Annotated in this window: 114 protein-coding genes (1 of these 114 only partly in view); 70 read left to right on the forward strand and 44 right to left on the reverse strand. The window is 72.0% G+C overall.

Going from position 1 to position 113562, the window contains the following annotated elements; translation table 11 throughout:
- Window positions 1-228 precede the first annotated feature (228 nt).
- Window positions 229-840, reverse strand: coding sequence for an alpha-ketoglutarate-dependent dioxygenase AlkB (locus NCI01_RS15975; RefSeq protein ID WP_254182499.1), 612 nt, complete (start codon window positions 838-840; stop codon window positions 229-231).
- Between the two features lie 119 nt (window positions 841-959).
- On the opposite strand from NCI01_RS15975, the gene NCI01_RS15980 reads away from it, so the two are divergent.
- Window positions 960-1682 carry a GntR family transcriptional regulator gene (locus tag NCI01_RS15980; protein ID WP_254182500.1) on the forward strand — a complete coding sequence of 241 codons (723 nt, stop codon included), beginning with the start codon at window positions 960-962 and terminating at the stop codon, window positions 1680-1682.
- On the opposite strand, the gene NCI01_RS15985 is transcribed toward NCI01_RS15980, so the two are convergent.
- Entirely contained in the window at window positions 1669-2253 is a 585-nt protein-coding gene (locus tag NCI01_RS15985) for an HD domain-containing protein (protein WP_254182501.1), read from the reverse strand. The two genes, NCI01_RS15980 and NCI01_RS15985, sit on opposite strands and share 14 nt — an antisense overlap.
- The gene (locus NCI01_RS15990) at window positions 2250-3116 is read right to left on the reverse strand and encodes an oxygenase MpaB family protein (RefSeq protein WP_254182502.1); all 867 of its coding nucleotides are present in this window, start codon (window positions 3114-3116) and stop codon (window positions 2250-2252) included. The genes NCI01_RS15985 and NCI01_RS15990 overlap by 4 nt, the downstream gene beginning before the upstream one ends.
- Before the next feature lie 88 nt (window positions 3117-3204).
- Here NCI01_RS15990 and NCI01_RS15995 point away from each other — a divergent pair, with 88 nt between their 5' ends.
- Complete coding sequence (locus NCI01_RS15995; RefSeq protein WP_254182503.1) at window positions 3205-3675, forward strand: MerR family transcriptional regulator; 471 nt, start codon at window positions 3205-3207, stop codon at window positions 3673-3675.
- A 34-nt stretch (window positions 3676-3709) separates the two neighbouring features.
- A complete protein-coding gene (locus NCI01_RS16000; protein ID WP_254182504.1) occupies window positions 3710-4750 on the forward strand; it encodes an NAD(P)-dependent alcohol dehydrogenase in 1041 nt (346 codons plus the stop codon).
- Window positions 4751-4826: 76 nt separating this feature from the next.
- Here the strand turns inward: NCI01_RS16000 and NCI01_RS16005 are convergent, their stop codons facing one another.
- The 3 genes from NCI01_RS16005 to NCI01_RS16015 are packed head-to-tail and all read right to left on the reverse strand — an operon-like array spanning window position 4827 to window position 9130.
- The gene (locus NCI01_RS16005; protein WP_254182505.1) at window positions 4827-6476 is read right to left on the reverse strand and encodes a DNA repair helicase XPB; all 1650 of its coding nucleotides are present in this window, start codon (window positions 6474-6476) and stop codon (window positions 4827-4829) included.
- A complete protein-coding gene (locus tag NCI01_RS16010) occupies window positions 6473-7030 on the reverse strand; it encodes a CGNR zinc finger domain-containing protein (RefSeq protein ID WP_254182506.1) in 558 nt (185 codons plus the stop codon). Before NCI01_RS16010 ends, NCI01_RS16005 begins: the two co-directional genes overlap by 4 nt.
- A 33-nt stretch (window positions 7031-7063) precedes the next feature.
- Window positions 7064-9130 (reverse strand): helicase-associated domain-containing protein, encoded by a 2067-nt coding sequence (locus tag NCI01_RS16015; RefSeq protein ID WP_254182507.1) that lies wholly within the window; start codon window positions 9128-9130, stop codon window positions 7064-7066.
- A 275-nt stretch (window positions 9131-9405) separates the two neighbouring features.
- On the opposite strand from NCI01_RS16015, the gene NCI01_RS16020 reads away from it, so the two are divergent.
- From NCI01_RS16020 to NCI01_RS16040, 5 genes are read left to right on the forward strand one after another with little or no spacing between them, the layout of a single operon-like run.
- The gene (locus tag NCI01_RS16020) at window positions 9406-10221 is read left to right on the forward strand and encodes a PP2C family protein-serine/threonine phosphatase (RefSeq protein ID WP_254182508.1); all 816 of its coding nucleotides are present in this window, start codon (window positions 9406-9408) and stop codon (window positions 10219-10221) included.
- A complete protein-coding gene (locus NCI01_RS16025; protein ID WP_254182509.1) occupies window positions 10218-11360 on the forward strand; it encodes an FHA domain-containing protein in 1143 nt (380 codons plus the stop codon). The genes NCI01_RS16020 and NCI01_RS16025 overlap by 4 nt, the downstream gene beginning before the upstream one ends.
- Before the next feature lie 23 nt (window positions 11361-11383).
- Complete coding sequence (locus NCI01_RS16030) at window positions 11384-12565, forward strand: RDD family protein (RefSeq protein WP_254182510.1); 1182 nt, start codon at window positions 11384-11386, stop codon at window positions 12563-12565.
- 34 nt (window positions 12566-12599) lie between these two features.
- Window positions 12600-14471 (forward strand): helix-turn-helix domain-containing protein, encoded by a 1872-nt coding sequence (locus NCI01_RS16035; RefSeq protein WP_254182511.1) that lies wholly within the window; start codon window positions 12600-12602, stop codon window positions 14469-14471.
- A complete protein-coding gene (locus NCI01_RS16040; protein WP_254182512.1) occupies window positions 14378-15523 on the forward strand; it encodes an MFS transporter in 1146 nt (381 codons plus the stop codon). Before NCI01_RS16035 ends, NCI01_RS16040 begins: the two co-directional genes overlap by 94 nt.
- An 80-nt stretch (window positions 15524-15603) precedes the next feature.
- On the opposite strand, the gene NCI01_RS16045 is transcribed toward NCI01_RS16040, so the two are convergent.
- Entirely contained in the window at window positions 15604-17715 is a 2112-nt protein-coding gene (locus tag NCI01_RS16045; protein ID WP_254182513.1) for a S8 family serine peptidase, read from the reverse strand.
- 213 nt (window positions 17716-17928) lie between these two features.
- Between NCI01_RS16045 and NCI01_RS16050 the strand changes: the two genes are divergently transcribed.
- Window positions 17929-18324 (forward strand): cold-shock protein, encoded by a 396-nt coding sequence (locus NCI01_RS16050; RefSeq protein WP_254182514.1) that lies wholly within the window; start codon window positions 17929-17931, stop codon window positions 18322-18324.
- Window positions 18325-18388: 64 nt separating this feature from the next.
- Here the strand turns inward: NCI01_RS16050 and NCI01_RS16055 are convergent, their stop codons facing one another.
- Entirely contained in the window at window positions 18389-19846 is a 1458-nt protein-coding gene (locus NCI01_RS16055) for an MFS transporter (RefSeq protein WP_254182515.1), read from the reverse strand.
- 111 nt (window positions 19847-19957) lie between these two features.
- Between NCI01_RS16055 and NCI01_RS16060 the strand changes: the two genes are divergently transcribed.
- Complete coding sequence (locus NCI01_RS16060; protein WP_372495184.1) at window positions 19958-20752, forward strand: DUF3027 domain-containing protein; 795 nt, start codon at window positions 19958-19960, stop codon at window positions 20750-20752.
- On the opposite strand, the gene NCI01_RS16065 is transcribed toward NCI01_RS16060, so the two are convergent.
- Complete coding sequence (locus NCI01_RS16065) at window positions 20749-21348, reverse strand: class I SAM-dependent methyltransferase (protein WP_254182516.1); 600 nt, start codon at window positions 21346-21348, stop codon at window positions 20749-20751. The two genes, NCI01_RS16060 and NCI01_RS16065, sit on opposite strands and share 4 nt — an antisense overlap.
- Window positions 21345-21632 (reverse strand): DUF2530 domain-containing protein, encoded by a 288-nt coding sequence (locus NCI01_RS16070; RefSeq protein WP_254182517.1) that lies wholly within the window; start codon window positions 21630-21632, stop codon window positions 21345-21347. The genes NCI01_RS16065 and NCI01_RS16070 overlap by 4 nt, the downstream gene beginning before the upstream one ends.
- 69 nt (window positions 21633-21701) lie before the next feature.
- Here NCI01_RS16070 and NCI01_RS16075 point away from each other — a divergent pair, with 69 nt between their 5' ends.
- The 8 genes from NCI01_RS16075 (at window position 21702) to NCI01_RS16110 (ending at window position 30388) form a co-directional block, all read left to right on the forward strand.
- Window positions 21702-23189, forward strand: a complete 1488-nt coding sequence (locus tag NCI01_RS16075) for an NCS2 family permease (RefSeq protein WP_254182518.1) — start codon at window positions 21702-21704, stop codon at window positions 23187-23189.
- Window positions 23190-23387: 198 nt separating this feature from the next.
- On the forward strand, window positions 23388-23831 hold the full coding sequence (locus NCI01_RS16080; protein WP_254182519.1) for a MarR family winged helix-turn-helix transcriptional regulator: 444 nt from the start codon (window positions 23388-23390) through the stop codon (window positions 23829-23831).
- Window positions 23832-23926: 95 nt separating this feature from the next.
- Window positions 23927-25144 (forward strand): MFS transporter, encoded by a 1218-nt coding sequence (locus NCI01_RS16085; RefSeq protein WP_254182520.1) that lies wholly within the window; start codon window positions 23927-23929, stop codon window positions 25142-25144.
- 213 nt (window positions 25145-25357) lie between these two features.
- Window positions 25358-25729: a 30S ribosomal protein S12 gene (gene rpsL, locus NCI01_RS16090; protein WP_056906817.1), complete on the forward strand. Its 372-nt coding sequence runs from the start codon at window positions 25358-25360 to the stop codon at window positions 25727-25729.
- Entirely contained in the window at window positions 25729-26199 is a 471-nt protein-coding gene (rpsG, locus tag NCI01_RS16095; protein WP_135838828.1) for a 30S ribosomal protein S7, read from the forward strand. The genes rpsL and rpsG overlap by 1 nt, the downstream gene beginning before the upstream one ends.
- Window positions 26200-26288: 89 nt before the next feature.
- Window positions 26289-28406, forward strand: coding sequence for an elongation factor G (gene fusA, locus NCI01_RS16100; RefSeq protein WP_308213229.1), 2118 nt, complete (start codon window positions 26289-26291; stop codon window positions 28404-28406).
- 89 nt (window positions 28407-28495) lie between these two features.
- Window positions 28496-29689: an elongation factor Tu gene (gene tuf / locus NCI01_RS16105; protein WP_172262207.1), complete on the forward strand. Its 1194-nt coding sequence runs from the start codon at window positions 28496-28498 to the stop codon at window positions 29687-29689.
- A gap of 108 nt (window positions 29690-29797) precedes the next feature.
- Window positions 29798-30388 carry a mismatch-specific DNA-glycosylase gene (locus tag NCI01_RS16110; protein WP_254182521.1) on the forward strand — a complete coding sequence of 197 codons (591 nt, stop codon included), beginning with the start codon at window positions 29798-29800 and terminating at the stop codon, window positions 30386-30388.
- Between the two features lie 19 nt (window positions 30389-30407).
- Here the strand turns inward: NCI01_RS16110 and NCI01_RS16115 are convergent, their stop codons facing one another.
- The 12 genes from NCI01_RS16115 to NCI01_RS16170 form a co-directional block, all read right to left on the reverse strand.
- Window positions 30408-30833, reverse strand: coding sequence for a hypothetical protein (locus NCI01_RS16115; RefSeq protein ID WP_254182522.1), 426 nt, complete (start codon window positions 30831-30833; stop codon window positions 30408-30410).
- 32 nt (window positions 30834-30865) lie between these two features.
- Window positions 30866-31309, reverse strand: coding sequence for a VOC family protein (locus tag NCI01_RS16120; RefSeq protein WP_254182523.1), 444 nt, complete (start codon window positions 31307-31309; stop codon window positions 30866-30868).
- Window positions 31310-31318: 9 nt separating this feature from the next.
- Window positions 31319-31795, reverse strand: coding sequence for a helix-turn-helix domain-containing protein (locus NCI01_RS16125; RefSeq protein ID WP_254182524.1), 477 nt, complete (start codon window positions 31793-31795; stop codon window positions 31319-31321).
- On the reverse strand, window positions 31792-33153 hold the full coding sequence (locus NCI01_RS16130) for a transaminase (RefSeq protein WP_254182525.1): 1362 nt from the start codon (window positions 33151-33153) through the stop codon (window positions 31792-31794). The genes NCI01_RS16125 and NCI01_RS16130 overlap by 4 nt, the downstream gene beginning before the upstream one ends.
- Window positions 33154-33163: 10 nt before the next feature.
- The gene (locus NCI01_RS16135; RefSeq protein ID WP_254182526.1) at window positions 33164-34618 is read right to left on the reverse strand and encodes an NAD-dependent succinate-semialdehyde dehydrogenase; all 1455 of its coding nucleotides are present in this window, start codon (window positions 34616-34618) and stop codon (window positions 33164-33166) included.
- On the reverse strand, window positions 34618-35982 hold the full coding sequence (gene gabT, locus NCI01_RS16140) for a 4-aminobutyrate--2-oxoglutarate transaminase (protein ID WP_254182527.1): 1365 nt from the start codon (window positions 35980-35982) through the stop codon (window positions 34618-34620). Before gabT ends, NCI01_RS16135 begins: the two co-directional genes overlap by 1 nt.
- Window positions 35979-37265: a saccharopine dehydrogenase family protein gene (locus NCI01_RS16145; RefSeq protein WP_254182528.1), complete on the reverse strand. Its 1287-nt coding sequence runs from the start codon at window positions 37263-37265 to the stop codon at window positions 35979-35981. The genes gabT and NCI01_RS16145 overlap by 4 nt, the downstream gene beginning before the upstream one ends.
- A gap of 68 nt (window positions 37266-37333) precedes the next feature.
- A complete protein-coding gene (locus NCI01_RS16150; RefSeq protein WP_254182529.1) occupies window positions 37334-38215 on the reverse strand; it encodes an ABC transporter permease in 882 nt (293 codons plus the stop codon).
- A gap of 10 nt (window positions 38216-38225) precedes the next feature.
- Window positions 38226-39137, reverse strand: coding sequence for an ABC transporter permease (locus tag NCI01_RS16155; protein ID WP_254182530.1), 912 nt, complete (start codon window positions 39135-39137; stop codon window positions 38226-38228).
- Between the two features lie 67 nt (window positions 39138-39204).
- A complete protein-coding gene (locus NCI01_RS16160) occupies window positions 39205-40311 on the reverse strand; it encodes an ABC transporter ATP-binding protein (RefSeq protein ID WP_254182531.1) in 1107 nt (368 codons plus the stop codon).
- Window position 40312: 1 nt separating this feature from the next.
- Window positions 40313-41563, reverse strand: coding sequence for an ABC transporter substrate-binding protein (locus NCI01_RS16165; protein ID WP_254182532.1), 1251 nt, complete (start codon window positions 41561-41563; stop codon window positions 40313-40315).
- A 69-nt stretch (window positions 41564-41632) separates the two neighbouring features.
- Entirely contained in the window at window positions 41633-43078 is a 1446-nt protein-coding gene (locus NCI01_RS16170) for a gamma-aminobutyraldehyde dehydrogenase (protein WP_254182533.1), read from the reverse strand.
- Window positions 43079-43273: 195 nt separating this feature from the next.
- On the opposite strand from NCI01_RS16170, the gene NCI01_RS16175 reads away from it, so the two are divergent.
- From NCI01_RS16175 to trmB, 3 genes are read left to right on the forward strand one after another with little or no spacing between them, the layout of a single operon-like run.
- On the forward strand, window positions 43274-43732 hold the full coding sequence (locus NCI01_RS16175) for an Lrp/AsnC family transcriptional regulator (RefSeq protein WP_254182534.1): 459 nt from the start codon (window positions 43274-43276) through the stop codon (window positions 43730-43732).
- On the forward strand, window positions 43729-45132 hold the full coding sequence (locus NCI01_RS16180; protein WP_254182535.1) for an aspartate aminotransferase family protein: 1404 nt from the start codon (window positions 43729-43731) through the stop codon (window positions 45130-45132). Before NCI01_RS16175 ends, NCI01_RS16180 begins: the two co-directional genes overlap by 4 nt.
- 52 nt (window positions 45133-45184) lie before the next feature.
- Window positions 45185-45916, forward strand: coding sequence for a tRNA (guanine(46)-N(7))-methyltransferase TrmB (gene trmB, locus NCI01_RS16185; RefSeq protein ID WP_254182536.1), 732 nt, complete (start codon window positions 45185-45187; stop codon window positions 45914-45916).
- On the opposite strand, the gene NCI01_RS16190 is transcribed toward trmB, so the two are convergent.
- On the reverse strand, window positions 45892-46299 hold the full coding sequence (locus NCI01_RS16190; protein ID WP_254182537.1) for a hypothetical protein: 408 nt from the start codon (window positions 46297-46299) through the stop codon (window positions 45892-45894). The two genes, trmB and NCI01_RS16190, sit on opposite strands and share 25 nt — an antisense overlap.
- 425 nt (window positions 46300-46724) lie before the next feature.
- On the opposite strand from NCI01_RS16190, the gene rpsJ reads away from it, so the two are divergent.
- From rpsJ to NCI01_RS16315, 25 genes are all read left to right on the forward strand, one after another.
- Window positions 46725-47033, forward strand: coding sequence for a 30S ribosomal protein S10 (gene rpsJ, locus NCI01_RS16195; RefSeq protein WP_008360994.1), 309 nt, complete (start codon window positions 46725-46727; stop codon window positions 47031-47033).
- A gap of 9 nt (window positions 47034-47042) precedes the next feature.
- Window positions 47043-47708 (forward strand): 50S ribosomal protein L3, encoded by a 666-nt coding sequence (gene rplC, locus NCI01_RS16200; RefSeq protein ID WP_254182538.1) that lies wholly within the window; start codon window positions 47043-47045, stop codon window positions 47706-47708.
- Window positions 47709-47710: 2 nt separating this feature from the next.
- The gene (gene rplD / locus NCI01_RS16205; protein WP_254182539.1) at window positions 47711-48580 is read left to right on the forward strand and encodes a 50S ribosomal protein L4, sunset domain variant; all 870 of its coding nucleotides are present in this window, start codon (window positions 47711-47713) and stop codon (window positions 48578-48580) included.
- Window positions 48577-48882 carry a 50S ribosomal protein L23 gene (rplW, locus tag NCI01_RS16210; protein ID WP_056599661.1) on the forward strand — a complete coding sequence of 102 codons (306 nt, stop codon included), beginning with the start codon at window positions 48577-48579 and terminating at the stop codon, window positions 48880-48882. The genes rplD and rplW overlap by 4 nt, the downstream gene beginning before the upstream one ends.
- Window positions 48883-48918: 36 nt before the next feature.
- Window positions 48919-49755: a 50S ribosomal protein L2 gene (gene rplB / locus NCI01_RS16215; RefSeq protein WP_254182540.1), complete on the forward strand. Its 837-nt coding sequence runs from the start codon at window positions 48919-48921 to the stop codon at window positions 49753-49755.
- A 5-nt stretch (window positions 49756-49760) separates the two neighbouring features.
- Window positions 49761-50042 carry a 30S ribosomal protein S19 gene (gene rpsS / locus NCI01_RS16220; RefSeq protein ID WP_090969263.1) on the forward strand — a complete coding sequence of 94 codons (282 nt, stop codon included), beginning with the start codon at window positions 49761-49763 and terminating at the stop codon, window positions 50040-50042.
- Complete coding sequence (gene rplV, locus NCI01_RS16225) at window positions 50039-50482, forward strand: 50S ribosomal protein L22 (RefSeq protein WP_254182541.1); 444 nt, start codon at window positions 50039-50041, stop codon at window positions 50480-50482. Before rpsS ends, rplV begins: the two co-directional genes overlap by 4 nt.
- On the forward strand, window positions 50482-51288 hold the full coding sequence (gene rpsC, locus NCI01_RS16230) for a 30S ribosomal protein S3 (RefSeq protein ID WP_254182542.1): 807 nt from the start codon (window positions 50482-50484) through the stop codon (window positions 51286-51288). The genes rplV and rpsC overlap by 1 nt, the downstream gene beginning before the upstream one ends.
- 4 nt (window positions 51289-51292) lie before the next feature.
- Complete coding sequence (gene rplP / locus NCI01_RS16235) at window positions 51293-51712, forward strand: 50S ribosomal protein L16 (protein ID WP_207084057.1); 420 nt, start codon at window positions 51293-51295, stop codon at window positions 51710-51712.
- Complete coding sequence (rpmC, locus tag NCI01_RS16240; RefSeq protein ID WP_204811325.1) at window positions 51712-51954, forward strand: 50S ribosomal protein L29; 243 nt, start codon at window positions 51712-51714, stop codon at window positions 51952-51954. The genes rplP and rpmC overlap by 1 nt, the downstream gene beginning before the upstream one ends.
- On the forward strand, window positions 51951-52235 hold the full coding sequence (gene rpsQ / locus NCI01_RS16245; protein ID WP_191194628.1) for a 30S ribosomal protein S17: 285 nt from the start codon (window positions 51951-51953) through the stop codon (window positions 52233-52235). Before rpmC ends, rpsQ begins: the two co-directional genes overlap by 4 nt.
- A 103-nt stretch (window positions 52236-52338) precedes the next feature.
- A complete protein-coding gene (rplN, locus tag NCI01_RS16250) occupies window positions 52339-52707 on the forward strand; it encodes a 50S ribosomal protein L14 (protein WP_056599693.1) in 369 nt (122 codons plus the stop codon).
- 3 nt (window positions 52708-52710) lie between these two features.
- Window positions 52711-53064 (forward strand): 50S ribosomal protein L24, encoded by a 354-nt coding sequence (gene rplX / locus NCI01_RS16255; protein WP_254182543.1) that lies wholly within the window; start codon window positions 52711-52713, stop codon window positions 53062-53064.
- Between the two features lies 1 nt (window position 53065).
- Window positions 53066-53632, forward strand: a complete 567-nt coding sequence (gene rplE / locus NCI01_RS16260) for a 50S ribosomal protein L5 (RefSeq protein ID WP_191278207.1) — start codon at window positions 53066-53068, stop codon at window positions 53630-53632.
- A gap of 1 nt (window position 53633) precedes the next feature.
- Entirely contained in the window at window positions 53634-53819 is a 186-nt protein-coding gene (locus tag NCI01_RS16265; protein ID WP_011757321.1) for a type Z 30S ribosomal protein S14, read from the forward strand.
- A gap of 69 nt (window positions 53820-53888) precedes the next feature.
- Entirely contained in the window at window positions 53889-54308 is a 420-nt protein-coding gene (rpsH, locus tag NCI01_RS16270) for a 30S ribosomal protein S8 (protein WP_172262165.1), read from the forward strand.
- A 34-nt stretch (window positions 54309-54342) separates the two neighbouring features.
- Window positions 54343-54885 carry a 50S ribosomal protein L6 gene (rplF, locus tag NCI01_RS16275; protein WP_254182544.1) on the forward strand — a complete coding sequence of 181 codons (543 nt, stop codon included), beginning with the start codon at window positions 54343-54345 and terminating at the stop codon, window positions 54883-54885.
- Between the two features lies 1 nt (window position 54886).
- Complete coding sequence (gene rplR / locus NCI01_RS16280; RefSeq protein WP_056599708.1) at window positions 54887-55270, forward strand: 50S ribosomal protein L18; 384 nt, start codon at window positions 54887-54889, stop codon at window positions 55268-55270.
- A 46-nt stretch (window positions 55271-55316) separates the two neighbouring features.
- A complete protein-coding gene (gene rpsE / locus NCI01_RS16285) occupies window positions 55317-55934 on the forward strand; it encodes a 30S ribosomal protein S5 (protein WP_172262161.1) in 618 nt (205 codons plus the stop codon).
- A complete protein-coding gene (rpmD, locus tag NCI01_RS16290; RefSeq protein WP_056599717.1) occupies window positions 55934-56116 on the forward strand; it encodes a 50S ribosomal protein L30 in 183 nt (60 codons plus the stop codon). Before rpsE ends, rpmD begins: the two co-directional genes overlap by 1 nt.
- A gap of 1 nt (window position 56117) precedes the next feature.
- Window positions 56118-56558: a 50S ribosomal protein L15 gene (gene rplO, locus NCI01_RS16295; protein ID WP_254182545.1), complete on the forward strand. Its 441-nt coding sequence runs from the start codon at window positions 56118-56120 to the stop codon at window positions 56556-56558.
- Between the two features lie 204 nt (window positions 56559-56762).
- On the forward strand, window positions 56763-58058 hold the full coding sequence (secY, locus tag NCI01_RS16300) for a preprotein translocase subunit SecY (RefSeq protein WP_254182546.1): 1296 nt from the start codon (window positions 56763-56765) through the stop codon (window positions 58056-58058).
- Entirely contained in the window at window positions 58059-58634 is a 576-nt protein-coding gene (locus NCI01_RS16305; protein WP_254182547.1) for an adenylate kinase, read from the forward strand.
- 16 nt (window positions 58635-58650) lie between these two features.
- Window positions 58651-59475, forward strand: coding sequence for a type I methionyl aminopeptidase (gene map / locus NCI01_RS16310; RefSeq protein WP_254182548.1), 825 nt, complete (start codon window positions 58651-58653; stop codon window positions 59473-59475).
- Window positions 59476-59692: 217 nt separating this feature from the next.
- A complete protein-coding gene (locus tag NCI01_RS16315; protein ID WP_254182549.1) occupies window positions 59693-60724 on the forward strand; it encodes a TerC family protein in 1032 nt (343 codons plus the stop codon).
- A gap of 24 nt (window positions 60725-60748) precedes the next feature.
- Here NCI01_RS16315 and NCI01_RS16320 read toward each other — a convergent pair whose 3' ends face one another.
- Both NCI01_RS16320 and NCI01_RS22810 read right to left on the reverse strand, forming a co-directional pair.
- Window positions 60749-62203 carry a serine/threonine-protein kinase gene (locus tag NCI01_RS16320; protein ID WP_254182550.1) on the reverse strand — a complete coding sequence of 485 codons (1455 nt, stop codon included), beginning with the start codon at window positions 62201-62203 and terminating at the stop codon, window positions 60749-60751.
- A complete protein-coding gene (locus NCI01_RS22810; protein WP_254182551.1) occupies window positions 62200-63342 on the reverse strand; it encodes an FHA domain-containing protein in 1143 nt (380 codons plus the stop codon). Before NCI01_RS22810 ends, NCI01_RS16320 begins: the two co-directional genes overlap by 4 nt.
- A gap of 206 nt (window positions 63343-63548) precedes the next feature.
- Between NCI01_RS22810 and NCI01_RS16330 the strand changes: the two genes are divergently transcribed.
- The 11 genes from NCI01_RS16330 to rplQ all read left to right on the forward strand — a co-directional run bounded on the left by NCI01_RS16330 (window position 63549) and on the right by rplQ (window position 78734).
- Window positions 63549-69818, forward strand: a complete 6270-nt coding sequence (locus NCI01_RS16330; protein ID WP_254182552.1) for an Ig-like domain-containing protein — start codon at window positions 63549-63551, stop codon at window positions 69816-69818.
- Between the two features lie 57 nt (window positions 69819-69875).
- Complete coding sequence (locus tag NCI01_RS16335) at window positions 69876-70847, forward strand: AAA family ATPase (RefSeq protein WP_254182553.1); 972 nt, start codon at window positions 69876-69878, stop codon at window positions 70845-70847.
- 16 nt (window positions 70848-70863) lie between these two features.
- Entirely contained in the window at window positions 70864-72045 is a 1182-nt protein-coding gene (locus NCI01_RS16340; RefSeq protein WP_254182554.1) for a DUF58 domain-containing protein, read from the forward strand.
- Window positions 72042-74582, forward strand: a complete 2541-nt coding sequence (locus NCI01_RS16345; protein ID WP_254182555.1) for a transglutaminase domain-containing protein — start codon at window positions 72042-72044, stop codon at window positions 74580-74582. Before NCI01_RS16340 ends, NCI01_RS16345 begins: the two co-directional genes overlap by 4 nt.
- A gap of 221 nt (window positions 74583-74803) precedes the next feature.
- The gene (infA, locus tag NCI01_RS16350; RefSeq protein WP_056599768.1) at window positions 74804-75025 is read left to right on the forward strand and encodes a translation initiation factor IF-1; all 222 of its coding nucleotides are present in this window, start codon (window positions 74804-74806) and stop codon (window positions 75023-75025) included.
- A gap of 48 nt (window positions 75026-75073) precedes the next feature.
- Window positions 75074-75187: a 50S ribosomal protein L36 gene (gene rpmJ / locus NCI01_RS16355; RefSeq protein WP_004008316.1), complete on the forward strand. Its 114-nt coding sequence runs from the start codon at window positions 75074-75076 to the stop codon at window positions 75185-75187.
- Window positions 75188-75337: 150 nt separating this feature from the next.
- Window positions 75338-75712, forward strand: coding sequence for a 30S ribosomal protein S13 (gene rpsM / locus NCI01_RS16360; protein WP_172262137.1), 375 nt, complete (start codon window positions 75338-75340; stop codon window positions 75710-75712).
- Between the two features lie 73 nt (window positions 75713-75785).
- Complete coding sequence (rpsK, locus tag NCI01_RS16365) at window positions 75786-76181, forward strand: 30S ribosomal protein S11 (protein ID WP_056906616.1); 396 nt, start codon at window positions 75786-75788, stop codon at window positions 76179-76181.
- A 28-nt stretch (window positions 76182-76209) separates the two neighbouring features.
- On the forward strand, window positions 76210-76818 hold the full coding sequence (gene rpsD / locus NCI01_RS16370) for a 30S ribosomal protein S4 (protein ID WP_172262135.1): 609 nt from the start codon (window positions 76210-76212) through the stop codon (window positions 76816-76818).
- 115 nt (window positions 76819-76933) lie between these two features.
- Window positions 76934-77950: a DNA-directed RNA polymerase subunit alpha gene (locus NCI01_RS16375; RefSeq protein ID WP_121141540.1), complete on the forward strand. Its 1017-nt coding sequence runs from the start codon at window positions 76934-76936 to the stop codon at window positions 77948-77950.
- Window positions 77951-78116: 166 nt separating this feature from the next.
- Window positions 78117-78734, forward strand: a complete 618-nt coding sequence (rplQ, locus tag NCI01_RS16380) for a 50S ribosomal protein L17 (protein ID WP_254182556.1) — start codon at window positions 78117-78119, stop codon at window positions 78732-78734.
- Window positions 78735-78809: 75 nt separating this feature from the next.
- On the opposite strand, the gene NCI01_RS16385 is transcribed toward rplQ, so the two are convergent.
- From NCI01_RS16385 to NCI01_RS16405, 5 genes are read right to left on the reverse strand one after another with little or no spacing between them, the layout of a single operon-like run.
- Window positions 78810-79766, reverse strand: coding sequence for a ketopantoate reductase family protein (locus NCI01_RS16385; protein ID WP_254182557.1), 957 nt, complete (start codon window positions 79764-79766; stop codon window positions 78810-78812).
- A 35-nt stretch (window positions 79767-79801) separates the two neighbouring features.
- Window positions 79802-80401, reverse strand: a complete 600-nt coding sequence (locus NCI01_RS16390; protein WP_254182558.1) for a dihydrofolate reductase family protein — start codon at window positions 80399-80401, stop codon at window positions 79802-79804.
- Window positions 80398-80976, reverse strand: coding sequence for a TIGR03086 family metal-binding protein (locus NCI01_RS16395; RefSeq protein ID WP_254182559.1), 579 nt, complete (start codon window positions 80974-80976; stop codon window positions 80398-80400). Before NCI01_RS16395 ends, NCI01_RS16390 begins: the two co-directional genes overlap by 4 nt.
- Entirely contained in the window at window positions 80976-81491 is a 516-nt protein-coding gene (locus NCI01_RS16400) for an SRPBCC family protein (RefSeq protein ID WP_254182560.1), read from the reverse strand. Before NCI01_RS16400 ends, NCI01_RS16395 begins: the two co-directional genes overlap by 1 nt.
- Window positions 81488-81853 carry an ArsR/SmtB family transcription factor gene (locus NCI01_RS16405; protein WP_254182561.1) on the reverse strand — a complete coding sequence of 122 codons (366 nt, stop codon included), beginning with the start codon at window positions 81851-81853 and terminating at the stop codon, window positions 81488-81490. The genes NCI01_RS16400 and NCI01_RS16405 overlap by 4 nt, the downstream gene beginning before the upstream one ends.
- A 127-nt stretch (window positions 81854-81980) precedes the next feature.
- Here NCI01_RS16405 and truA point away from each other — a divergent pair, with 127 nt between their 5' ends.
- Window positions 81981-82817, forward strand: coding sequence for a tRNA pseudouridine(38-40) synthase TruA (gene truA / locus NCI01_RS16410; RefSeq protein ID WP_254182562.1), 837 nt, complete (start codon window positions 81981-81983; stop codon window positions 82815-82817).
- The gene (locus NCI01_RS16415) at window positions 82810-83418 is read left to right on the forward strand and encodes a class I SAM-dependent methyltransferase (protein WP_254182563.1); all 609 of its coding nucleotides are present in this window, start codon (window positions 82810-82812) and stop codon (window positions 83416-83418) included. The genes truA and NCI01_RS16415 overlap by 8 nt, the downstream gene beginning before the upstream one ends.
- Here NCI01_RS16415 and NCI01_RS16420 read toward each other — a convergent pair.
- Genes NCI01_RS16420 through NCI01_RS16430 form a run of 3 tightly spaced genes read right to left on the reverse strand, consistent with a single transcriptional unit; the run spans window position 83415 to window position 86440 of the window.
- Window positions 83415-84347 (reverse strand): aminoglycoside phosphotransferase family protein, encoded by a 933-nt coding sequence (locus NCI01_RS16420; RefSeq protein ID WP_254182564.1) that lies wholly within the window; start codon window positions 84345-84347, stop codon window positions 83415-83417. The genes NCI01_RS16415 and NCI01_RS16420 overlap by 4 nt on opposite strands.
- 47 nt (window positions 84348-84394) lie before the next feature.
- The gene (locus tag NCI01_RS22815; RefSeq protein ID WP_254182565.1) at window positions 84395-85144 is read right to left on the reverse strand and encodes a class E sortase; all 750 of its coding nucleotides are present in this window, start codon (window positions 85142-85144) and stop codon (window positions 84395-84397) included.
- Window positions 85145-85174: 30 nt separating this feature from the next.
- A complete protein-coding gene (locus NCI01_RS16430) occupies window positions 85175-86440 on the reverse strand; it encodes a cytochrome P450 (RefSeq protein WP_254182566.1) in 1266 nt (421 codons plus the stop codon).
- Between the two features lie 99 nt (window positions 86441-86539).
- On the opposite strand from NCI01_RS16430, the gene mgrA reads away from it, so the two are divergent.
- The 4 genes from mgrA to NCI01_RS16450 all read left to right on the forward strand — a co-directional run bounded on the left by mgrA (window position 86540) and on the right by NCI01_RS16450 (window position 90939).
- On the forward strand, window positions 86540-87574 hold the full coding sequence (gene mgrA / locus NCI01_RS16435) for an L-glyceraldehyde 3-phosphate reductase (protein ID WP_254182567.1): 1035 nt from the start codon (window positions 86540-86542) through the stop codon (window positions 87572-87574).
- Window positions 87571-88944, forward strand: coding sequence for an FAD-dependent oxidoreductase (locus NCI01_RS16440; protein ID WP_254182568.1), 1374 nt, complete (start codon window positions 87571-87573; stop codon window positions 88942-88944). The genes mgrA and NCI01_RS16440 overlap by 4 nt, the downstream gene beginning before the upstream one ends.
- A 42-nt stretch (window positions 88945-88986) precedes the next feature.
- Complete coding sequence (locus NCI01_RS16445; RefSeq protein ID WP_254182569.1) at window positions 88987-89721, forward strand: N-acetyltransferase; 735 nt, start codon at window positions 88987-88989, stop codon at window positions 89719-89721.
- 114 nt (window positions 89722-89835) lie between these two features.
- Window positions 89836-90939: a neutral zinc metallopeptidase gene (locus tag NCI01_RS16450; RefSeq protein WP_254182570.1), complete on the forward strand. Its 1104-nt coding sequence runs from the start codon at window positions 89836-89838 to the stop codon at window positions 90937-90939.
- Window positions 90940-91000: 61 nt separating this feature from the next.
- Here NCI01_RS16450 and NCI01_RS16455 read toward each other — a convergent pair whose 3' ends face one another.
- Window positions 91001-92260, reverse strand: a complete 1260-nt coding sequence (locus NCI01_RS16455) for an Nramp family divalent metal transporter (protein ID WP_254182571.1) — start codon at window positions 92258-92260, stop codon at window positions 91001-91003.
- A 124-nt stretch (window positions 92261-92384) separates the two neighbouring features.
- Between NCI01_RS16455 and NCI01_RS16460 the strand changes: the two genes are divergently transcribed.
- Complete coding sequence (locus NCI01_RS16460; RefSeq protein WP_254182572.1) at window positions 92385-92756, forward strand: hypothetical protein; 372 nt, start codon at window positions 92385-92387, stop codon at window positions 92754-92756.
- 385 nt (window positions 92757-93141) lie between these two features.
- Here the strand turns inward: NCI01_RS16460 and NCI01_RS16465 are convergent, their stop codons facing one another.
- Window positions 93142-94635 carry an HNH endonuclease signature motif containing protein gene (locus NCI01_RS16465; protein ID WP_254182573.1) on the reverse strand — a complete coding sequence of 498 codons (1494 nt, stop codon included), beginning with the start codon at window positions 94633-94635 and terminating at the stop codon, window positions 93142-93144.
- A gap of 505 nt (window positions 94636-95140) precedes the next feature.
- Here NCI01_RS16465 and NCI01_RS16470 point away from each other — a divergent pair.
- From NCI01_RS16470 to NCI01_RS16490, 5 genes are all read left to right on the forward strand, one after another.
- The gene (locus NCI01_RS16470) at window positions 95141-96820 is read left to right on the forward strand and encodes an ABC-F family ATP-binding cassette domain-containing protein (RefSeq protein WP_254182574.1); all 1680 of its coding nucleotides are present in this window, start codon (window positions 95141-95143) and stop codon (window positions 96818-96820) included.
- Window positions 96817-97845, forward strand: a complete 1029-nt coding sequence (locus tag NCI01_RS16475) for a GNAT family N-acetyltransferase (protein ID WP_254182575.1) — start codon at window positions 96817-96819, stop codon at window positions 97843-97845. Before NCI01_RS16470 ends, NCI01_RS16475 begins: the two co-directional genes overlap by 4 nt.
- Before the next feature lie 91 nt (window positions 97846-97936).
- Window positions 97937-98959, forward strand: coding sequence for a glycosyltransferase family protein (locus tag NCI01_RS16480; RefSeq protein ID WP_254182576.1), 1023 nt, complete (start codon window positions 97937-97939; stop codon window positions 98957-98959).
- Window positions 98960-98982: 23 nt separating this feature from the next.
- Window positions 98983-100269, forward strand: coding sequence for a glycosyltransferase (locus NCI01_RS16485; RefSeq protein ID WP_254182577.1), 1287 nt, complete (start codon window positions 98983-98985; stop codon window positions 100267-100269).
- A 34-nt stretch (window positions 100270-100303) separates the two neighbouring features.
- Entirely contained in the window at window positions 100304-101092 is a 789-nt protein-coding gene (locus NCI01_RS16490; RefSeq protein ID WP_254182578.1) for an LLM class flavin-dependent oxidoreductase, read from the forward strand.
- On the opposite strand, the gene NCI01_RS16495 is transcribed toward NCI01_RS16490, so the two are convergent.
- The 9 genes from NCI01_RS16495 to NCI01_RS16535 form a co-directional block, all read right to left on the reverse strand.
- Window positions 101089-102324 carry a WD40 repeat domain-containing protein gene (locus NCI01_RS16495; protein ID WP_254182579.1) on the reverse strand — a complete coding sequence of 412 codons (1236 nt, stop codon included), beginning with the start codon at window positions 102322-102324 and terminating at the stop codon, window positions 101089-101091. The two genes, NCI01_RS16490 and NCI01_RS16495, sit on opposite strands and share 4 nt — an antisense overlap.
- 25 nt (window positions 102325-102349) lie before the next feature.
- The gene (locus NCI01_RS16500) at window positions 102350-103501 is read right to left on the reverse strand and encodes an acyl-CoA dehydrogenase family protein (RefSeq protein ID WP_254182580.1); all 1152 of its coding nucleotides are present in this window, start codon (window positions 103499-103501) and stop codon (window positions 102350-102352) included.
- A gap of 11 nt (window positions 103502-103512) precedes the next feature.
- Window positions 103513-104652, reverse strand: coding sequence for an acyl-CoA dehydrogenase family protein (locus NCI01_RS16505; protein WP_254182581.1), 1140 nt, complete (start codon window positions 104650-104652; stop codon window positions 103513-103515).
- 17 nt (window positions 104653-104669) lie between these two features.
- Window positions 104670-105821: an acyl-CoA dehydrogenase family protein gene (locus tag NCI01_RS16510; protein ID WP_254182582.1), complete on the reverse strand. Its 1152-nt coding sequence runs from the start codon at window positions 105819-105821 to the stop codon at window positions 104670-104672.
- Between the two features lie 137 nt (window positions 105822-105958).
- Window positions 105959-107257 carry a S1C family serine protease gene (locus NCI01_RS16515; RefSeq protein ID WP_254182583.1) on the reverse strand — a complete coding sequence of 433 codons (1299 nt, stop codon included), beginning with the start codon at window positions 107255-107257 and terminating at the stop codon, window positions 105959-105961.
- Between the two features lie 88 nt (window positions 107258-107345).
- A complete protein-coding gene (locus tag NCI01_RS16520) occupies window positions 107346-107873 on the reverse strand; it encodes a GNAT family N-acetyltransferase (RefSeq protein ID WP_254182584.1) in 528 nt (175 codons plus the stop codon).
- 13 nt (window positions 107874-107886) lie between these two features.
- Window positions 107887-108393, reverse strand: coding sequence for a SigE family RNA polymerase sigma factor (locus NCI01_RS16525; protein WP_254182585.1), 507 nt, complete (start codon window positions 108391-108393; stop codon window positions 107887-107889).
- A 31-nt stretch (window positions 108394-108424) separates the two neighbouring features.
- A complete protein-coding gene (locus NCI01_RS16530; RefSeq protein ID WP_254182586.1) occupies window positions 108425-109135 on the reverse strand; it encodes a hypothetical protein in 711 nt (236 codons plus the stop codon).
- Between the two features lie 165 nt (window positions 109136-109300).
- On the reverse strand, window positions 109301-111580 hold the full coding sequence (locus tag NCI01_RS16535; protein ID WP_254182587.1) for an ATP-binding protein: 2280 nt from the start codon (window positions 111578-111580) through the stop codon (window positions 109301-109303).
- A gap of 292 nt (window positions 111581-111872) precedes the next feature.
- On the opposite strand from NCI01_RS16535, the gene pulA reads away from it, so the two are divergent.
- A protein-coding gene (gene pulA / locus NCI01_RS16540; protein ID WP_254182588.1) for a pullulanase-type alpha-1,6-glucosidase crosses the window boundary here: on the forward strand, window positions 111873-113562 show its start. Its footprint extends 4010 nt past the window's final position; only the first 1690 of its 5700 coding nucleotides appear in the window; it begins with the start codon at window positions 111873-111875; the stop codon falls past the right edge of the window.

Here is a 113562-nt window from a genome sequence, read left to right on the forward strand (position 1 = left end):
CACCGGCTCTGCGAGGAGCTCGCCACGACCATCAGCGACCAGTGCGAGCGCATCGAACTTGCCGACGTCGACGCCGACCAGCAATGTCCGGGCCGGCCCTGCTCGATCCATCACACGCAGGAAACCGGCCTGCCCCTCACCGCCAACGAACCGCATCCGGGCACCTCCTTGAGAAGACGACGATCAGCACCACCATCGGTGCTCTCGACTCCCACGAGGAGGTATCAGTCAGAACACGCCGAGCGGGCGGAACTGGACCGAGATCCGCGGTCCGGCGTGGGCGACCTTGGGCACGGCGTGCTCCCAGGTGCGCTGGCACGACCCGCCCATGACGACGAGGTCGCCGTGCCCCATGGTCAGGGCGATCGACGCACCCCCGCCGCGCGGGCGCAGCAGCAGCCGGCGGGGGTCGCCGACGCTCACGATGGCGACCATGGTGTCGGCCGTGCGGCCCCGGCCGATGGTGTCGCCGTGCCAGGCCACGGAGTCGTGCCCGTCGCGGTAGTAGCAGCACCCGGCGGTCACGAACGGCTCGCCCAGCTCGGGCAGGTAGTGCTCGCTGAGCGCGTCGCGGGCCTCGACCAGGGCGCGGTGGGGCAGCGGCTGGCCGCCGAGGTAGGTGTGGACCAGTCGAGGCACGTCGACCACCGCGTCGTACATCTCGCGCCGCTCGGCCCGCCAGGGGACGTGTTCGACGAGTGCGGAAAACACGGCGTCGGGGTCGGGGAGCCAGTCGCGCTGGACGTCGACCCACGCTCCGTGGGACAGCAGGCGACGCTCGGGGGACAGTGCCACGGAATCCGTGGTGTCATCGGCGAACAGGGACGTCTGGAAGTCCACGAGCCCATGATAGCGCCTTCGTCGAACACGCGTTCGAACATCAAGAAACTGTCAAGGCTTCGCCACAGGCTTGGTCAATTTGCAGACCGCCGGTATAGCCCAGTCCTAACCTGAGTGACATGGAACCCGTGGACCTCGTCGTCCCGCGCCAGCGGGCGCTGAAGCACGTCCAGGTCCGCGAGCACGTGCGGGGCCTGATCGAGGCCCAGCCCCCGGGCTCCGCGGCCCCGTCCGAGCGTGAGCTCGTGGCCCGCTTCGGGGTGGCCCGCATGACCGTCCGACAGGCGCTCGACGCGCTCGTCGCCGAGGGTCTGCTCGAGCGGATCCCCGGGCGCGGCACCTTCGTCGCCCAGCCGCCCCGGACCTCCGGCCGGCTCACCTCCTTCACCGAGGAGATCCGCCGCCGCGGGATGCTCCCGGAGTCGCAGACGCTCCTCGCCCGCGTCGAGCAGGCGGGCCCCGGTGTCGCGAGGGCGCTCGACATCTCGCCGGGCGACCCGGTGCTCCACTGGCGCCGCCTGCGCCGGGCCGACCAGGCCATCGTGTGCGTGGAGGACGCCTACCTCAACGAGGTCCTCCTGCCGGGCTTCCTGCAGCACGGCACCCCCACCAGCCTCTACGAGGCGCTCGCCGCCCGCGGCCTGCGCCCCACCGAGGTCGAGGACTCCATCAGCGCCGACCGGGCGAGTGCCGACGAGGCCGCGATGCTCGAGGTCGCCGAGGGCGACCCGGTGCTGCGCCACGCCCGCCGCGCCGTCTCCGACGGTCGCATCGTCGAGGTCTCGCGCACCTGCTACCGGCACGACCGCTTCACGGTCTACCTCCAGCTCAACGACCGCTGAGGTCAGCGAGCTCGCGCTCGACATTCGCCCGCGCGGCGTCCTCCCACAGTGAGCGCGCCTGCGGGGTGCTGAAGAGGTGCGGCCGCTCGAGGAGGTCGCGCAGCACCGCCGCACGACCGGCCCGGAAGTCGTCGTCACCGACGTGGGCGAAGTCCGCGCGCACCCCGGCCGCGTAGGCGTCGTAGCGCTCGCGTGGCGCGGCCAGGATCGCGAGGTCGGCGTCGCTGAGCGCGGCCCCGGCGGGGTCGTCGTCGGCCGGGCGGTGGTCGGCGGTCAGCCGCACGAGCCGCGCCACCTCGTCGGCGTACGTCGCCGGCAGCGCGCGCTCGGCCCACGCGGCGGAGCGCGCCTCGTCGTCCTCCGCCCCGTCGTAGACGGCGTCGTGGAACCACGCGGCCAGGGCGACGGTGGTCGGGTCGACGGGCGCACCGGCCGCCGCGAGCAGGTCGAGCCGGTCAAGGACCTCCTCGAGGTGGAGCAGGCCGTGGTAGCCGGGCCGGTCCCAGGCCGCGAGCAGGTCGTCGCGCAGCGCGTGGTGGTCGAGCAGGGGCCAACGGTCGGCGAGGCTCACGCCTGGGTCGCCTGCTGCAGCTCGCGCGCCTCGGCGTGGCCCGAGGCCATCGCCCAGCGGATCGTGCGGGTGGCCGCGGCGCCGAGCACGCGGTTGGTCACCGGCGGCACGGGCGGAAGCCGGAGCTCGCGTCGCGCGTCGGCGGGCAGCAGCCCGATGGCGGCCGAGGCCAGCGCGAGGTAGCCCGGGCGGGCGGCGATCGGCAGGTCGGGGTGCAGCAGGAGGAAGCGGATGGCCTCCTGTGCGGCCGGCGTGCCGCGCAGCTCGGAGCCGTAGGCCGCCAGCGTCGCCCTCAGGTCGTCCTCCGACCGCGGCGCCCCGACCACGCCGAGGTGCTCGGCGGCGACGGCGGTCTGGGCGACGTACTCGTCGCGCTCCGGCCCGATGAGCGGCCGGTGGCCGTAGCGGTCGTGGGCGACGAGGAAGCTGTCGATCTCCGCGGCGTGCACCCAGCCGAGCAGGTGCGGGTCGGAGGCGGCGTAGGGGGTGCCGTCGGGCATCGTCCCGGTGACGGACTCGTGGGCGCGCTGGACCGCGCGGATCATCTGCAGCGCGTCGCGCTCCGTGCCGAACGTCGTCATCGCGATGTAGGTCGACACCTGCGCGAGACGACCCCACATGTCGCCGCGGTAACCGGAGTGGTCGGCCACGCCCTGCATCGCCGCGGGGTGCAGGGACTGCAGCATGATCGCCCGGATGCCGCCGACGAACATCGAGGCGTCGCCGTGCACGCGGGCGATGGGCGAGTCGGGTGCGAACCACCGCGGGCCGGGTGTGCCGTGGACGCGTTGCCGGTTGCGGGGGCCGTCGGGGCCGGCCACCTTGCTGAACAGCTCGGCGCCGAGGCGGTCACGGAGGGTCACGCGTCGAGGCTAGCCAAGGCCCGAAGCCGTCCCGGCCTGACAGGCGCGGCTTTGACTTCGAGTACTCGAAGTTCCTAGCGTCGATGCAGTGACCAGCCACGTCCTGCCCCGCCGCTACTCCATCCGGGAGGCAGCAGCCCTCACCGGCCTGCCGGCCAGCACGTTGCGCTACTACGAGCAGATCGGGGTCATCGCCCCGGTCAGCCGCGGCGCCACCAGCGGCCACCGCGTCTACGGCGACGAGGACCTCGACCAGCTCATGTGGGTCTCGTGCCTCGCGGCCACCGGCATGTCGATCGGCGACATGCGCCGCTACATGGCCAACAACCGCCTCGGTGCCGACGCGGCCGCCGACCAGGAGCGGCTCCTGCGCGAGCAGCAGGAGCGGCTCGAGACCGAGGCGCGCGCACTGGCGCTCCGCCAGCGCTACGTGGACCTCAAGATCGCCTACTGGCAGGCGGTCCAGGACGGCGACACCGAGCGCAGCGAGCAGGTCGCCGCCCGCGCGCGGCAGCTCGCCGACGAGCTCCGCGCGGTCACGAACGACCCGGTCGCCTGACGACCACCCACCCCCCCACCGAAGGACGGATCCCATGCGCGTGAACGCGTACGCAGCCCCCTCAGCCGGCGAGCCGCTGGCTCCCACCACGATCGAGCGCCGCGAGGTCGGCGCCGACGACGTGCTCATCGCCATCGAGTACGCCGGCATCTGCCACTCCGACATCCACACCGTCAACGGTGACTGGGGCCCGCAGCCCTTCCCGGTCGTGCCGGGCCACGAGATCGTGGGCACCGTGGCCGAGGTGGGTGCCGACGTCACCCGCCACCGCGTCGGCGACCGCGTCGGTGTCGGCTGCATGGTCGGCTCGTGCGGCCAGTGCGACAACTGCCGCAACGGTGACGAGCAGTACTGCCACGAGGGCATGATCGGTACCTACGCCGCCACCGACCGCGACGGCACCACCACCCAGGGCGGCTACTCCACCCACGTCGTCGTCGACGCCGACTACGTCCTGTCCGTCCCCGAGAGCCTCGACCCGGCCGCCGCCGCGCCCCTGCTGTGCGCCGGCATCACGACGTACTCGCCCCTCAAGCACTGGCAGGCCGGTCCCGGCAAGAAGGTCGCGGTCGTCGGCCTCGGCGGCTTGGGCCACATGGCGGTCAAGATCGCCCACGCCATGGGCGCGGAGGTGACCGTCCTGTCGCAGTCGCTGAAGAAGCAGGAGGACGGCCTGCGCCTCGGCGCGGACCACTACTTCGCCACCAGCGACCCCGACACCTTCGAGGCGCTCGCCGGCTCGTTCGACCTCATCATCAACACCGTCAGCGCGAAGATCGACGTCAGCGCCTACCTCGGCCTCCTCGCCGTCAACGGCGCGATGGTGAACGTCGGCGCGCCCGCCGAGCCGCTGAGCCTCAACGTGTTCTCGCTGCTCTCCAACCGTCGCACGTTCGCCGGCTCGATGATCGGCGGCATCGCCGAGACCCAGGAGATGCTCGACTTCTGCGCCGAGCACGGCATCGTCAGCGAGGTCGAGGTGATCCGCGCCGACCAGGTCAACGAGGCCTACGAGCGCGTGCTCGCCTCCGACGTGCGCTACCGCTTCGTGATCGACGCCGGCACCCTGGCCTGATCCGGGCCACGACAGTGGAGCCCGGGGCCGCACCCACCGGCTCCGGGCTCCGCTGTCGGCACGTGGTCGACGCGGGTCAGCTCGGCTCGGCGGTCAGGTCGCCTGCGTCGACGATGCGGTAGGCGTAGCCCTGCTCGGCGAGGAACCGCTGCCGGTTCTGTGCGAAGTCGGCGTCGACGGTGTCGCGGGAGACGATCGTGTAGAAGTGCGCGCTGCGCCCCTCGGTCTTGGGCCGCAGCAGGCGCCCGAGCCGCTGAGCCTCCTCCTGCCGTGATCCGAACGACCCGCTGACCTGGATCGCGACCTCGGCCGAGGGCAGGTCGATGGAGAAGTTGGCGACCTTGCTGACCACGAGCAGCCCGATCTCCCCGGAGCGGAACGCGTTGAACAGCCGCTGCCGCTCCTTGACCGGGGTCTCGCCCTTGATGACCGGGGCGTCGAGCATCTCGGCGATCTCGTCGAGCTGGTCGATGTACTGCCCGATCACCAGGGTCGGCTGGCCGGCGTGCTGCCGCACCAGGCGTCGTACGACGTCGATCTTGGCGTGGGTGCACGAGGCGAGGCGGTAGCGGGTGTCGGGGTCGCTGGTGGCGTAGGCGAGGCGTTCGCCGTCGGGCAGGCTGACCCGCACCTCGACGCAGTCGGCGGGAGCGATGTAGCCCTGCGCCTCGATGTCCTTCCACGGAGCGTCGTAGCGCTTGGGCCCGATGAGGGAGAAGACCTCGCCCTCCCGCCCGTCCTCGCGCACGAGGGTGGCGGTGAGCCCGAGCCGGCGCCGTGCCTGCAGGTCGGCGGTCATCCGGAAGATCGGGGCCGGCAGCAGGTGGACCTCGTCGTAGACGATGAGCCCCCAGTCGCGGGCGTCGAGGAGGTCGAGGTGCGGGTAGACGCCCTTCCGTTTCGTCGTCAGCACCTGGTAGGTGGCGATGGTGACCGGACGGATCTCCTTGACGGCGCCGGAGTACTCGCCGATCTCGTCCTCGGTCAGCGACGTGCGGGCGACCAGCTCGTCCTTCCACTGGCGCGCGCTGACCGTGTTGGTCACGAGGATGAGCGTGGTCGCGCGGGCGTGCGCCATCGAGGCGGCGCCGACGATCGTCTTCCCGGCACCGCACGGCAGCACGACGACGCCCGAGCCGCCGTCCCAGAAGGAGTCGGCGGCCTCGCGCTGGTAGGGCCGCAGCGTCCAGCCGTCCTCCGCGAGGTCGATGGCGTGGGCCTCGCCGTCGACGTAGCCCGCGAAGTCCTCGGCGGGCCAGCCGAGCTTGAGCAGCGCCTGCTTGAGGTTGCCGCGCTCGCTCGGGTGGACCGCGACGGAGTCGTCGTCGATGCGCGAGCCGATCATCCCGGCCACCTTCTTGGCCCGCAGCACCTCCTCGAGGACCGGGCGGTCGGTGGACGACAGCACCAGCCCGTGCACGGGGTGCTTCTCCAGCCGCAGCCGGCCGTAGCGTCCCATCGTCTCGGCGACGTCGACGAGCAGCGCGTGGGGCACGGCGTAGCGCGACCAGGTCAGGAGTGCGTCGACGACCTGCTCGGCGTCGTGCCCCGCGGCGCGGGCGTTCCACAGCCCGAGCGGTGTCAGGCGGTAGGTGTGGATGTGCTCGGGCGAGCGCTCGAGCTCGGCGAAGGGCGCGATCGCCTTGCGGGCCTCCACGGCCGAGGGGTGGTCGACCTCGAGCAGCAGCGTCTTGTCCGACTGGACGATCAGGGGACCGTCGTTCATCGTGCCGCCGCTCGGCCGGGCTGGTCGTCGCGCACCAGCTCGGCCCGACGCCGCGCCCGGAACGCCGCGACGTTGGCGCGCGAGGAGCACCGGTCCGAGCAGTAGCGGCGCGACTGGTTGGGGGACGTGTCGACGTAGACGTGGTCGCACCGAGGCTCCGAGCAGGTCCCGAGGCGGGTGGCGCCCAGGTCGCAGACCAGGTTGGCCAGACCCATGAGTGCCTCGCCGATCAGCAGCTCGGCGACGGAGGCGGCCTTGTTGGCGACGTGCATGTGGAGGTTGTCGGGGTCGTGGTCGGAGATCATCGGCGTGACCGGGTGGTCGGCGAGCAGGTCGTTGAGCGAGCTCACGACCAGTGCCACGTCGTCGACGTCGGAGGCCTCGAACACGGGCCGCAGGTCGGTCTGGAACGCCCGGACGGACTCCACGTCAGCCGCGACGACCGACCGGTGCAGCCAGGAGCGGTCGGCGAGGTGCTCGCGCAGGGCCTCCTCGTCGTGGAGGTCGGCGTTGACGAGCGCGGCGGCGCGCTCGGCGTAGCGGATGAAGTCCATCTTTCAAGTGTACGGAGCCGGACGGAGCGTCGTTCACGCGTGGCGGACGCCGGTGATGCGGTGGACGGCGAACTCGCGGACGTCGTCGGCACGGTGGTCGTAGGCCGAGAGCCGACCGCCGTCGAGGCGGCGCGGGTCGACGACCCGCTCACCGGTCGCGCCGTGGTTGTCGACGTAGCCGATGACCACGGTGCTGCCGGCCTCGATCGCCTCGCGCAGGGCGGCCAGTGCACCGGAGGGGGTCGTCGTCGTGGCCTCCGCGCTGGCGGGCCGGGACGCCTCGGCCCGGTCGCCGGCGCGGATGGCCGTCGCCACCGCCTGGACCTGTGCCGCGCGTCGCGCCTCCACCGCTCCGGCCGGGCGCCGTCCGCGCCGGGTGCGGGCGCGCTGGAGGTCGGGCCGGCTCACCCGGACGGTGCCGTCGGCGGCCTCCACGACCGGCGCGGCGCCCAACTCCCGGAGCCGGGGCAGCAGCACGTCGAGGGGCGAGGTGGCGATCGCCACCGTCGGAGCGAGCAGGCGCAGGCCCAGGCTCCGCCCGCGCGGGTCGTGCACAAGGGCCGCCAGGGCCGCCTCGTCGTCCGCGCGCAGGAACGCCTCGGCGTGACCGACCCGCACGGAGCCGAAGGTGCGGGCGACGTCGTCGACCAGGAACTCGAGCGGCTGCGGCACCGGCGTCTGCGAGACCGAGTGGAGGAACGCGCGCACCTCGCCGCTCGACCACCCCGCGTCGAAGCCGCGGCGCAACGAGGCGGAGGTGAAGCGGTAGACGGTCGCACCGCCGCGTGACTCGACGTCGGCGAGCAAGTGGAGGCGGCGGGCCACCTCGGTCTCGAGCGGGCCCGGGGCGACGGCCGTGAGGTCGGCCTGCAGGAGGACGTGGTCGACGGGGCGGGGGAGGTGGGGGGCGATCGCCTCGGCGGCCGCGGGCAGGTCGCCCGCCGCCACGCACCGACCGCTGGGCGGCAGGCCCCCCGCACCGGTCACGCCCAGCACGGCCGCCTCCGTGAGCGCCGCGGTGACCAGGTCGGCGAACACCGTCGGCCGGCGCGGACGCAGCCACGCGATGCGCTGCACGAGGGAGGCGATGCCGGTGCCCACCGCGAGCACCTCGCCCTCGGGCACCTCGGCGAGCCCCTGCAGCGCCAGGCGGCGCGCCTCCTCGGACAACCCGCTGGAGAGCTCGGGGGCGAGTGCGTTCCAGGACTTGCCGGCCGCGTCGCGCGACCCGACCAGCGACGGCACGCGGCTGCTGGCCAGCCACCCGCCCACCAGGCGGGCCCACCGCTCGGCGAGCGGCAGGCCCGACCAGACGTCGAACTCGTCAGTGGGCAGCCAGGACGGGGTGCCGTCGGTGTCGGCCGCCTCGGCGACGAGGCCCGAGGCCAGCGCGACCTCCACGACCAGGGCGGCCCCCGGCTCGTCGACGTGCAGCTCGCGGGCCACCGCCTTGAGGTCGCGGACGGCGAGCCCGCCGCTGCGCAGGACGCTCGGCGGCTGCACGCCCCAGTGGTCGAGCAGCAGCTCCACGCGGCGTACGACGTCGAAGGCCGCCCCGGCCGCGGTCCGGGCGACCATCGTGGCCTCCCGCGGCGACGTCGCCAGCGGCGGCACCTCGTCGACCGGCTCCCGGGTCGTCCGGCCCCCGCGGAGCGCGAGCCCCACCTCGCCCGGCAGCACGACGGCGTCACCGTCGCGCGGCACCAGCAACCGCCGGCTGATCAGCTCCTCGGCCGGCGACCGGGCCTCGGCCGGCGACACGGTGCGGCGCGCCGAGCCGGTCGTGCCCTCGCCGCCGTGGTCGTCCACGTGGCGCAGCAGCGCGGTCGCGGCGGGGGTGAGCTCGGCGATCCGCGCCGCCACCTCGTCGGGGCGCGCGGGCTCGGGGCTCGACGGGCGCAGGCCGCTGACCAGGCCCGGCATGCCCCGCATCGCGTCGGCCACGCCGGTCAGCGCCCGCACGCCGCCGGGAGCCTCCCAGGCCAGCGCGAGGTCGAGCAGTCGCTGCAGCGCCGCCGCCGTGCGCTCCTCGTCGGCGTGCACGATCGAGATCAGCTCGGCAGAAGTGGTTTGACCAGCGACCAGGAGGGCATCAAGCACGGAAAGCTCCAGGCGGTCCAGGCCGTCGAGGGCGCGATGGATCGACGACCGTGTGGCAGCCCGCGAGGCCAGCTGCGAGGAATCCTGAGGGGCGGGTGTGGCGAGATCTGGACGGGCCCTGAGCAGCGCCACGAGCCGTTCGTCCGGCCAGCTGCGCAGCTGTTCGGCGAGGGTGCGTGCGGGTGTCGTCCGCCCTGAACTGGACATCCCTCTTACGCTACTCGGCGGGTCGGCACCGCGGCCCCACATCTCGACACGGGGCGAAGAGGGCCGACATGCTGGACGTTGATCTGCACCACGGGGCGTCGACCGACGTCGGACTGGTGCGGAAGGTCAACGAGGACTCCTACCTCGTCGCCCCTCCCGTCTTCGTCGTCGCCGACGGCATGGGCGGCCACTCCGGCGGCGACGTCGCGAGCCAGATGGTCGTCGAGGAGTTCCAGCGCCTCGCCGAGTCCTACGACCCGCAGCGCGGGGCCGAGCTCGTCGCCGACGCCTTCACCCGGGCGCAGGCGCGCATCGTCGACTACGGCGACGCCCACCGCGCGCTGCAGCCGGGCTGGCACGCCGGCACCACCGCGGTCGTGGCGGTGCTCGTCGTCGACGACGGCGTCACCAAGTGGCTCCTGGCCAACCTCGGCGACTCCCGCATCTACCGGATCGTCGAGCGACGCCTCGAGCAGGTGAGCGTGGACCACTCGGTCGTCCAGGAGCTGATCGACTCCGGGCACATCACGTCCGAGGAGGCCGCAGTCCACCCCGAGCGGCACGTCATCACGCGGGCGCTCGGCAGCCCCGAGGGCATCCAGCCCGACTTCTTCCTCCTGCCCCTCGGCTCGGTCGAGCGCCTCCTGCTCTGCAGCGACGGCGTGACCGGGATGATCGAGGACGAGGAGATCGAGGAGATCCTCGAGTCCGTCGCCGACCCGCGCGACGCCGCCGACGCGCTGGTGCGCGCGGCGGTGGCGGCCGGGGGTCGTGACAACGCCACGGCGGTCGTCGTCGATGTGGTGGGATTGGTGAAGGACGCGACCTACGACTCCCGGCGCCAGCTCGAGAGTCTCGAATCCAAGCTGGGGGGACGACTGTGAGCACTGAGGCCAGGTTCGCGCCGGGGGACTGGTATGCCGTGGTCGGGGACCGGGTGACGGTCCTGCTGCCCGGCAGCCAGCGCGGCCGGGTGGCCACGCTGTGGGACCTCGCCGACTCCGGTGCCGGGGCCGACGTCCTGCTCGACGCCCTGCTCGCGGGCGGCCTGTCCACCCTCGACCACTTCGCCCTCGTCGCCCACGACGACGACGCGACCCGCCTCATCGTGCGCGGGGCCCCGACGGCGACCGTCTCCTCCACGGGCGGCGACGAGATCCTCACCGCCGCGCCCGGCACCACCTGGGCCGAGCAGGTCCTGGCCGGCGTCTCCAGCGTGCGGGTGACGCTGACCGGCGACGGCTCCGCCGACCACCGCCTGACCCCCGGGCTGGCCCGGGTCTCGGCCGTCGAGTTCGGTACGCCGTCCGCGCCCGCCGCCGGCGGGTCCGCGCCCGACGAGCCCGCCGCCGAGGCGGCTGACGTGGCCGAGGCGCCCGTGGGCGACGAGCCCGTGCAGGACGCGGTCGTGGAGGACCCGGCCGTGGAGGACGAGCCCGTGGCCGAGGCGCCCGCCGTCGAGTCCGCGCCGGACGAGCCCGCCCCTGCCACCCCCGCCGCGCCGCTGCAGTTCGGGTCGCCCGAGGACGACCCGACCCCGACCGGCGAGACCCCCGCCGTGCAGGACGACTGGTCCGACCGCGACGGCCAGACGCAGGTCGGCACCCCCCACCCCGAGTTCGAGCGCCCGCCCATCCCCGGCCAGGAGATCGGCCCCGACGTGGTGGCCCAGCCGGTCGCGTCCCTCGTCTTCTCCACCGGTGACGTCGTGTCCGTCGACCGCACGGTGCTCGTGGGTCGCGCGCCCGAGGCGCGACGCTTCGCCTCCCACGACCAGCCGCACGTGGTGACCGTGCCCAGCCCGCACCAGGAGATCTCCTCCACCCACCTCGAGATCCGCCCCGGCGCCGGCGCCGACCACGGCTCCGCCGTCGCGACCGACCTCGGCTCCACCAACGGCACCGTCCTGGCCCAGCCCGGCCTCGACGCCGAGGAGCTCAAGCCCGGCATCGCCGTCAGCCTGATCCCCGGCGCCGTCCTCGACCTCGGCGACGGTGTCACCATCCAGGTCACCAACCCCTGAGCAGCACCCACCGAGACCCCCCCGTGACCCAGCACCCCCCTCCCGCCCAGCAGGCCATGACCCACCCCGTGACCTACCCCGTCGCCCAGCTCGAACGACGCTTCGCCGCCTTCGCCGTCGACCGGCTCCTCGCCTGGACCCTCATCGCCGGCGTCGGCGTCGTGACGGCCGTCTACGTGTCCGACGACCCGTGGACCGTGGTCGGCGTGACCGCCGGCGCGACGGCGCTGCTCTGGCTCGTGCTCGCCGTCGTGGTCGGCCTCACCGGCAGCTCGCCCGGGAAGGCGGCCGCGGGCCTGCGCGTGGTGCACCACGGCACGGGCACCCCGATCGGCGTCGGCCCGGCCCTGCTCCGCTCGCTGGTGCTCGGCGTCGCCGGGCTGCCCACCTTCGGCATCGGCCTGGCCACCCTGGCCTGGACGGCGGTCGAGGACCGCGGCCGGCAGCGTCGCGGCTGGCACGACCACGTGACCGACACGGTCGTGGTCGACGTACGCCCCGTCGTCGAGGCCGCCGACGGCGAGGTCGACGAGGGTCCGCGCCACATCGTGAACCTGACGGCGATGCGGCTGGTGCCCGCCCCGCCGGTCGAGCCGGTGAGGACGCCCGAGCGCTCCGAGCACTCGGTGCGCCGCCAGCCGCTCCCCGCCGACCTCGCGCGGCCCGCTTCGGTCCCCACCGCGGCCCCGGCCCCGACCCCGGCTCCGGTCGCCGCTCCGGCGACGGCGCGGCAGCCCGCTCCCACGCAGCAGCCGCAGCCGGTCCAGCACCAGCCGGTCCAGCCCCCGAGGCAGCAGCCCCCGCGCGTGCCCGACCAGCAGTGGACCCCGCCGCCGGCCCGGCAGGCGCCGCCCGGGACCCCGATGACCCCGCCGCGCTGGCGGGTGCACTTCGACAACGGCGAGAGCTTCGTGATCGCCGGTCTCGCGCTGGTCGGGCGACGTCCTGAGCCGCGCGCGGGCGAGCAGGTGGCCCACCTGATCCCCCTGGCCTCGTCCGACATGTCGGTCTCCAAGACGCACGCCCAGTTCGGCCCGGCGCCCGACGGGACGATCGTGGTGATGGACCGCGGCTCGACCAACGGCACCCTGCTCGTGCGCCAGGGCGTCTCCCGCCAGCTCGCGCCGGGCAAGCCGGCGGCGCTGGTCCACGGCGACAAGGTCGTCTACGGCGACCGCGAGATGGTCCTCTCCCGGGAGGGCTGAGGCCCCGCGTCCCCGACGGGGCAGGATGGGCGACGTGCCGACCTTCCTGGACCTGCTCTACGACGAGGCGCCGCTGGCCGCCTTCGACGAGCACCTCGCCGAGCGGGAGGCGGCTGCCGGCGAGGCCGAGGCGGCCCTGCTGCGCTCGGAGTACGACGTCGCCCTCCGGCTGCGCGACCTGATGAGCCGGATGCGCTCGCGCGAGGCCGAGCTGTCGGCGCTCTACGAGACGGCCTCCGACCTCACCGCGATCCGCGACGTCGACACGATCCTCGCGGCGATCGTGCGCCGCGCGCGCCAGCTGCTGCACTGCGACATGACCTACCTCTCCCTCAACGACGAGCGTGACGGCGCGTCCTACATGAAGGTCACCGACGGCGCGCTGACCCGCGAGTTCGAGTCCCTGCGGCTGCCGCTGGGCACCGGCCTGCTCGGCCTGGTCGCCCAGACGGGCGCGGCCTACTTCACCGAGGACTACGCCGCCGACGAGCGGTTCGTCCACCAGGGCTACATCGACGAGGCCGTGGCCGGCGAGCAGATCCGCGCCATCCTCGGGGTGCCGCTGGTGCTCGACGGCGTGGTGATCGGGGCCCTCCTCGCGGTGCACAGGTCCGTGCGCCGGTTCCCGCAGTCGGAGGTCAGCCTGCTCACCTCGTTCGCGGCGCACGCGGTGGTGGCGCTCGAGAACGCCCGCCTCTTCGCCGAGCTCGACGAGGCCAACCGCTCCCTCACCCGGCACACCGAGGCGGTCGACGCCGCCGCGCTCGCCCACGACCGGCTCACCGACCTGCTCATCGGGGGAGGAGGCGTCGCCGAGGTGGCGCACGTGCTCTCCGGCGTGCTCGGTGGCGCGGTGTCGGTGTGGACGCCCGCAGGCGAGCTGCTGGCGGGCGAGGACGCCGGCCCCGACCGGCCGGACGCGGCGCCGGAGGCGGTCGCCGAGGCCGTGGCCTCGGGCCGCTCGGTCGAGACGGCGTCGGGCCTGGTCGCCGCAGCCCTCGCCCGCACCGAGCACGTCGCCACCCTGGTCGTGCGCCGGGACAAGCCGCTCGACCTCGCCGGTCGTCGTACGCTCGAGCGCGGCGCGCTGGTCACCGCGCTCGTGCTGCTCTTCGCCCGGTCGGTCACCGATGCCGAGGAGCGCCTCGGTGGCCAGCTGCTCGCCGACCTGCTCGAGCCCGACCCCGCGTCGCGCGAGCGGCTGCGCGACCGCCTGCGCCGGCACAGCGCCAGCCTCGACGGTCCGGTGGTCGTGGCCGCCGCGTCGGTCGACGGGGCCGACCGGCACCGCGCGAGCCGCGCCGCGGTGGCGCTCGCGCGACGCAGCTCCGGGCTCGCGGGCGAGCACCGCGGCGCCGTCGTCGTCGTGGTGCCGGGCGACGACCCGCACCAGGTCGGTGAGGACCTGCGCACGGCCCTCGCCGAGCTGGGGGGAGTGGCGACCGTCGGGGTCGCCGGCACGAGCGACGCGCTCCACGGCGACCGGCTGGTGACCGCCCACCACGAGGCGCGACGCTGCCTCGACACGCTGGTACGCCTGGGCCGCCGCGGCGCGGTGAGCGACCCCGCCGGCCTCGGCGTCGCGCGCCTGCTGCTCGGCGACAACGACCGCGAGCACGTCACCGCGTTCATCGAGGCGACGATCGGTCCGGTGCGGGCGTGGGACGAGCGCCGGGGGACCGGCCTGGTGGACACCCTCGAGGCCTGGTTCGCCAGCGGCGCCCACCTCAAGGACACCGCGGCCGACCTGCACGTCCACCCCAACACGGTGACGCAGCGCCTCGAGCGCATCGGCGAGCTCCTCGGCGCCGGGTGGCGCTCGCCCGCCCGCTCGGCGGCGTCGTGTTCGGGCACTTCGGCGACAAGGTCGGGCGCAAGAAGATGCTGGTCGCGTCGCTCTTCCTGATGGGGATCGCGACCTTCGCCATCGGCCTGCTACCGACCTACGCCTCCATCGGCGTCGCCGCGCCCCTGCTGCTGCTGACCTGCCGGCTGCTGCAGGGCTTCGCGATCGGTGGCGAGTGGGGCGGCGCGGTCCTCATGGCGGCCGAGCACGGCGACGACTCGCAGCGCGGGTTCTGGTCGTCGTGGCCGCAGGCGGGCGTGGCGCTGGGCAACCTCCTCGCCACCGGTGTCCTGTGGGTGCTCGCGGCCGTCCAGTCCGACGCCGCCTTCGAGTCCTGGGGCTGGCGCATCCCGTTCCTGCTGAGCGCCGTGCTCGTCGGCGTCGGCCTCTGGGTGCGCCTCTCCATCGAGGAGTCCCCGGTCTTCGCCGAGGCCAAGGCCGAGATGGCGACCAAGGAGACCCCGCACCTGCCGCTGGTCGAGGTGTTCCGGAAGTACCCCAAGGAGGTCCTCGTCGCCATGGGCATGCGCATGGCCGAGAACATCTCCTACTACCTGTTCACGATCATCTCGATCTCGTTCCTCACCATCTACGCCGGCACCGCCGACGACAAGTCGCTGATCCTGAAGGCGCTGCTCATCGGCTCCGTGGTCCACTTCGTGACCATCCCGCTGGTCGGGGCGCTCAGCGACCGGGTCGGCCGTCGCCCGCTCTACCTCGTCGGCGCCGTGGGCGTCGCGGCCTGGTCGTGGGTCTTCTTCGACCTGATCGCCTCCCGCTCCGAGGGCAAGATCATCCTCGCGATCGTCGTCGGCCTCATGCTCCACGCGCTGATGTACTCGCCGCAGGCGGCCTTCTTCTCCGAGCTGTTCGGCACCTCGGTGCGCTACACCGGCGCGTCCGTCGGCTACCAGCTCGCGTCGATCTTCGCCGGCGCCCTCGCCCCGATCATCGCCATCGAGCTGCTCGGCGACGCCAGCGCCGGGGTCAGCAACGTGCCCAAGGTGGCGATCTACATGACCATCGCGTCGGTCATCACGATCGTCGCCGTGCTGGTCGCCCAGGAGACCAGGGCCAGCTCGCTGCGCCACGACCGGGTGCTCCAGGACTGAGCCCCTCACGCCCCGCGCGGGCCGTCGTCCCTCCGGGGCGGCGGCCCGTCGGCGTACGGCGTCGGGGCGGAGGAGCCGGGTCAGCGGGTCAGCGCGACCGGCAGCCGGGTGACGCCCCCGCGGGCACCGCGCCAGACCAGCATGCCGTCGTCGAGACGGCCGGGGGCAGTGGGACCGGAGACCGTGACGGTGAAGTCGGCGGACTCGCCGGGCGCGAGACGCACGGCCAGGGGCTGCACGCGGACGCGGTGCGAGGTGAAGCCGCGGGCGGTGACGGAGAAGTACTCCGGGCGGGAGCCGACGTTGGTCACGGTGCGCACGGCCCGCCGTTGCCGCGCCGGCATCAGGAGGGAGCTCGTGTTGAGCCGCGCGAGGCGGTGGCGACGCATCGCGCGGCGCCACTGCTCGGGGGCGACCTCGAGGGCGAGGTGCGCGGTCGGTGCGCGGCCGGGGAGGGCCCCGGCGCCCTGGTCCAGGACGGAGGAGCCCGGGATCGGGCGGGCCGACGTCGTCAGGAGCGACCGGACCACCGAGGCCGACCGGTCGGGGTGCTCGCCGAGGACGAGCGCCGCGAGCCCGCTGGCGTGGGCGGTGGCGGCCGAGCTGCCGCTGAAGACGCCCCAGCTGCGCCCGGTGGAGTCCGGCAGGGCGCCCAGCACGGCGTCGCCGTCGGCCGTGGCGTCGGGCTTGACCAGCGTCCCGCGCGGGTCGCCGGAGGCGCTCCACCGAGCGGTGCGCCGGGTGCCGGGGTCGCCGTCGACCCGCGACAGCGTCACCCGGGCTCCGGGGTGGCGGGACACCCAGCGGCTGAACGGTCGACCAGCCGACGCCGGGAGGTGGACGGTGGGGACGGAGTGGAGGTCGGCGGTCACCGAGCCGGGCCGCCGGTTGACCAGGACCATCGCGCGACCGCCCGCCTGCGCGACGGATTCGGACTTGTCGATGCGCCCGATGGCCCCGCGCTGGCAGACGACCACCCGGTCGGCAACCAGCCGCGAGTCGAGCGCCCCGAGCCGGCACTGCGCGGCCGCGCGTCGCGACGCCCCGGGAGCCGCGGCGTCCTGGGCCAGCACGGCGCGCCCGCGGAGGGTCGACGGGCGTCCGCCACCGGACCACGACCGACCACCGGGGAGGGTCACCGTGGCCCGCGGCATCCGACCCACGGCGGCGCCGACGGTCGTGACCCACGGGGCCGCGTGGGCGGCGTACGACGACCGGCCCGCGTTGCCGGACGCGCCGATGACGACCACGTCGGCCTCGGCCGCGCCGAGGAGCGCCATCTGGAGGGTGTCGATGCGCACGCCACCGGCGAGGGCGAGGGTGAGGACGTCGACCCCGTCGGCGACCGCGGCGTCGACCGCCGACACGACGTCGGCGGTCGAGCAGCCGTCGTCGGCGGGGTCGGGTGCTCCCCAGCAGGCCTTGTAGGCGGCGATCCGCGCCTGGGGCGCGACCCCGCCGAAGAAGCCGGCGTCGCGGTCGTCGACCCGCACGCTGACACCGGCGTTGCCGGCCGCGACGGAGGAGACCTGCGTGCCGTGGCCGAGGTCGTCGCGGGGCGACAGCGACTCCGACGACCGCACCCGGTCGGCGCCGAAGCCGTCGACGTACCAGCGGGCACCGACGATCTTGCGCGTGCAGTCGTCAGGGGTCCAGCCGTCACCCTCCACGCACGCACCGGCGAAGGCCTCCGGGTCGGCGCCCAGACCCGGCACCACGGCGAACGCGGGCGACTCCGGCGCGATGCCGGAGTCGACGACGCCGATCACTACGCCCGCCCCGCCCCGCAGGCGGGGGCTCGTGGCGGCGCCGCGGACGGCTGCCAGGGACGTGCGTCCGGCCAGCGGGCGGATCGAGTCGGGCTCGACCGACGCGACCCCCGGCTGGTCGTCGAGGGCGGCGAGCTGCTCGGCGGTGAGCCGGGTGGCGAAGCCGTTGAGCGCGGTGGTCCAGCGGTAGACGGGCTCGCCCGCGCCGATGGCGGTGAGGACGGCGTCCTGCTCGGCCAGCAGCTCGGACGCCTCCGCGCGCCCGGCGGAGGTGCCGGCGCCGGTCAGCGTGACGAGGGCGAGCTCACCGGGAGCCGGGGTCAGGGGCACGTCGTCGGCGGTCGCGACGGCGGGCACCGACAGGCCGAGGGCGAGCGCGAGCGCGCCGTAGCCGAGCAACCGCCTCGTCCGTCCTGTCCGCACGTGTCTCTCCCGCCTGGTCGTCCGTCTCGTCCACCGCCCCCGCGGCGGAGCCCCCGAGCCTCCCATGGTCCCAGCACCGGCGCCACCAGATCAAAGCCCCCCGGTCGACAACCCGTTGGTCGGGGGTCGGTGCGGCCCCCTATCCTGTGCCCGCCGCGTGGTTCCGCGCGGCACCGAGTGCAGCGCCGAGCGCAGAGCTGAGTGGGGTGGACCGTGCCGAGTGGCAAGGTGAAGTGGTACGACGCGGAGAAGGGCTTCGGCTTCCTGTCGCAGGACGACGGTCCGGACGTCTACGTCCACGCCGACGCGCTGCCCGAGGGCACGACCACGCTCAAGGCCGGCACCAAGGTGGAGTTCGGCATCGCCCAGGGCCGCCGCGGCGACCAGGCGCTGCAGGTCCGCGTGCTCGACGCGCCCGCGTCCGTCGCGCGCAACCAGCGCAACGCCCAGCGCAAGCAGCCCGAGGCGATGGTGACCATCGTCGAGGACCTCATCAAGATGCTCGAGGGGGTCGAGGAGACCTACCGCCGCGGCCGGCACCCCGAGCGGGCGGCCGCACGCGGCACGGCGAAGGTGCTGCGCGCCCTCGCCGACGAGCTCGACGCCTGAGCCGCTCGCGCCGGTCCCACGCCGGTCCCCGCCGGTCCCACGACGTCCCAGGCGCCTGCGTCGCTCAGGTGCGCGCCGGAGCCGCCGCCCGGTCAGGCCGGCTCAGCAGCACGAACGCCGCCCACACGCCCAGCACGCCGGCGGCGATGCCGAGGCCGAGCTGCGGCATGAGCGGCATCGCGATGCCGACGAACCCGCCGATCACCCACGCCAGCTGCAGCGTCGTGTCGGAGCGGGCGAAGGCGCTGGCCTGGATCCGGCTGGGGATGTCGCGCTGGATCGTCGAGTCGAGCGAGAGCTTGGCCAGCGCCTGCGCGAGGCCCGCTGTCAGGCCGAGCAGCACCAGGGTGACGAGCCCGTAGAACACCGCGGCCAGGGTCGCGACCACGGCGTCGGCGAGCAGCGCGAGCGCCACCGTCACGGCCGGGTTGATGCGGCGCAGCAGTGACCCGATCGTGATGCCGAGGGTGTTGCCGAGTCCCGCCGCGCCGATCACCAGGCCGAGCAGCACCTCGGGGCGCCACTCGCCGATGGGGTTGTCGCGCAGCAGGAACGCCATGAACATGGTGAGGAACCCCGAGAGCCACCGCGGGCCGCAGTTGGCCCGCAGCGCGAACGCCACGGCCCCGGGGATGCGGGTGCGCGGGCGACGGCCGGTGCGGCCGGCCTCGGTGGACCCGGTCAGCACCATCTCGCCCTCGCCGTGGCTGGCGTCGACCTTGTCCGGCAGCCGGATCGCCCAGATGGTGGCGAGCACGAAGACGACGAAGCCGTAGCGCAGCGACCACTCCGGCCCGAAGGTGGAGGCGAGGATCGCCAGCGGGGCGGAGACCCCGGCGCCCACGACGCCGGCGAGCGAGACCCGGGCGTTGGCCTTGACCAGCGTCAGGTCGGGCGGCAGCAGCCGCGGCACGGCGGCGGCGCGCGTGACGCCGTAGGCCTTCGAGGCGACGAGGCAGCCCAGCGCCGCCGGGAACAGCCAGCCCGACTCGGTGACGACCGCCGTCGCGAGCACCCAGCACAGGAAGCACCGGATCGCCATGGTCGCCCCCACGGCCCACCGGCGACCGTGGCTGAAGCGGTCGAGGAACGGTCCGATGAGCGGCGCCACGATCGCGAAGGGCAGCATCGTCAGGCCCAGGAACAGGGCCACCTGGCCACGGGCCTCGCCGGTCGGGACCTGGAAGAAGAGGGTGCCGGCCAGCGAGATCGCCACCGCGGCGTCGCCGGCGGCGTTGAAGGCGTGCAGCTCGATGAGGCGGGAGAGGCCGGAGTCGCCGGCCCCTTCGGCGCGGGCCGCCCGGCGCGCCTGCGACACCGTGAACTGGCCGGCGGTGCCGACGCCTCGGCCGGCGACGCGCGCGCCCCGGCCGGCGGCCCGGGCCCCCCGTGCGGCCCCGGCGAGCGAGCGCCGTACGACGCCCGCGCGGGGCGCAGCGGCATCCGTGCGGGGTGCGTCGGTGGCCGTCTCGGACTGCCCCGACTGCTGCCCCACGGCGGGATCGTGGCGGTCGGAGGTCACGAGCACCATCTTGACCTACCGCCTCCACCTGGGCGCCCGACACCCGCAGGCCAGACCGCGTCGGCGGTCCCCGACGGGACACGGCCACCGACCATTTGCCATGATGCGCAGGTGATCGCTCTCCCCACTCGTGCCGGCAAGCCCGACTCGGTCCTCGCCAAGGCCGTGGAGCTGGCGCGCAGCGTCGTCCTCGAGGTCGCCGAGCCGGCGGACCTCGGCGACCACCTGGGCGCCCGCGCCGAGGGGGAGCGGGTCGTCACCCACCACTTCGCCTGCACCCGTCCGGGCTACCCGGGCTGGTACTGGTCGGTGACCATGACCCGTGCCAAGCGCGGCAAGGACCTCACCGTCAACGAGGTCGTCCTGCTGCCCGGCGAGGACGCCATCGTGGCGCCCGACTGGGTGCCCTACAAGGAGCGGCTCCAGCCCGGCGACCTGTCGCCCGGCGACCTGCTGCCCGTGGAGGACGAGGACGTCCGGCTGGTCCCGACCTACCTCGTCGGCGACGACCCGCTCGACACGCCCCTCGACGGCGACGCCCGCGCGCAGGTGCGACGCGTGGCCGAGGACCTCGGCCTCGGCCGGGTGCGCACGCTGAGCCGCGAGGGTCTCGACATGGCGGCCGAGCGTTGGTACGCCGGGCCCGGCGGCCCCGACTCCCCGCTGGCGAAGAGCGCGCCGGACACCTGCTGGTCCTGCGGCTTCCTGGTCCGCCTCAACGGGTCGCTCTCGATGCGCTTCGGGGTCTGCGCAAACGGCAACGCCAACGACGACGGCCGCGTGGTCACCTTCGACCACGGCTGCGGCGCCCACTCCGAGGTCAAGCTCGCGCGCAAGCAGCAGCCCGTCCCGCTCCCCGACCACGTGTTCGACACCCTGGCCGAGGACGAGCTCGAGTCCTTCTAGCCGCGGGCGAGGACCCACACGGCGTAGTCGTCGACGGGCTCGTGCAGCTCGTAGCTGCCGAACCGGTGCACCACCCGCAGGCCGACCGACTCCGCGTCGGCGACGAACTCGGCGGCCGGGTAGGTGCGGCTGCCGGCCTTGACGGCCTGGAGGTGGAAGCCGACCAGCGCCCGTCCGGTCGGGGCGAGCAGGTCGCGCACGCGTGCCAGCACGGACCGCTCGGTGCCCTCGGCGAGGAAGATCATCACGTTGCCGACGAGCACGGCGAGGTCGAACGTGCCGAGCTCGCCCGGGTCGAGGGCCAGCGCCTCGTGGGGGAGCACCTCGAGGTCGGCGTACGTCGCGAGCGACTGGGCGCGCAACGCGGGGTCGGGCTCGGTGGCGACGACGTCGTGGCCCCGGGCCGCCAGTGCGGCCGCCACGCGTCCCATGCCCGAGCCGATGTCGACGACCCGGGCTCCCCGGGGGACGAGGGCGTCGGCGAGCCGGGCCTCGCCCGCGACGTCGACGCCCCGGCCGACGAGGTCGGCGAAGTGCTGCCCGTAGCCGCGGTTGTCCTCGCCGGCGAGCTCCCAGCGGGTCGGAGGGGTGGTCACCGGACCGCCTGCTGCGAGGCGCGCTCCTTGCGCCGGCGACGGCAGTACTCCAGGCCGCACAGGCCGAGGCCGAAGCCGGCGAGGCAGGTCCACAGCCACCAGGTGCGACCGCTGTCCTCCAGGGCACCCCAGAAGGGCAGCAGCCCGAGGAAGCCGAGCAGCCACAGCGCCGTACCGACCTCGGTGGTGCGGACGCCGTCGACGTCGAGCGGCTCGACCTGCGCCACGATGTAGGTGCGGCGCCCGATCTCGTGCTGCGTCGGCTGCTCGTCACCCAGGTCCACGCGGTCACGCTACACGCGCGCGCACGCACGAAACACGGCCGTGACCCAGTCGTGCCACACTGCGGTCCTGTGAGCGACCAGACGCAGACACAGCGACAGCGACCGCAGGGCTCCGGCCTCGACGGCTACTTCCGGATCAGCCAGCGCGGCTCGACCGTCGGCCGTGAGGTCCGCGGAGGGGTCGTCACCTTCCTCACGATGGCCTACATCATCGTGCTCAACCCGCTCATCCTCGGCTTCGTGCCCGACTCGACGGGCGCCTTCCTCGGCGGTGGCGCAGAGCCGGGCAGCGGCATCCCGGCCATCGCCGCTGGCACGGCCCTGGTCGCCGGCGTGCTGACCATCGCCATGGGCGGCTTCGCCAACTTCCCGCTCGCGCTGGCCACCGGGCTGGGCCTCAACGCGTTCGTCGCCAACACGATCGCCCGGCAGTCGACCTGGGGCGCGGCGATGGGGCTCGTCGTCCTCGAGGGCATCGTGATCCTGGTGCTGGTGCTCACCGGCTTCCGCAAGGCCGTCTTCCACGCCGTGCCCCAGCAGCTGAAGGTCGCCATCTCGGTCGGCATCGGCCTGTTCATCGCCCTGATCGGCTTCGTCGACGCCCGCGTCGTGACCCGCATCCCGGACGCCTTCCAGACGACCGTCCCGGTGCAGCTCGGTGCCGACGGCCACCTGGGCGGGTGGCCGGTGCTGGTGTTCTGCCTGGGCCTGGCGCTCGTGGTCGCCCTGTGGGTCCGCAAGGTGCGCGGCGCGATCCTCATCTCGATCCTCGTGACCACCGTGGTCGCAGTAGCGGTCGAGGCCATCGGTGACCTGGGCGCCGCCTCGGCCGACAACCCCAAGGGCTGGTCGCTCAGCGTGCCCACGCTCAGCGGCGACGTCGTCGGCCTGCCGTCCTTCGACACCCTCGGCGAGGTCGACCTCTTCGGCGCCTTCGGCAGCGCCGGCACCGGCGTGCTGGCCGCGCTGCTCCTCGTCTTCTCGCTGCTCCTGGCCGACTTCTTCGACACGATGGGCACGATGACCGCCATCGGCGCCGAGGCCGGTCTCAACGACGAGGAGGGCACCCCGCCGGGCGCCCAGCGCATCCTGGTCGTCGACTCGGTCGCCGCGATCGCCGGAGGCGCCGCCGGCGTCTCGTCCAACACGTCCTACATCGAGAGCGCGTCGGGCGTCGGGGAGGGCGCCCGCACCGGCCTGGCGTCGCTCGTCACGGGCGCGCTGTTCCTGCTCGCCACCTTCTTCACGCCCCTCGTCGCGGCCATCCCGTCCGAGGCGGCCGTCCCGGCGCTCGTGCTCGTGGGCTTCCTGATGATGCAGCAGGTCACCGAGATCGACTGGCGCGATCTCGAGGTGGCGATCCCCGCCTTCCTCACCGTCGTCCTCATGCCGTTCACCTACTCGATCTCGGTCGGCATCGGCGCCGGCTTCGTGGCGTACGTCTTCATCAAGGTCGTCGTCGGCAAGGTCCGGGAGGTCCACCCGCTCATGTGGGTCGTCGCCGCCCTCTTCGTCGTCTACTTCGCCTACACGCCCATCAGCGGCTGGCTCTCCTGAGCCTCGTGGCGAGGAAGAGCCCGACAACTTCAGCGAGCGCCTGACATCTTCTGGAATCCCCGGTCAGCCGGCCGTTCCTGAACATGTCGGCCCGTGCAAGGCCTGACAACTTCAGGGATCCCCGGTCAGCCGGGGATCCCTGAAGCGACCGACCGCCGGCCGGAATAGTTAGCAGAAGTAATGAGTTATGCTAACGACATGCCGACCGCCGATCTCCGCACCGACGCCGGGCTCGCCTCCGAGCTCCGGGCCGGTGTCATGCGCCTGCGCCGCCGCCTCGTGTCCGAGCGCCACCCCGACAACGACCTGAGCATCCCGCAGATGGTGGTGCTGGGGCTGCTGGTGCGCGTGGGCGACCAGACCGTCGGCGACCTGGCCCGCGCCGAGCGCGTCCAGCCGCCGTCGATGACCCGCACGGTCAACTGCCTCGAGACCGACGGCTACGTCGAGCGGCGCCCGCACGAGAGCGACGGTCGCCAGGTCGTCGTCTCCATCACCGACGCCGGCCGCGCCGCCGTCCTGGCAGACCGCCAGCGTCGTGACGCCTGGCTCTCGCGCCGCCTCGCTGAGCTCACGCCCGCCGAGCGCGCCACCCTCCGCGACGCAGCACCGATCCTGGCCCGGCTCGCCGTCGCCGACTGACCTCCTGACCGATGACCGACTGAGGAGTCACCACGAGTCCCACGTTCCGTTCCCTGTCCAACCCGAACTACCGCCGCTACGCAGCCGGCGGGGTCGTGTCCAACACCGGCACCTGGATGCAGCGCGTCGCCCAGGACTGGCTGGTGCTCGAGCTCGCCGTCGGGTCGGGCGCCACCGCGCTCGGCATCACGACCGGGCTCCAGTTCCTGCCGTTCCTGCTGCTGACGCCGTTCGCCGGCCTGGTCGCCGACCGGATGCCCAAGCAGCGCCTGCTGCAGCTGACCAACCTCGGCATGGCGCTGCCCGCCGCCGTCCTCGGCATCCTCGCCGTGACCGGTGTCGCCGAGGTCTGGCACGTCTACGTCCTGGCCCTCCTCCTCGGCTCGGCCTCGGCCTTCGACGCACCGGCGCGCCAGTCCTTCGTCTCCGAGCTGGTCGAGCCCGGCGACCTGACCAACGCCGTCGGCCTCAACTCCGCCAGCTTCAACGCCGCCCGCCTCGTCGGCCCCGGCCTGGCCGGCGTCCTCATCGCCGCCTTCGGCGGGGGAGCGGTCGCCACCGGGTGGGTCATCCTGCTCAACGCAGTCACGTACGCCGCCCCGATCTGGTCGCTGCGCCACCTCGACGCCAGCCGGATCGACGCCGCGGCGCCCGCCGACAGCGGTCCGGGGGCGATCCGCGAGGGCGTGGCCTACGTCCGGGCGCGGCCCGACCTGATGCTCGTCCTCGGACTGGTGTTCTTCGCCGGCACCTTCGGCCTCAACTTCCAGATCACCTCCGCGCTCATGGCCACCGAGGTGTTCGGCAAGGGGCCCGAGGAGTTCGGCCTCCTCGGCACCTTCCTGGCCGTCGGGTCGCTGACGGGCGCGCTGCTCGCCGCCCGGCGCAGCCAGGTGCGGCACCGCCTCGTGGTGGGCGCGGCCCTGGTCTTCGGGGCCACGGTGGTGCTGGCGGGGCTGATGCCCACCTACCTCACCTTCGCGCTGCTCGCACCGGTCACCGGCCTCGCTGCACTGACGTTCATCACCAGCGCCAACACCTACATGCAGCTCCACACCGACGCGGGCGTCCGCGGGCGGGTGATGGCCCTCTACCTGATGATCTTCATGGGCGGCACGCCGGTCGGCGCCCCCATCATCGGCTGGATCGGGCAGGAGTACGGCGCTCGCTGGACGCTGCTCGGCGGCGGGCTGCTCACGATCGCCGGCGTGGCGTTCTCGGCGGCCCTCTACCTCCGCCTCGACCGCGTGCGGCGCGAGCGGCAGCGCCAGGTGGTCGATCCGGGCGTCCGGGCCGCGCCAGCGGCATTTTGACCCTGCCGTGGCGCCCGAGTAGCCTCAATCCTCGTGTCTGGCACGTCCAGACCCATGCCCATGCTCGGCGGACCCCATGGTCGAGAGGCGCGGCGTTCGTAGCCGCGCGCCGGCTGGCCACGGTAATCGCAACAGGCACATGCAACAGCGCACGACACCCGAGCCCGGCACCGCGCCGAGCCGTGAGACATGACAGAGAGAGGGAACCACCCGGTGCCCACCATCAACCAGCTGGTCCGCAAGGGCCGCCAGGACAAGGTGTCCAAGAACAAGACGCCTGCCCTGAAGGGATCCCCGCAGCGCCGTGGCGTCTGCACCCGCGTCTACACCACCACCCCGAAGAAGCCGAACTCCGCCCTCCGCAAGGTCGCCCGCGTGCGCCTGAGCAGTGGCGTCGAGGTCACCGCCTACATCCCGGGTGTCGGTCACAACCTGCAGGAGCACTCGATCGTGCTCGTCCGCGGCGGCCGTGTGAAGGACCTTCCCGGCGTCCGCTACAAGATCATCCGCGGCTCGCTCGACACCCAGGGTGTCAAGAACCGCAAGCAGGCCCGCAGCCGCTACGGCGCGAAGAAGGAGAAGTAATGCCTCGCAAGGGTCCCGCTCCCAAGCGCCCCCTCGTCGTCGACCCGGTCTACGGCTCGCAGCTGGTCACCCAGCTCGTGAGCAAGGTCCTGCAGGACGGCAAGAAGGCTGTGGCGCAGCGCATCGTCTACACCGCCCTCGAGGGCTGCCGCGAGAAGACCGGCACCGACCCGGTCGTCACGCTCAAGCGCGCGATGGACAACGTCAAGCCGGCCATCGAGGTCAAGTCCCGCCGCGTCGGCGGCGCGACCTACCAGGTCCCCGTCGAGGTCAAGGCCAACCGCTCCACCACGCTGGCGCTGCGCTGGCTCGTGGGCTACGCCGCCGACCGCCGTGAGAAGACCATGGCCGAGCGGCTGATGAACGAGATCCTCGACGCGAGCAACGGCCTCGGTGCCGCTGTGAAGAAGCGCGAGGACACCCACAAGATGGCCGAGTCCAACAAGGCCTTCGCCCACTACCGCTGGTGACGGCGAGGGGCCCTGCGACGCGCACCGCGCGTCGTACGGCCCCTCACCCCACGAGCTCCCACCAACTTCCGAGGGACTGAGACACAACAGTGGCTGTCGACATCACCACCGACCTCAACAAGGTCCGCAACATCGGCATCATGGCGCACATCGACGCCGGCAAGACCACCACCACCGAGCGCATCCTCTTCTACACCGGCATCACCTACAAGATCGGTGAGGTCCACGAGGGTGGCGCCACGATGGACTGGATGGAGCAGGAGCAGGAGCGCGGCATCACCATCACGTCGGCCGCGACGACCTGCTGGTGGAAGAACCACCAGATCAACATCATCGACACCCCCGGCCACGTGGACTTCACCGCCGAGGTCGAGCGCTCGCTGCGCGTCCTCGACGGCGCCGTGGCGGTCTTCGACGGTGTTGCCGGTGTCGAGCCGCAGACCATGACGGTGTGGCGCCAGGCCAACAAGTACTCCGTCCCCCGCATGTGCTTCGTCAACAAGCTCGACCGCACCGGCGCGGACTTCTTCCGCTGCGTCGACATGATGGTCGAGCGCCTCAACTCCACCCCGCTCGTGCTCCAGCTCCCCATCGGTGCGGAGTCCGACTTCCTCGGTGTCGTCGACCTGGTCGGCATGCGTGCCCTGACCTGGCGCGGCGAGACCAAGATGGGTGAGGACTACGACGTCGAGGAGATCCCGGCCGACCTCGCCGAGCAGGCCGCGGAGTACCGCGAGAAGTTCATCGAGACGCTCGCCGAGGCCGACGACGACATCATGGAGAAGTACCTCGAGGAGGGTGACGAGAACTTCACCGTCGAGGAGCTCGAGGCCGCGATCCGTCGCGCCACGCTGGCCGACAAGGTCAACCCGGTCCTGTGCGGCACCGCGTTCAAGAACAAGGGCGTGCAGCCCCTGCTCGACGCGGTCGTCAAGTACCTCCCCTCGCCGCTCGACATCGACGCCATCGTCGGTCACTCGCCGCGCGACGAGGAGGAGGCCATCTCCCGCAAGCCCTCCGACGACGAGCCGTTCTCCGGCCTCGCCTACAAGATCGCCTCCGACCCGCACCTCGGCAAGCTGATCTACGTCCGCGTCTACTCGGGCAAGCTCGAGGCCGGCTCGACCGTGGTCAACTCGGTCAACGGCAAGAAGGAGCGGATCGGCAAGGTCTACCAGATGCACGCCAACAAGCGTGAGGAGATCGCGTCGGTCGGCGCCGGCCAGATCGTCGCCGTGATGGGCCTGAAGGACACCAAGACCGGTCACACGCTGAGCGACCCGAACAACCAGGTCGTGCTCGAGTCGATGACGTTCCCGGCCCCGGTGATCGAGGTCGCGATCGAGCCCAAGACCAAGGGCGACCAGGAGAAGCTCGGCACCGCGATCCAGCGTCTCTCCGACGAGGACCCGACCTTCACGGTCAAGACCGACGAGGAGACCGGCCAGACGATCATCGCCGGCATGGGCGAGCTCCACCTCGAGATCCTCGTGGACCGCATGAAGCGCGAGTTCCGCGTCGAGGCGACCGTCGGCAAGCCGCAGGTCGCCTACCGCGAGACCATCCGCAACAAGGTCGAGAACCACAGCTACACCCACAAGAAGCAGACCGGTGGTTCGGGCCAGTTCGCGAAGGTCGTCATCTCCCTCGAGCCCAACATCGACCCGGAGACGGGCACGGGCGCGGGCTACGAGTTCGCCAACAACGTCACCGGTGGTCGCGTGCCCAGGGAGTACATCCCCTCGGTCGACCAGGGTGGCCAGGAGGCCATGGAGTTCGGCGTGCTCGCCGGCTACCCCATGGTCGACGTGAAGTTCTCCCTCGAGGACGGCGCCTACCACGACGTCGACTCGTCCGAGCTCGCGTTCAAGATCGCCGGCAACCAGGCCTTCAAGGAGGCCGCACGCAAGGCCCGGCCGGTGCTGCTCGAGCCGATGTTCGCCGTCGAGGTGACCACCCCCGAGAGCTTCCTCGGCACGGTCATCGGTGACATCAACTCGCGCCGCGGCCAGATCCAGGCTCAGGAGGAGCGTCACGGCGACATGGTCGTCAACGCCCTTGTGCCCCTGTCCGAGATGTTCGGGTACGTTGGCGACCTGAGGTCCAAGACCTCCGGTCAGGCGTCGTACTCGATGGAGTTCGACTCGTACGCCGAGGTTCCCACGAACATCGCCGACGAGATCATCAAGAAGGTCCGCGGCGAGTAATCGCGCCCCGGATCCTCGGCACCAGCACCACCCACACCCACGAGTCACCCACTCTCACACGCAGAGAACAACAATCAGGAGGAGCCCCAGTGGCTAAGGCGAAGTTCGAGCGGACCAAGCCGCACGTCAACATCGGCACCATCGGTCACATCGACCACGGCAAGACGACGCTGACCGCGGCTATCACCAAGGTGCTGCACGACAAGCACCCGGACCTCAACGAGGCTTCGGCGTTCGACCAGATCGACAAGGCTCCCGAGGAGCGCCAGCGCGGCATCACGATCTCGATCGCGCACGTCGAGTACCAGACCGAGACGCGCCACTACGCGCACGTCGACTGCCCCGGTCACGCCGACTACATCAAGAACATGATCACCGGCGCGGCGCAGATGGACGGCGCGATCCTCGTGGTCGCCGCCACCGACGGCCCGATGCCGCAGACCCGCGAGCACGTGCTGCTCGCCCGCCAGGTCGGCGTGCCCGCCCTGGTCGTCGCGCTCAACAAGTGCGACATGGTCGACGACGAGGAGCTCATCGAGCTCGTCGAGATGGAGGTGCGCGAGCTCCTCTCCGAGTACGAGTTCCCGGGCGACGACATCCCCGTCGTGCGCGTGGCGGCCTTCCCGGCCCTCAACGGCGACGCCAAGTGGGGCGACTCGATCGCCGAGCTCATGCAGGCCGTGGACGACTACATCCCGACCCCCGAGCGCGAGACCGACAAGCCCTTCCTCATGCCCGTCGAGGACGTCTTCACGATCACCGGTCGTGGCACCGTCATCACCGGTCGCATCGAGCGCGGCATCGTCAAGGTCAACGAGGAGGTCGAGATCATCGGCATCCGCGAGGGCTCGCAGAAGAGCACCGTCACCGGTGTCGAGATGTTCCGCAAGCTCCTCGACGAGGGCCAGGCCGGTGAGAACGTCGGTCTGCTCCTCCGTGGCACCAAGCGCGAGGACGTCGAGCGCGGCATGGTCGTCATCAAGCCGGGCACGACCACCCCGCACACCAACTTCGACGCCTCGGTCTACATCCTGTCGAAGGACGAGGGCGGCCGTCACACGCCGTTCTTCAACAACTACCGTCCGCAGTTCTACTTCCGGACCACGGACGTGACGGGCGTCGTGACCCTGCCTGAGGGCACCGAGATGGTCATGCCGGGTGACAACACCGAGATGTCGGTCGAGCTCATCCAGCCCATCGCAATGGACGAGGGCCTGCGCTTCGCCATCCGCGAGGGCGGCCGCACCGTCGGCGCCGGCCGCGTCGTCAAGATCACCAAGTGATCGCCGCCGGTCACTGACCGGCACCCGCACCACCCGAGGCCCCGTCTCCCGCAAGGGAGGCGGGGCCTCGTGCGTCCGCCGTGGGACCGGCCCGGCAGGATGTCCGCCATGGGGTTCACGAGGGCCGAGCTGGAGTCGTTCCGCGACGTCGAGGTCCCTGACCTCCTCCCGCCCGCCGACCAGCCGTTGCGCCTGCTCTTCGTCGGCATCAACCCGGGGTTGTGGACCGCGGCCACCCAGAGCCACTTCGCCCGCCCCGGCAACCGCTTCTACCCCGCCCTGCTCCGGGCCGGGATCGTCCCGAGACCGATCGACCCGTCGACGGGCATGACCGACGAGGACCGCGACGAGCTGCGCCGGAGGGGGATCGGCATCACCAACGTGGTGCCCCGCGCCACCGCGCGTGCCGACGAGCTCACGACCGAGGAGCTGCGCGCGGGCGGCGAGCGGCTCCGGGCGCTCGTGGCCGAGCGTCACCCGGCCGTCGTGGCGGTCGCGGGCATCACCGCCTACCGCACGGCCTTCGGCCAGCGCGGCGCGAAGGTCGGCGAGCAGCCCGGCCGCTGGGGCGGCTCGCGGGTGTTCGTGGTGCCCAACCCCTCGGGCCTCAACGCGCACGACACCGTGGACACGCTCGCCGAGGCCTACGCCGCGGCGGCCCGGGCCGCCGGGGTGCTGGAGAGCCCGCCGGAGTCCTGAGACCGCGGCAGCAGCGGCCTCAGACGGCGTACGGCGGCGGGAGCAGGCCGTGCTGCACGAGCAGCCACTCGACACGCTCCCGCTCACGGTCGAGCTCGTCCCCGGGCGGCAGCACCGCCAGCAGGTGCGGGCAGCCCGCCATGTCGGCGGCCTCGCCGAGCACCCGGTCGTAGGCCAGGCGGCAGCCCTCGTACTTCGCAAAGCGCATCCCGCCGCGGTGGAAGGCGGAGTGGAGGCGTCGCAGGTCGGCGCCCACCTGCTCGACCGGGCGGCCGAGCGGGACCACCTCGGCCCCGCGGCGACGGCGCCGGGCCCGCTGGGCGAGCCGCCCGACGGCACGGGCGCTGCGCCACGCGCCGAGGTCTCCGCGGAGAGCGGCGCAGACGACCCGCAGGAGCACGAGCGCCAGCAGCAGCACGCCGACGGTCACGAGCCCGCTCCTCATCCCTCCACGGTACGCCGGGCGCGCGCCCGGCGTCAGCCCATGTCGACGCCCTCGAAGTCCTCCGGGACGAAGTCGCGCTTCTCGACCAGGACCATCCAGTTGCCGGAGTTGTCGCGCATCAGGGCCTCGACGCCGTACGGCCGTTCCTCCGGCTCCTGGAGGAACTCGACGCCCTTGGCCCTCAGCTCCTCGTAGGTCGCCCGGCAGTCGTCGACGTCCATCCCGACGCCGGGCAGTCCGCCCTCGTCCTGCGCGCGCCTCATCGCCTCGATGAGGTAGTCGGGGAGGGGGCCGCTGGGGGTGGTGAGGTGCAGGTGCACCTCGGGCTGCTCGGGGTGGAAGACCGTGCACCAGCGGAAGTCCGGCCCGAGCTGGAGGTCGTCGCCGACCTCGAAGCCGAGGACGTCGGTGTAGAAGGCGAGGGAGTCGTCGATGTCCTTCACCCAGACGGACAGGAGCGAGATGTTGGTGATCATGCGGTGAGCCTAGGAAGGTCCGCCGCCGTCGGGCTTCTCCTGCGTTGCGGTCCCGCCCGGGCCGCGCGTCTCGACGAGACCGGCCATGAAGACGTAGCACCCCGGGATGCGCGGGTTGCCGTCCGCCGCGTAGCGCCGCTGGAAGTCGCTCGGGCTCTCGCCGACGATCTCGCGGAAGCGCGAGCTGAACGACCCGAGGCTGCTGTAGCCCACGGCGTGGCAGACCTCGGTGACCGTCAGGTTGGCCGCCCGCAGCAGGTCCTGCGCCCGCTCGACGCGGCGCTCGGCGAGGTAGGCCGCGGGCGTCACGCCGTACGTCGTCGCGAACGAGCGGATGAAGTGGTAGCGGCTCATGCCGGCGAGGCCCGCGAGGTGGTCGAGGTCGAACGGCGCGGCGAAGTGCCGGTCGAGGTGGTCGCGCGTGCGGCGCAGGTGCACCAGCACGTCACCGGGGACACGGCGCTGCCCGGTGGGCTCCGGGCTCATCCGAGCAGCGCCTCCACCGCACCCCGGAACGCCGAGGTGTGGGCGTCCACGTCGGACCGGTCGTGGAACGGCGAGAACAACGACATGTTGTGGAACGGGGCGAGCAGCACTCCCCGGTTGACCGTCCACAGGTGGAAGAACGCGTCGAGCTCCTCGTCGACCGCGGCCGCGGCCTCGGCGCCGGTGCGCGGCGGCGGGCAGAACCAGTACTCCGCGCGGCAGCCCAGGCGCTGGACGTGCCACGGCAGCCCGTGCTCGTCGATGACGCCCCGGATCCCGTCGGTGAACGACGCGGCGAGCGGGATCGAGACGTCGAAGTCCTCCTGCCGCAGGGCGGTGGAGAGCGTGGCCCGGACGGCGGCCATGGCGAGCGCCGAGCCCGACAGGGTGCCGCCCACGCCGGCGACGTCGATGTCGTGGCCGAGCATCGGGCCCTCGAGACGCGAGGCGACCTCCTCGGTCATGCCGTAGGCCGCGACGGGGATGCCGCCGCCGATGGGCTTGCCGATGACGACGAGGTCGGGCTCGAGGTCCCACGCCGCGGTGGCTCCGCCGGGCCCGGCGCAGATGGTGTGCGTCTCGTCGTTGACGAGCAGCACGCCGTGGCGCCGGGTGACCTCGCGGACCTCGGCGAGGTAGCCGTCGTCGGGCAGCACGATGCCGATGTTGGTGAGGGCCGGCTCCATCAGCAGGCAGGCCACGTCGCCCTCCGCGAGGCGGGCATCGAGCGCGTCGAGGTCGTTGAAGGGCACCACGGCGGTCGTCTCGGCCACGTCGACCTGCGGGCCGAGCGCACCCGGACGGGGCACCACCCGGTCCCCGGCGCGACCGTGCTCGAGGACGCCCAGCGTCTCGTCGACGGTGCCGTGGTAGCACCAGTCCATGACGGCGATCCTGGGCCGTCCCGTGAGGTGGCGGGCGAAGCGGAGCACGAACCGGTTGGCGTCGGTCGCGGTCATCGCCATCTGCCAGCGCGGGAGGCCGAACCGACGGCTCAGCTCGCCGGCCACCCAGGCGGCGTCGGTGGAGGGAAGCATCGTCGTGATCCCGCGCTCGGTGCGCTCACGCACCGCGGTGGCGACGGCCGGCAGGCAGTGCCCGGTCATGGAGCCGGTGTCCCCGAGGCAGAGGTCGACGTAGTCGAGCCCGTCGACGTCGGTGAAGCGGCCGCCCTCCGCCGCCTCGACGAAGAGCGGGAAGGAGCCCGGCCACCGGGTCATCCACGGCATCGGGACGCCGGCCAGCAGGTGTTCGCCGGCCTCCTCCGCCAGCCGGGCCGACGTCGGGTGCAGGTCGACGAAGCGCTGCTCCTCCTCGGCGTGCAGCGCCGCCAGCCGCCCGCGGTCGATGGTCGTCATGGGCGGGGCCTCACAGCGCGCTTCCGACGTACTTGGTCTCGAGGTACTCCTCGATGCCCTCGAAGCCGCCCTCACGGCCGAAGCCCGAGTGCTTGACGCCACCGAAGGGGGCGGCCGGGTTGGACACGATGCCGGTGTTGACGCCCACCATGCCGAACTCCAGCGCCTCGCTGACCCGCAGCACCCGCGCGTGGTCGCGGGTGAAGACGTAGGCCACGAGGCCGTACTCCGTGTCGTTGGCCCGCCGCAGCGCCTCGTCCTCGTCGCTGAAGGTCGAGACCGGGGCCACGGGGCCGAAGATCTCCTCGCGGAACACCCGGGCGCTGGCAGGTACGTCGACCAGCACCGTCGGCGGGTAGAAGTGGCCCGCCCCGGCGGGGACCTCGCCCCCGACCAGCGCGCGGGCCCCGGCGGACACCGCGTCGTCGACCAGCTCGTGGACGCCCGCACGCGCCTTGTCGGTGATCAGCGGACCGACGTCGACGCCCTCCTCGGTGCCGTCGCCGACCTTCAGTGCGCCCATCCGCTCGGCGACGCGCTGGGAGAACTCCTCGGCCACGGACTCGTGCACCAGGAACCGGTTGGCCGACGTGCAGGCCTCGCCGATGTTGCGCATCTTGGCGAGCATCGCGCCGTCGACCGCGGCGTCGAGGTCGGCGTCGTCGAAGACGATGAACGGCGCGTTGCCGCCGAGCTCCATCGACACCCGCAGCAGCTGGTCGGAGGCCTGGGCCACGAGCTTCTTGCCGACCGCCGTCGACCCGGTGAAGGTGAGCTTGCGCAGGCGCGGGTCCTTGATGATGGGCTCGCACAGCCCGCCGGAGTCGGTCGTGGTGACGACGTTGAGGACGCCTGCCGGCAGGCCGACCTCCTCGAGGAGGGCAGCCAGGGCCAGCATCGTCAGCGGCGTCTCGGCGGCCGGCTTGACCACCATGGTGCACCCGGCGGCGATGGCCGGGCCGATCTTGCGCGTCCCCATGGCGAGCGGGAAGTTCCAGGGCGTGATCATGAGCGTCGGGCCGACGGGCCCCTTCATGGTGATCAGCCGGGTGTTGCCGCTGGGCGCGGGGGAGTAGCGCCCGTGGATGCGGACGGCCTCCTCGGAGAACCACCGGAAGAACTCCGCGCCGTAGGTCACCTCGCCCCTCGCCTCGGCGAGCGTCTTGCCCATCTCGAGGGTCATCAGCCGGGCGAAGTCGTCGGCACGCTCGGTCAGCAGCTCGAAGGCGCGGCGCAGGATCTCGCCGCGGGCCCGCGGCTCGGTGGCGCGCCACTCCTGCTGGGCCGCCGCCGCGGCGGCGAGCGCGCGCTCACCGTCGGCCGGCGTCGCGTCCGCGACGCGGGTGAGGACGCCGGCGTCAGCGGGGTTGTGCACCTCGAAGGTCCCACCCCCGGTGGCGTCGACCCACTCGCCGCCGATGAGGAGCCGGGTCGGGACGGTCTCGATCACGGTGTTGTCAGCCATCACCCCACCTTGCCACTGAGCTGTCCGGCGACCACCTCGTCGAAGGCCGCCTCGAAGACGTCGAGCCCCTCGGCCAGCAGGTCGTCGCCGATCGCGAGCGGGGGCAGGAACCGGAACACGTTGCCGAAGGTGCCGCAGGTCAGCGTGACCAGACCCTGGGCCGAGCAGGCCCGGTGGACGGCCGCGGCCAGCGCCGGGTCGGGCGTACGTCCCGGGCCGTCGCTGACCAGCTCGACCGCCAGCATCGCTCCCCGTCCGCGGATGTCGCCCACCCGGTCGGGGTGCCGCTCGGCGAGGCCGCGGAGGCGGGGGAGGAAGGTGGCCTCGATCGCGCGGGCGCGGGCCGGGAGGTCCTCGGCCTCCATGGTCTCGATCGCGGCGAGCGCGGCCGCGCAGGCGACGGGGTTGCCGCCGTAGGTGCCGCCCAGCCCGCCGACGTGGACGGAGTCCATCACCTCCGCGCGACCGGTCACGGCGGCGAGCGGCAGGCCGCCGGCCATGCCCTTCGCGGTGGTGACCAGGTCGGGCACGACGCCCTCGTGGTCGCAGGCGAACCAGTCGCCCGTGCGTGCGAAGCCGGTCTGGATCTCGTCGGCGATCAGCAGGATGCCCTGCTCACGGCACCACTCCGCGACCCGCGGCAGCCAGCCCGGCGGTGGGACGATGAAGCCGCCCTCGCCCTGGATCGGCTCGATGAGCACCGCGGCGCAGTTGGCCTCCCCGACCTGCGTGTGGACGGTGGCCACGAAGGCGTCGAACGCCTCCTCGGCACAGGCCTCCGCGCCCCCGGGCCAGCGGTAGGGGTAGGCCATCGGGGCGCGGTAGACCTCGCCGGCGAAGGGCCCGAAGCGGTGCTTGTAGGGCATGTTCTTGGCGGTCAGCGCCATCGTGAGGTTGGTCCGGCCGTGGTAGGCGTGGTCGAACACCACGACCGCGTCGCGACCGGTGTGGTGCCGGGCGACCTTGACCGCGTTCTCCACGGCCTCGGCGCCGGAGTTGAAGAGCGCCGAGCGCTTCTCGTGGTCGCCGGGCGTCAGCTCGGCGAGCTTCTCGCACACCGCGACGTACTCCTCGTAGGGCGTGACCATGAAGCAGGTGTGGGTGAAGTCGGCGACCTGGCGCTGCACGGCCTCCACGACCCGCGGCGCGGCGTTGCCGACCGTGGTGACCGCGATGCCGGAGCCGAAGTCGATGAGCTGGTTGCCGTCGACGTCGCGGAGGATGCCGCCGCCCGCCTGCTCGACGTAGACCGGGAGCGTCGTGCCGACGCCGGCCGAGACGGCCGCGAGCTTGCGGGCCTGCAGCTCCTGCGAGCGCGGGCCGGGGATCTCCGTGGCCAGGATCCTCTCCTGCGACAGGCTCATGACGACTTCTCCTCCATCCCCCAGGGGGATCCGTACCCCTCGGGCTTGGGTGTGGCGAGCAGGTCGAGGAAGGGCTTCGGGGGCAGCGCCTCGGGGCCGAGCACGCCCGTACCCTTCCAGGTGCCGTCGGCGAGCAGCTCCAGCGCGACGACGGGGTTGATCGCGGTCTGCCAGACCACGCACTGCGCGCCGTAGTCGCGCATCGAGTCGGCGTTGTCGACCACGTGGTAGAGGTACGTCGACCGCGGGGCACCGTCCTTGCCGGTGCCCGTGACGAGGAGGCCCGCGCAGGTCTTGCCCTCCATCCGCGGCCCGATGGCCGCGGGGTCGGGCAGGCACGCGGCCACCACGTCGCGGGGCGACACCCGCACGCCCTTGACCGACACGGGCTCCGTCGAGTCGAGCCCGAGCGTGTGCAGCGTGCGGAGGATGCCGATCATCTCCTCGCCGAGGCCGTACTTGAACGTCACGCGGTCGGCCTCGACCCACCGCGGCATCAGGAGCACCTCCTCGTGCTCGACGTGCACGCACTCGACCGGGCCGATGCCCTCGGGGAAGTCGAAGACCTCGGGCTCGGAGAACGGGGGCAGGGTGAAGAAGCCCTTCTCCAGGTCGCCCCCCGCCCGGTCGCGCTCCCACACCACGGGCGGGTTGAGGCACTCCTCGATGATCGTCCACATCGAGAAGCCGGGCGCGAACACCTCGTTGCCGTCGTCGTCGCGGATGACGAGGTTGGCGCCGTCGCGGGTGCCGAGCTCGTCGATGTGGTCGAAGAGCTCGTCGGCGGCGTAGCGCGCGAACACGTCGGACAGGCCGGGCTCGACGCCGATGCCGAGCAGCGCGAGCCGGCCGGCCGCCTCCCACTCGGCGGCCATCGCGAACTGCTCGTCGCCGAGCTTGACGCCGACCTTCTCGTAGGGCGCGTCGGGGTGGCGTGCGGACAGGCTCATCGCCATGTCGAGGTAGTCGGCGTCCGCGGCGAGTGCGCCGGTGAAGATCGGCATCACGAACCGCGGGTCCACCGCGTTGAAGACGTGGGTCGCGCGGACCTCCCGGGCGAGCGCGGCCACCGCCTCGGCGTCGGAGGCGTCGACCTGGGAGGCGCTGAAGCGCTCCTCGCCCGTCCGCCGCTCACGCGCCGCCGCCACGGTCCGCTCGGCCCGGCCGAGGTCGTAGTCGGCGACCACCCAGGCCTCGAAGAAGTCGCGCTCCACCGCGATCCGGGCCGCGGCGTCGCCGACACCGCCGGCTCCGACCATCAGCACGCGCATCGGCTCAGGCACTTGTCGTCTCCTCGTTCATGGGGGTCGTGTGTTCCGTGTGTCGGGGTCGGTGATGCGGGGGCGGGTCGTCACTTCCGGGGCGTCGAGGCCCGCAGCGAGGCCAGGACCTGGGCACCGACGACGAGCAGCACGGCGATCACGAACATCGAGAAGCCGATGACGTTGGCCTCGGCCGGGATGCCGCGACGGGAGGCGACGTAGACGAACTTGGGGAACGTGCTCTCGTTGCCGGAGACGAAGTTGGTGATGATGAAGTCGTCGAAGGACAGCGAGAAGGCGAGCATCGCGGCTCCCGCGATGCCGGGCAGGATCAGCGGGAAGGTGACCTTCCAGAAGGTCTGCATCGGGCTGGCGTAGAGGTCCTGCGCGGCCTCCTCGATCCGGGGGTCGAGGGACTGGATGCGGGCCCGGACGGTCACCACCACGAAGCTCAGGCAGAACATGATGTGGGCGAAGACGATCGTGGTGAAGCCGAGGTTGACGCCGATGTTGGAGAAGCCCTGCACGAAGATCGTCAGCAGGGCGGCGCCCATGACGATCTCGGGGGTCGCCATCGGCACGAAGATCAGCAGGTTGCTCGCGGCCTTGCCGCGGAAGCGGTAGCGGACCATGGCCAGCGCCATGAGGGTGCCCAGGACCGTGGCCACGATCGTGGAGATCACGCCGACCTGCAGGGAGGTGACCAGCGACTCGCAGACGCCCGGCACGCCGCAGGGGTCCTGCCAGTGCTCCCAGGTGAAGCCCTGCCACACGATGTTGGTCTTGCCGTGGTCGTTGAAGGAGAAGGCGAACGTGTAGGCGACCGGCAGGAACAGGTAGAGGAGCACCAGGATCGCCGTGAGGATCGCGAAGTGGTTGGCCAGCCACAGCTGCGCCCGCTTGGCGGTCGAGGGCCGGTAGGCGGGTGACTGGTCGGCCGTCGGGGGCGGCGTCGTCGTGGGCGGGGTCATCGTGGCCACGTCACACCAGCTCCTCGGTGCCGAACCGGCGTACGTAGAGGAAGACCATCACCAGGATCGCGGCCATGAGGGTGAAGGACAGCGCCGCCGCCACCGGGTAGCCGCCGGGGACGGCGAGGAACTGGTCGTTGATGACGTTGCCGACCATCTTGCCCTGCTGGGGGCCGAGCAGCTCCATGTTGACGAAGTCGCCGGCGGCCGGGATGAACGTCAGCAGCGTCCCGGCGAGCACGCCCGGCATCGACATCGGCAGGGTGATGGTGCGGAAGGTGGTGAACCCGTTGGCGTAGAGGTCGCCCCCCGCCTCGATCACACGCGGATCGGCCCGCTCGAGCGAGGCGTAGATCGGCAGCACCATGAAGGGCAGGAAGTTGTAGGTGAGTCCGGCGACGACGGCGAGCGGGGTGTTGATGATGTTGCCGCCGGGCAGCAGGTGCAGGAAGTTGAGCACCGTGGCGACCGGGCCCTCGTCGGCGAGGATCTGCGACCACGCGAAGGTGCGCAGGATGAACGAGGTGAAGAACGGCGCGATGACGCAGATCATCATCAGGTTGCGCCACCGGCCGGCCTTGAAGGCCATCGCGTAGGCGAGCGGGTAGGCCACCACGAAGGCGAAGAAGGTCGCGAGCCCCGCGTAGAGGAACGACCGCGCGAAGTGCGGCGCGTAGTCGGTCAGCGCGCTGACGTAGTTCTCGAAGTTGAGGTCGCGGTAGTAGTAGCCGGGGAAGCCCGGGTAGCGGCTCTGCAGGCTGACCGACGCCAGCTGCACGAGCGGCAGGATGAAGAAGACGCCGAGCCACAGCACGCCCGGCAGCAGCAGGAGGTAGGCCGTCCAGCCGCGCTTCTTCGTCTCGGGCGCGGGGGGAGCCGGGGAGACCGCCGGGTCGCCGGCCACGTGGGCCAGGGCGCTCATGCGGGGTCCCCGCGGCGTTGTCCGGCGGCGGAGCGCAGCGGGGGAGACGGGGAACGCCGTGGGGTGCTCATGCGGTGGCCTCCTCCACCGGGACCCCGAACGCGTGGCCGGGGTTCCAGGTCAGCCACACCTCGTCGCCGGGGCGGAGGTCGAGCGGCTCGACGTCGAGGTTCTGCTCGTAGCAGCTCCACGTCGTGCCGCTGGGCATGTCGACGAGGTAGCTCGTCGCCACCCCGAGGAACGACACGTCGCGCACGACGCCCTTGACGTCGTTGCCGACGCCGTCGGGCTGCTTGCGCGAGACGGTCACCTTCTCGGGGCGTACGCCGAACAGCATCTCGCCGTCGTGCACCTGCGAGCGACCCTGGAGGACCTTCACCTTGGTGCCGAGGACGTCGGCGACGAGGTGGTCGCCGTCGCGGCCCTCGATCGTGCCGACCCCGGTGTTGGCCTGGCCGAGGAAGTTGGCCACGAACCGCGTGCGGGGGAGGTCGTAGAGCTCCGCGGGAGGGCCGAGCTGCTCGATGCGACCACGGTTCATCACCGCGACCGTGTCGGCCATGGTCATGGCCTCCTCCTGGTCGTGGGTGACGTGGATGAAGGTCAGGCCCACCTCGGTCTGGATGCGCTTGAGCTCGACCTGCATCTCGCGCCGCAGCTTGAGGTCGAGGGCGCCGAGCGGCTCGTCGAGCAGCAGCACCTCCGGGTGGTTGACCAGCGCCCGGGCCAGCGCCACGCGCTGCTGCTGCCCGCCCGAGAGCTGGGCGGGCTTGCGGCCGGCGAAGGCCGTCATCTGGACCAGCTCGAGGGCGTCGTCCGCCCGCTGCGCCGCGTCCTTGTCCTTGCGACGCTTCGGCCCGAAGGCGACGTTGTCGCGGATGGTCAGGTGGGGGAAGAGCGCGTAGGACTGGAAGACGGTGTTGACCGGCCGCTCGTAGGGCCGCGACCCGGTGAGGTCGGTGTCGCCGATCCGCACCCGTCCCGCGGTGGGCTGCTCGAGACCGGCGACCATCCGCAGCGTGGTGGTCTTGCCGCAGCCCGACGGTCCGAGGAGCGCGAAGAACGAGCCCCGCGGGACGGTCAGGTCGATGTCGTCGACGGCGGTGAAGTCGCCGAAGGTCTTGGTCACGCTCTCGAGCTGGAGGTCGCCGCGCGCCTCACGGAATCCGGCCATGTCAGTTCCCCATCACCTTCGAGGACCAGAGGTCGGCGTAGAGGATGTCCTCGTCCGCGCTGAGCACCCGGAACTGCTGCACGTTGTTGTCGGCGATGAACTCGGCGCTCGGGAAGATCCACGGGCTCTCGGCGAGGTCGGGGTCGATCTTCTCCATCTCGGCCTGGGCGCCGTCGACGGGACACACGTAGTTGACCCAGGCAGCCACCTGGGCGGCGACGGCCGGGTCGTAGTAGTAGTCCATCAGCCGCTGGGCGTTCCTTCGGTGCGTCGAGGTGATCGGGACCATCAGGTTGTCCGACCACAGGGTGCCGCCGGACTCGGGCAGGGTGAAGGTCCAGCTGGGGTCCCCGGTGTCGAAGCCGAGGACGAAGATGTCGCCGCTCCACGTGATGCCCGCCACCGCGTTGCCACTGGTGAGGTCCTCCATGTAGGAGTTGCCCTTCACCTTGCGGATGTAGCCCTCGTCGATCTTCTGCTCGATGAAGTCGAGCGCCTTCTCGAACTCGGCCTGTCCCCAGTCGCTCTCGATGTCGACGCCCTGGGACTGCATCACCAGGCCGGCGGTGTCGCGGAACTCCGAGAGCACCACGATGCGACCCTTGAGGTCGTCGGTCCACAGGTCGTCGAGCGACTTCAGCTCGCGACCGACCTTGTCCCGGTTGTAGCCGATGCCCGCGAAGCCGCTCTGCCACGTGATCGAGTGGAGCCGGCCGGGGTCGAACGAGGCGTCCTTGAGCGGCTGCAGCAGGTTGCTGACGACGTTGGGCATCTGGATGAGCTCGAGCGGCTGGACCACCTGGTCGCGGATGAGCCGGGCGGCCATCCAGTCGGTGAGCGTGATGATGTCGCGGTCGATGTCCTGCCCGGCACGCAGCTGGGGGCCCACCTTGGCGTAGTAGGAGTCGTTGTCGTCGACCTCCTCGAAGTACTCCACGTCGATGCCGCTCTGCTCCCTGAAGGCCTCGAGGGTCGGCGACCTCGTCTCCTTGCCGTTCATGTCGAGGTAGGCCGTCCAGTTGGCCCACTTGAGGGTCTTCTCGGTGTCCGAGACGTCGGTCGGCAGGTCGAGGGCGGCGATCCCTCCCGCTGCCGGCGGCTCGGGCGGGGCGCAACCGGTCAGCGCCAGGCCCGCGCCGGCGGCGACGCCGGTGCCCAGCAGTGCGCGGCGGCTCAGCCCGCCTCCGGCAGCGGCCGCCAGCGCAGCAGCCGGCGGGGACTGGGGGCGTCGTCGCCTCGGGATGGGTGTCATCAGGGGGTCTCCTCGGGTTGCCGCTCAGCTCTCGGTCGCTCAGCGCTCGGTCGCTCAGCTCTCGGCCGCTCAGCTCTCGATGTTGGCCATGACGTGCTTGATGCGGGTGTAGTCCTCGAAGCCGTACATCGAGAGGTCCTTGCCGTAGCCGGACCTCTTGTAGCCGCCGTGCGGCATCTCCGCGACGAGGGGGATGTGGGTGTTGATCCACACGCACCCGAAGTCCAGCGCCTTCGACATCCGCATGGCCCGGCCGAAGTCCTTGGTCCACACCGACGACGCGAGGCCGTAGTCGACGCCGTTGGCCCAGCGGAGCGCCTCCTCCTCGTCGGTGAAGCGCTGCACCGTGATGACGGGGCCGAAGATCTCGTTCTGGATCGCCTCGTCGTCCTGCCGCAGCCCGGAGAGGACGGTGGGCTCGAGGAAGTAGCCCTCGCCGAGGTCCGTACGACGGTTGCCGCCGGCCGACACGGTGGCGTGGGCCGGCAGGTTCTCGATGAACCCGCTCACCCGGGCGAGCTGGGTCGCGTTGTTGACGGGGCCGAACAGGGCGTCCTCGTCGTCGGGCAGGCCCACCGGCGCCGAGCCCCTCGCGTAGTCGGCGAGCGCGGCGACGAAGTCGTCGTGGATCCCCTGGGCGACCAGGACGCGCGTGGCCGCCGTGCAATCCTGCCCGGCGTTGAAGTAGCCGGCGACCGCGATGCCCTCGACCGCGGCCTCGATGTCGGCGTCGTCGAAGACCACGACCGGCGCCTTGCCGCCCAGCTCGAGGTGGACCCGCTTGACCTGCGGCGCGGCGCTCGCCGCGACCTCGGCGCCGGCGCGCACCGACCCCGTGATCGCCACCAGCGCCGGCGTCGGGTGCTCGACGAGGAGGCGTCCGGTCTCCCGGTCGCCGGTCACCACGTTGAGCGTGCCGGCGGGCAGGTGCTCCGCGGCGAGCTCGGCCAGCCGCAGGGTGCTCTCCGGCGTGGTGTCGCTCGGCTTGAGGACGACGGTGTTGCCGGCGGCGAGGGCCGGGCCGATCTTCCACACGGCCATCAGCAGCGGGTAGTTCCACGGCGTCACCTGGCCGACCACGCCGATGGGCTCGCGGCGGATCCACGAGGTGTGGCCCGCCATGTACTCGCCGGCGGCCTTGCCCTCCAGGATCCGCGCAGCGCCGGCGAAGAACCGGAGCTGGTCCACCATCGGCGGGATCTCCTCGCTCGCGGTGAGCGCCTTGATCTTGCCCGTGTTGGCCGACTCGAGGGCGATGAGCTCCTCGGCGTGGGACTCGATCGAGTCGGCGATCTTGAGCAGCGCCTGCTGGCGCTCGGAGGGCGTCGTACGACCCCACTCGCCGAAGGCGCGGCTCGCCGCCTCGTAGGCCGCGTCGACCTGCTCCGCACCGCTGACGGGCGCATGGGCGACCACGCGGCCGGTCGTCGGGTCGACGACGTCGCTCGTGGCGCCGGAGCCGCCGTCGACGTACGTGCCGCCGATGAAGTTGCGCAGCGTGCGTGGGCTGGTCACGGATGTCCTCCCGGTCGGGTGCAGTGAGGGGAGAGTAGGACGGGGAGGCCGACCATCGCCATACTTGTTGCCGAAGATTGTGCGGGAATCGCAGAATTAACAGCCCAGAAATGCGGATTCCACGCTCGGCGACTTGCGGATCGGTGGTCTGCGCGTCCACGATGTCGCCATGAGCGAGCGCAGCGAGGGCCGGGCATGAGCGAGGGAGCCGTGCGGCTCGACGCGACCGCCAAGCGCATCATCGAGCTCCTCCAGGAGGACGGCCGGATCTCCTACGCCGCGATCGCGAAGGCGGTGGGCCTCTCCGAGGCGGCCGCCCGCGCCCGGGTGCAGAAGCTGCTCGACTCCGAGGTGATGCAGGTCGTCGCGGTCACCGACCCGACCCAGGTCGGCTTCACGCGCCAGGCCATGATCGGCGTCCGCACCGAGGGCGATCCCATGAAGGTGGGCGACCGGCTCGCCGAGGTGCCCGAGGTCGACTACGTGGTCACCACGGCCGGCAGCTTCGACCTCCTCGTCGAGGTGGTGTGCGAGGACGACCCGCACCTGCTCGACGTCATCCGTCAGGTCCGTGAGCTCGAGGGCGTCGTCTCCTCGGAGACCTTCGTCTACCTCAAGCTCAACAAGCAGCACTACAACTGGGGAACGAGATGAGCCTCCACTCCGCCGAGGGCACGCCCTACGACGAGTCCTTCGACCACCAGGCCGCCGGCCGCGACCACCTCTGGTTGCACTTCACCCGGCACTCCACCTACGAGAACGGCGGCGAGATGCCGCTGATCGTCAGGGGCGAGGGGCACCGGATCTGGGACAGCCACGGCCGCGAGTACATCGACGGCCTCGCCGGGCTGTTCGTGGTCCAGGTCGGCCACGGTCGCGAGGAGCTGGCCGAGGCCGCGGCCAGGCAGGCCAAGGAGCTGGCGTTCTTCCCGCTCTGGTCCTTCGCGCACCCCCGCGCCGTGGAGCTCGCCGACCGGATCGCCGCGATGGCCCCCGGCGACCTCAACCGCGTCTTCTTCACCACCGGTGGTGGTGAGGCGGTCGAGTCGGCCTGGAAGCTGGCCAAGCAGTACTACAAGCTCACCGGCAGGCCCGGCAAGCACAAGGTCATCTCCCGCGCGGTGGCCTACCACGGCACCCCGCAGGGTGCCCTGTCCATCACCGGTATCCCGCCGCTGAAGGAGATGTTCGAGCCGCTCGTGCCGGGCGCGCACAAGGTGCCCAACACCAACTTCTACCGGCGACCCGACTACGTCGGCGACGACGAGAAGGCGTTCGGCCGCTGGGCCGCCGACCGGATCGCCGAGGCGATCGAGTTCGAGGGGCCCGACACCGTGGCGGCCGTCTTCCTCGAGCCGGTCCAGAACGCCGGCGGCTGCTTCCCTCCGCCGCCCGGCTACTTCGAGCGGGTCCGGGAGATCTGCGACGAGTACGACGTCCTGCTCGTCTCCGACGAGGTCATCTGCGCCTTCGGCCGGGTGGGGGAGATGTTCGGCGCGACCGAGTTCGGCTACCAGCCCGACATCATCACGTGCGCCAAGGGCATGACCTCGGGCTACTCGCCCATCGGCGCGATGATCGCCAGCGACCGCCTGTTCGAGCCCTTCAAGCACGGCACGACGGCCTATGCGCACGGCTACACCTTCGGCGGCCACCCGGTCTCCTCGGCCGTGGCGATGGCCAACCTCGACGTCTTCGAGCGCGAGGGCCTCACCGACCACGTCCAGCAGAACGCCCCGGCCTTCCGTGCCACGCTGGAGAAGCTGCTCGACATCCCGATCGTCGGCGACGTCCGCGGCCACGGCTACTTCTACGGCATCGAGCTGGTCAAGGACCGCGAGACCAAGGAGACGTTCGACGACGCCGAGTCCGAGCGGCTGCTGCGCGGCTACCTCTCCGGCGCGCTGTGGGAGGCCGGTCTCTACTGCCGGGCCGACGACCGTGGCGACCCGGTCATCCAGCTAGCGCCGCCGCTGATCATCGGCCAGCCCGAGTTCGACGACATCGAGCAGCGGCTGCGCTCGGTCCTGACGGGCGCGCTCGCGCACCTCTGACCCGCGTGTCGTCGATGTGACCCGGTCCGGCGGACCGGGGGAGGATGGCCGGGTGAACGACGTCGTACGCCCCGCCCGCCCGCACCACAAGCTCACCGCGGACGGGCGACGCATGCGCGAGGTGCTCACCTACTCGCGGCGGGGCAGCCGGTTCACGCCGCGCCAGGCCGAGTCGTGGGCCGCGCACCACGCGGACTGGGTGATCCCCGAGGACGCCGTCGACCGGCCCGGCTTCTCGCTCGCCGAGTGGTTCGGGCGCGAGGCGCCGCTGATCGTCGAGATCGGCCCCGGCATCGGTGAGGCCACCTCGGTGCTCGCCGCCGCGCGCCCCGACCACGACGTGCTCGCCCTCGAGGTGTGGCTCCCCGGCATCGCCGACTCGCTGTGGCGCGTCGCGGAGGCCGGGGCCGACAACGTGCGGTTCTGCTCCGTCGACGCCGTGTGGACCCTCGAGAACCTCCTCGGCCCGGCCAGCGTCGCCGAGCTGTGGACCTTCTTCCCCGACCCGTGGCGCAAGACCAAGCACCGCAAGCGCCGGCTGGTGAACCCGGCCAACGCCGCGCTCGCCTCGTCGCGACTGGTGCCCGGCGGCGCCTGGCGGCTGGCCACCGACTGGGCGGACTACGCCGACCAGATCCGTGAGGTCCTCGACGCCGAGCCGACCCTCGAGGGCGGCCGGGTCGAGCGGTGGGACGAGCGCCCGGTGACCCGCTTCGAGCGCAAGGGCCGCGACGTCGGTCGCGACATCGCCGACTTCTGCTACCGCCGGTCCGAGCGGGGTTGATCCAGCACCAGCCCGGCCCCACGCAGGAGGTGCTCGAGCCGCAGCCGCTCCGCGTCGCGGTCGGCACCCTCGCGCATCCCGGTGAGCAGGTCCGGCGTCCCGAGCGCGCGGGCGGCCAGCGCCAGCAGGTCGTCGTACGCCGCCAGGGTCCCGCGCCGGCGCGCCATCGGCGTCCCCGGCGCCGGGGCCAGCACCTCGCGACGCACCCGTCGCAGGTGGGCCGCCAGGTCCTCGATCGCCGGGGTCGACGGCGCCGGCGGGGGAGGGGAGATCCGGTCCCGCACACGCCGCACGAGCCTGCCCAGCTCGCCCAGGTGGAGGACCAGTCCCAGCGCAGCCACCAGCACCAGGGTGCCGAGGGTGAGCGTGACCAGACCGGTCATCCTTCGACGGTAGGGACGGGCAAGGGGCCTTGGACCCGGGCCGCCGGGCGGTCCGTCACGGGCGATTTGGCGTGGGCCCACGGAGTCTGTCAAGATGTTCCGGTTGCTCCGGCGGGTCGCCGGGGTGCGGCACACACACCTTGACTTCTGAATCGCGTCTCCTTGATCGAGCCAGTCGTCCGCGTGCGCCGCACCAGATCACACGGTGATCGGAGACCCGACCAGATCCGACAACCGTCGGGTGCCACCCAGAGCATCACCGCTTCCCCTCGGGGTCGTGTCATGAGCCGGATCAGTTCAGTCGGCCGCGCGACACGCCCGACCGCGGGGGTCGGAGGGTGGAGGAGAGACAGGCGGCGCTCGCCCACCAGGGGCTGAGAGCCGAAACCAGACCAGGCGTACGAGATCGAAGAGGACAGGGACCTATGGCGGGACAGAAGATCCGCATCAGGCTCAAGGCCTATGACCACGAGGTGATCGACACCTCGGCGCGGAAGATCGTGGACACCGTCACCCGTACGGGTGCGAAGGTCGCCGGCCCTGTGCCGCTGCCGACCGAGAAGAACGTGTACTGCGTCATCCGTTCGCCCCACAAGTACAAGGACTCCCGCGAGCACTTCGAGATGCGCACCCACAAGCGCCTGATCGACATCATCGACCCGACGCCGAAGACCGTCGACTCGCTGATGCGTCTCGACCTGCCTGCCGGTGTCGACATCGAGATCAAGCTCTGAGGCGACGACATGGCTAAGACTTTCGAACGCAACGTGAAGGGGCTGCTGGGCACCAAGCTCGGCATGACCCAGCTCTGGGACGAGAACAACAAGGTCGTCCCCGTCACCGTGATCGCGGCCGCGACCAACGTCGTGACCCAGGTCCGCCAGCCCGAGGTGGACGGCTACAACGCCATCCAGGTCGGCTTCGGCGAGATCGAGGCCCGCAAGGTCAACTCACCCGAGGCCGGTCACTTCACCAAGGCCGGTGTCACGCCGCGTCGCCACGTCGCGGAGATCCGCACGGCCGACGCCGCCAGCTACACCGTGGGCCAGGAGCTGACCGTGGAGACCTTCGCCGCCGGCGAGGAGATCGACGTCACGGGCACCAGCAAGGGCAAGGGCTTCGCCGGCACGATGAAGCGTCACGGCTTCTCCGGCGTGTCCGCCTCGCACGGTGCCCACCGCAACCACCGCAAGCCCGGCTCCATCGGCGCCTGCGCCACCCCGGGTCGCGTGTTCAAGGGCACCCGCATGTCGGGCCGCATGGGCAACGACACGGTCACCACCCAGAACCTGACGGTGCACGCCGTCGACGCCGACAAGGGCCTGATCCTGGTCAAGGGCGCCGTTCCCGGCCCCAAGAACGGTCTCGTCGTCCTTCGCTCGGCCGCCAAGAAGACGCAGGAGGCCTGAGCATGGCTGTCAAGACCGTCAAGGTCGACCTCCCCGCCGAGATCTTCGACGTCGAGGTCAACATTCCCCTGATCCACCAGGTCGTCGTGGCCCAGCAGGCCGCTGCGCGCCAGGGCACGCACGCCACCAAGACCCGCGGCGAGGTCCGCGGTGGTGGCCGCAAGCCCTACAAGCAGAAGGGCACCGGCCGCGCCCGTCAGGGCTCGACCCGCGCTCCGCAGTTCGCCGGCGGTGGCACCGTCCACGGCCCGCAGCCGCGCAGCTACGACCAGCGCACCCCCAAGAAGATGAAGGCCGCCGCCCTGCGCGGTGCCCTCTCCGACCGGGCCCGCAACGACCGCGTCCACGTGGTCGACGGCCTGGTGTCGGGCGACAAGCCCTCCACCAAGGCCGCGCTCGCCGCGCTGACCTCGCTGACCGACCGCGTGGGCTACCTCGTGGTGCTCGAGCGCTCCGACGCCCTCACCTGGCTCTCGCTGCGCAACGCGCCCGAGGTCCACATCGTCGCCGTCGACCAGCTCAACACCTACGACGTGCTGGCCGCTGACGACGTGGTCTTCACCAAGGGCGCCTACGACGCCTTCGTCAACGGCACCAGCACGGGTGGCGCCTCCGCTGCGCCGGCGCAGTCCGAGACGACCGCGACCGAGCAGGCCACCGACGAGCCGGCCCTGCCGGCCGGTGCGAAGGCCCCGCTCAAGAGCGGCAAGAACCCGAAGGGCTACGAGGTCCAGGGCCTCCAGTCCGGCACCTACCTCGTCGAGGGCGACGCCGCCTACGACGTGGCGGGTGGCGACTTCTGGTTCAAGTCCGCCGAGGACGCCGAGGCTGCCGGCCTGACCCGCGCCGACGAGAAGGAGACCGACAAGTGAGCACCCTGCACAAGGACCACCGCGACGTCCTGATCGCCCCGGTCGTGTCGGAGAAGAGCTACGGCCTGCTCGACGCCAACAAGTACACCTTCATCGTCCACCCGGACGCCAACAAGACCGAGATCAAGATCGCGGTCGAGAAGGTCTTCGACGTCAAGGTCACCTCGGTCAACACGATCAACCGCCAGGGCAAGACGCGTCGTACCCGCTACGGCATGGGCAAGCGCCCCAACACCAAGCGCGCGATCGTCAGCCTCGCCGAGGGTCACCGCATCGACATCTTCGGAGGTCCGGTCTCCTGACCGGGCCCCCCAGAGATAGGTAGAGCAGGAACTGATATGGCTATCCGCAAGTACAAGCCGACCACCCCGGGCCGTCGTGGCTCGTCGGTGGCCGACTTCGTCGAGATCACCCGGTCGACGCCCGAGAAGTCGCTGACGCGCCCGCTGCCCAAGAACGGCGGCCGCAACAACCAGGGCCGCATCACCACCCGGCACAAGGGTGGCGGTCACAAGCGCGCCTACCGCGTCATCGACTTCCGTCGCTACGACAAGGACGGCGTCCCGGCCAAGGTCGCTCACATCGAGTACGACCCCAACCGCACCGCGCGCATCGCGCTGCTGCACTACGCCGACGGCGAGAAGCGCTACATCGTGGCGCCCAAGGGTCTGACCCAGGGCACCCCGGTGGAGTCCGGCCCCAACGCCGACATCAAGCCCGGCAACAACCTGCCGCTGCGCAACATCCCGGTCGGCACGACCATCCACTGCGTGGAGCTGCGTCCGGGCGGCGGCGCGAAGATCGCCCGCTCGGCCGGCAACTCCGCCCAGCTGGTCGCCCGTGAGGGCAGCCGCGCCACGCTGCGCATGCCCTCGGGCGAGATGCGCTTCGTCGACGTGCGCTGCCGCGCCACGATCGGCGAGGTCGGCAACGCCGAGCAGTCCAACATCAACTGGGGCAAGGCCGGCCGCATGCGGTGGAAGGGCGTCCGCCCGACCGTCCGCGGCGTCGTCATGAACCCGGTGGACCACCCGCACGGTGGTGGTGAGGGCAAGACGTCCGGTGGTCGCCACCCCGTCTCCCCCTGGGGCAAGCCCGAGGGCCGCACGCGCAAGCGCAAGGCCAGCGACTCCCAGATCATCCGTCGTCGCAAGTCCGGCAAGGGTAGGAAGTAACCGACATGCCTCGCAGCCTCAAGAAGGGCCCCTTCGTCGACGACCACCTTCAGAAGAAGGTGGACGCCGAGAACGAGAAGGGCAGCCACAACGTCATCAAGACCTGGTCGCGCCGGTCGATGATCGTGCCCGACATGATCGGCCACACCATCGCCGTGCACGACGGTCGCAAGCACGTCCCCGTCTTCGTGACCGACTCCATGGTCGGCCACAAGCTCGGGGAGTTCGCCCCCACCCGCACCTACCGCGGGCACGTCAAGGAAGACCGGAAGGGACGCCGTCGATGAGCACCACCGAGCGCAGCCGCACCAGTGCGCGCCGCGAGTCGCTGCTCGGCGACCAGCCGGGCGCGTTCGCCAGCGCACGCTACGTGCGGATCACCCCGATGAAGGCTCGCCGTGTCGTCGACATGGTCCGCGGCCTCCAGGTCGACGAGGCCCTGACCCTGCTGCAGTTCGCGCCGCAGGCCGCCTCCGAGACCGTCTACAAGGTGCTGGAGAGCGCGATCGCCAACGCGGAGACCACCGAGGGCCTCAACCGGGCCGACCTCGTGCTCTCCGTCGCCATGGTCGACGAGGGCCCGACGATGAAGCGTTGGCGTCCGCGTGCGCAGGGTCGTGCGACCCGCATCAACAAGCGCACCAGCCACATCACCCTCGCGGTGCAGCCGGCCGACGTGCTGGCCACGAAGAACGGCCGCGCCAACAAGAACGGAAGGGGTGCCTGATGGGCCAGAAGATCAACCCGAACGGCTTCCGCCTGGGCATCTCCACCGACCACAAGAGCCGTTGGTACGCCGACAAGCTCTACAAGTCGTACGTCGGTGAGGACGTCGCCATCCGCAAGCTGCTCTCCAAGGGCATGGAGCGGGCCGGCATCTCCAAGGTCGAGATCGAGCGCACCCGGGACCGCGTGCGGGTGGACATCCACACCGCCCGTCCGGGCATCGTCATCGGCCGCCGTGGCGCCGAGGCGGACCGCATCCGCGGCGAGCTCGAGAAGCTCACCGGCAAGCAGGTGCAGCTCAACATCCTCGAGGTCAAGAACCCCGAGGTCGACGCGCAGCTGGTCGCCCAGGGCGTCGCCGAGCAGCTCTCGGGCCGTGTGCAGTTCCGCCGCGCGATGCGCAAGGCGATGCAGACCTCGATGCGCTCCGGTGCCAAGGGCATCCGGATCCAGTGCTCGGGTCGTCTCAACGGCGCCGAGATGTCGCGCACCGAGTTCTACCGCGAGGGCCGCGTGCCCCTGCACACCCTGCGTGCCGACATCGACTACGGCTTCTACGAGGCCCGCACGACCTTCGGCCGCATCGGTGTGAAGGTCTGGATCTACAAGGGCGAGGTCGCCGGCACCCGTGCCGAGCGCCAGGCCCAGCAGGCCGCCCGCGCCGGTGCCCCCGGTCGCGGCGGTCGTCCCAACACCCGTGGCGGTGACCGTCCGAGCCGTGGCTCGCGCGGCGACCGCGCTCCTCGCGCCGAGTCCACCGAGGCTCCGGCGGCCGAGGCTGCACCGAGCACCGGACAGGAGGCCTGACCTCATGTTGATGCCCCGTCGCGTCAAGCACCGCAAGCAGCACCACCCCAAGCGTCGTGGCGTCGCCAAGGGCGGCACCACGCTGGCCTTCGGTGACTTCGGCATCCAGGCGGTCGAGGGTCACTACGTGACCAACCGACAGATCGAGTCGGCCCGTATCGCCATGACCCGTCACATCAAGCGTGGCGGAAAGGTCTGGATCAACATCTACCCGGACCGTCCCCTGACCAAGAAGCCGGCCGAGACCCGCATGGGTTCCGGCAAGGGCTCGCCCGAGTGGTGGGTGGCCAACGTCAAGCCCGGCCGCGTCATGTTCGAACTCTCCGGTGTCGACGAGGTGACTGCTCGTGAGGCCATGCGCCGCGCGATGCACAAGCTCCCGATGAAGTGCCGGTTCATCTCCCGTGAGGCCGGTGAATTCTGATGGCTACCAAGCTGAACGCCCACGAGCTCGACGAGCTCGACGCACCTGCCCTCGAGGCCAAGCTGCGCGAGGCCAAGGAGGAGCTGTTCAACCTGCGGTTCCAGGCCGCGACCGGCCAGCTCGAGAGCAACGGCCGCCTGCGCGTGGTCAAGAAGGACATCGCCCGCATCTACACCGTGGTCCGCGAGCGCGAGCTCGGCATCCGCACCACCCCGGGCACCAACGAAGAGGCGAAGGCATGAGCGAGAACACTGCGACCCAGTCGACCGACGAGCGCAACCAGCGCAAGGTCCGCGAGGGCCTCGTCGTGAGCGACAAGATGGACAAGACCATCGTCGTCGCCGTCGAGGACCGCGTGAAGCACGCCCTCTACGGCAAGGTCCTGCGCAAGACGTCGCGGCTCAAGGCCCACGACGAGACCAACCAGTGCGGCATCGGCGACCGGGTCCTCATCATGGAGACCCGTCCGCTGTCGGCCACCAAGCGCTGGCGCCTCGTCGAGGTGCTGGAGAAGGCCAAGTGACCTGAGGCCCACCGGCCTCGAGCACAAGTTTCCACATATCAGTTCGGCCAGGCTCGCTCCCCGCTGAGAGGGCGAGAACCAGCTCGACAACCAGGAGAAATCAATGATCCAGCAGGAGTCGCGACTCAAGGTCGCCGACAACACCGGTGCGAAGGAGATCCTCTGCATCCGTGTTCTCGGTGGCTCTGGGCGTCGCTACGCCGGCATCGGTGACGTCATCGTCGCCACCGTCAAGGACGCGATCCCCGGTGGCAACGTCAAGAAGGGCGACGTCGTCAAGGCCGTGGTCGTGCGCACCGTCAAGGAGCGTCGCCGCGCCGACGGTTCCTACATCCGCTTCGACGAGAACGCCGCCGTCATCCTCAAGAACGACGGTGAGCCCCGTGGCACGCGCATCTTCGGCCCCGTCGGCCGCGAGCTGCGCGAGAAGCGCTTCATGAAGATCATCTCGCTCGCCCCGGAGGTGCTGTGAGAGATGGGTAAGAACATGAACATCAAGAAGGGCGACACCGTCAAGGTGATCGCCGGCAAGGACAAGGGTGCCCAGGGCAAGGTCATCTCGGTCCTCCGCGAGGAGGACCGCGTGATCGTCGAGGGTGTCAACCTCGTCAAGCGCCACACCAAGTCCGTCCAGCAGACCAACACCACCGGCGGCATCATCACCCGCGAGGCCCCCATCCACGTCTCCAACGTGATGCTGGTCGAGGGTGACGGTGTCACGCGCGTCGGCTTCCGCCGCGACGAGGTCACCAAGCGCCGTCCCGACGGCTCGACCTACGCCGCCAGCCGGTCGGTCCGCGTGTCCCGCAAGTCCGGCAAGGAGATCTGAGATGGCCGAGACCCAGACCACTGAGATTCCCCGTCTCAAGGCGCGCTACCGCGAGGAGATCGTCCCCGCCCTGCGCTCCGAGTTCGACATCGCCAACATCATGCAGGTGCCCGGCCTGACCAAGATCGTGGTCAACATGGGCGTCGGCGAGGCGGCGCGCGACTCCAAGCTGATCGAGGGCGCGATCCGCGACCTCACCGCGATCACCGGCCAGAAGCCGGCCGTGACCAAGGCCCGCAAGTCCATCGCGCAGTTCAAGCTGCGCGAGGGCATGCCGATCGGCGCGCACGTCACGCTGCGCGGCGACCGCATGTGGGAGTTCCTGGACCGCCTGCTGTCCCTGGCGCTGCCCCGCATCCGTGACTTCCGCGGCCTCTCGCCGAAGCAGTTCGACGGGCGCGGCAACTACACCTTCGGTCTCACCGAGCAGGTCATGTTCCACGAGATCAACCAGGACAAGATCGACCGGTCGCGCGGCATGGACATCACGGTCGTGACCACGGCCACCAACGACGACGAGGGCCGCGCGCTGCTCAAGCAGCTCGGCTTCCCGTTCAAGGAGAACTGACATGGCGAAGACTGCTCTCAAGGTCAAGGCCGCCCGCAAGCCGAAGTTCGCTGTCCGCGGCTACACCCGCTGCCAGCGTTGCGGTCGCCCCAAGGCCGTCTACCGCAAGTTCGGCCTGTGCCGGATCTGCCTGCGGGAGATGGCCCACCGCGGCGAGCTCCCCGGCGTCACCAAGTCCTCCTGGTAATCACCTCACACACGTTGCAGGTCCCTCGGCCGCGAGCTGCGGGAAACCACGACGAGAAAGAACCACATCATGACGATGACTGACCCGATCGCAGACATGCTCACGCGTCTGCGCAACGCCAACCAGGCGTACCACGACGTGGTGTCGATGCCCTACAGCAAGATGAAGGCCGGCCTCGCGGAGATCCTCAAGCAGGAGGGTTACATCACCTCCTACGACGTCGCCGACAACGTCACCGCCGAGGGCGAGCCCTCGGTCGGCAAGACGCTGACCGTGACCCTCAAGTACGGCCGCAACCGGGAGCGCTCCATCGCGGGCGTCCGCCGCATCAGCAAGCCCGGCCTGCGTGTCTACGCCAAGAGCACCAACCTGCCCAAGGTCCTCGGTGGCCTCGGCGTCGCGATCATCTCGACGTCGCAGGGCCTGCTCACCGACCGCCAGGCGAACCAGAAGGGCGTGGGCGGCGAAGTCCTCGCCTACGTCTGGTGACCCGGACCATCTGAGACCAGGAAGAGAGAGAAGCATGTCGCGCATTGGCAAGCTCCCCATCGCGGTCCCGTCCGGTGTCGACGTCGCGATCGATGAGTCGCTGGTGACCGTCAAGGGCCCCAAGGGCACCTTGTCGCACACCATCGCCGCGCCGATCACGGTCGCCAAGGGCGAGGACGGCGTCCTCGAGGTCCAGCGCCCCGACGACGAGCGCAACAGCCGCTCGTTGCACGGCCTGACCCGCACGCTCATCAACAACATGGTGGTGGGTGTCACCGAGGGCTACGAGAAGAAGCTCGAGATCGTGGGCGTGGGCTACCGCGTCCTGCCCAAGGGTCCGACCCAGCTCGAGTTCCAGCTCGGCTACTCGCACCCGATCATCTTCGACGCCCCCGAGGGCATCACCTTCACCACCGAGGGCCCGACCAAGCTCGGCGTCGTCGGCATCGACAAGCAGCTCGTCGGCGAGGTCGCGGCCAAGATCCGCAAGCTCCGCAAGCCTGAGCCCTACAAGGGCAAGGGCGTGCGCTACGCCGGCGAGCACATCCGTCGCAAGGTCGGAAAGGCCGGTAAGTGACATGGCGATCTCGCTGAGCAACAACAAGCACACCGCCAACCGCGTCCGTGCGCGCCTGCGCCGTCAGGCGCGTGGCCGCAAGCGGATCAACGGCACCGCCGAGCGTCCGCGCCTGGTGGTCACCAAGTCGGCCAAGCACCTCTCGGTGCAGGTCGTCGACGACCTGCAGGGCGCCACCCTGGCCTACGCCTCCACCATGGAGGCCGACGTCCGTGGCACCGAGGGCGACAAGACCGCCAAGGCAAAGAAGGTCGGCGAGCTCGTGGCGTCGCGTGCCAAGGCTGCCGGTATCGAGGACGTCGTCTTCGACCGGGCCGGCAACAAGTACCACGGCCGCATCGCGGCCCTCGCCGATGCCGCCCGTGAGGGCGGATTGTCCTTCTGATCGCCTCACGCGAGCAGAGAGAGATCTTAGATATGGAGCACATCTCATGAGCGGAGCCCAGCGCGGACAGCGCAGCGGTGGCTCGGGCGACCGTCGCGGACGCGACAACGGTCGTGGCCAGGCCGAGAAGTCTGTCTACATCGAGCGAGTCGTGGCGATCAACCGAGTTGCCAAGGTCGTGAAGGGTGGTCGTCGCTTCAGCTTCACCGCCCTCGTGATCGTCGGCGACGGTGAAGGCCTGGTCGGCGTCGGCTACGGCAAGGCGAAGGAAGTCCCCGCGGCGATCGCCAAGGGTGTCGAGGAGGCCAAGAAGCACTTCTTCAAGGTCCCCCGCATCCAGGGCACCATCCCGCACCCGGTCCAGGGCGAGAAGGCCGCGGGCGTCGTCCTGCTGCGTCCCGCCGCTCCCGGTACCGGCGTCATCGCCGGCGGCCCGGTGCGTGCGGTCCTCGAGTGCGCCGGCATCCACGACGTGCTGAGCAAGTCGCTCGGCTCGTCCAACCAGATCAACATCGTCCACGCGACCGTCGAGGCGCTGCGGATGCTGGAGGAGCCCGAGGCCGTGGCTGCTCGCCGCGGCATGCGGGTCGAGGACGTCACCCCGGCCGCGCTCCTCAAGGCGCGTGCCGAGGGCCAGGCCGAGACCGCGGGGGTGCAGTCCTGATGGCACAGCTCAAGGTCCAGCAGAAGCGCGGACTGGTGGGTCTCAAGGCCAACCAGCGCGAGACGCTGCGTTCGCTCGGTCTCAAGCGGATCGGCGACGTCGTCGTGAAGGAAGACCGCCCGGAGATCCGGGGCATGATCAACACTGTCCGTCACCTGGTGACGTTCGAGGAGGTGGAGTGACATGACGCTCAAGCTGCACCACTTGCGTCCCGCTCCGGGTGCCAAGACCGCCAAGACCCGCGTGGGTCGCGGTGAGGGCTCCAAGGGCAAGACCGCCGGCCGCGGTACCAAGGGCACCAAGGCGCGCTACCAGGTCCCGGCTGCCTTCGAGGGTGGCCAGATGCCGATCCACATGCGCCTGCCCAAGCTGAAGGGCTTCAAGAACCCCTTCCGCGTGGAGTTCCAGGTCGTGAACCTCGACCGTCTCGGGGAGCTGTTCCCCGAGGGCGGCACCGTGACCGTCGACGACCTCGTCGCCAAGGGCGCGGTTCGCAAGAACCAGCCCGTCAAGGTCCTGGGCCAGGGCGACATCTCGGTCGCCGTCCAGGTCAGCGCCGACGCGTTCTCGACCTCCGCCAAGGAGAAGATCGAGGCTGCCGGCGGCACCGCGACCGTGGCCTGAGGCCGCGATCTCGCACATCCGGTGAAGGCCTGGCCGCACAGTGGGAACTGTCGGCCGGGCCTTCGTCGTTCTCCCCCTGGTCGTCGGGGGAGAAGCTGGTCGAACCCCGACTGTTAGGCTTCCCCGGGCCCTCTGCCGTACGACGGCGAGGGTGTCTCGTCCGCCCGCCGACCACGGCCGGGCACCCATACGAAAGAGGAACCAGTGCTAGGCGCGTTCGCCAACGCTTTCCGGACTCCGGACCTGCGGCGCAAGCTGCTCTTCGTCCTGCTGATCATCGCGATCTTCCGGCTCGGCTCCCAGGTGCCCACCCCGGGTGTGCACGTCGCCAACGTCCAGGCGTGCATCGACCAGCTGGAAGAGGGCGGCCTCTACAGCCTGATCAACCTCTTCTCGGGTGGTGCGCTGCTCCAGCTCACCATCTTCGCGCTGGGGATCATGCCCTACATCACGGCCTCCATCATCCTGCAGCTGCTCGTCGTGGTGATCCCACGGCTCGAGGCGCTGAAGAAGGAGGGGCAGGCCGGCCAGACGAAGATCACCCAGTACACGCGCTACCTGACGCTCGGCCTCGCCGTGCTGCAGGCGACCGGCATCGTGGCACTCGCGCGCAACGGCGCCCTGCTGCAGGGCTGCACGCGCGACCTGCTGCACGACGACGGCACCGCGACCTTCCTCGTCATGGTCGTCACCATGACGGCGGGCACCGCGGTCATCATGTGGCTCGGTGAGCTCATCACCGACCGGGGCATCGGCAACGGCATGTCCATCCTCATCTTCACCCAGGTCGTCGCCACCTTCCCGGCGTCGCTGTGGAGCGTGCAGACCTCGCAGGGCTGGGTCACCTTCGGCATCGTGATGGTGATCGGCCTCATCCTGGTCGCGGGCGTCATCTTCATCGAGCAGGCCCAGCGCCGCATCCCCGTGCAGTACGCGCGCCGGATGGTCGGGCGCAAGATGTTCGGCGGCAACTCGACCTACATCCCGCTCAAGGTCAACCAGGCCGGCATCATCCCGGTCATCTTCGCCTCGTCGCTGCTCTACCTGCCGGCGATGGCGGTGCAGTTCAACCCCGAGAGCCAGAACCCCGTGCTCGACTTCATCGGGACCTACTTCGTCAACGGCGACCACCCGCTCTACATGGCGACGTACTTCCTGCTGATCATCTTCTTCACGTACTTCTACGTCTCGATCACCTTCAACCCCGTCGAGGTGGCGGACAACATGAAGAAGTACGGCGGCTTCATCCCCGGGATCCGGGCGGGCAAGCCGACCGAGGACTACCTGTCCTACGTCCTGTCCCGCATCACGTTCCCTGGAGCCCTCTACCTCGGCCTGATCTCGTTGGTCCCGCTCGTCGCCTTCGCGATGATCCAGGCCAACCAGAACTTCCCGTTCGGCGGCACGTCGATCCTCATCATGGTCGGCGTGGCGCTCGACACCGTGAAGCAGATCGAGAGCCAGCTCCAGCAGCGCAACTACGAAGGATTCCTGAAGTAGATGAGACTGATCCTGATGGGCCCGCCGGGTGCGGGCAAGGGCACCCAGGCCCGCTTCGTGGCCGAGCACTTCGGCATCCCGGCGATCTCCACCGGTGACATCTTCCGCGCCAACGTCTCGCAGGGCACGCCGCTCGGCGTCGAGGCCAAGCGCTACATGGACGCGGGGGAGTACGTCCCCGACGAGGTCACCAACCTGATGGTGCGCAACCGCATCGACGAGCCCGACGCGGAGCCCGGCTTCCTGCTCGACGGCTACCCCCGCACCCTGGCCCAGGTCACCGAGCTCGACGGCATGATCGCGTTCACCGGTCACCAGCTCGACGCGGTGGTCGTGCTGACGGTCGACCCCGAGGAGCTCGTCCAGCGTCTGCTCCAGCGGGCGCAGACCGACGGCCGTGCCGACGACACCGAGGACGTCATCCGGCGCCGTCAGGAGGTCTACGCCGAGCAGACCGAGCCGCTGATCGGGGTCTACCGCGAGCGCGGGATCCTGGTCGAGGTCGACGGGGTGGGCGAGGTCGACGAGGTGACGGCCCGCATCTTCGACGCCCTCGACGTCGTCCCCCAGAGCTGACGGCCGGCGCAGGGCCATGGGGTTCCGTGACCGAGGGATCGAGATCAAGACCCCTGAACAGATCGACCTGATGCGCGTCGCGGGGCGGCTCGTGGGGGAGACGCTGGAGCTGCTCCGGGCGGCCGTGCGTCCCGGGGTGACCACCCTCGAGCTCGACGAGCTGGCCGAGGCCAACATCCGCGACCACGGCGGCGTGCCGTCGTTCAAGGGCTACAGCCACCCACCCTTCCCGGCGACGATCTGCGCGTCGGTCAACGACGAGGTGGTGCACGGCATCCCCGGCCCGCGCACGCTGGCTGAGGGCGACGTCATCTCGATCGACTGCGGCGCCATCGTCGAGGGCTGGCACGGCGACGCGGCGATCACCGTGCCCGTCGGCGAGGTGGCCGACGAGGTGACCGAGCTGCTGCGGGTCACCGAGGAGTCCCTGTGGCGCGGCATGGGCGCGGCGCGACTCGGCGGCCGCGTGGGCGACATCAGCCACGCCGTCGAGACCTACGTCCGCTCGCAGGGCCGCTACGGCATCCTCGAGGACTACACCGGGCACGGGATCGGCACGGAGATGCACATGCCGCCCAACGTGCCCAACGTCGGTCGACGCGGCCGCGGCCCGTCGATCGTGGAGGGTCTCGCGCTCGCCGTGGAGCCGATGGTCACGCTGGGCACCAAGCACACCGACCTGCTCGAGGACGAGTGGACCGTCGCAACGGTGGACGGGTCCTTCGCCGCGCACTTCGAGCACACCTTCACGGTGACGCCGGAGGGCGCGTGGGTGCTGACCGCGGTCGACGGCGGGCAGTCCCGGCTGGCCGCGCTCGGCGTCCCATTCGGCGGACGCTGACGGCGATTTCGCGCCCGCCACGGACCGCGTGACACACTGACGCGGTTGGAGGGGAGTATTCCCCGGCAGTGGTGTCGTCAGTACGGCGTCCGCGCGAGCGGCGCCCGGTGCCACTGGTTCGCCGCCAGGGTTCCCCGGACGAGCGAGCGGAAGAGACCTCCGGCGTCCGTGCGCTGCGCGGACACCGATCTCGCCTCATCCCCTAGGAGCTGACAGCGTGGACGTACCCACCTGGGTCTGGATCGCCACCGGCGTGGTGACCCTCGCGATCTTCACCTTCGACCTCGCCGTCGTCGGCCGCCGGCCGCACGAGCCGAGCATGAAGGAGTGCGCGACCTACCTCTCGATCTACGTCGGTCTGGCCCTCCTCTTCGGCCTCGGCGTCTGGTACACCTCCGGCGGGACGTCCGCCCTGGAGTTCTACTCCGGCTGGCTGGTGGAGTACTCGCTCTCCATCGACAACCTCTTCATCTTCATCATCATCATGGCGAAGTTCGCCGTGCCCCGGGAGCTCCAGCAGTACGCCCTGATGATCGGCATCGTCATGGCGCTGGTCATGCGCGCCATCTTCATCGCCGTCGGTGCCGCGGCGATCAGCAACTTCAGCTGGATCTTCTACCTCTTCGGCCTGTTCCTGGTCTACACCGCGGTCAAGCTGGCCAAGGAGGGCAGCGAGGACGAGGACGACGAGTTCGAGGAGAACAAGCTCGTCGCGTTCGTCGAGCGCCGTTTCCCGGCCACCTCGGAGTGGCACGGCAAGAGCCTGGTCATCACCGGTGAGGGCGCCAAGAAGATGATCACGCCGATGTTCATCGTGATCCTGACCCTCGGCACGACCGACCTGCTGTTCGCGCTCGACTCGATCCCGGCGATCTTCGGCATCACCAAGGAGCCCTACCTGGTGCTGACCGCCAACATCTTCGCGCTGATGGGCCTGCGCCAGCTCTACTTCCTCATCGGCGGCCTGCTCCAGCGCCTGATCTACCTCTCCTACGGCCTCGCGTTCCTGCTGGCGTTCATCGGCGTCAAGCTGTTCTTCCACGCCCTGCACGAGAACGAGCTGCCGTTCATCAACGGTGGCGAGCACCTCGACTATGCCTGGCTGGAGATCCCGATCTGGCTCTCGCTCGTGGTCATCCTCGCCACGCTCGCGATCACCGCGGTGCTGTCGCTGTGGGCCTCGGCCCGGATGTCGCGCGAGGAGCAGGACGCCGCGACCGGCCCCCGCCGCGACTGGGAGGACGACTGACGCCCTGACGTCGGGACCCGCGGGTCAGGACACGCACTGGCTGGCGCTGGGCGAGTTGTCCGACCCGCGGGTCATCCGCACGTCGAGGCACACCGGGTCGTCGGTGCGCACGAGCAGCCGCCTGCGGGACGTGCTGCCGTACTCGTCGGTGTCGTCGCGGTGCCAGCTGAAGGAGTCGCCGTCCTGCACCGGCACGGGCGGACGCCACTCGAACAGCACCCCGCGAGGCGTACGGCTGCCCGTGAGCGTCACCGCCTCGACGAGGACGTCGGGGACGACGTCGGCGGGCGTCTGCGACTCGGTCGGGACGACGACCCCGGGGTCCTCGCCGCGGCCGTCGGCGCCGAGGACGAGGAAGCCGACCAGCAGCGCCAGGACCGCGACGCCGATCCCTGCCCAGACCAGGCCGGGCAGCCCGGCACGCTCCTCGTCGCCGTCCGGCCCGGCGGGTGACGGGTCCTGGGCGGCGATGCGTCGTGGCCCGCTCGCCGAGATCACCGTGACGGGCTTCATCGCCGTCGCGTCCTCGGCCGGCCCCGCCGCGCCGGAGGGTCCGAAGGAGATGGGCGAGCCCGCCGAACCCGGTGCCTCGCCGGCACTGACGGAGGCGTCGGGCCGGTCGCCCTCCACGGCGACCGCCGTGCGCGGCCAGCCGGCCGCCGACTCGATGCGCTGGAGCGCCCGGGCGAGCTCGAGCGCACTGGCCGGCCGGTGCTCGGGGCGCTTGGCCAGGCACTGCTGCAGGAGCCGGTCGAGCGCGGGCGGCACGTCAGGACGCTGGGTGGCCGGGGGAGCGGCGTGCAGGATGCGCGCGCTCAGGGCTCGCGTCGAGTTGTCGCCCGACGGGATCGAGAACGGGGACCGACCGACGAGCAGGTGCCAGATGGTGGCGCCGAGGGAGTAGACGTCGGAGGCCACCGACCCGTTGGACCGGCCGTCGAGCAGCTCCGGCGGCGACCAGGGGTAGGAGATGCGGACGTCGTTGTCGCCGTCGACGTCGGCCATGTGGCCGGCGATGCCGAAGTCGGTCAGCGCCGGCTCGTGGTAGGTCGTGACGAGGACGTTGCTGGGCTTGATGTCGCGGTGGAGGATGCCGGAGCGGTGGGCGGTCTCGATGGCGCTCGCCAGCTTGATGCCGGTGGAGACCGCGTCGACCGGGGCCATCGGGTTGGCGCGCACGCGCACGCCGAGGTCCGGCGGCGGGCAGTAGCGCATCACGAGGAACGGTCGGCCGCCCTCGGCCGTGACACCCGCCGTGATCACCGAGACGATGTAGGGGTGGTCGGCCAGGCGCGCCATCGCGTTGGCCTCGGCGGTGAAGAGGTACTTCTCGCGGTCGGTCAGCGGGACGTCGGGACGCACGACCTTGACCGCGACGCGCTGGCGCGGCCACTGCTGCTCGTAGAGGAAGACGTCGGCGAAGCCGCCGCTGCCCAGGTGCTCGACGAACGCGAACCCCGGGATGACAGGTGCGCTCACCGGGTGACCGCCCCCGCCTCGTAGCGGACGCTGTAGACGTGCGCCATGTCGAGCACCGTGCCCGGCTCGAGCACGTAGGCGTCACCGGGCCTCATGCGCTCCGGGTCGCGACCCGGGGGAGCGATCGTGGTGCCGCCGCGACTGTCGAGGTCACGGGCGATGACGTCCCAGCCGTCGAGCTCGATGTGGAGGTGCCGGCGCGACACGAAGGAGTGGTCGGACGGCAGGTGGACCAGGTGCGGCCAGTCGGTGCTGCCCTCGGCCGGCGCGGGCTTGCGGCCCAGGATCACGCCCCGGTCGAGCGGGACGACCTCACCGGTGGGCAGTCGCAGCCCACCCAGGGCCGGCCGGTCCAGCCGCCGCGGCTCCTGCGGGGCAACGCGCTGGTGGCAGACCCGGCACTGCGGCGAGATGGGCGGAGTGAGGTGGCCCAGCGGACAACTGACGGCCAGCACCGTCGGAGCAGTGCTGTGGCTGAGGTGCGCCGGTCGCAGCGACGTGGCGCCGTCGTGGTCGTCGGGCGCCGGTGCGGGGGTCGGTGACGCCGGGGGGCGGATCGTGGTGTGCGCCCCCTCCTCGATGCGCTGCATCATCAGCGGGTCGGGCTCGGAGGTGTCGACCAGGGCTCCCGTGTCCTCGACCGGCCTCCGCAGGCGGGTGCGCGGAGGAGGTCCGTCGGGACCCTTGGCGGCCAGGATGGCGTCGGGGATCCCGTCGATGAGAGCGGTCGTCGGCGCCGGCGGCGGGGTCTCCTGGAGGCGGTGCGCCGGCGCGGTGCGGGCTGTGACCGGCGTGAGCTCGACCCGGTCGGCGGCGACCACCCCGCCCACCAGGCGCCGGGTGGCCACCAGGCTGTCGGGGTCGGCGCCCGCGTCCAGGCTCAGCACCCGTGCGGGACCGGCGAGGCGTACGTGACCGGCTCCGCGGGACAGCGTCGTCGACGCGCCGGACGTGAAGTCGACGAGCGCGAGACCGGGCGGGTCGCCCTCGAACGCCTTCTCGGCGATCGCCAGCACCCGCTCGGCGACGCTCGCCCCGGACGGCGCGGTCAGCGTGACGGCGTCCCAGATCTCCTGGACGACCCGCTCGTCGCCGGGGTCGGTCAGCAGCACCCAGTGCGCGCCACTGCCGACGAGCACACCAGCCCCACTGGCGTACCGCGCTTCCACGATCAACGTCGGCTCCCCTCGTACACGCCCAACGGCTCCATCATCACCCATCACGCCTGTCCCGCGCACGTGGTCGGGATTTGTCGGGAACTTGTCCGAACCTCTGCCACATACATACGCTCCTCCCGGGTGAGTGCGGCGGGCGTACCTCATCCGTGGGGCCAAGGGGGACTGGCGTGGCACGTGTGACTGCTCTGCGTCGACACCGGGCAGGCATCGCCTCCGGCGTCGCGCTGGCAATCGCATCCACCGCCGTCGTCGTCTACGCCGTGTCGGCCGACGGGTACAAGAAGCACGAGGCCGAGCTCAACGACGGCGGCGTGTGGGTCGTCAACGGCAAGAAGGGCTGGTCCGGCCGCCTCAACAAGCCGATCAACCAGCTCGACGGCGTCGTGCCGGGCGACAACGGCAAGGCGCGCCTCGACGTGGTGCAGGACGGCGCGGCCGTCGTCACCCTCGACGCCGGCACCAGCCGCGGACAGGTCATCGAGACCAGTCGGCTCGAGGCCCAGGACGGCGGCTCCGCCGCGATCCCGGTCACCGGTGACGTCGCCATGGCCGGTGGCACGCTCGCCACGGCGGACGCGGAGACCGGCGAGGTGTGGGCCGTCCGCTACGACGACCAGCTCGGCAAGCCGCTGGTCAGCGCCGTCGACCGCCAGGCCGAGCCACTGGCCGAGGCCGGCGAGGGGGCTGCCCTGACGGTCAGCCAGGCGGGGACGGTCGTGGTGACCTCCACCGAGGAGGGCACCGTCACGACGCTGGCCCCCACCGACGCCGGCTTCCGCAAGCCCCGCGCCCGCGACCTCCCCGGCGACGCGGGCCAGGTGTCCGACGTGACCACGGTGGGCGAGCGCATCGTCACCCTCGACGCCGATGCCGGAGTGCTCGGGGTCGTCGACGGTCCCACCGTCTCCGTCCCTCCCGGCAGCAGGCTCCAGCAGGCGGGACCCGCCCACGACACGGTGCTGGTGGGTGCCCCGGACGGGCTCCTGGCCGTGGACCTCGAGTCCGGCGACGTCACGACCGTCTCCGACAGGTCCGGCAACCCCGTCGAGCCGGTCCGCCTCGGGGCGTGCGCGTTCGGCGCCTGGTCCGGTGGTCGCGGCGCCGTGGCCGTGCAGTGCGGGTCGCAGGACGTCAACGAGAAGGGCCTCGGCGGCGACGCGACCAGCCTGGCGTTCCGGGTCAACCGCGGCGAGATCGTCCTCAACGACGCCAACAGCGGCACCGTCTGGGACGTGCAGCAGGACAAGCCGGTCCGGATCGACAACTGGGAAGCCTTCACGTCGAAGAAGAAGAACAAGGACGACGACGAGGAGAACGAGAACCAGAGCGAGGCCGACCGCCGCCCGCCCCGCGCCAAGCCCGACTCCTACGGCGTCCGCGCCGGGCGGACGACCGTGCTCCACCCGCTCGACAACGACTCGGCCCCGGAGGGCCGGCTGCTGAGCATCGTCGACGTGGACCAGCCGTCGGGCGGCGCCCGCGTCGAGATCAGCCCCGACGGCCAGACGCTGGTCCTCCAGATGCCCCAGGACGCACGGCCCGCCCGGTTCGACTACTTCATCGACGACGGCCGCAACGGCCTGTCCGCCAACGCCACCGTCGACGTCGAGGTGCGCGGCAGCGTGCAGAACGAGGCCCCCACGGTGCGCGAGGGTTGGAAGAAGCCGACCTACAAGGTGCCGCACCGGGGCGAGCTGGCCGTCCCCGTGCTCGCCGACTGGCGGGACGACCGCGACGGCGACACCCTGCTCCTCGACTCCGCGAAGGCCGTGGGCGGCGAGGAGACCGGGGCCACCGCCCGCACCACCGCGGACGGCCGGATCCGGTTCACCGCTCCGTCTGGCGCGGCCGACGGGCCACAGATCGTCCGCGTGGAGTTCGCCGTCACCGACGGTCGCTCGGCGCCGGTCCCGAAGTCGATGAGCTTCCAGGTCCAGGCGCCCAAGGACCAGAAGGCCTACGCCCCGCAGGCCGAGCCCGACGTCGTACGTGGTGAGGTCGGCAAGCCGATCAAGATCCGGCCGCTGCTCAACGACCTGCCCGGCTCGGACCCCAACGCCCCCGACGCCGAGCTGTCCCTGGGCGGCAAGGTGCCGCAGCAGCCCAACGCCAAGGTGGTGACCGACCTCGACGCCGGCCAGCTCACGTTCACCGGCGAGCGGGCAGGCACCTACTTCCTCAGCTATGACGCGGGCTTCGGCAACGCGCCGCTCGACCAGGGCACCATCCGGGTCGACGTGCGGGCGCGCCCCAAGCGGGCCGCGGAGCCCATCGCCATGCCCGACACCCTCACCGTCTTCGGGCAGGCGCCGGGCATCGTCGACGTGCTGGCCAACGACCTCGACCCGGCGGGCGGGCTGCTGGTCGTGCAACGGGCCGTCGGGGACCGCGCCGGCCAGCTCGACGTCGCGATCGTCGACGGACGCTGGTTGCGCATCTCGGCGTCCGGGCCCGACCTCGCGCCGGTGACGCAGACCGTGTCCTACACGATCAGCAACGGCACCAGCTCGGGCGTCAGCGGGGAGGTGGTGGTCACCCAGCGGCCGGCGCCGGTCGACAACACCCCCATCACGGTCTCCGACAAGGTCGTCGTGCGAGCGGGCGGCTCGGTGGCGGCGCCCGTGCTCGACAACGACGTCTCCCCGGCCGGCGACCGGTTGACCCTGCTGAGCAACGTGTCGAGCAGCGACACCCCGGGCCAGCTCCCGGTGGTCGCCCCCATCGACGTCACGGGCGACGTCGGCAAGGCCTTCGTGACCGGACGGGTGGTCCGCTACGTCGCGCCCGACGACGTCGAGGAGCGCGACACCTACACCGTCACCTACGTCGCCCAGAACCTCGAGGGCAGGCGGGCCGACGGCACCCTCAAGGTGACCGTCGTGCCGGCCGACGACCCCAACGACGCGCCCGAGCCGCCGACGCTGGAGGGCCGGGTCGTCTCCGGCGACGTCGTCAAGGTCCGCGTGCCCGGGGTCGGGGTCGACCGCAACGGAGACCCGGTCACCGTCACCGGCATCACGTCCGCCCCTCGCCTCGGCCGGATCGAGGCCGTCGGGGGCAACTTCCTCGAGTACCAGGCCTATCCGCGCACGGCCGGCACCGACGAGTTCACCTACTCCGTCGTCGACTCCCAGGGCGCCTTCGCGACCGGCACGGTCCGCATCGCCGTCGTCGGGCTGGGGCAGCCCCAGCCGCCACTGGCCGTCGAGGACCGGCTCACGGTCGAGCCGGGGCGTACGGCGACCTTCGACCCGCTCGCCAACGACTTCATCGCCTCCGGCGACTCGGTCGAGGTCGAGATCCTCGACGGCCCGGACGGCGCCCGCCTCGACCCCGAGACCAACCTGGTCAAGGTCCCGGCACCCGACTCGGCGAAGGCACCACCGACCGTGCTCGTCTACCGGGTCACCAACGGCATCGACGAGTCGCGATCGACGATGACGCTGACCACGGCCGACGACTACGACAACCCGCCGATCGTCTACGACGCCTTCGGCCGGGCCGACGACAGCGGGAGCGTCGTCGTGGACGTCCTGGACGGCGCCTACGACCCCGACGGGGCGGTCGAGGACCTCGAGGTGGTCGAGGTCTCCGGCGATCCGTCGGCCCGCGTGGTCGACGGATCGCAGGTACGCGCCGACCGTGGCGAGGCCCCGAAGGTGCTTCCCTTCCAGGTCCGCGACGCCGACGGCGCGACGGCTGTCGCCTCCGTCTACATCCCGCCCACGGGCGACGGGCTTCCCTACGTCCTCCCCGGGTCGCTCATCGAGCTCGACTCCGGGGAGAGCACGACGGGCAAGGTCTCCGACTACATCGCCGCCCCCGACGGCGGCAAGGTGCGCCTCGCGTCCGGCCGTCGCTCGTGGTCCGCCTCGCCCACCGCCCTGACCGTCGGTCCGGACGGCGACAACCGGTTCACGCTGTCGGCGCAGGCCGGCTTCCGGGGGCCCGGCTCGGTCCTCGTCGAGGTCACCACCGCCACCGACGCCAGCGGCAACGAGGACGCCACGACGACCGACGACGGCGTCACGGCCATCCTCTCCATCCCGGTGGTGGTGGGTGACGACACACCGTCGCTCGAGTGCCCCACCAGCGTGATCCCGATGTCGGCCGGCCAGCGCTACGACCTCGACATCGCGACGTACTGCACGGTCTTCACCGTCGACCCCCGGGACGCCGTCGGCCTCGACTTCACCGCCGAGTGGAGCCAGGCCGTCGACGGTGTGGAGCTCGGCGGCCCAGCGGGCTCCGTCGTGACCGTCACCGCCTCCGACGACGTCACCGAGGGCGGCGAGGCCGTGCTGACCGTGCGCGCCGGCGACAGCAACGCCCAGGTGGTGCGGTTCCAGCTGGACAAGGCCCCGCCGCCGCGTCTCAACCCGATCCGCGTCGAGACGATGGAAGCCGGGCAGAGCCGCACCTACGACATGGCCGCCTACCTCCAGGCAGGTGTCGCCAACCCCGATCCCACCATCGTGCAGGTGCAGAACACCGGCACCCCCGGGGTCCGGGCGAGCGTCAACGGCGGCCGGCTGACGCTCACCGCCGACCGCGACACGCGTGGCGCCGAGGCCAGCTTCCGGCTGGTCGTCAGCGACGTCGACGACAGCGACCCGCCGTCCTCGCGCACGGCCGAGGGCCGCATCCAGTTCCGGGTCATCGGCACGCCGTCGGCGCCCGGTGAGCCCCGCCCCTACCCGCTGTCCGACGAGGTCGGCACCATCAAGATGGGCTGGGCCCCGCCCGACGACGACGGGGGCGCTCCGGTCACCCACTACGTGGTGCGGGAGGAGAAGACCGACGCCCGGCAGCGGTGCGACACCAACGAGTGCGTCTTCCGCAAGCTCAAGACCGGCGGCAACTACAGCTTCCGCGTGCAGGCGGTGAACCGCGTCGGCGGCAGCGCGTGGAGCAACCTGTCCCGCTCCGCCCGGGCCGACACCCAGCCCGGCCGGGTGCAGAACATCCGGATGGCCGGCCGGGACGACGGCCAGATCACCATCGCCTGGGACAAGCCGTCCACCAACACCTCGAGGATCCTCGACTACACGATCACGTGGCCCGGCGGCCCGACCGCGGTCGTGCCCGGCAACCAGCTGAGCTACACCGCCCTCGGCCTGGACAACAACGACCGTTACGTCTTCACCATCAAGGCCCAGAACCAGGTGGGCTACTCGCTGCCGCGCTCCTCGACGGAGATGCAGCCGCTCGGCACGCCGCCGGCACCCGCGGCCCCGGCGCTGACCGACCTCGAGTCCGGCGCCAACCAGACCAACATCCGGATCGCCTGGCAGGCAGTGCTGCCCGAGGGCCCCGGACCCACCGTGTACACGGTCAGCTACTCCAACGGCGTGACCGCGGGGGTGGTGCCCGGCTGCCAGCGCCTTGCGTCATTGACCTGCACCCACGCCGGCGTGCCCTACGACGGCCTCACCTACACCTACACCGTCGTCGCCGCCAACCAGCCGGGTGACCAGCCCGGCAAGCGCTCGCAGCCGAGCGCGGGCACCTCGATCGAGGCCGTGGGGCGCCCGGCAGCCTGGGGCGCCTTCGACGTCTACGCCACCGGCAACAGCCAGGAGGCGGAGGTCAGGTACACCGTGCCGGACTCCCGCGGTGACGTGAGCAAGGTCGACATCCTCGTGGCGGGAGGAGTGGTCCGCACGATCCCGCAGCAGACCGGCACCACCACCCAGCGGATCCCCACCCCCAGCAACGAGCAGGCCTACCCGGTCCAGCTCCGCGTGTGCAACGAGGACGCGCCGGTCGGCTGCACCCTGAGCGCGGTGCAGAACGTGCAGAGCTTCGGCCGCCTCGACGACGCCCTGGGGTCGGTCCAGCCGATCGTCAACGGCAAGTCGATCCAGTGGGTGATCACGGGCACGAGCAACGGCGACCCGGCCGTGCTCGAGTACGAGATCCGCAACAAGGGCGGCGGGGGCACGGGGACCCAACGGTTCCGACCCACGGGAGTGGGCTCGTTCAGCTTCACCACCCCGGCGTTCAGCACTGAGAACTGGGCCCAGGAGCAGGAGATCTTCGTCGCGATCGGCGACGACGCGCCCGGTGATCGCGGTCAGGACTCGGGGTCGAACAGGGTCACCTCTGCGCCGCCGCCCCCGCCGACCGTCAGTATCAGTCGTGGTGACCGCTGCCAGGACGACACCGAAGGGATGCCGGCGTGCGCCACTGTCGCCGAGCCGAAGTGCACCGCCGACTCGTGCGCCATGGCAGTGTTGACCCTCAGGTTTGCGGAGGGGACGGCGACCAACTGGAACTGTGACTTCGACAAGTTCTGGCCGCGGCGCTCGAAGAGCGGCTCGGGCGACTTCTCCGGCCAGGTCGACGCCTACTACGCGTCGGGGGAGCAGGTCGTCGGCAACTGCAGCTTCGCCGGTGGTCTGGGCAAGGTCGTCTTCGACACGACATTCCCCTAGCGCCGCGGAGCGCGACCCCCCACGCCTCGATCGATCCCACACCACCAGGAGCACCTCTTGACGATCAGCCACGAACAGGCCGAGTGGTTCAAGTCGACCTTCGACCAGCTCACCGACAACATGGAGAAGGCCGTTCTCGGCAAGCGCCACGTCGTCCGGCTCGCGCTGACCTGCCTGCTCTCGGAGGGGCACGTCCTGCTCGAGGACTTCCCCGGCACCGGCAAGACGATGCTGGCCAGGGCACTCGCCAACACCGTGCAGGGAAGCCACGCCCGCATCCAGTTCACGCCTGACCTGCTGCCGTCCGACGTCACCGGCGTCACGGTCTACGACCAGCACAAGGGCACGTTCGAGTTCCACCCGGGGCCGATCTTCCACACGATCGTGCTGGCCGACGAGATCAACCGGGCCTCGCCCAAGACGCAGTCGGCGCTGCTCGAGGTGATGGAGGAGGGCCGGGTCACCGTCGACGGCGTCGCACACCCGGTCGGCAGGCCGTTCCTCGTCATCGCGACGCAGAACCCCATCGAGCAGGCGGGCACCTACCGCCTCCCCGAGGCGCAGCTGGACCGCTTCCTCATGAAGACCTCGGTCGGCTACCCCGATCGTCAGGCCACCGTCGAGCTGCTCAACAACGCTGCCGTCCGCGACCGCGCCTCCCTGGTCACCCCGGTGATCACCGCTGCCACGATCGCGCAGATGAGCGGCCTGGCCGACGAGGTCTACGTCGACCCGGCCGTCATCGGCTACGTCGCCGAGCTGGCCGAGGAGTCGCGCCGGCAGCCGCACGTCAAGCTCGGGCTCTCGGCGCGCGGGTGCCTGGCGTTCGTCCGCGTCGCCAAGACGTGGGCCGCCGCCGACGGTCGCGACCACGTGGTCCCCGACGACATCAAGGACCTCGCCGAGCCCGTGCTCTCCCACCGCCTGCTGCTCGACGCCGAGGCGCAGTTCAGCGGCGTCGACGTGCAGACGGTCATCTCGCGCCTGCTGGACGCCGTCGCGCCGCCGACCGATCGCGTGGGGGCCTGACGCCTCGATGGGGTCCATGCGGCAGCGGTTGAACGACGCGCTCGAGGTCATCAAGCCGATCGGCTGGCTGGTCCTCGGCCTCGGCCTGGGCGCGCTCCTGGTCGGCGTCGTCGCGCAGTGGCGTGAGCTGGCGGTCCTGGGCACGGGGTGCCTCCTGCTCGCGGTGCTCGCCCTGCCCTTCCTCCTCGGCCGGACGTCCGTGTCGGTCGACCTGCGGCTCCAGCCCGAGCGGGTGGCGGCGGGGGAGTCGGTCGCGGCCGGCGTGCTGGTGGTCAACCGCGCGTCGTCGCGCCTGGTCCCGACCACCCTGGAGGTCCCGGTCGGCTCGGCCGTCCACCGCTACGGCATCAGCTCGCTCGCTCCCGGGGCGACCCACGAGGAGTCGTTCACCATCCGGACCGAGCGTCGCGGCGTGATCGCGGTCGGGCCGGCGATGACCCGTCGGGGCGACCCGGTCGGCATCTTCTCCCGCGACGTGGTCTGGACCCCGGTGCGGGAGGTCCTGGTGCGCCCGCACCTCGTGCCCATGGAGTCCCTCGGCGCCGGCCTGCTGCGCGACCTCGAGGGAGTCTCGACCGACGCCGTCAGCCAGAGCGACCTCGCGTTCCACGCGCTGCGCGAGTACGTCCCCGGCGACGACCTGCGCCACATCCACTGGCGCTCGTCGGCGAAGGTGATGGCCTCGACCGGTGAGTCCGCCCTGCTCGTGCGGCAGTACCTCGACACCCGGCGCAGCCACGCCACGATCGTGGTCGACGACCGGCTCGACTCCTGGTCGGACCCCGACGACTTCGAGACCGCGATGGCGGTGGCCGCGTCGATCGCGGTGCGAGCGGTGCTCGACGAGTTCGACGTGTCCTTCGTGTGCGGTGGGCACGCCTCCTCCGGCGCCGACGGCCACCTCGCCCTCGACGCCGTGTGCCGGGCGGACTTCGGCGACCGCGGCCTGGTCGAGTCCGGGCGGCAGGCCAGCATGCTGGCGCCCGACACCAGCCTGGCCTTCTTCATCGGCGGGAGCGAGTCACCGTTCACCGACCTGCTGCGTGCGTCGGCGGCGTTCCCTCCCGAGGTGCGCCGCTTCGGCATCGTCGTCGAGCCCCACGGCAACAGCCGGGTGACCGAGACGGGCGGGCTTCCCGTGCTCCACCTCGCCGCCAAGGAGGACCTCGGCGGCCTCCTGCGCTGGAGCGTGCGATGACGTCCACCCCACGACGTACGCCGTCCACCCTGCTGCGGCCCACCGCCGGACAGCGCCGCGCGGACCCCCAGGCCGCCCGAGGCCCGGTCGCGACGACGGGCACGCGCACCCGGGTGCGCCGGCACGCGCTGGTGCCCGACCGCGACGCGTGGGTCGACATGGGCTTCACCCTGGCGCTGGCCGCCGTCGCGCTGACGGCGTTCGGCTCCTCCTTCACCGGGTCGACCTACCTGGTGGTCGGCCTTCTCGGTGCGGCGATCGCGGTCGTGGTCACCCACCTGACGCGCGCGGCGGGCTGGCCGGTCATCTCGTCGGTCGTCATCTGCCTGGTGGTGTTCTTCCTCCTCGGGGGCCCGCTCTGCCTGCGCTCCCTGGGCGACACCTACGCCCTCCCCGGCGCGTCGACCCTCGCCCGCGTGGCGGACCAGGCCGTCTTCGGCTGGAAGGACCTGCTGACCACGCTGCCGCCGGTCGACGGTGACGGCCCGCTGCTCGTGCTGCCGTGGCTGTCCGGGCTGGTCGCCGGGCTGGTCGGCACCGGGCTGGCCCGCCAGCCGGTGCGCCGGGCCTGGCTCTCGTCGCTGCTGCCCGTGGCCGGGATGACCGTCGCCCTGTCAGGGGCGATCCTGCTCGGGGTGCGCCACCCGCAGTCCCTCGTCGTCCAGGGCGTCGTGTTCACCGCGCTCGCCCTCGCCTGGCTGGCGGTCCGCGCCCGTCGGGCGAGTGCCACCGTCCACGGCGGCAGCACGTCCTACGTCCGCGGCGTCGGCGCCGTGGTCATGCTCGGGCTCGCGGCGCTCCTCGCCCACCCGGCGAGCGCGCTGTTCGTCGGTGACGACTCGCGGCGCGCGGTGGCCCGCAACTGGGTGGAGCCGCCCTTCGACATCGGCCGCTACCCCTCGCCGCTGGCCGGCTTCCGCAAGTACGTCGATCTCAAGGGCGAGCCCAACCCCGCCAACGTCTACGACAAGACCCTGCTCGACATCGAGGGCGTCCCGGCCGAGACCCGGGTCCGGTTCGCGGCGATGGACCGCTACGACGGGATGGTGTGGGGCGCCACCGACGACGCGCTCCCCGGCCCCGCCGACGACTCCTTCCAGCGGGTCTCCTCCACGATCGACAACCCGGTCGAGGGGGAGGAGGTCGACGTGACCATCACCCTCGGCGAGGGGTGGACCGGGGTCTGGCTGCCCACCGTCGGCGCGCTGCGGTCGATGGCCTTCGAGACCAGCGACGCTCGCGCCAAGGCCGAGGTCTTCCGCTACAACCTCGCCACCTCGACCGCCGTGGTCCCCACCGGCCTGCAGAGCGGTGACCGCTACTCCTTCACCGCGGTCCAGCCCGACGACGAGCTCACGGAGGAGACCGTCGGTTCCGCCGACCTGACGCCCCTGCCGGCGGGAGCGGCGTTCATCCAGGGCCCGACGGAGAAGTGGACCGAGGAGGCCGGCACCGACCCGATGGACCGGGTCCTGGCCGCGGCGGAGCACCTGCGCTCGGAGGGCAAGTACTCCGACGGCATCGGGCGCACCGAGCGCATCTACGTGGCCGGCCACAGCGCGTGGCGCCTGTCCGACGAGTTCGTCAACGCGCCGCAGATCGTGGGCAACGACGAGCAGTACGCCGCGACGATGGCGCTGATCGCCAACGACATCGGCGTACCCGCCCGCGTCGTGCTCGGCGCCGTCGTGCCCGAGGGGGGACGGGTCACCGGCAAGGACGTCTCGGCCTGGGTGGAGCTCCGGGCCGCCGACGGGTCGTGGAAGACCCTGCCGACCGAGGCCTTCATGTCGGACACCCCTCCCGCCGACCAGGTGCCGGAGACCAACACGCCGATGTCCGGGACGGTCATCCCGCCGCCGAACCCGATCCCGCCGCCGTCCGACGCGGGGGAGCAGAGCGACGCCGACCTCAAGGAGCGCAAGGCCACCCGCAAGAAGAAGGCCGAGGAGGACGAGGAGGGCCTGATCCCGGGGGCCCCCGCGTGGATCGGCGTCGTGGTGACCTACGTCGGCCTGCCCGTCCTCGTGCTCGCGCTGCTGCTGGGTGCCGTGATCGGGCTGAAGGCGTGGCGCCGGCACCGTCGCCGCCGCGCGACGTCACCCTCGGCGCGCTTCGTCGGGGCCTGGCGCGAGCTGGTCGACCACGCCCGCGACCTGGGCCAGCCCGTCCCGCTCGGCCCGACGGTCACCCGGCGCGAGCAGTCGGTGGGCATCGTGTCGGGACAGGCCGGAGCCCTGGCGCGCCGCGCCGACAGCTTCGTCTTCGGCCCGAGCGTGCCCGAGCCCGCCGCAGCGGCGACCTACTGGGAGTCGGTCGACGCCGAGCGGCGGGCGATGTCGCAGGGAGTCGGCCGGTGGCAGCGGGTCCGGGCCGCGATCAGCCTCCGCTCGCTGCGGCGTACGACGTCCGCGCCGGCGCCCGACGCCGAGCCGCGGGGGGTGGAGGGCCCCGCCCCCGCGCCCGGGCGTGTCCGCGAGGTGGCCCGGCACGTGCGCGGCCTCGCAGATTGGCGTTCTCGCCGCACGCCTGACTAAACTGGTGCGTCGGCCCAACGTGGGCTGTGTTCTGTGGTGCCTCGCGGCTGCCCGGAATCTCGTCCGATCGTCCCAGACGGTTGCACGCGTGCCCGGGAAGAGGTCCCCCGGATCGCCTCACGAGGTCCACCGGCCACCTGCCTCGCAGGTGCCGGGCGGTTCCCGGGCCACGGTAGACAACACAGCATTTTGATCCAGTACCGCGACAGATTGTGGAGGACATGCCCAAGAAAGAAGGCGTGATCGAGATCGAGGGCACCGTCGTGGAGGCCCTTCCCAACGCCATGTTCCGCGTGGAGCTGGCCAACGGGCACAAGGTGCTCGCGCACATCAGCGGCAAGATGCGACAGCACTACATCCGGATCCTCCCCGAGGACCGGGTCGTGGTGGAGCTCTCGCCGTACGACCTCACCCGGGGTCGGATCGTCTACCGCTACAAGTGATTCGTCAGCCGAGTAGCGAGCTCGCTACGCAGTGAGAAAGGCGTTGACATGAAGGTCAACCCCAGCGTCAAGCCCATCTGTGACAAGTGCAAGGTCATCCGCCGTCACGGCCGGGTCATGGTCATCTGCGAGAACCCGCGCCACAAGCAGCGGCAAGGCTGAGACCACCACCTGCAACACCCACAACGTGATCGCTAGGTCCGCCCAGGCGGGCTGAAGTCACCTCCGGAGCACCGGCCGGAGCCCACCCGAGGCGGGATGGGACGCGACACGAACCGAAACCGATGCGAGAACAGACAAGGAAACCGCCACATGGCACGCCTCGTTGGTGTTGACCTCCCGCGCGACAAGCGCATCGAGGTCGCTCTCACCTACATCTACGGCATCGGCCGTACCCGCGCACAGCAGCTGCTCGAGACCACCGGCGTCGACCCGAACGCTCGCGTTCACACGCTCGGTGACGAGGAGCTGGTCAAGCTTCGCGACGAGATCGAAGCCAACTTCAAGATCGAGGGTGACCTCCGGCGTGAGGTCCAGGCGGACATCCGCCGCAAGATCGAGATCGGCAGCTACCAGGGTCGCCGCCACCGCATGGGCCTCCCGGTCCGCGGTCAGCGCACCAAGACCAACGCGCGCACCCGCAAGGGCCCCAAGCGCACCGTCGCCGGCAAGAAGAAGGCGAAGTGACCTGCGCCCCCGCGCAGTGATCCACGCCTACCTCTCAGAAGCTTTTCGACCAGACCTCATCAGGAGTTAGTGAATGCCTCCCAAGAGCCGCGCGACCAAGGTCCGCCGCAAGGAGAAGAAGAACGTCGCTCAGGGCGAAGCCCACATCAAGAGCACGTTCAACAACACCATCGTCACCATCACCGACCCGACCGGTGCGGTGATCTCGTGGGCCTCTGCCGGCACCGTCGGCTTCAAGGGCTCGCGCAAGTCCACCCCCTTCGCCGCCCAGATGGCTGCCGAGGCCGCCGGCCGTCGCGCCATGGACCACGGAATGAAGAAGATCGACGTCTTCGTCAAGGGCCCGGGCTCGGGTCGTGAGACCGCCATCCGGTCACTGGGTGCCATCGGCCTCGAGGTCGGCACCATCCAGGACGTCACGCCCACCCCGCACAACGGATGCCGGCCGCCCAAGCGCCGCCGCGTCTGACCCGAGACTGAGAAAGAGAGACTGACACATGGCCCGCTACACCGGTCCCATGACCCGCAAGTCGCGCCGTCTCGGTGTCGACCTCGTCGGCGGCGACGCTGCCTTCGAGAAGCGTCCCTACGCCCCCGGCCAGCACGGCCGCGGTCGCATCAAGGAGTCCGAGTACCTGCTGCAGCTCCGGGAGAAGCAGAAGGCGCGCTTCACCTACGGCGTGATGGAGAAGCAGTTCGTCCGCTACTACAAGGAGGCCAGCCGTCGCCAGGGCAAGACCGGCGACAACCTCCTGCAGCTCCTCGAGTGCCGCCTCGACAACGTGGTCTACCGCGCCGGCTTCGCCCGTACGCGTCGCCAGGCCCGCCAGCTCGTCGTGCACGGCCACTTCCTGGTCAACGGCAAGAAGGTCGACATCCCGTCCTTCCAGGTCACCGACCACGACATCATCGACGTGCGCGAGAAGTCGCTCGAGCTGACCCCGCTCATCGTGGCCCGCGAGACCCACGGCGAGCGCGTCACCCCCGCGTGGATGGAGGTCATCCCGTCGCGGATGCGCGTCCTCATCCACCAGGTCCCGGTCCGGGCGCAGATCGACGTCCCGGTCCAGGAGCAGCTGATCGTGGAGTTCTACTCCAAGAAGTGACCCCTGTCGGTGGCCGCCCGTCGCTACGGGCGGCCACCGACGTCCCTCTTCCACACCACTCCTCACCATGTTCGGATCCGTCAAATAGCGGGTGGATCCGGAAAGGAAAAACTCCGTGCTCATCGCTCAGCGCCCCACCCTCACGGAAGAGACCGTCGACGAGTTCCGCTCGCGGTTCGTCATCGAGCCCCTCGAGCCCGGCTTCGGCTACACGCTCGGCAACTCGCTGCGTCGTACGCTCCTCAGCTCGATCCCGGGTGCCTCGGTCACCAGCATCAAGGTCGACTCCGTCCTCCACGAGTTCTCGACCATCGAGGGCGTCACCGAGGACATGACCGAGATCATCCTCAACCTCAAGGGCATCGTCGTCTCCTCCGAGCACGACGAGCCCGTCGTGATGTACCTGCGCAAGTCCGGTGCCGGTGACGTCACCGCCGCCGACATCACCCCGCCCGCCGGAGTCGAGGTGCACAACCCCGAGCTCAAGATCGCCACGCTGTCCGACAAGGGCAAGCTGGAGATGGAGCTCGTCGTCGAGCGCGGCCGCGGCTACGTCTCGTCGGTGCAGAACAAGGGCGCCGACAACGAGATCGGCCGCATGCCGGTCGACTCGATCTACAGCCCCGTGCTGAAGGTGACCTACAAGGTCGAGGCGACCCGTGTCGAGCAGCGCACCGACTTCGACAAGCTCGTCATCGACGTCGAGACCAAGCCGTCGATCCGTCCCCGCGACGCGATCGCCTCGGCCGGCAAGACCCTCGTCGAGCTCTTCGGCCTGGCCCGTGAGCTCAACGTCGAGGCCGAGGGCATCGACATCGGCCCGTCGCCGGTCGACGAGCAGCTCGCCGCCGACCTGGCCCTGCCGGTCGAGGACCTGCAGCTGACCGTCCGCAGCTACAACTGCCTCAAGCGCGAGGGCATCCACACCGTGGGCGAGCTCATCTCGCGCTCGGAGCAGGACCTGCTCGACATCCGCAACTTCGGTGCCAAGTCCATCGACGAGGTGAAGGCCAAGCTCGTCGAGATGGGCCTCTCGCTCAAGGACAGCGCGCCCGGCTTCGACCCGCACGCCGCCCTCGCCGCCTATGGCGACGACGACGACGACGCGTTCATCGAGGACGAGCAGCTCTGATCTGAGCGGCGCTGGCACGCACCTCGCTGCGTTGTCGTCGGTCGACGTCCAAACCCGGGACGCCTTCCCTCCTCCGCCTTGCGAGGCACGCACCATCACCACCCAGATCCACCCCACACCCATCTACACGAGTACCTGGTACGGCTCGTGAGAATCGAGAAGAGCAATGCCCAAGCCCAAGAAGGGCCCCCGCCTCGGCGGCAGCCCCGCCCACCAGCGCCTGATGCTCTCGAACCTGGCCACCGCCCTGTTCGAGCACGGCCGGATCACCACCACCGAGACCCGTGCGCGCCTGCTGCGCCCGGTCGCGGAGAAGCTGATCACCAAGGCCAAGCGCGGCGACCTGCACAACCGTCGTGAGGTCCTCAAGACCATCCGCGACAAGTCGGTCGTGCACACGCTGTTCACCGAGATCGCGCCGACCTTCGCCGAGCGTCCCGGTGGCTACACCCGCATCACCAAGATCGGCCCCCGCAAGGGCGACAACGCCCCCATGGCGGTCATCGAGCTGGTGACCGAGGCCTACAGCCCGAAGGCGCCCTCGACCAAGAAGACCGAGGCTGCGGCCGCTCCGGCGCCCGCCGCCGAGGAGACCGAGGTCGAGGACACCACCTCCGAGGACACCACCGCGGAGACCGCTGCCGCTGAGCACGAGGCTGCTGCCGAGGAGCACGAGGCCGCCGCTGAGGAGCACGAGGCTGCTGCCGAGGAGCACGAGGCCGCCGCCGCCGAGCACGAGGCCGCCGCCGAGGCTGCCCCGGAGTCGGACGAGAACAAGGCCTGACCCCAGGCGCTCACGCAGGCCCGCCACCCCACTGGGGTGGCGGGCCTGCGTGCGTTTCGGGCCGCTCGGGTGGGGTCAGAGCGAGGCGAGGACTGCGCCGGCGTCGAGGCTGCGGGGCGCGCCACCCGTGGCGGCGAGGTGGCGGGTGGCGGCGACCACGGCCTCGTTGACCGGGGTCGGGAGGCCGAGGAGCCGTCCCTGGAGCACGACCTCGCCGGCGAGGTAGTCGATCTCGGAGTCGCCGGTGCCGCGGGTGAGGCTCTGCCAGGTGGAGCCCCCGCGGCGCTCGAGGTCGGTACGACGCTGGAGGATCGCACCGCGCCGCTCGCGGTCCTCGTCGGCGGTGGCGACCGTGAGACCGGCCGCGGCCAGGACGCGCTCGCCCTCGGCCTGCGCCAGGGCGGCCAGCTCGTCGGCGGCCGCGCCCTGGGCGAAGGAGGCGTCGACGCCGTTGCCGAGGTTCATCACGAGCTTGCGCCGCTTCATGGCCATGATGTCGGCGCGCTCCTCCGACGCGATCCCCGCGGCGCGGAGGTCGGCTGCCACGGCAGCCGTGGTGGCGTCGGTCCCACCGGGGAAGCGGCCGACGTCGAGGATGGCCGGCGTCGGGTGGCACGACGCGACCACCACGCCGGGCTCGAGGTGGGTGGCGGGCAGCATGACGCAGACGGCGTACGTCCTCGCGAACAGCCGCAGCACGGCGGCCTCGGTCGCGACGCCGTTGGTGAGGCACACGACCGGTGTGCCGGTGGGGGCGTGGGCGCGCAGGTCGGCCAGGGCTGCGGCGGCCTGGTGGGACTTCACGGCGAGCAGCACCACCGTGTCGTCGGTCCACCCGACCTCGGCCGCCGTGTCGGTCGCCGGCGCGTCGATGCGGTGGCGGCCGTCCCCGGCGTCGAGCACCAGTCCCGCCGCCCTGATGGCGTCGAGATGGGCGCCGCGAGCCACCAGCGTCACCGGCCGGCCGGCCCGGGCGAGCGTGCCGCCGACGACTCCACCGACGGCGCCGGCGCCGTAGACGACGTACCTCATGTCGTCGACCCTACGAGGGTCGGCGGCCCATTGGCTCAGCGGCGGACGCGGAACCGGAGGTGGAGGACGCGGTCGCCCTGGACGACGACCTCCGGGTCCTCGAGCAGGTGCTGGGTGTCGATCGAGCCGAAGTAGCGCTTGCCGGTGCCGAGCACGACCGGCACCAGGTCCATCGCCACCTCGTCGACGAGGCCGAGGGCGAGGGCCTGCCCGCCCACGTCGCCCGCGGCCACGGACACGGTCCGCTCACCGGCCAGCTCCTTCGCGGTGGCCACGGCGGTGCTCACGTCGGCCACGAAGTGGTACGACGCCTCGGGGTGCCACCCCTCGGGCCTCGGTCGGTGCGACACGACGACCACGTGGTCGCCCGCCGGGGGACGCCCCTCCCACCCGTTCGTGATGTCGAACAGGTGGCGGCCGATCACCATGGTGCCGATGGAGTCCCAGATGGGTCGGACGTAGTCGTACGACGTCTGCGACACCCGCAGCCCGCCGGGCGCCGGGTCGTCCATGTCCTGTGCGGCGAGGGGCCGGTCCCCGTTGAAGTACCAGTCGAACAGCGGCCCCGGGTCGTCGTGGAGGTCGGCGATGAACCCGTCCAGCGAGACCACGTTGTTCATCACCACGGTGCTCACGGGGTGCCTCCGACACCGGGCCGCCAGGCGGGGTCGCGTCCGATGAAGCCCATCAGGCGGTCGACGACCGGCGCGTCGTCGGGCACCGGGACCGCGGGACCGTAGTGCCCGGAGTCGCGCAGCGCCTGCTCCATCGGCCGCATCCCCTCCAGCAGGGCGGCGGCGAAGTCCTCGTCGAGACCGGGGTCCTGCCCGCCGGCGCGGGCGAGGTCCCAGGAGTGCATGAAGACGTCGGCGGTGTAGAACCGGTCGACCGCGTCGGCGAGCCGATGGGTGCCGGCGTGGGGATGGGTGAAGGTCTCGTCGCCGCGCTGCGCGAGGAGCCCCTGGACGGCCTCCGCGTGGTGACGCCACGCCGCGACCGGGTCATTGGCCACCGACGGGCCGGCCGGGAGGGTGATCCCGCCGCCGGCCAGGAAGTGGGGGAACCACTCGACGAGGTGCCCGACGACGTCGCGCGCCGTCCACCCGTCGACCGGGCTGGGCGCGGACCAGTCGGTGGTCTGCTCCACCAGCCGGCCGAAGCCCCCGGCGACCACCGCGTGGCGGTCGCCGGGGTCGTGGGGGAGCGCCATCAGAGGGCACCCTCGGCGAGGAGGCGGTCGATCGCGGCGTAGCCGTCGTTGACGCCGACCTCCATGCCGCTGCGCAGCCAGGCGTCGCGGTCCTCGAAGGAGTCGCAGAGACTCACGGCGTGGAGCCGGGTGCGGCCGTCGCCGAGGTCCTCGAAGGTCACCGTCTCGAGCGAGACGCCGTCGGGCATCCCCTCCCAGGTGAAGGTCTGCACGATGCGATCCTCGCGCACGGTGTGGAAGCACCCGCGGAAGGACGTCTCGAAGTCCTCGCGCCCGTCGCTGCCGCGCGCGACGTAGCTCCAGCTGCCGCCGTCGCGGGCCTCCCAGTGGGTGACGTCGGCCCCGACGCCGTCGGGGCCGATCCACTGCGCGAAGAGCTCGGGGTCGGTGTGGGCCCGGAACAGCTGGGCCGGGGTGGCGGCGAAGTCGCGCCAGACGTGGATGGCGGGCACCGTCTCGTCGGCCTCGATGGCCGCCTCGGGGTAGCGGGTGCGGGAGTCCTGCGTGGTGGTCATGATGCGGTTCCTTCCGTGAGGGTGGAGGTGGTGCTGGGGTCGTCGTCCTGCATCCGCGCGAGCACTGCGTCGAGGCGCGTGAAGCGCTCCTCGGCCTGCCGGCGGTAGCGCTCGATCCACTTGGTCATGAGGTCGAACACCTCGGCTTCCAGGTGCACGGGACGTCGCTGCGCCTCCCGGGTCCGGGTCACCAGGCCGGCGTCCTCGAGCACCTTGAGGTGCTTGGAGACCGCCTGCAGGCTCACGTCGTAGGGCGCGGCCAGGTCGTTGACCGTGTGGTCGCCCTCGGTGAGGCGGGCGACCATGTCCCGACGGGTCGGGTCGGCTAGGGCGGCAAAGACTCGGGAGAGCTGGTCGGTCACGAAGCACCTTCTTCAACTGATTGGTTGAATAGAAGGTAGGCCGCGGACCACCGCCTTGTCAACCATCTGGTTGAACAAAGCCGGGCCGCGGCTCGAACCGTGGTGGTCGCGGCCTAGGATCGCTCTCGTGCGCCTCCGGATCGACTGTGCCTACGACGGCACCGAGTTCTCCGGCTGGGCCGCCCAGCCGGGACGTCGTACGGTCCAGGGCACGCTCGAGGCCGCGCTGGCCACCGCCCTGCGTGTGCCGGAGGTGCGGGTGGCCGTGGCCGGTCGCACCGACGCCGGCGTGCACGCGCGTGGACAGGTGGCGCACGTCGACGTCGACCGCGACCTGGTGATCGCCGCGGCGGGACGATCCGCCGCCCCGCCGCTGGAGGCGCTCGCGCGGCGCGTCGACGGGATCCTGCCGCCCGACCTGCGCGTACGACGGGTGGTGGAGGCCCCGGAGGGGTTCGACGCCCGGTTCTCCGCGACCTGGCGGCGCTACGCCTACCGCATCGCCGACGCGCCGGAGCTGGCCGACCCGCTGGTCCGTGGTCACGTGCTGACCTGGGGTCGTCGCCTCGACCTGGACGCGATGAACGAGGCGTCGACGCCGCTGGTCGGTCTCCGCGACTTCGCGTCCTTCTGCAAGCAGCGGGAGGGGGCGACCACCGTCCGCACCCTGCTCGACCTCGACTGGCGGCGCGACGACGCCGGCCTGGTGGTCGGCACCGTCCGCGCCGACGCCTTCTGCCACAACATGGTGCGTGCGCTGGTCGGCTGCCTCATCGCGGTCGGGGAGGGGCGGCGGCCCACCGGCTGGCCGGCCGAGGTGCTGGCCGGTCGGCGGCGCGACCAGGGCGTGCGCGTGGTGCACGCCCACGGCCTCACGCTGGAGGAGGTCGGCTACCCCGACGACGACGAGCTGGCCGCCCAGGCCGAGCGAGCCCGAGCCCGACGAGAGGCGATCGATGCCTGAGCACTACTTCTCCGCCGACCCCGCGGTGCCCTTCGAGCGGGAGAGCTTCACCGCAGACCTGTGGGGGCACCAGCTGACCTTCGACACCGGGTCGGGGGTCTTCAGCCGCGGTCACCTCGACCACGCCACGGCGGTGCTCTTCAAGGAGCTCGAGCCGCCGGTGCAGGGCCAGTTCCTCGACCTCGGCTGCGGCTACGGCGTGATCGGGCTGGCGATCGCGAAGGCCGTCCCCCTGGCCAACGTGACCGGCGTCGACGTCAACGAGCGCGCCCTGCTGCTGGCCAACGACAACGCGCGCGCCGCCGGCCTCGACTCCCGCTTCGTCGCCTGCCTGCCCGAGCAGGTGCCGGGCAACCAGGTCTTCGACGAGATCTGGTCCAACCCGCCCATCCGCATCGGCAAGGAGGCGCTGCACGAGCTGCTGCTGACCTGGCTGCCGCGGCTCGCTCCCGGTGGGCGGATGGTCATGGTCGTGGGCAAGAACCTCGGTGCCGACTCGCTGCAGCGGTGGTTGACCGAGCAGGGCTGGCCGACCGAGCGCCTGGCGAGCAGCAAGGGTTTCCGCGTCCTGGAGACCAGGCGGGCCGAGGCGCCGGCCTAGGGCCGGCCGTCGAGGAACATCCGCAGCCGGGTGTGGGTCTGGCCGGGGTCGTGCGGGAGGTGGCCGTTGACCGCGCGGCAGACCCAGCCCAGGCGCATCGCCAGCCGGGCCGCCTCGCGCAGGTCGCCGGCGTACCGCTCCTCGTAGGGGCGGAGGTACGCCGCCAGGTGCGGCTCGAGGTCCTCGGACCCCTCCTCGTCGTCGACACCCCACGCCACCACGCCCTCGAGCGTGACCGCGAGGGTGAAGAAGGGGTGGGAGACGCAGGCGTCGCCCCAGTCGAGCACCTGGTGCACGCCGCTGCCGAGGAAGACCTGCCCGTCGTGGAGGTCGTCGTGCTGGACGGTCTCGCGGATGCCGTACGACGCCAGCCGGGCGCAGAGGTCGTCGATCGCGCCGGCGTCCGGGAGGCGCGGGTCGGCGTCGTCGAGCTGCGCGAGGAGGTCGGCGTAGGCGGCGGGCAGCGTGGGAAGTCGCCGGTCGGGCAGCCCGGCGGCCAGGAGCGCGTCGACCTCGTCCTCGCACGCGAGCTGGATCCGGGCGTACGCCTCCAGCACGTCGTGCCACCGCTCGAGGCTGCGCTCGCGGGGGATGACGTCGCGCAGGCGTGGCCCGGCGTCCGCGAGCAGCAGCCAGCCGGTGCGCGGGTCGCCGGCCAGCGGCATCGGCACCCGTCCGGCGGACAGCGGCGCGATGAGTGCCGTCACGGCGGCCTCGTGGCGCATCGTGTCGTCGTTGGCCTTGAACCAGACCGGCCCGTCGTCGGTCGGCACCCGCATCACGGTCGACCAGTCCGTGACGTGCGGCTGCTCGACCGCTCCGGCGACCGAGCGGCCGCGCTCGGCGAGCCGGGCGGCGATCCACGCGTGCGCGGCGTCGAGGAAGCCGGGGTCGCGCCACCGGTCGCTGAGCTCCGTCGTGGTGGCCATGGCGCGCATCCAACCCCGCGCCGGGCGGGACCGGCAACGGGATTTCGTCAGGCCGGCCGCGTGCCGACCAGGACGCCGATCTTGTCGATGCGGTGCTCCGGGTTGTCGAACTCGTCGGACCAGTAGTTGCCGTTGGCGTGGTCCTCGAGCGTCGCGCAGGTGGAGAGGGTGATCATCGGCTGGGTGGCCTCCCGTCCCGGACGTCCGGGCACCTCGGCGCGCTGCGCCCGGAGGGAGGCCGGCTCGCGGAACGAGGTCCACCGCGTGCGTCGTACCTCGTAGACGAACACGGTGTCGCCGGAGCGGACGAGGATCCGGTCACCGCGGCCCAGTGAGGGCGAGTAGCGCAGGGGAGCGGTCCCGGTCAGCCGGTGGCCGGTGACGATGAAGTTGCCGACCTCGCCGGGGCCCGCGCCACCGCTCGGTCCACGCGGCGAGGCCATCTCGCCGGCGTTCTGCAGCGCCGTGCCCGGAGCGTCGTCGGGCGACCCGCGGTAGCGCACGACGGGGAAGTCGCGCAGGCCGATCGCGGGCACCGTCACGAACGAGCGACGCGGCTCGGGGACCGCCTCAGCGGGCTCCTCGGTGGGCTGTTCGGTCGGCTGTTCGGTGGGCTGCTCGGTCGGCGACGACGTGGGGCTGGGCGGGCTCGTGGGCGTCCCGGCGGGGGCGCTCGTCGTACGACGCTCGCGGGGCGTGTCCGCCGAGGCGTCGCCCGGCCGCGGGGTGCCCTCGCCCGAGCAGCCCGACACCACCGCGACGACGGCCGCGGCGAGGAGGGCGACGGTTCTTCCCACCGCTCCACCGTACGCAGCAGGTGGTCGGCCTCATCCCAGCCGGACCGGCAGTGCCTCGACCCCGTGGACGATGGCCAGCTCGGTGAACCGCAGCTCGTCGGGGTCGCAGGCGAGCGCGAGGTCGGGGAAGCGACGGGCCAGCGCGACGAGGGCGGTGCGCAGCTCCATCCGGGCCAGCTCGGCGCCCACGCACCGGTGCAGCCCGTGGCCGAAGGCGAGGGTGCCGGCGGACCTGGCGGAGGTGGGGTCGAACATCTCGGGGTCGACGCGGTGGGACGGGTCGCGCTCGGCGCCGGTCAGCGAGACGAGGACGATGTCGCCCGGCTCGACGACCTGGTCGCCGACCGCGACCGCGTGGCGCGCGATCCGGGGGAACGCCATCTGGACCGGGCACACGAAGCGCAGGAGCTCCTCGACCACCCGGTCGACGTCCGCGGCCTCGCCGCGACGCAGCGCGTCCCAGGACTCCGGGTGCTGGAGCAGGACCCAGGTGCCGAGCGAGAGCATGCTGGCGCTGGTCTCGTAGCCGCCGAGGAAGACGCCGTCGGCGAGGCCGCCCAGCTCGACGTCGTCGAAGTCGTCGCCGTGGTCGGCGACCAGCCGGGCCACCAGTCCGTCGGGCAGGTGCGGGCTGCGGCGTTCGGACGCGACGAGGTCGATGAGGAACTGCCGGGTGCCGGTGGCAGTGTCGAAGATGCCGCCGCCCGCGTCGCGCAGGTCGAACCGGGCGGCACCGTGGCGCCGGAACGCGTCCCGGTCGACCTCGGGCATGCCGAGCAGGTCGCAGATGACCCCGAAGGGGACCTGGAAGCCGAACCGCTCGACGAGGTCGACCACCGGCCCGTGGGCGGCCATGTCGTCGAGCGCGGCCTCGACGACGCGGTCGATGTCGGGCTGGAGGGCCGCCAGCCGGCGGCGGGTGAACCACGGCGTGAGCACGCCACGCAGGCGTCCGTGGTCGGGCTGGTCGGTCATCCCGAGCCCGCCGATGCGCTCGGCCGGTGACCGGTCCTGGCGGCCGATGATGTCGCGCACGTCGTTGGCGAAGGCGTCGGCGTCGGCCAGCACGGCGCGAGCGGCGTCGTAGCCCGTGACCAGCCAGATCCGGGTGCCCAGCAGGCTCGCGAAGCGCACCACCTCGCCGGCCTCGCGCGTCGTCGCCAGTCGTGCGACCGGGTGGATCCCGTCGCGCTGCAGCGGGAACCGGATGCTCGACGGCACCCGGCGCACGTAGGGCACCCGCCGAGCGGTCGTCAGCGCGAGCCGGAAGGCGGTGCCGCGCAGCGAGGAGGTCATGCGTCCAGTAGACGCGCGCGCCCCCCTTTGGGGCCATCCGGTATCACCCCGGTCCAGCCCGGGCGTGGCCCCGACACCCGACCGGGCAGGATGTGCGGCATGGCCTACGACGCAGCGCCCGACAGGTACGACGACACGACCGGGATGCCCTACCGCAGGACCGGTCGCAGCGGCCTCCGGCTGCCGGCGCTCTCCCTGGGGTTGTGGCAGAACTTCGGCACCGACCGTCCCGAGGAGACGCAGCGGGCGATCCTGAGGCGCGCGTTCGACCGCGGTGTCACGCACTTCGACCTCGCCAACAACTACGGCCCGCCCTACGGCCGCGCGGAGGAGAACTTCGGCCGCTACCTCGCCGACGACTTCAAGCCCTACCGCGACGAGCTGGTGATCTCCACCAAGGCGGGCTACGACATGTGGCCGGGCCCCTACGGACAGGGCGGTGGGTCGCGGAAGTACGTCCTGGCCTCGCTCGACCAGTCGCTGGCGCGGATGGGCCTCGACTACGTCGACATCTTCTACAGCCACCGCTTCGACGCCGAGACGCCGGTCGAGGAGACGATGATGGCGCTGGACACCGCGGTGCGGTCGGGGCGGGCGCTCTACGCCGGCATCTCGTCGTACTCCCCGGAGCGGACGCGGGAGGCGGCCACCATCGCGCGCGAGCTCGGCACGCCGCTGCTGATCCACCAGCCGTCCTACTCGATGCTCAACCGCTGGATCGAGGGCGGGCTGCTCGACGAGCTGGAGGAGCAGGGGATGGGCTGCATCGTGTTCACGGCGCTCGCCCAGGGCCTGCTCACCGACCGCTACCTCGACGGCGTCCCGGAGGACTCCCGCGCCGCCCGCGACGGCTCGACGATCACCGGCCTCGACGACGAGACGCTCCAGCGGGTGCGGTCGCTCAACGCGATCGCCGAGGGACGTGGCCAGAAGCTCGCCCAGCTGGCGCTCCAGTGGGTGCTCCGCGACGACCGCGTGACGAGCGCGGTGATCGGCGCCTCGAGCGTGGAGCAGCTCGACACCAACCTCGACGCGCTCGCCGCGCCGCCGCTCACCGAGGCCGAGCTGGCCGAGATCGACCGCTTCGCCGTCGACTCGGGGGTCAACCTCTGGGCGAAGCAGACCGAGGAATGACGAGCCCGCGACGGGTCGTCGTGGTGGGCGCGGACGCCGCCGGCATGTCGGCGGCTCACCAGGCGCTGCGCACCGCCGCTCGACGCGGCGAGGCCCTCGCGATCACCGCCCTGGAGTCGAGCGACCACACGTCCTACAGCGCGTGCGGCATCCCCTACTGGATGGCCGGCGACGTCGGCAGCGGCGACGACCTCGTCGCCCGCACCGCAGACCAGCACCGCGACGCCGGGATCGACCTGCGCCTGGGCACGACGGTGGTCGCGGCCGACCTGGCGGGGCGGACGGTGACGACGTCCGCGGGGGAGGTGCTGGGCTACGACGACCTCGTGGTCGCGACCGGCGCCCCGGCGGTGGTGCCCGACTGGGCGCTGCGCGCGGACGGGACGTCGTACGACGGCGTGGGCGTGGTCAAGACGCTCGACGACGGTGCCGCCTGGGTGCGCAGCTTCACGCGCGTCGGCCCCGGCGCGCACGTGGTCGTCGTGGGCGCGGGCTACATCGGCGTCGAGGTCGCCGAGGCGGCGCTGGAGCAGGGCTTCGGCGTCACCGTCCTGACCCGCACGCGCGGCATGGGCATGCTCGAGGACGAGATGTCCGACCTGGTCAACACCGGCCTCGTCGACGCCGGGGTGGAGCTGGTGCTCGGCGCCGAGGTGACCGGCCTCGAGCTCGACGGCGACCGGGTGACCGGGGTGCACTGGGAGGGCGGCTCGCGGGAGGCGGACCTCGTCGTGGTGGCGGTCGGCGTGCGCCCGGCGACGGACTTCCTCGCCGGGAGCGGTCTCGAGATGGCCGACAACGGGGCGTTGCGGCCCGACCCCCACGGTCGGGTGGCCGACCACGTCTGGGCGGCGGGGGACTGCTGCGAGGTGCGGCGGCGGATCGACGACCAGTGGGTCTTCCGGCCGCTCGGCACCCACGCCGCCAAGCACGGCCGCGCGCTCGGCGACAGCCTGGGGGGCGGCGACCTGTCGTTCGACGGGATGGTCGACACGTCCATCACCCGCTTCTCCGCGTGCGGCGTCCACCTCGAGATCGCCCGCACCGGGTTGTCCCGTGCCGACGCGGAGACTGCCGGGTTCGACCCGGTCGCGCTGGTCACCGAGGGCACGACCGCCGCCGGCTACATGCCCGAGGCGGAGCCGATCGCGATCTGGGTGATGGCCGACCGCACCACCCGGCGGTTGCTCGGCGTGCAGGTGGTGGGCGGGCACGGCGCCGGCAAGCGCATCGACACCGCGGCCGCCGTGCTGTGGGCCGAGGGCTCGGTCGACGACCTGGCCTGGATGGACCTGTCCTACGCGCCGCCCTTCTCGACCACCTGGGAGGTCCTGCAGATCGCCGCGCGGCGGGTGGCCGAGCGGCTCTGAAAACCCCGGGCGCCGCCGGACCGGCTCGGTCAGGATGGCGCCATGCACCTCGAGTTCGTCACCCTCACCGAGCGTCCCGACCTCATGGACACGTTCTGGGACATGGAGACCTCGTGGCCGGAGTTCATGACGCACGACCCCATCGGCAACGGCTACTACGCCTCGCTGCAGCACTTCGCCGAGTTCGTCCTGGTGTGCCTCGACGAGACGGGGCGCCAGGTCGCCAAGGCCCACTCCGTGCCCTTCCGGCTCGACGGTGACGAGCTCCCCGACGCCGGGTGGGACTTCGCGATCCGCAGCGGGCTGCTCGCCGCGCTCCACGGCGAGGAGCCCGACGCCGTGTCCGCCGTCGAGATCGCCATCGAGCCCGGCCTGCAGGGTGCCGGCCTGTCGGGACGCATCGTCGCCGCCCTGCGCGACAACGCGGGACGGCTCGGCTTCTCCGAGCTGCTCGCGCCCGTGCGGCCCAACGGCAAGACGGACGTCCACGAGCCGATGGCGGCGTACGCCCTCCGCACCCGCGAGGACGGGCTGCCGGTCGACCCGTGGCTGCGCGTGCACGTCCGGGCAGGCGGGCGCATCGACCGCGTGGCCCCGCGGTCCATGGTCATCCCCGGCACGGTCGAGGAGTGGCGCGAGTGGACCGGTCTGCCGTTCGACACGACCGGCCCCGTCGTCGTACCAGGTGCGCTGGCGCCGGTGATGTGCGACGCCGAGCACGGCACGGCGACCTACGTCGAGCCCAACGTCTGGGTCAGGCACCCGACCGGGGCCTGAGACCGGTGTTCGCCCTCTGAGGGGTATCGCCGCCGCGCCGCCGGACCTACCGTGAGGCGGACAACTGTTCCACTCGGCCGCGCCCGTGCGACCGGGCACCCTCAAGGAGACCCTGTGAAGAGAACCCTCCAGTGGTCCGCGGCGTTCGTCGCCGGGACCCTCCTACCGCTCGGCCTCGTCGGGACTGCCGCCACCGCGGCCCCCGCGCCGAGCATCGCCCCACAGTCCGAGCGCTCCCTTGTCGAGCTGCCTGCGAAGGACGCACTCGAGGGCGCAGTGGCGCCGAGCGAGTGCGGTGCGACGCTCCTCGACGGTTACATCGACCAGCTGTTCGCGGACATGTCGGACGTCCAGTTCGCGTTCCTCGTCGCCCACCAGGACGCGCTTCTCGCGGTGCCGACCTACGACGCGCTGTTCTTCGGCACCGCCGGCGACCCGGACTACGCACTCGACTCGCACGCGGCCCAGCTGCGCAACACCTACCGCGACCTGCAGCGGTTCTGGGACATCGAGTCCGACGACATCCAGCTGATGGCGATGCACAGCGACTCGCTCCTCGACGCCACCCGCATCGCGCGGACCCTCGAGGCGATGGTCGACACCGGCGAGCTGCCCTTCATGAGTGACGCGGCGATCGCCACAGAGGCGCAGACGGTGGCGACGTTCATGCAGGCGCAGGACGCGGCATTCCAGGACAACCCGCTCTGGACGCTCAACGCGTACGCCTTCTCGGCCGAGGGCGAGACGGACCCGATCATCGCCGCGCTCCCCGACAAGCTGGTCTTCGGTGACGGCATCCTGGCGGCGTACGACGCCATCGGTCTCGGTGACGTGGGGCCGCGCGTGATCATGGCCCACGAGTTCGCCCACCACGTCCAGTTCGAGCTCGGCACCTTCGACAACGGACCGTCCGACCCAGCCGAGGCGACGCGTCGCACCGAGCTGATGGCCGACGCCATGGCGTCCTACTACGCCACGCACAAGCGGGGGCTGGCGCTGAACAGCAAGCGGGTGACCGACGCGCTGCTCAGCTTCTACACCGTCGGCGACTGCTCCTTCGCCAGCCCGGGTCACCACGGCACCCCGCTGCAGCGCGAGCGCGCTGCGGACTGGGGCGCCGACCTGGCGGCCGCCGCGCAGCCGCGCAGCCTCGTGCTCCCGGCGGAGCGCGTGATCGAGCTGTTCGAGGAGGACCTCGCGGAGATCATCTCCGGCTGATCCGCATCACCACCGCACGGTGCCTGACACCGCCCCCGACCCCGACGGGCCGGGGGCGGTGTCATGCCCCGCTGACGGCCTTGCGGACCTCGTTAACGCAGAGGGCGACGAAGGCGAGCGCGATGATCACCATGAGCACGTTGGAGTGCAGCTTGTTGCGCCACTCGGCCGGGGTGCGGTCGGTGTTGAGCAGCCACAGCAGCGTGACCGCGAGGAACGGCATGAAGAACGCTCCGAGGACGCCGTAGGCGAGGATCAGCCAGACCGGCTTGCCGAGGAACATCATCACCATCGGCGGGAAGGTCAGCCACAGGATGTAGACGCGGTACCACTTGCCGCCGGCGCGGGCGTCGCGCTCCTCGCCGCCGGTCACGTTGGTCATGAAGTCGGCGAACATCAGGCTGACGCCGTTCCACACGCCGACCAGCGACGACATCGCGGCGGCCCAGAAGCCGACCAGGAAGAGCTTGCCGGCCCACTCGCCGTAGCGCTCCTGCAGCACGACACCCAGGTCGAGGAGCCCGGCGTCGCCGGTCTCGATGGCCACGCTGGTCGAGTAGAGCAGCTCGGCGCCGACCACCAGGGTGGCGAGGACGAAGATGCCGGTGACGACGTAGGCCACGGTGTTGTCGATGCGCATGACCCGCATGTAGGCCGGGGTGCTCCACCCCTTCTCGCGCAGCCAGTAGCCGTAGGCCGCGAGGGTGATGGTGCCGCCGACGCCGCCGGCGAGCGCGAGCGTGTTGACCAGGCCGTCCTCGGGGATGCGCGGCGCCAGTCCGGTGAGCAGCTCGCCGAGGTTGGGCAGGGTCAGCAGCGCGGCGCCCACCATCGTGACGAACATGATGCCGACCAGCGCGGCGAGCACCTTCTCGAAGACGCTGTAGCGCCCGGTCCACACGAGCACCAGGCCGAGCAGGCCGGAGAGGATGCCCCACCACGTGGTCGACAGGACGCCCGTCAGGCCGGCCAGGGCGAGGCCGGTGCCGGCCATCGCGGCGGCGCCGTAGACGAAGCCCCAGATCACGATGTACGGCGCGAAGTACCACGTCGTCCACGCGCCCAGCGAACGCCAGCCCTCGAAGATGGTGCGCCCGGTGGAGAGCGAGTAGCGCCCGGCGCCCTCCACGAGCACGATCTTCATCAGGCAGCCGACGACCACGCACCACAGCAGGGTGTAGCCGAACTTCTGGCCCGCGATCAGCGTCGCGACGAGGTCGGCCGCGCCGACTCCCGTCGCGGCGACGACGAGACCGGGCCCGATGATCCTCCAGCGCGGGGCGGTCGTCTGCTCGGTCGTGCCGGTGGTCGTCTCAGCCATGGCCAGCACCCTAATGCTGGTCTGGACCAGTGGTCCGGGGCTGCGCTCTCGGTGTCTCCTGGAAGCGTCGCGTCGTTCTCCGGAAGCGCCGCGTCGTGGGCGGGCTCGGCGGGAGGATGGACCGGTGACCTCTCCCCGCCACCTGGCCGCCGCGCTCGCGCTGGCCGCATGCCTGTCCGCGTGCGGCTTCGAGGCGAGCGATGACGGCACGGCCCTGCTCCGCAACGAGACGGGGCGCGACGACCTGAGGATCCACGTCCTCGACGGCGCCGGCCGTCTGCTGATGGACCGAGCGCTGGACCCGGTCTTCCGGTTCGACACCCAGTTCCCCGATCGCGAGCGTCAGTGCCTCGTGGCCGGGGACGGTTCGTTCGAGGTGCTCGACGCCGCTGGCGCGGTGATCGTCGAACACGACTTCGCCGACCGGCCTGTGTGCGAGCGCGACGAGCTCGTGGTCACTGACGACCTCGAGGTCGTGTGGCACGACCAGGCGTGATGCCCACCCGGGCGCCGAACCCCACATCATCGAGACGACGTCGTCCCACTCCTCGGGAGACATCACGATCTCGACCATGGTCCGCGTGCCGTCGCCGCGCCCAGCGCTGACGACGAGCCCCTCCGGCTTTCGTGCCAATACCGAGGCGACCCCTTCCAGGACGCCTGCGAACAATGCCCACCACGCGTCCGTGCTGACCGTCGCAGGTGCTCAGTGGCACGCCGTGAAGGTGGCTAGCCGGACGCTGTGACGGCGGCAGTCGAACAGGTCGGTCAGACGTGCCTGTGGCCCCGCGACCTGGTGGGTGGCGGGGTGCGGGGCGGGGTCATCGTCGGCGGGGTCATCGTCGGCGGGGTCATCGTCGGCGGGGTCATCGTCGGCGGGGTCATCGTCGGCGGGGTCGCGGGATGCCGGGCGGGTCCGGCGGGTCGGCCGACCTCGTGATCGGTGGGTCGATCGAGCTCGTGCCGGTGTGGTCGCGGCGGTAGCGGTGCCCGTGGGGGCTGGTCCACTCGAAGGTCCCTGGCGCGACCATGTCGTATCGCCAGGCCGAGTGTGTCTTCAACCGGTGGTGGAACCGGCACAGGCAGGCCAGGTTCCACGTGGCGGTGGGTCCGGGTTGGGGCCGGCCTTCGGCTTGCGCGTCGGGGTCGTGGGGGATGATGTGGTCGATGTCGGCTCGCCGCGCGGGGCGGGTGCACCACGGGAAGACGCAGGTGCGGTCGCGGAGAATCACCTGCTCGCGCATCTTGTCCGGCACCTGGTAGGCGTCGGTCGCCAGCTGGGTGTTGAGGTCGATGAGCGGCTTGATGGTGACCCTGGTCCGGGAGTCGGCACACCAGGACTTGATCTGGTCCAGCAGGACCAGCCGCTGGCCCTCCTCCATGCGTCCGGTGGGACCGAACACGGTCTGGTCGCCGGACAGGTTGGCGTCGAAGTGGGCGTGGAGCACGACCTCCCGCGCGGCCGGCAAGCGCTGCGGGTCGGCGCCCGTGTCGCTGTCGGTGCTGGTGTCGGGGTCCGTGCTGGTGTCGGTGGTCTTGGCCGCGGTGGCGCCTTGGGTGTGGAGGTCGAGGGCGGTCTGGGTGCGGGCCAGGTCGCCGAGGGCCTTCGCGCGTCGGACGTTCAGCGACTCCTTGGAGCCCAGTGCCTTCAACGTGGCCGCACCGTGGGCCAGGGCGCGGTCGACGTCGAGGGCGTCGGCGATGCCGAGCTCGGCCTCCATCCGCATCGTGCCGGCGTAGTGCACGTCCTGGGTGTCGATGCTGGCGTGGCGGGGGTCGACGTGGAGCCAGCCGTCCTCCCGGTCCGCAGTCGGGTCCGGCTCGGCGAGGTCGAACCGCTTGATCGCCCCGGCGACCAGCCGGTCGAGCTGGGCGGGGCCGACCTTCCCCGCCACGGCCGCGACCTGGGCGTCGACGAACCCGACCGCCTCCCGCGTCAGCGACGGCGTGGAGTGGATGGTGGTCTCCGCGACCAGCCGGGCCCGCCACGCCGGGACGCGGCCGGCGTGCACCTGCGCCCACAGGCGTGGCAGGCGGTGGCGCAGCTCGAGGGCGTGGCCGATGAGCTTCTTCGCCGCCGTCGTCGAGATCCCGAGGACGCCGCCGAGCTCGGCGACGCAGAACTCCGCCACCAGGGGGCATCCCTCACCCGCGATGGGCTCTTCGTGCTCCCGACCGCCCGCGGGGATCGAGAACACGGCTGCGTCGTAGATCGACTCCGGCGGGTGCAGGTCGGCCCACTGAGCGGCGAGGAGGAGCTGGTCGGCTGCTGCTCGCTCTTCGTCGCGGCGCCGGTCGCGGATCGCAGTGAGCAGGTCACGGGCGGTGAGGTCCTGCACCTCACCTGCTCCGGGCCCTGCCAGCACTTCGATCATGTGTTCGATTCTACGCGCGACCACCGACAACGGTCGCCCCCGGAAACGGCCCGCGTGTGGACGGTCGCTGGGCGACCTCTCGGACTGGTTTCGTGACGGGACTTCGTCCGTTCTCGGCCAGCGAGGGCGGTGGGTGCAGGGGTCTCGATACGCCCGCTCGTACCTCGCGGGCTACTCGACCAGCGGCGTACGGGGGATCTCGATACGCCCGCTCGTTCCTCACGGGCTACTCGACCAGCGGGTCCCGGGGTCTCGATACGGCCGCTCGTTCCTCGCGGGCTACTCGACCAACGAGGAACCAGAGGGTGTGCGGGTCTCGATACGCCCGCTCGTTCCTCGCGGGCTACTCGACCAGCGAGGGCGGCGGGTGTGCGGGTCTCGATACGCCCACTCGTACCTCGCGGGCTACTCGACCAACGAGGAACCAGAGGGTGTGCGGGTCTCGATACGCCCGCGGCGCGATAACCATGCGACGCGGAGGCGGGGGAGGCGCGAGAATCCTCCCGTGGGTCACGTGGATGTCGCCGGAGTGCGCTACGAGCTGCCGGACGGGCGGGTGCTGCTCGACGACGTCAGCTTCCGCGTCGGCGACGGGCAGAAGGTCGCGCTGGTCGGTGCCAACGGCGCGGGCAAGACCACGCTGCTGCGCATCGTCACGGGCGACCTCAAGCCCCATGCCGGCGTCGTCACGCGATCCGGAGGGCTGGGGGTCATGCGCCAGTTCGTCGGCCACGGAGGAGCCGACGAGACGGTCGCCGACCTGCTGCTCTCCGTCGCGCCGGTCGACGTACGCCGCTGGGCCGAGGAGGTGGCCGCGCAGGAGCTGCGGCTCATGGACGACGACAGCGAGCCGGTGCAGATGGCCTACGCCGAGGCGCTGGGGCACTACGGCGACGTCGGCGGCTACGACCTCGAGGTGGTCTGGGACAAGGTCACCACCGCGGCGATGGGGCTGCCCTACGACCGCGCCAAGTACCGCGCGCTCACGACCCTGTCGGGCGGCGAGCAGAAGCGGCTCGTCCTGGAGTACCTGCTGCAGGGCCCCGACCAGGTACTGCTGCTCGACGAGCCGGACAACTACCTCGACGTCCCCGGCAAGATCTGGCTGGAGGAGCGGATCCGTGAGTCGCCCAAGACGATCCTGTTCATCAGCCACGACCGCGAGCTGCTCGCCAACACCGCCACCCGCATCGTGACGGTCGAGCTGGGCAGTGCCGGCAACCTGGTGTGGACCCACCCGGGCGGCTTCGCCAGCTATCACCAGGCCCGCGCCGAGCGCTTCCAGCGCTTCGAGGAGCTGCGTCGCCGCTGGGACGAGGAGTACGCCAAGCTGCGCGCCCAGATGCTGATGTACAAGCAGAAGGCGGCCTACAACTCCGACATGGCCAGCCGCTACCAGGCGGCGCAGACCCGGCTGAAGAAGTTCGAGGAGGCCGGGCCGCCGACCGAGCAGCCGCGCGAGCAGCAGGTGAAGATGCGGCTCAAGGGCGGGCGCACCGGCAAGCGCGCCGTCGTCTGCACCGACCTCGAGCTGACCAACCTGATGAAGCCGTTCGACCTCGAGGTCTGGTACGGCGAGCGGGTGGCGGTGCTCGGCTCCAACGGCTCCGGCAAGTCGCACTTCCTGCGGCTCCTCGCCGCCGGCGGCAGCGATCCTGACATCGAGCACCAGCCCGTCGGCTCCCCTCCGGCGCCGGTGGCGCACACCGGCAGCGCCAAGCTGGGGGCGCGGGTGCGGCCGGGCTGGTTCGTGCAGACCCACGAGCACCCCGAGCTCGTCGGGCGCACCCTGCTGGAGATCCTGCACCGCGGCGACGACCACCGCGACGGGATGGGTCGCGAGGCCGCCAGCCGGGTGCTCGACCGCTACGAGCTGGCGCACGCCGGCGAGCAGAGGTTCGAGTCGCTCAGCGGCGGCCAGCAGGCTCGGTTCCAGATCCTGCTGCTCGAGCTGTCGGGTGCGACCCTGCTGCTCCTCGACGAGCCCACCGACAACCTCGACGTGCAGTCCGCCGAGGCGCTGGAGGCAGGCCTCGAGGCCTTCGACGGCACCGTGCTCGCAGTGACGCACGACCGGTGGTTCGCCCGCGGCTTCGACCGCTTCCTGGTCTACGGCGCCGACGGCGAGGTCTACGAGTCCGACGGCCCGGTCTGGGACGAGGGCCGGGTGTCACGCGCGCGATGAGCCTGGAGATCACACCGGTCGACCCGTCCGACGACGCCGCCTTCGCCGCCTGGCACCACGTCTACGACGTCTCCGCGCGGCACGAGCTGGGCGAGGTGGCGACGCCGTGGCAGCTGGAGGAGCTGCGGGCGACGATGCGGGCTGGCGGGAGCCACAGCTGGTCGGGCGCCTGGTCGGCCGCCGTGGACGGGGAGACGGTCGGGGCCGGCTGGATGCGGACGCCCCTCCTGGACAACCTCGAGCTGGGCGAGCTCGACGTCCACGTCCTCCCCGCGCGCCGGCGCCGGGGCGTCGGCACGGCCCTGCTGGCGCTCCTCGAGGACGAGGCGCGCTCCCGCGGGCGCCGCGTGCTCACCGGCCTCTCGTCGTGGCCCCACGACGCCGGCTCGGACGGCAGGGGCGCGTCGGGCCCGGAGTTCGCCCGGGCACGCGGCTTCGACCTCGCGCTCGCCGAGGTGCAGCGCGAGCTCCGGCTGCCGGTCGACGACGGCCTGCTCGCCGGGCTCGCCGACGACGCGGCCCGCGCGCACGCGGCGTACACGCTGCGCTCGTGGACCGGTCCGGTGCCCGACGACCTGCTGCAGGGCTGGGCCGAGATCACCTCGACGCTGGCGACCGAGGCACCCACCGGCGACCTCGAGCTCGAGCCGGAGGCGGTGAGCACCGAGGCGGTGCGCGAGCGCGAGGAGACGCTCGCCCGGCAGGGCCGGACCAAGCACAACACGGTCGCCCTGTCGGCCACGGGCGAGGTGGTGGCCTACTCCGACCTCGCCACGACGATCCACGAGCCCGGCCGGGCCTACCAGTGGGGCACGCTCGTCCATCGCGCGCACCGCGGGCACCGGCTCGGCGTGGCGGTGAAGGTGGCCAACCTCCGCCTGCTCCAGCGCGAGCGCCCCGACATCACCCGGCTGACGACCTACAACGCCGAGGTCAACAGCCACATGATCGGCGTCAACGAGGCCCTCGGCTTCGTGCCCGTCGCCCGCCTGGGCGACTTCCAGAAGAGGCTGGCCGGGTCCTGAGCGCCCGCTCCTGACCCCCTGTGACGACCCCCACCGTGATCCCCCACCTTCGGGGGAGCACGGGTCTGTCGAAGGTGGTGAGGATGGCGAGGTGCTGCACCCCGCCGACCCACGCCTCGCGATCGACCTCGCGACGCCCCACCACCTGCTGCTCGGCTCCGACACCCACGGCGTGACCCGGTACGCCGGCGAGGTGGCCGCCGCGGCCGGAGCACCGGTGGTCCGCGACGTCCGCGACGTCGAGCCGGGGGCGGCGGTGCACGTGCACCTGACCGACCGGCTGTTCGGACGGGAGCCGGCGGCCGCGGCGGAGGCCGTCGAGCAGCTGGCGCGGCGAGCACGCCTCACGGTGACGTTGCACGACGTCCCGCAGCCGACCGACGGGCCGGGCTTCCCGGGGCGAGCGGCGGCGTACGGCCGGATCGTGCGCGCCAGCCGGGCCTGGGCCACCAACTCCTGGCACGAGCACGCGCTCGTCGACCGCTGGAGCGCGCCCGGCGCCCGGGGCACCGTCATCCCGCTGCCCGTCGAGGGGCCGGCCGTGGTCGAGGTGCCCCGCCCCCGCGCGGCCGAGGGGGTCGCGACGCGACCGGTGGTCGGCGTGTTCGGCTTCGTCTACCCCGGCAAGGGCCACCGCCAGGTGGTCCGCGCGGTCGCCGCCCTGAGACGGGCCGGCATCATGGCGTCCGTGCGCGTGCTGGGCGACGCGGCGCCGGGGCACGTCGACGAGCTGGAGTCGCTGGTGCGCTCCGGTCGGGAGCGCGGCGTGCCGGTGGAGGTCTCCGGGCGGGTGCCGGACGACGACCTCGTCCGCGCCCTGCGCAGCGTGACGGTCGGGGTGACCGCGCATCGCAACGTGTCCGCCTCGGGCAGCCTGAACTCGTGGATCGCCGCGGGCCGGCGTCCCCTCGTGCGCGACGGCGCCTACGCGCGCGAGATGGCCGCGCTGCGCCCCGGCACCCTCAGCCTCTTCGACGACGCCACCCTCGTGCCGCGCCTCGACGCCGCGCTGCGCCGGCCGGCGTCGACCTGGACCGCCCCGGGCGCCGGCCTCGGTCCGGGGCTGGACGAGACCGTCACGGCCTACCGGGCGTGGTGGGCGTCGGTGCGGTGACGGCGCCGCCGTGGGGCTCGAGCGTGCCCGGCAACCGCTGGGACCTCGCGCCCGAGGGAGCGCCCGGGCAGGCGCCTGGCCGCCGCGTGTCCGTCGTGGTCACCCACTTCGAGCAGCAGGCCGAGCTCGACCGCACGCTCGCGGCCCTGCGTCGGCAGACCCGCCGGCCGGACGAGGTCGTGGTGGCCGACGACGGGTCGGCGCGGGCGCCCGCGGTCCCGCCGGGCGTGCGTGTGGTGCGCCAGCACGACGACGGCTTCCGCGCGGCGGCCGCCCGCAACCTCGGCGTGGCGGCGAGCAGCGGTGACCTGTTGGTGCTGCTCGACGCCGACACCGTCCCCGAGCCGCACTTCGTCGAGCGCATGGTCGCCCTCCCCGAGGCCCTCCCCGAGGCCCTCGTCGTGGGTCGGCGCCGGCACGCCGACCTCGCCGGCACCTCGCCGGACCACGCGATCGAGGAGGTCGCGCCACCGTTGGAGCTGCCCGAGCCGGCCTGGCTCCGCGAGGCGTACGACGCCAGCCGCGACCTGCTGGACGCCGACGGCAGCAGCCACCGGTTCGTCATCAGCGCCGTGCTCGCGTGCAGCCGGTGGTGGTGGGACGAGGTCGGCGGCTTCGACGCGACCTTCTCCAGCTATGGGGGAGAGGACTGGGACTTCGCCCACCGGTCGTGGACCGCGGGTGGCCTGCTGGCGCACCGGCGCGACGCCGTCGCCTGGCACGACGGACCGGACGCCGGCGCCCGCACCCGCGACCCGGACGCCCTCCTCGCCGAGACCGTCGCCGTCGCCGACCGCGGCGCCGCCCCCGTCACCGCCTGGCGCGGGCTGCTGCGAGGACCCGCGGACGTGGTGGTGACCTGCGCCCCGCACCTCGCCGACACGGAGCTCCTCGTCACGGTCGACTCGCTGCTCGCGGCGCTCCCGCGCGCCGTCGTACGCCTGTCCGACGCGCACCGCCGGATGGTCGGCCCCGACCCGCGCGTCGTGCCGGCGGACTCGGCGCTGCCGTCCACGGCGCGCGTGCACCTCGAGCTGCGCCGCGGCCTCGTCGGGGACGCCTGGGCGTGGACGTCGCTCCTCGACGGCCTCGACGGGACCACCGGGCGTCGCCCGCTCGCCGACGGCTGCGGCGAGGTGCAGGACCTGCGGCTGCTGCGCCGAGCCGCGCGGTGGGGGCGGCCCGACCTCGCGCCCGAGGGCCCGCCGCTGGCCACCGGCCTGCGTCCGTGGACCTCGGAGGTCACGCTGGCGTCCTGGCTCGGCGGGTGGGCGGCGCATCCGCCTGAGCCCCGGGACCACGGCGGCTGACGGACGCCACGCCCCCGCGTGCTCGAATGGCGCCATGACCACCCGCCGCGGCCTCTTCGTCGCCCCCTTCGACGCGTTGGCAGACCCACGGCTGGTCGGTGACCTCGCCGCCGAGGCCGAGGCCGCCGGGTGGGACGGCTTCTTCGTCTGGGACCACCTGCAGTACGGCGACCGGGTGGCCGCGATCGCGGACCCGTGGACGTGCTGCGCCGCGATCGCCATGCGCACCGAACGGCTGCTGCTCGGCCCCATGGTCACCCCGCTGCCCCGTCGACGGCCCCAGGTCCTGGCCCGTCAGGCCGCGAGCCTGGCCGTCCTGTCGGGCGGGCGCTTCGTGCTCGGCCTGGGGCTGGGGGACGACTGGGTGGGGGAGTTCAGCGCCTTCGGCGACGAGCCGGACCCCCGGGTGCGCGGCCGGATCCTCGACGAGGGGCTCGCCGTGCTCACGGGTCTCCTGGCCGGCGAGACCGTCGACCACGCGGGTGAGCACCAGGTCGCTCGCGGCGCCCGCTTCCTCCCGGCGCCCCCGGTGCCGATCTGGCTGGCCGGACGCTTCGGCAACCGGGCCCCGCTGCGGCGCGCGGCGTCGTACGACGGGTTCTTCGTCATCGGACTGGACGGTCCGGCCGACCTCGACACCGTCGCCACCGACCTCGCCGCACACGAGCCGAGGCCGGGCTTCGACCTGGTCGTCGACCTGCAGCCCGGGCAGGACCCCGCAGCCTGGAGGGACCGGGATGCCTCCTGGGTGCTCACCCGCATCGGTCCCTACGACCTCGACCTCACCGAGGTGCGCCGGGTCGTCGGGGCAGGTCCGGACTAGCGCGCGCGTCGCCGGACCACGGCCCGGACGAGCATCCACGCCAGGAGGCCCGTTGCGACGGCGAGCACTCCCCGGAGCAGCCACGGCCACGGGCCGCGGTCCACGGCGTCGGGATCGACGACCTCGAGGGTCGCGGCGAGCGACGAGGCGAGCTGGAAGCGACCGACGCCGAAGGACGCCAGGTCGGACATCCGCATCAGGGTGCGCGGCTGGGCGCCGTCGAGCGGTACCACGGAGAGCGTCTGCTGGTCGTGCCCGCAGCACGAGTCCGTGCCCTCGACCGCGACCACCGTGAGCACCGCCTCGGGCCCGGCCCAGCCCAGCACGCGCCCCGGCCCGGTGAGGTCGAGCCGCAGGGGATCCGGTACGTCGCCGCCGCGCCCGGTCGCGTCGACGAAGGCCAGCCCGGTCGGGATGCCCGGCGCGTCGACGCCCGGCGGCGCCGCGACCGGCTCCGTCCTCGTGACGGCGAGCAGCCGGCCGTCGGGCGACCAGGCGGCGGGCCCGGCCAGCACCCCGTGGACCTCCAGGTCGCGCTGGCCGCCGTCCTGCAGGTCCACGACGGTGACCGCGCCTGACTGCTCGACCGCGATCTCCGAGCCGTCGGGCGAGAACGCCGCCCCGGTGGACGACCGGTCGAGCCCGAGCACCTGCGCCGCGTCGTCGGGGAGGTCCAGCAGGGCGATGTCGCCGGTGATCCGCCCTCCGGAGTAGGGGTTCGTCGCTTCGTCGGACACCAGGCTCGCCAGCGTCTTGCCGTCCGCGGACCACGCCACCGGCACCACGCTGCGGCCGGCGGGGAGGGCGTGGCGGGTCGTCGCGCCCGTGCGCAGGTCGACGACGACGACGTCAGGACGGTCGACGTCGTGGTCGCCGACCGCCACCCGGGTGCCGTCGGGCGAGAGCAGCATCGGCGCCGGGTCGCCCTGGGTCTCGCCGCCGGCGCGCTCCTCGGCCACGTCGACGCGGCGATAGCTGGCGCCGTCCGCGCCCAGCACGACCGCCTGCGGGAAGTCGAGGAACTCGACGCCGTAGCCGTGCTGCCACAGCGCGACGACAGGTCCGGGCGGCGAGGACGACACCGACCCGGTCAGGTGCGAGTAGCCCGCCATCTCCTCCGGCACCGCGGGCGTCGCCACACTCGTCGGGCCGCCGCCCTGTCCGGTGAGGACGACGACTCCCAGCGCGACGGCAAGGCCGACGGCGGGAGGCACTGCGGCGAGCGGGCGCACGCGCGGAGTCTAGGCGCGCGGCACGTCAGCCGAAGGCGCTGATGCCGGTCTCGGCGCGGCCGATGATGAGCTTCTGGATCTGCGACGTGCCCTCGTAGAGCGTCATCACGCGGGCGTCCCGCAGGTACTTCGCGACCGGGAAGTCGTCGACGTAGCCCGCCCCGCCGTGCACCTGGATCGCGTTGTTCGCGGCCCGCACGGCGGCCTCCGACGCGAAGAGCTTGGCCTTGGAGGCCGCGATGCCGAAGGGCTCGCCGCGGTCGACGAGGTCGGCGCACCGCCAGGCCAGCAGCCGGGCGGCGTCGGCGTCGAGCGAGATGTCGGCGATGAGGTCCTGCACCAGCTGGAACGACGCGATCGGCTTGCCGAACTGCCTGCGCTCCCCGGCGTAGGCCACCGATGCCTCGAGACAGCCCTGCACGATCCCCACGCAGCCCGAGGCGACGGCGAGCCGGCCCTTGTCGAGCGTGCCCATCGCGATCCGGAAGCCGCGGCCGACCTCGCCGAGCCGCGCCGAGTCCGGGACGCGTACGCCGCTGAGGAACAGCTCGGCGGTCGCCTGGCCGCGCAGCCCGAGCTTGTTCCGCACCTCGCGGGCCTCGAAGCCGGGGGTGTCGGTCGGGACGAGGAACGCCGTCACGCCGCGCGGGCCCTCGTCGCTGGTGCGCGCGAAGACGAGGGAGACGTCGGCCCACGTCCCGTTGGTGATGAAGAGCTTCTGGCCGTCGATCACCCAGTCCGACCCGTCGCGGACGGCACGGGAGGTGAGGTTGCCCGCGTCGGAGCCGGTGCCGGGCTCGGTGAGCCCGAAGCAGCCGAGCGCCGTGGCGGACGCGAGGCGGGGAAGCCACTCCTGCTTCTGCTCCTCGGTGCCGTGGTCGAGGATCGACTTGCCCACCAGCCCGCTGCTCACCGACACGATCCCGCGCAGCGCGGAGTCGGCCCGGCCCAGCTCCTCCATGGCCAGGGAGTAGGTGACGTAGTCGCCACCGACCCCGCCGTAGCGCTCGGGGATCGTGAGTCCGAAGAAGCCGAGCTCGGCCATCTTCGGCACGATCGCGAGGTCGACGGACTCCTCGTGGTCCCACCGCATCCGGTGGGGGACGGCTTCCCGCTCGAGGAAGTCGCGGGCGAGGTCGCGGAAGGCCTGCTGCTCCTCGGTGAGGGAGAGGTCCATCAGGGGCCGCCTCAGACCGCTTCGACGAGGTCGTGGTCGGTGACCCGGGCGGAGAGTCGCGCGAGGTGGTGCCCGGCGTTGCCGAGCCACTGCTCGAGGACGGCGAGGTGCGCGGTGCCCACGCCCACGGCGTACTCCGCGGTCATGCCGATGCCTCCGTGGAGCTGGATGGCCTCCTCGCCGATGTGGCGCGCCGCCCGGCCGACCTGGAGCCCGACGCGGTCGGCGGCGTCGGCGACCACCTCGCGGTCGCCGCCCGCGATGGTCATGGTCGCCCAGTCGACGGTGCTGTGGGCCAGCTCCAGCGAGACGTACATGTCGGCGGCGCGGAAGGTGAGCGCCTGGAAGGTGTTGAGCGTGACGCCGAACTGCTTGCGGCTCTTGAGGTAGTCGGTCGTGGCCCGCACCTGGCTCTGCATCACGCCCAAGGCCTGGTTGGCGCCCATGATCCGGGTCAGGTCGCTGATCGTGGCGATGCTCGGGGTGAGGTCACGACCGGGCTCGCCGAGCGGTGTGGCGGCGCTGGCCTCGAAGCGCACGGTCGCCGCGCGGGTCAGGTCGGCCGCGGCGTAGCCGGTGACCGACACCGCGCCGGCGTCCACGACGAACACGCCGGTGCCGCCGCCGTCGGGCAGCGCGGCCGTCACGACGAGGTGGTCGGCGAAGGCGCCGCCCATGACCGGGTCGGCGACGCCGTCGAGGGTCCAGCTCCCGTCCGAGACGGAGGCGCGGACGCCGTCGGCGCCGGCGGACCACCGGCCACCGGGAGAGGTGTCGGCCGCGGCGAGCAGGACCTCACCGGCACTGAGGCGGCCGAGCAGGTCGGCCTTCTGCGCCGGCGTCCCGACCGCGGCGACGAGGCCGCCGGCGTGCACGACGCCGGACAGGTAGGGCTCGGGGGCGAGCACGCGACCCATCTCCTGGCACACGATCCCGATCTCGACGGGACCGGCGCCGACGCCGCCGTCGGCCTCGCTGAAGGGCAGCCCGAGGACGCCCATCTCGGCCAGGCGGCCCCAGAGGGAGCGGTCGAACCCGGGGTCGTCGGCCACCGTGCGGCGCCGCGCCTCGTGGTCGCCGTACGTCGTCGCGAGCAGGCCGCGGACGGCCTCGCGCAGCGCCTGCTGCTCGTCGTCGTAGGTGAAGTCCATGTCGTCTCCCCGTCCCCTCAGAGTCCCAGGATGGTGCGGCTGATGATCTGGCGCTGGATCTCGTTGGACCCGCCGTAGATCGAGGCCTTGCGCAGGTTGAGGTAGGTCGGTGCCGACCGGCGCGCCCAGCCCTCCTGGGGCGAGTCGTCGCCCGCGTGGGCGGCGAGCGACGCGGGCCCGGCGAGGTCGAGCGCGAGCTCGCTGACCGCCTGCTGGAGCTCGGTGCCCCGCAGCTTGAGGACCGAGGAGGCCGGGTGCGGTGCGCCGTCCGAGGAGTGCGCGACCACCCGCAGCGCGGTGAGCTCGAGCGCCAGCAGCGCGGTCTCGAGCTCGGCGACACGGGCCCGGACGAGCGGGTCGTCCATCTGCGCGGCCGCCGACCGCTTGAGCCCGGCGAGGGCACGCTTGGTCGCGCCCACCGGTGCGACGCCGACGCGCTCGTTGCCGAGGAGGAACTTGGCGATGGTCCAGCCGCCGTTGAGCTCGCCGACCAGCAGGTCGCCCGGCACCCGCACGTCGGTGAACCACACCTCGTTGACCTCGTGGCCCCCGTCGATCAGCTCGATCGGCCGCACCTCGACGCCGGGGGTGGTCATGTCGATGAGGAGCATCGAGATGCCGGCCTGCTTCTTCACCTCCGGGTCGGTGCGCACCAGGGTGAAGATCCAGTCGCCGTGCTGGCCCAGCGTGGTCCACGTCTTCTGGCCGTTGACGACCCAGTCGTCGCCGTCGCGGACCGCGGTCGTGCGCAGGCTCGCGAGGTCGGAGCCGGCGTCGGGCTCGGAGAACCCCTGCGACCACCAGATGTCGAGGTTGGCGGTGGCGGGGAGGAAGCGCTCCTTCTGCTCCTGCGTGCCGAAGTGGGCGATAACCGGCCCGATCATGGAGGCGTTGAACGCCAGCGGGATCGGCACGCCCGCGCGCTGCATCTCCTCGTGCCAGAGGTGCCGCTGGAGCTCGGTCCAGTCCTGGCCGCCCCACTCGACCGGCCAGTGCGGCACGGCGAGGCCCTCGGCGTTGAGCGTCCGCTGGGCCTCGACGATCTGGTCCTTGGTGAGGTGCCGGCCCTCGAGGACGGTGTCGCGGATCTCCTGCGGCACCCGGGTGGTGAAGAACTCCCGCATCCTCGTCCGGAACTCCGCGTCGGCGGGGCTGAGCTCGAGCTGCATGTGACTCCTCGGGTCGACGGCTGGCCCCATCATGTCCGTCGCCCGGTAACGGGTCCATGCGCGCACTCCCGCCCCCACCAGTGGGGACGGGAGTGTCGTCGTGGACCCGTTGCCCCGGGCCGGGGTGGGCGAGCGGGTCAGCCCTGGGTGGCGTCGGAGTCGAGGACGAGGTCCGCGCTCTGCTCGTCGCCGCCGCTCGTCCAGGTGACGGTCACCGAGTCGCCGGGGCGGTAGGAGCGGATCGTCGCGACGAGGGAGTCGGCGCCGGTGATCCGCTGGTCGTCGACCTGGGTGATCACGCTGCCCGCCGTGAGACCGGCCTTGTCCGCGGTCGAGCCGGGCGTCACCTCGCTCACCACCGCGCCTGCGGAGTCGCCGGTCCGCGGGTCGCCGACCTGGATGCCGAGGCGGGCGTGCGTCGGGGTCTCGCCGGCCGCCATCTGGTCGACGATCGGCATCACCTCGTCGATGGGGATCGCGAACCCGAGCCCGATCGAGCCGCCCTGCGCCTGGCCGTAGGGCGACTGCGACGCGGCGGTGCGGATCGAGGAGTTGATGCCGACGACCGCACCCGTCATGTCGACGAGCGGGCCACCGGAGTTGCCGGGGTTGATGGCGGCGTCGGTCTGGATCGCGGGGTACGTCGTGGAGTTGCCCTGGTCGTCGGAGCCGACGTTGACCGGACGGTCGAGCGCGCTGACGATGCCGCTGGTGACGGTCGCGTCGAGGCCGAACGGCGAGCCGACGGCGACGACGCCCTCGCCGACGCCGAGGTTGGCGGACTTGCCGATGGTGGCCGGGGTGAGGTCGGAGACCCCCTGGGCCTTGATCACGGCGGTGTCGGTGAGCGGGTCGGTGCCGAGGACCTCGGCCTCGGCGCTGGTGCCGTCGTCGAAGGACACCGTGACGGTGCCTCCCTCGGCTCCCTCGACCACGTGGTTGTTGGTCAGGATGGTGCCGTCGGCGGTGAGGATGATGCCGGAGCCGGACCCGGCTCCCTCGGCGGTGGTGACGTCGATCTTCACGACGCTGGGCAGCACCTTCTGGGCCACCGACTCCACCGACCCGTCGGCCGGCGGCGTGTCCGGCTGCGACGACACCTGCGAGGTCGACACCGGGCTCTCCTGCGACGAGCCGCTGGAGCCGTCCTGGGTCGCGTCCCACCAGGCGGCGCCACCGATGCCGGCCCCTCCGCCGACCAGCAGGGAGGTGGCGACGACGGCGGCGGCTAGTCCGGCCCGTCCCCGCCCGGACCGCCCGCGCGGGGGTGTCTGGGTGGGCTGCTGGGCCGGGAACCCGGGGTGTCCGGGAGGTGCCGCCGGTGCGGGGTGAGGGCCGGCTCCGGTCCACCCGGTGGAGGCCCGCTCGTAGGGGTTGTCCTGGGCCGGCCGGGGGTGGTGCTGGCCGCCGTGCTGGGGGGTCTGTCCGTCGCTCATGTCTACGACGATGCGTCGGGACCCTGTGGATGCGCTGAGAACGCGCTGGGAAGGTGCAGAGACCTCGCCGCGGATCACGGCGCGACCCTCACCGGGGCAGGTCGGGGAGGGCCATCCACTCGGCCCAGCTGAGGTCCCGGCCGACGTAGCGGGGCCGCTCCAGCGGCCACTCCGTGGCGATCCAGCGGGGGACGAGCTCGTCCAGGGCGGCCTCCAGCTCGGTGCCCACGCACTCGTCCACGACCCACCACGAGATCTCGGCGTCGGCGCCCGGCTTCTCCGGCGGGTCGATGTAGACGCACCCCAGCAACGCCGTCTCGTCGGTGTCGAGGAGCGCGTAGTTGAAGGACTCGTGGGTCTCCATCTCCGCCGCGTGGCGGGCGAGGTCGGCGCGGTCGGCCTCGTGGGTCATGTCGGCGGGGGGCCATCCCCAGGCCTCGCCGTAGATGCTCCAGAGCCGCTCGCGCGAGCCCATGACGGCGACCATGTCGAGGTCGGTGTCCTCGGCGCGGATCGGTCGCAGGTGGTGCCCGAAGGGGACCTCGACCCTCGTCGGGTGGCGGAAGTCGGCGGGCAGCCAGGTCGGACGGGCGGGGGTGGTGGACGGGGTCGACATGGGACGTCCTCTCTCAGGGGGTGGTGGTCGTCGGGCTGCTGCCGGGGTGGGCCGCGAGCCGGCGGAGTGCCGCGAGGCCGCGGCTGGTGTTGGACTTGACGGTGCCGGTCGAGCAGCCGAGGACCGCGGCCGTCTCGGCGACGCTCAGCTGCTCGTAGTAGCGCAGGGCGACGGCGGCGCGCTGCTGGGGCGGGAGCGCCAGGACGAGGTCCCAGAGCCGTGCGGCCTGCTCGACCGTCACGTCCTGCCGGGGAGCCGGTGCGGTCTCCGGGACGGTGCCCGCAGCGACCTCGTCGCGCCGCCACGGCTGTCGCTGCCAGCTGACGTACTGGCGGGTGATGGTGCGTCGGACGTAGGCGTCCGCCGCCGCGCCCTCGCGGAGGCCGTCCCACCGGGGGAGCACCCGGACGAGGGAGTCCTGGAGCAGGTCCTCCGCGCTGTGCGGGTCGCCGGCGACGGCGCGGGCCCAGCGGAGCAGGGCGGGCCGCCGCGCGGCGACGTACGACGCGAAGTCGGGCACCGACGCCTCGTCCGGCACGACGGGTGGCACGTCAGGCCCGGCGCACCGAGCGCAGGAGCGCCGCCGAGACGACGACGAGCCAGATCGGGCCGGTCATGCCCGCCATGTACTGCACGGGGCTGACCAGGAACAGCGTGGTCAGGGCGCCGAGCACCAGGCTGGTCCAGCCGACCCAGCGCGGGAACGCGCCCTGCCGGAAGGTCGCGCTCACCATCGCGAGCGCCGTGAGGCCGATGCCTCCCCACAGCCAGGGGATGGTGCCGATCCAGTGCCCGAAGAAGACGACCGTCTCGGGGACGTAGGCGTCCTCGGGCGCAGCGAAGGCGAAGGCGAACTCGGTCGTCAGGCCGGCGCCCATCAGCTGGGCCACGCACACCAGGACGATCCCGATCGCGGCCACGCCGGGGACGATGCTGTCGGGGTGCGTGCGTCGCTGCAGGTGCCGGTGCAGGCCTGCCGCGAACACCACCAGCAGGGCGCACGACACCATGGTCGCGGTGTGGAAGACCAGGACCTGCGGCACGAGGTCGCCCATCGCCGCCGCGATGGCCTCGGCGTCGCCGAAGTTCGCGGGGTCGTAGGCAGCGTCGACCGTGGTGCTGGCGACGACGGAGACGATCCCGGCGAGGCCGGCGCCGAGACCGGCGAGCACCCACCCGCGGCCGGGTGGCCGGGTCGGTGCGCCGGTGCTGGCGTCGCGGTGCGGACCGGACGCGGTGGACGGGTCGAGCGTGGTGCTCATGTGCGGCTCCTCGGATGGCCTCGCGCGGCCTCAGTGACCTCAGGTGGAGGGGCACGGGTGTGTGCCGTGCGACCACCATCGAGGCGTACGACGCCGGCGGGCCACGGACAGCCGCAGGTGTACGAGCGGTGTACGGGGTCCGAGCGGGTCAGGCCCGGGGGCCGGTCAGCCCGGGGGCCGACCGGGGTCGCGCAGCATGCCGGCCGCCTGCAGGGTGGAGAACCCGCGTCCGGTGTCGAGGGCGTCGTCGTAGCGGTCCGCACCGAGGTGCGACCGCGCGTCGTCGGCCGCCGCGGTGATGGCGGCCGGGTCGGGCCGGTAGTAGCCGTAACCGGCCGCCCCCTGGGCCTCGCGGATCGCCTGGGCGGCGCCGAGCAGCAGCGGCACGCGTGCGTGCTGGTCGGAGGCGGCCGCGAGCACCGCGCCCGCGTCGAGGAGGTAGGCGAGGTTGGCCTGGTCGCCGGTCTCGAGGGAGAGCCGGGTGCCCTCCTCGAGGTGGCGGCGGGCGGCGTCGTGGTCGCCGCGCGCGAGCTCGACCTGGAAGAGGTTGTAGAGCGCGATGTAGGAGGTGAGCCGGTCCCCGCGACGACGTGCGGAGTCCAGCCCCTCGGCGATCATCCGGACCGCCTCGTCGGGGTCGTCGCGGAGCAGGGCGACGGTGCCGAGCCAGATGTGGCCCAGTGCCCACGTCCACTCGACCGAGGGGCCGGCCGCCTCGGCGTGGACGATCGCCTGCTCGAAACATCGCTGGGCCGTGGCGAGGTCACCCTCCACGAGCGCCACCAGGCCGTCGCCCGCCACCGCGTTGGACAGGATGTCCTGCTCGTCGCCGGCGCGCTGGCCGGCGACGGACCACCACACGGCGGCCGCCGCCACGTCGTCCATCGCGAACGCCATGGTCGCGGCGGCGAGCGCGGCGCGCGCGTGCACGGCGGGCTCCAGCCGGTCGGCGTGCTCGAGCGCGCTCTCGGCGGAGCGCCTCCCGTGCTCGTGCCGCCCGCGCAGCCACCAGTAGAGCCACAGCTCCCAGGCCAGGCGCGCAGGCGTGTCCACGTCACCGTCGGCCAGCGACCGCTCGGCCGCCGCGCCGAGGTTGGCGTGCTCGAGGTCGATGCGTGCCAGCGCGGCCACCTGCCCGCCGTCGCGGTAGCTCGAGCTGTTGTCGGTCGCCACCGTGAGGTAGTGCGCAGCGTGCGCGCGCGTGGCCGCCTGCCACTCGCCCGCCTCCCGCAGCAGGTCGCGGGCGTACTGGGCGACCGGCTCCAGCATCCGCAGGCGTCCCGAGCCGTCGGCGAGGACGAGCGAGTGCTCCACCAGCTCCTCGAGGCTGGTCACCACCTCGTGCTCGGCGATCCCCGCGCGGGACGCGACCGCCTCGAGGTCGGCCAGGGTCGTGCCTCCGACGAAGACGCCCATCAGCCGCAGCAGCCGGCGTGCGGGCGCGTCGAGCAGCCCCTGGCTCCAGTCGAGGGTGGCGCGCATCGTGCGCTGGCGGGGCGGGAGGTCACGCGGGCCGGTCTGCAGCGCGGTGTCGAGCCGGCCGAGCAGCGCGGCCGGGTCGAGCAGGCGCGCCCGCGCCGCGGCGAGCTCGAGGGCCAGCGGCAGCCCAGCCAGGCGCTCGCAGGTGGCGGTGACCGCTGCGGCGTCGGACGGGTCGGCGCCCCAGCCGGGGTTGACCCGCTGCGCGCGGTCGAGCAGCAGCAGCGCGGCGGGGGAGGGTGAGCCGTCCGGGAGGTCCACGACCTCGAGCGGGTCCACGGCGTACTCGGTCTCGCCCCGCACCCGCAGCGGCGCGCGGCTGGTCGTCAGCACGGACAGGTCGGGCACCGCCTCGACGAGGGCGGCGACGTCGGGGGCCGCGTCGAGCAGGTGCTCCACGTTGTCCAGGACGAGCAGGAGGTGCTGGCCGCGCAGGCGGGCCACGATGTCGTCGCCGACCGTGCGGGACGGGTCCCGCGGCGCGTCGACGGCGTCGGCGACCGCCGTCAGCACCTGCTCGGGCTCGAGGAGCGGGGCGAGCTCGACGAGGCGTACGCCGTCGGCGTAGCGGTCGCGGACCTGTGCCGCGGCGGCCAGGGCCAGGCGGGTCTTGCCGACCCCGCCGGGACCGCTCAGGGTGACCAGGCGGCTGGTCCGCAGGAGGTCCGCGACGCGGCCGACGTCGTCGTCACGGCCGAGCAGCGGGGTGGCGGGGACGGGGAGCTCGCGGGTGCGCGCCGGCGCGTCGGTGGCGGGTCGGGGCGACCTCGGCGGGACGGCCGCGAGCAGCTCGGCGCGCTGGTCCTCGGTCAGCTCGAGCGCGGCGGCGAGCGAGCGGAGCGTGTGCGGGTAGGGCCGGGTGCGGGTGCCCCGCTCCAGGGCGCTGATGGCGTGGGGACTGAGCCCGGCGCGCTCGGCGAGCTCCTCCTGCGAGAGCCCCGCGTCCTCGCGCAGGGCACGCAGCATCCCGCCGAGAGTGCCGTACCCCCGTGTCGCCACGTCACCTCCGTGACCGCGTCGCGCCGTCTCGTCCCCCGAGTGGTGGCGAGTGTAGTGATCCGGGAGCCGCGGCACGCACGATCGGAAGGGTGGACCGCGACGGGCTCCGGAGAGCCGGTTCTGCAAGAACCAGCCCTTTGCACGCGGGGGGCCGCTGAAAGATCTTGCAGGTGTTGCAAGTTCTCTCACGTCGACCTTAGTGTGACCGGCGCCACCCGGCCATCCGCGGCCGGGGTCTGCACCGTCTCGGGAGCCCATCGTGCGTCGTCCGTCCCCCGCCGTCCTCACCCTCGCCGGCCTGGCCACGGTCGTGGCCGCCCTCGCCCCCGTCGCGCCCGCCGCGGCGGACCACCGGGCCCAGCCGCCGGCGACCGTCACCCTCGTCGGCAACCTGCAGGACGAGGTCGGCTGCCCGGAGGACTGGGCGCCGGCGTGCGAGGCCTCGGGTCTCGAGCGCCTGCCCGACGGGTCGTGGGAGCTCCTCGCCGAGGTGCCCGCCGGCACCTACGGCTACAAGGTCGCGGTCAACGGGTCGTGGCAGGAGAACTACGGCGCCGGAGGCGCTGCCGGCGGTCCGGACCTGCCGCTCGTGCTCGAGCACCCCGCGCGCCTGCGCTTCACGTACGACGACGCGTCCCACCGGATCGCCGTGGCCCCTGCCGAGCAGCCCTCCGCCAAGCCGACGAAGGTCGACCGGGAGCTCGCCGGCACCTCGCTGCGCGGCCCCCTGACGCGCGAGAACTTCTACTTCGTCATGGCCGACCGGTTCGCCAACGGTGACCCGACCAACGACACGGGCGGACTCTCCGGCGACCGGCTGACCACCGGGCTCGACCCGACGGACAAGGGCTTCTTCCACGGCGGCGACGTCCAGGGCCTGTCCGACCGGCTGGACTACATCGCCGACCTGGGCACCACCGCCATCTGGCTGACCCCGAGCTTCAAGAACCGGCCCGTCCAGGGCGCCGGCGCCGACGCCAGCGCGGGCTACCACGGCTACTGGGTCACCGACTTCACGCAGATCGACCCCCACTTCGGCACCAACGCCGAGCTCGAGGCGTTCATCGACGAGGCCCACGGGCGGGGCATCAAGGTCTTCTTCGACATCATCACCAACCACACCGCGGACGTCATCGACTACGAGGAGAAGCAGTACGGCTACGTCTCCAAGCAGGACGAGCCCTACCGCGACGCGGCCGGGAACGAGTTCGACGACCGCGACGTCGTGGGATCGCCCGACTTCCCCGAGCTCGACGCCGCCACCTCGTTCCCCTACACGCCGGTCTTCCGGTCCGAGGCCGACCGCACGGTCAAGGTCCCGGCCTGGCTCAACGACCCGACGAACTACCACAACCGGGGTGACTCCACCTTCGCCGGCGAGTCCTCGACCTACGGCGACTTCGTCGGCCTCGACGACCTCTTCACCGAGCAGCCCGACGTCGTCGACGGGATGACCGACATCTACGAGGCCTGGGTCGACCTCGGCATCGACGGCTTCCGCATCGACACCGCCAAGCACGTCAACATGGAGTTCTGGCAGGAGTTCGCCCCCGCCATCCGCGAGCACGCCGCATCGGTCGGCAACGACGACTTCTTCGCCTTCGGCGAGGTCTACGACGCGGACCCGGCCTACCTGTCGACCTTCAGCACCGAGGGACGCCTCGACGCCACGCTCGACTTCGGCTTCCAGTCGGTCGGCACGGGCTTCGCCAAGGGCGGTGCCACGACGCGGCTGCGCGACTTCTACGCCGCCGACGACTGGTACACCGACGCCGACTCCAACGCCTACGCGTCGCCGACCTTCCTCGGCAACCACGACATGGGCCGGATCGGCACCTTCCTGAAGGGCACCGGCTCCGAGCTCGAGCGCGACCGTCTCGCCCACGCGCTGATGTTCCTCACCCGCGGCCAGCCCGTCGTCTACTACGGCGACGAGCAGGGCTTCGTCG

It is taken from the genome of Nocardioides pinisoli, assembly GCF_024199985.1.
GTDB classification, from domain to species: domain Bacteria; phylum Actinomycetota; class Actinomycetes; order Propionibacteriales; family Nocardioidaceae; genus Nocardioides; species Nocardioides pinisoli.

Coding starts and splice junctions, on each gene's coding strand:
- NCI01_RS15980 (WP_254182500.1), top strand. CDS start 960: ATGGAACCCGTGGACCTCGTCGTCCCGCGCCAGCGGGCGCTGAAGCAC.
- NCI01_RS16000 (WP_254182504.1), top strand. CDS start 3,710: ATGCGCGTGAACGCGTACGCAGCCCCCTCAGCCGGCGAGCCGCTGGCT.
- NCI01_RS16005 (WP_254182505.1), bottom strand. CDS start 6,476: ATGAACGACGGTCCCCTGATCGTCCAGTCGGACAAGACGCTGCTGCTC.
- NCI01_RS16010 (WP_254182506.1), bottom strand. CDS start 7,030: ATGGACTTCATCCGCTACGCCGAGCGCGCCGCCGCGCTCGTCAACGCC.
- NCI01_RS16020 (WP_254182508.1), top strand. CDS start 9,406: ATGCTGGACGTTGATCTGCACCACGGGGCGTCGACCGACGTCGGACTG.
- NCI01_RS16080 (WP_254182519.1), top strand. CDS start 23,388: ATGCCGACCGCCGATCTCCGCACCGACGCCGGGCTCGCCTCCGAGCTC.
- rpsG (WP_135838828.1), top strand. CDS start 25,729: ATGCCTCGCAAGGGTCCCGCTCCCAAGCGCCCCCTCGTCGTCGACCCG.
- NCI01_RS16110 (WP_254182521.1), top strand. CDS start 29,798: ATGGGGTTCACGAGGGCCGAGCTGGAGTCGTTCCGCGACGTCGAGGTC.
- NCI01_RS16115 (WP_254182522.1), bottom strand. CDS start 30,833: ATGAGGAGCGGGCTCGTGACCGTCGGCGTGCTGCTGCTGGCGCTCGTG.
- NCI01_RS16120 (WP_254182523.1), bottom strand. CDS start 31,309: ATGATCACCAACATCTCGCTCCTGTCCGTCTGGGTGAAGGACATCGAC.
- NCI01_RS16125 (WP_254182524.1), bottom strand. CDS start 31,795: ATGAGCCCGGAGCCCACCGGGCAGCGCCGTGTCCCCGGTGACGTGCTG.
- NCI01_RS16130 (WP_254182525.1), bottom strand. CDS start 33,153: ATGACGACCATCGACCGCGGGCGGCTGGCGGCGCTGCACGCCGAGGAG.
- NCI01_RS16135 (WP_254182526.1), bottom strand. CDS start 34,618: ATGGCTGACAACACCGTGATCGAGACCGTCCCGACCCGGCTCCTCATC.
- gabT (WP_254182527.1), bottom strand. CDS start 35,982: ATGAGCCTGTCGCAGGAGAGGATCCTGGCCACGGAGATCCCCGGCCCG.
- NCI01_RS16150 (WP_254182529.1), bottom strand. CDS start 38,215: ATGACCCCGCCCACGACGACGCCGCCCCCGACGGCCGACCAGTCACCC.
- NCI01_RS16155 (WP_254182530.1), bottom strand. CDS start 39,137: ATGAGCGCCCTGGCCCACGTGGCCGGCGACCCGGCGGTCTCCCCGGCT.
- NCI01_RS16160 (WP_254182531.1), bottom strand. CDS start 40,311: ATGGCCGGATTCCGTGAGGCGCGCGGCGACCTCCAGCTCGAGAGCGTG.
- NCI01_RS16165 (WP_254182532.1), bottom strand. CDS start 41,563: ATGACACCCATCCCGAGGCGACGACGCCCCCAGTCCCCGCCGGCTGCT.
- NCI01_RS16175 (WP_254182534.1), top strand. CDS start 43,274: ATGAGCGAGGGAGCCGTGCGGCTCGACGCGACCGCCAAGCGCATCATC.
- NCI01_RS16180 (WP_254182535.1), top strand. CDS start 43,729: ATGAGCCTCCACTCCGCCGAGGGCACGCCCTACGACGAGTCCTTCGAC.
- NCI01_RS16190 (WP_254182537.1), bottom strand. CDS start 46,299: ATGACCGGTCTGGTCACGCTCACCCTCGGCACCCTGGTGCTGGTGGCT.
- rpsJ (WP_008360994.1), top strand. CDS start 46,725: ATGGCGGGACAGAAGATCCGCATCAGGCTCAAGGCCTATGACCACGAG.
- rplC (WP_254182538.1), top strand. CDS start 47,043: ATGGCTAAGACTTTCGAACGCAACGTGAAGGGGCTGCTGGGCACCAAG.
- rplD (WP_254182539.1), top strand. CDS start 47,711: ATGGCTGTCAAGACCGTCAAGGTCGACCTCCCCGCCGAGATCTTCGAC.
- rplB (WP_254182540.1), top strand. CDS start 48,919: ATGGCTATCCGCAAGTACAAGCCGACCACCCCGGGCCGTCGTGGCTCG.
- rpsS (WP_090969263.1), top strand. CDS start 49,761: ATGCCTCGCAGCCTCAAGAAGGGCCCCTTCGTCGACGACCACCTTCAG.
- rplV (WP_254182541.1), top strand. CDS start 50,039: ATGAGCACCACCGAGCGCAGCCGCACCAGTGCGCGCCGCGAGTCGCTG.
- rpsC (WP_254182542.1), top strand. CDS start 50,482: ATGGGCCAGAAGATCAACCCGAACGGCTTCCGCCTGGGCATCTCCACC.
- rplP (WP_207084057.1), top strand. CDS start 51,293: ATGTTGATGCCCCGTCGCGTCAAGCACCGCAAGCAGCACCACCCCAAG.
- rpmC (WP_204811325.1), top strand. CDS start 51,712: ATGGCTACCAAGCTGAACGCCCACGAGCTCGACGAGCTCGACGCACCT.
- rpsQ (WP_191194628.1), top strand. CDS start 51,951: ATGAGCGAGAACACTGCGACCCAGTCGACCGACGAGCGCAACCAGCGC.
- rplN (WP_056599693.1), top strand. CDS start 52,339: ATGATCCAGCAGGAGTCGCGACTCAAGGTCGCCGACAACACCGGTGCG.
- rplX (WP_254182543.1), top strand. CDS start 52,711: ATGGGTAAGAACATGAACATCAAGAAGGGCGACACCGTCAAGGTGATC.
- rplE (WP_191278207.1), top strand. CDS start 53,066: ATGGCCGAGACCCAGACCACTGAGATTCCCCGTCTCAAGGCGCGCTAC.
- NCI01_RS16265 (WP_011757321.1), top strand. CDS start 53,634: ATGGCGAAGACTGCTCTCAAGGTCAAGGCCGCCCGCAAGCCGAAGTTC.
- rpsH (WP_172262165.1), top strand. CDS start 53,889: ATGACGATGACTGACCCGATCGCAGACATGCTCACGCGTCTGCGCAAC.
- rplF (WP_254182544.1), top strand. CDS start 54,343: ATGTCGCGCATTGGCAAGCTCCCCATCGCGGTCCCGTCCGGTGTCGAC.
- rplR (WP_056599708.1), top strand. CDS start 54,887: ATGGCGATCTCGCTGAGCAACAACAAGCACACCGCCAACCGCGTCCGT.
- rpsE (WP_172262161.1), top strand. CDS start 55,317: ATGAGCGGAGCCCAGCGCGGACAGCGCAGCGGTGGCTCGGGCGACCGT.
- rpmD (WP_056599717.1), top strand. CDS start 55,934: ATGGCACAGCTCAAGGTCCAGCAGAAGCGCGGACTGGTGGGTCTCAAG.
- rplO (WP_254182545.1), top strand. CDS start 56,118: ATGACGCTCAAGCTGCACCACTTGCGTCCCGCTCCGGGTGCCAAGACC.
- NCI01_RS16305 (WP_254182547.1), top strand. CDS start 58,059: ATGAGACTGATCCTGATGGGCCCGCCGGGTGCGGGCAAGGGCACCCAG.
- map (WP_254182548.1), top strand. CDS start 58,651: ATGGGGTTCCGTGACCGAGGGATCGAGATCAAGACCCCTGAACAGATC.
- NCI01_RS16340 (WP_254182554.1), top strand. CDS start 70,864: ATGCGGCAGCGGTTGAACGACGCGCTCGAGGTCATCAAGCCGATCGGC.
- NCI01_RS16345 (WP_254182555.1), top strand. CDS start 72,042: ATGACGTCCACCCCACGACGTACGCCGTCCACCCTGCTGCGGCCCACC.
- infA (WP_056599768.1), top strand. CDS start 74,804: ATGCCCAAGAAAGAAGGCGTGATCGAGATCGAGGGCACCGTCGTGGAG.
- rpmJ (WP_004008316.1), top strand. CDS start 75,074: ATGAAGGTCAACCCCAGCGTCAAGCCCATCTGTGACAAGTGCAAGGTC.
- rpsM (WP_172262137.1), top strand. CDS start 75,338: ATGGCACGCCTCGTTGGTGTTGACCTCCCGCGCGACAAGCGCATCGAG.
- rpsK (WP_056906616.1), top strand. CDS start 75,786: ATGCCTCCCAAGAGCCGCGCGACCAAGGTCCGCCGCAAGGAGAAGAAG.
- rpsD (WP_172262135.1), top strand. CDS start 76,210: ATGGCCCGCTACACCGGTCCCATGACCCGCAAGTCGCGCCGTCTCGGT.
- rplQ (WP_254182556.1), top strand. CDS start 78,117: ATGCCCAAGCCCAAGAAGGGCCCCCGCCTCGGCGGCAGCCCCGCCCAC.
- NCI01_RS16385 (WP_254182557.1), bottom strand. CDS start 79,766: ATGAGGTACGTCGTCTACGGCGCCGGCGCCGTCGGTGGAGTCGTCGGC.
- NCI01_RS16395 (WP_254182559.1), bottom strand. CDS start 80,976: ATGGCGCTCCCCCACGACCCCGGCGACCGCCACGCGGTGGTCGCCGGG.
- NCI01_RS16400 (WP_254182560.1), bottom strand. CDS start 81,491: ATGACCACCACGCAGGACTCCCGCACCCGCTACCCCGAGGCGGCCATC.
- NCI01_RS16415 (WP_254182563.1), top strand. CDS start 82,810: ATGCCTGAGCACTACTTCTCCGCCGACCCCGCGGTGCCCTTCGAGCGG.
- NCI01_RS16420 (WP_254182564.1), bottom strand. CDS start 84,347: ATGGCCACCACGACGGAGCTCAGCGACCGGTGGCGCGACCCCGGCTTC.
- NCI01_RS16430 (WP_254182566.1), bottom strand. CDS start 86,440: ATGACCTCCTCGCTGCGCGGCACCGCCTTCCGGCTCGCGCTGACGACC.
- mgrA (WP_254182567.1), top strand. CDS start 86,540: ATGGCCTACGACGCAGCGCCCGACAGGTACGACGACACGACCGGGATG.
- NCI01_RS16440 (WP_254182568.1), top strand. CDS start 87,571: ATGACGAGCCCGCGACGGGTCGTCGTGGTGGGCGCGGACGCCGCCGGC.
- NCI01_RS16445 (WP_254182569.1), top strand. CDS start 88,987: ATGCACCTCGAGTTCGTCACCCTCACCGAGCGTCCCGACCTCATGGAC.
- NCI01_RS16455 (WP_254182571.1), bottom strand. CDS start 92,260: ATGGCTGAGACGACCACCGGCACGACCGAGCAGACGACCGCCCCGCGC.
- NCI01_RS16465 (WP_254182573.1), bottom strand. CDS start 94,635: ATGATCGAAGTGCTGGCAGGGCCCGGAGCAGGTGAGGTGCAGGACCTC.
- NCI01_RS16475 (WP_254182575.1), top strand. CDS start 96,817: ATGAGCCTGGAGATCACACCGGTCGACCCGTCCGACGACGCCGCCTTC.
- NCI01_RS16490 (WP_254182578.1), top strand. CDS start 100,304: ATGACCACCCGCCGCGGCCTCTTCGTCGCCCCCTTCGACGCGTTGGCA.
- NCI01_RS16500 (WP_254182580.1), bottom strand. CDS start 103,501: ATGGACCTCTCCCTCACCGAGGAGCAGCAGGCCTTCCGCGACCTCGCC.
- NCI01_RS16505 (WP_254182581.1), bottom strand. CDS start 104,652: ATGGACTTCACCTACGACGACGAGCAGCAGGCGCTGCGCGAGGCCGTC.
- NCI01_RS16510 (WP_254182582.1), bottom strand. CDS start 105,821: ATGCAGCTCGAGCTCAGCCCCGCCGACGCGGAGTTCCGGACGAGGATG.
- NCI01_RS16515 (WP_254182583.1), bottom strand. CDS start 107,257: ATGAGCGACGGACAGACCCCCCAGCACGGCGGCCAGCACCACCCCCGG.
- NCI01_RS16520 (WP_254182584.1), bottom strand. CDS start 107,873: ATGTCGACCCCGTCCACCACCCCCGCCCGTCCGACCTGGCTGCCCGCC.
- NCI01_RS16530 (WP_254182586.1), bottom strand. CDS start 109,135: ATGAGCACCACGCTCGACCCGTCCACCGCGTCCGGTCCGCACCGCGAC.
- NCI01_RS16535 (WP_254182587.1), bottom strand. CDS start 111,580: ATGCTGCGTGCCCTGCGCGAGGACGCGGGGCTCTCGCAGGAGGAGCTC.